The sequence below is a fragment of the Ancylobacter dichloromethanicus genome (assembly GCF_018390645.1).
In the GTDB taxonomy this organism is placed as follows: Bacteria; Pseudomonadota; Alphaproteobacteria; order Rhizobiales; family Xanthobacteraceae; genus Ancylobacter; species Ancylobacter dichloromethanicus.
Window position 1 is genome coordinate 1 of sequence record NZ_JAHBGC010000029.1, and the last position, 113,140, is coordinate 113,140.

Here is a 113,140-nt window from a genome sequence, read left to right on the forward strand (position 1 = left end):
CGCGGGGCCGCCGCCGCGGCGGGTGCCGGGGCAGGTGTCTGGCGCGGCGCCTGCTGGGCCTGCGGCTGGGCGCGCGGCGTGGTCGCGCGCGGGGCCGCCGGGCGGGCCCGCACCGGCTTCTCCTCTTTCCCCTGCGGGTCGAAGCCGACATAGACCACATAGCGCTCGGACAGGTCCGGCGTCGGGCGCGGGAAGTTCACATCGTCGGCGACGAGGCCGAAATCGACCTGCATGACGCCGGCGCCGACTTCCACCGGCACCGCGTAGAACTTGGTCCACACCGATTTCGGCGCCGGGCCTTCCTCGACCACGGCGAGGCGAAGCGGCACGGTGAGCTTGCCCGGGCCGCCCTTGGGGCCGAGCAGCACCCGGCCCTGAATGCCGATGCGCATGTTCATGTCGGGGGCGCTGAAGCGGCATTCGCGGGAAAACTGGCCGAGCGTCGCCTGATAGCGCACGCCGCCATCCTGCGGTTCGGTCACCTGCCAGGCCGCCGCCCCGGCGCGCACCTGGATCGGCGGGCAGGTGAACGCGTCGGCGCCGGGGTCGCCGGGCGTGACCGCCGCCGTCCCCTCGCCGCTGGTGGCCGCCCCGCTGCCGCCCCCGCTGGCGGCGCCCGGCGCCACCGTCGTGGTCTGCATCGAGGAGCCGAACACGCCCTGCTCGTCGGCATTGCCGACGCCCATCGGGCCGTCATTGCCGTCGCCGCCGCCAATGCCGTTGCCGGCGCAGCCCGCCAGCAGCAAGGCGAGCGCGGGGACCCACATCCATGTCCGCGCCCGCCCGCGCCCCGCATGGCCGACCGTCCCGTTCCGCACGTCCCCGATACCCATACGCATACTCCCCGCCGTGCCGGCTGGATGGGCCGCGGCGCCTTCCCCCCGAGCGCCGGACGGCCGATGATCCCGGACCCGCTTTTTCCCGGACGCTCTTATAGCAGGGGATCGCGAACAGGGAACATGCCTGACGCACTCCCGTCACGCTTCCCCGCCGGCGCGCTCAGCCGCCATTGCCCGCCGGCAGCCCCGCCGGTTCGCCGACCAGGCTGAACAGCAGCGCCGGATGCTCGCCCAGCCGCGCCGCCGCGCGCTTGACGTCGTCGAGCGTCACCTTCGCCACCAGCTCGTTGCGGATGTCGATATAGTCGATGCCGAGATTGTCGATCTGGATCTGCAGCAGCTGCGAGGCGACCTTGGCCGAGCTGTCGAAGCGCAGCGCGAAGGAGCCGATGAGGTAGCTCTTGGCGTCCGCGAGTTCCTCCTCGCTCGGCCCCACGGTGAGCAGGCGCTCATATTCCGCCCGGATCAGCGCGGCGCTCTCGGCGGCGCGGTCGTTCTTGGTCGCGGTGCCGCCGAGGATCAGCGCGGCATGGTCGAGCGGGGCGAGATGGCTGTAGACCGAATAGGCCAGCCCGCGCTTCTCCCGCACTTCCTTGAACAGGCGCGAGGAGAACGCCGAGCCGCCGAAGATGTGGTTCAGCACGAAGGCGGGAATGAAATCCGGATCGTCGCGCTTGAGGCCGATGCCGCCGAACACGATGGAGGTCTGCGGCACGTTGAGCGTCTTCACCACGTCGGTGCCGAGCCCCTGGGGCTGCACATCCGGCACCGGGGTCAGCTCCGCCCTGGCGGGAAGGCCGCCGAACATGGCGTCGAGCGCCGGGCCCAGCTTCTCGGCCGTGATGTCGCCGACCACCGCGATCTTCAGATTGTCGCGCGCCATGGTGCGGCCGACAAAGGCCTTGAGGTCGTCGCGGCCGATGGTGGGCACGCTTTCCAGCGTGCCGGCAACCGGGCGGCCATAGGGATGGTTGGGGAAGGCGCGGGCCGACCAGCCCAGGCTCGCCAGCGAGGAGGGGTCGTTCAGCCGGCGGCGCAGCATGGCGAGCTGGCCCTGGCGGATGCGCTCCACCGCCTCGCCGTCGAAGCGCGGGTCGTTCACCGCCAGCGCCATCAGCGCGAAGGCGTCGTCGACATTCTCCGACAGCGTGCGCAGCGAGCCGCCGACACTGTCGCGCGAGGCGTCGAAGCGCAGCTCGATCGCCTTCTCCGCCAGCCGGTCCTGGAAGGCGCGGGAATCGAGGTCGCCGGCGCCCTCGTCGAGCAGCGAGGAGGTCAGCGTGGCGACGCCGGGCTTTTCCGCCGGGTCCTGTGCCGCGCCGCCGAGGAAGGCGATCTCCATCGCCACCAGCGGCAGCGTGGTGTCGTGCACCAGCCAGGCCTCGATGCCGCCCGGGCTGATCACCCGCTGGATGCGCGTGGTCTCGGACTGGGCGGGCGAGGTGGGAGCGAGGGCGAGGGTCATGAGCGTGGCCGCGGCGAGGGTGAGGAGAGGGCGGAAGAGGCCGGGAGCCCGGCCGGCGGCGGCGCCGCTCACGAACGGTCCTCCGGCGGGGTCGCCTTGTCGTCGCCCGGCGCGGGCAGGGCCGCCGCCGGGGCCGGCTTCACCTGCAGCAGCTGGCTGGTGACGGCGCGGGCGGGCACCAGCCAGCGCCGGGCGGCGTCGCGCACCTGCTCGGCGGTGACGCCCTTGACCAGTTCCGGCCAGATCTTCACGTCCTGCGCGGTGGAGCCGGTGGCCAGCGCCGCGCCGTAGATGCGCGCCAGCGTGGCCTGGTTGTCCTGCGCGTAGATCGCCTCGGCGACGAGCCGCGTCTTGGCCCGCTCCAGTTCGGCCGGGTCGGGCCCGTCGGTGGCCAGCGCGGCGATGGTCTCGTCGAGCGCGGTCTCCAGCGCCTCCATCGTCACTTCGGGGCGGGGGGTGACCGAGAGGCCGAAGCGGGTGTCGTCGAGCGCGGTCGACTGGTACCAGGCACCGGCATTGGCGGCGACGCCCTTGTCGGCGACCAGCGTGCGGTAGAGCCGCCCGGTCGAGCCGCCGCCGAGCACCTGCGCCAGCACGTCGAGCGCGACGCTCTCCTGCCGGTCGCCCTTATAGGAGGGCACGAGGTAGCTGCGCGAGAGGCTGGGCTGGCCCACCCGCCCGTCCGCCAGCACCAGGCGGCGCTCGGCGCGGGGGGCGGGCTCGCGCGGGCGGATGCGCTCGGCGGTCTCGGCGCGCCGGGCGACCTTGCCATAGGTGGCCTCGGCGAGCTTCCTCACCTCCTCCGGCTCGACGTCGCCGGCCACCACCAGGATGGCGTTGTTCGGGGTGTAGAAGCGGCGGTAGAAGGCGAGTGCGTCCTCGCGGTTGAGCTGCTTGATCTCGTCTTCCCAGCCGATGATCGGGTGGCCGTAGGGGTGGTTGACGAACATCGCCGCCTGCGCCGCCTCGGAAAGCTGCGAGGCCGGGTCGTTGTCGGTGCGCATGCGGCGCTCCTCCAGCACCACGTCGCGCTCGGGCAGCACCACTTCGTCGGTCAGCACCAGGCCGGTCATGCGGTCGGCCTCGAAGCCCATCACGGTGGCCAGGTTCTGCTTGGCGACGCGCTGGAAATAGGCGGTGTAGTCCTGCGAGGTGAAGGCGTTCTCCTGCCCGCCCAGCTTGGCCACCACCTGCGAGAACTCGCCGGCCGGGTGGTTCGCCGTGCCCTTGAACATCAGATGTTCGAGGAAGTGGGCGATGCCGGACTTGCCCGCCTGCTCGTCGGCCGAGCCGACCCGGTACCACACCATGTGGGTGACCACGGGGGCGCGATGGTCGGGCACCACCACCACCTGCATGCCGTTGCCGAGGGTGAATTCCGCCACCTCGGTGGCATCGGCCCGCGAAGGCGCGGTGGCGAGGCCGGCGGCGGCGCCGGCGAGCAGCATCAGAGCGGGCATGAATCTTCCAGTCACAGCGACATCCGTTTGCGCGTCCGCCCCGGATGCGCCGGTGGGCGCGCCGCCCGGTTTCGGGCCGCGCGGGGCAGGATCACGGCACAATGTAACGATGAAGCGCCAGCGGCGCGACGCGCGACGGGCGGTCTTCACCGCGAAGTGAGCAGCCGGGCGGGGCGGCCCCGCCACGCCGTGGTGTCGTCGCCGGCCGTCGCCGCGCAAATACCGCCGGCAGAAGCGCCCCGTGCACGAAAGCGCGGCAGGCGCGGGCGCGGCTCAGCCGGTCACTTGTTGCGCTGGGTCCGGTCGAACCAGCTCGGCATCTTCCAGTCCTTGTCCTCGGGACGGTCGGCCACCACGCCATATTTCGCACCCGGCGCCGGGGTCTGGTAGCCCGGCGGCGGCTCGATCAGCGATTCGCGGTCCGGCTCGCCCTCGAACTGGAGCGTGTCGTCCTTCTTGTTGCCCCAGCCGAAGAAGTCCATCTCGTTGAGCGAGAGGCGGTTGTCGTCGTTCTTGCGGGTGTTGGCGAAGCCGCTGCCGGTAGACTTGCCGGCCTTGTAGCCCCGGTCCAGCTCGGACGGCGTCAGCGTGCGCGAGGCGGTGTTGCCGTCGCGGGCGATCGATTCCCAGGCCTCGCCCCAGTCTGTGGCCTCCGCCTTCTGGCGGGCGACCTCGTCATGGTCCTTCGGCCAGGCCGGGTTCTGGGAAATGGCGGCGGCGTCCCGCGGGGGCGGGAGAATGTCGCCGGTCGGCGGCACCACCAGCGGGGCACGCTCGCGATAGTCGATGTCCGGCGGGGGCGGCGCCACCAGGCCAAGGCCGGTGAGAAGCTGGCCGGTGAGGTTCATCTCCGGCGGATCGTCGGCGGCGAATGCCGGGCCGATGCCCGGCGCGCCCATCGTGGCGCAGACCATGGCGCCGGCGAGAAGCGCGGCGCGGGTGGCTTGAACTCGTGTCGTCATCCGGTCGTCTCCTGCCGGTCGGTTCGGCGGCGGCCTCTGGCCGCGTCGCGCGTCCGTTCGAGCGTGCGGAAGGTCCGATCTCACGTCAGGGCGGCGATTTTGCGGCGCCGCCGGAGAAGGAAGCATACAAAAGCAGCGCGACCCCGGCAACAATCGCGACGTCGGACAGGTTGAACACGTACCAGTAGAAGCCGAAGGCGTGCAGCGAGATGAAATCGAACACCGCGCCATAGGCCGCGCGGTCGATGGCATTGCCCAGCGCGCCGCCGATCAGCAGCCCCAGCGCGGCCGCCTCCAGCCGGCTGTCGACCCGCGCCAGCCAGAGCCAGAACAGCGCCGCCGCGATCAGCTTAACCCCGCCGAGCAGCCACCAGCCTTCCGCCCCCAGCGAGAACAGGCCGTAGCTGATGCCGGTGTTCCACGCCCACACGATGTCGAGGAAGGGGCCCGCCCGGACGATGCCGTCGGGGCCGAAATCGACCCCGTTCAGCACCGCGAGCTTCGAGGCCTGGTCGATGACCAGCGCGGCGAGCGCGAAGGCGCCGCCGAAAAGGGTGAGCGGTCCGGAAAGACGCAGCGACACGCGCACGCTCACTCCGCCGCCCGGCGGGCATGCGCCAGCTCGCGCAGCGCCATGGCGTCGCGCGGGGTCACGTCCGGGTATTCCGCATCCGTCCCCACCAGCGGCGAGATCTTCCACGAGCGAGCGCATTTCTGCCCGGTGGCCCGGTTCGGCACCACCGCCACGCCCGGCACCTCGGCCAGCCGGAAGGCATCGGCCGGCCCCTCGTCGGGCCGCAGATGCGCGTCGGAGGTGATGCACACTTCCGCCAGGTCCACCGCGCTCACCGCCGCGAACAGGTTCGGGTCGGAGACATGGACCACCGGGGCCGCCTCCAGGCTGGAGCCGATGCGCTTGGCCGCGCGCTCCACTTCCAGCGCGCCGAGCACCACCCGGCGCACCAGCCGGATCTTGCGCCACTCCTCGGCCAGCGCCGCGTCGCGCCACTTGGCCGGGGTGTCGGGGAAGGTGAGCAGATGCACCGAGCCGGTCTCGGAAGGGAAGCGCGCCAGATACGTCTCCTCCGCCGTGAACGGCAGGATCGGCGCCAGCCACACCGCGAGACGGGTGAACAGCTCGTCCAGCACGGTCAGGCAGGCCCGGCGCGTCACCGAGGAGAGCGGGTCGCAATAGAGCGCGTCCTTGCGCACGTCGAAATAGAACGCCGACAATTCGCTGGTCATGAAGGCGGTCAGCGCCGCGTGCACGCGCTTGAAGTCGAAGCCGGCATAGGCCTCGCGCACGGTGGCGTCGAGTTCGGCCAGCCGGTGCAGCACCATCCGCTCCAGCGCCGGCATCTCCGTGAAGGCGACGCGCTCGGCCTCGCGGTAATGGTGCAGCGAGCCCAGCAGCCAGCGCAGCGTGTTGCGCAGCTTGCGGTAGGTCTCGACCGTGGTCTTGAGGATTTCCGGCCCGATGCGCAGATCGTCGGAATAGTCGGAGGCGCACACCCACAGGCGCAGTATGTCGGCGCCGGAGGCCTTGATCACCTCCTGCGGGGCGACCACGTTGCCGACCGATTTCGACATCTTGCGGCCCTGCTCGTCGAGCACGAAGCCATGGGTCAGCACCACGTCATAGGGCGGGCGCCCGCGCGTGCCGCAGCTCTCCAGCAGCGAGGAGTGGAACCAGCCGCGATGCTGGTCCGAGCCTTCGAGGTACATCACCCGGTCCGGCCCGCCGGCGAAGGCGCGGTTCGCCTTCAGGTCGGCGCGCACTTCCAGCGTGAAGGCATGGGTGGAGCCTGAATCGAACCACACGTCGAGAATGTCGTCGACCTTCACCCATTCCTCGGGCGAATAGTCATTGTCGAGGAAGCGGGCGGCGGCGCCTTCCGCGTACCAGGCGTCGGCGCCCTCGGCGGCGAAGGCGGCGGCGATGCGCTGGTTCACCGCCTCGTCGCGCAGGACCTCGACCGTGCCGTCGCCCTTGTCCTTGACGAAGACGGCGATCGGCACGCCCCAGGCGCGCTGGCGCGAGACCACCCAGTCCGGCCGGTTCTCGATCATGCCGGTGATGCGGTTCTGGCCGGAGGCCGGCACCCATTGCACCTGCTGGATGCCGCCGAGCGCGCGGGCCCGCAGCGTGTCGCCCGCCGCCGCCGAACCGTCCGCCGCCGCGATGTCCTTGTCCATCGCGATGAACCATTGCGGGGTGTTGCGGAAGATGATCGGCGCCTTGGAGCGCCAGCTATGCGGGTACTGGTGCTTCAGCCGGCCGCGCGCGATCAGCCTGTCGGCGGCCGACAGCGCCTTGATCACCGCGTCGTTGGCGTCGCCGTCCTTGCCCTTGTCGTCCATGACGCGGGCGCCGGCGAACAGCGGCACGTGGTCGTAGTAGCGCCCGTCCGGGCCGACCGTGTGCGGCACCTCGCCCAGATGCGCGGACATATAGAGGTTGAAGTCGTCGGCGCCGTGGCCGGGGGCGATGTGGACGAAGCCGGTGCCGGTGTCGTCGGTCACGAAGTCGCCCGGCACCACGGGGACGCAGAAATCGAAATAATCGCCCGCGCCAGCGACGCCCTTCAGCGGATGGGCGCAGACCAGATGGGTCGGGTCGACCTCGCGGTGGCGCTCATAGCCGGTGACGCGGGCGGCCCTGAACACCTCCTCCGCCAGCTTGTCGGCGAGGATGAAATGCTCGCCGACCTTGGCCCAGTTGTCGTGCGGCGCCTCGGTCACCTCGTAGACGGCATAGGTGACGTTGGGCGAGAAGGCGATGGCGCGGTTGCCGGGGATGGTCCACGGGGTCGTGGTCCAGATGACGACGCAGGCGCCCTCATAGGAGGGGAACAGGTGGATGTCGGCGGCGTCCGTGGCCGGCTCCAGCCCCTTGGGCAGGCCGCCGGCGGTGGCGGCGCTCTTGCGGTAGCCGGTGACGGGGAACTTGACGAAGATCGTGGTCGACTGGTGGTCGTGATACTCGACCTCGGCCTCGGCCAGCGCGGTGCGCTCCACCACCGACCACATCACCGGCTTGGAGCCGCGATAGAGCAGGCCGTTGGTGGCGAATTTCATGATCTCGCGGGCGATCTGCGCTTCCGCGTCGAAGCTCATCGTCACATAGGGATGCGACCAGTCGCCCTCGACGCCGAGCCGCTTGAACTCGGCGCGCTGCACGTCGACCCAGCCCTCGGCGAAGGTGCGGCATTCCTGGCGGAACTCGACGACCGGCACCTCGTCCTTGTTCTTGCCCCTGGCGCGGTACTGCTCCTCGATCTTCCATTCGATCGGCAGGCCGTGGCAGTCCCAGCCCGGCACGTAGTTGGAATCGTGGCCGAGCGCGCCCTGCGAGCGCACCACCACGTCCTTGAGGATCTTGTTCAGCGCGTGGCCGATATGGATGTTGCCATTGGCGTAGGGCGGGCCGTCATGCAGCACGAAGCGCGGGCGGCCCTCGCCGGCCTTGCGCTGCTGGCCGTAGAGGTCGATCCGCTCCCAGCGCGCCAGCAGTTCCGGCTCGCGCTGCGGCAGGCCGGCGCGCATGGGGAAATCGGTCTGCGGCAGGAACAGGGTCGAGGAATAATCATGCGCCGCGGCCTCGCCCGCCGCTTCGCCGGCAGGCTCGTTCCCGTTGCGACCAGTGCTGTTGCGGCTCGTCATGACGCGCTCCTTGCCATCGCGCCCGGTTTAAGCGCAGCGGCAGGCGCGTGCAAGGGAGGGCGTCACGCCGTCATCCCGGCGGGCCCACCCTTTGTTTCCCGGACAAGGTGCGCGCCGCGCGCCGCCGATCCGGGACCCAGGATTTCGACTGGCCGCCGGCCCGCCACCATCCGCGGGATTGGCCCGGATGACACGAGGTGGAGCCGGCGCAACGGCGTGGATGCCCGCCGGATGCCCAGGGCAGGACCGGGCAGGACCGGGCAGGACGGTCTCAGCCCGGGTCCCGCCCCTGATCCAGCGCCGCCCGGGCGCGGGCGCTGTCGACGTCCATCTGCGCGATCAGCGCCTCGATGCCGTCGAACTTCAGTTCCGGGCGCAGCCAGGCGTGGAAGGCCACGGTCAGCGCCCGGCCATAGAGGTCGCCGTCATAGTCGAAGATGAAGGTCTCAAGCCGCGGCGCGCCGTCATCGAAGGTCGGGCGGCGGCCGAAGCTCGCCACGCCCTTGTGGACGGCCCCGTCGATCTCCACCGTCACCGCGTAGATGCCATGGGCCAGCGTCACCGCCGGATCGAGCCGCATATTGGCGGTGGGGTAGCCCAGCTCGCGGCCGCGCTTGTCGCCGTGGATCACCTCGGCCTCGATCGCGAACGGCGCGCCCAGCATGTGCGCGGCCTGTTCGACCCGGCCCTGCGCCAGCGCAGCGCGGATCACGCTGGAAGAGACCTGCGCGCCCTCGTCGAGCAGCGGCGCGACGATCTCGACCCCGAAGCCGTGGCGCCGGCCGGCCTCGCGCAGGAACAGCGGCGAGCCGCCGCGCCCCTTGCCGAAATGGAAGTCGTAGCCCGCCACCACCATGGAGACGCCGAGGCGCCCGACCAGTATGTCGGCGACGAAGCCCTCGGCCTCGCGCCCCGCCATCGCCGCGTCGAACGCCAGCACCACCGCGCCGTCGAGCCCGGTCTCGCTCAGCCGCTTCAGTTTCATCGGCTCCGGGGTGAGGCGGAAGATCGGCTCGGAGGGGCGGAAGAAGGCGCGCGGATGCGGCTCGAAGGTCACCGCCAGCGCCGGCCTGCCCAGCGAGCGGGCCTGGTCGACGGCGGTGCCGATCACCGCCCGGTGGCCGCGATGCACGCCGTCGAAATTGCCGATGGCGACCACCGGCGCGGCAAGGCCCGGCGGCAGGGCGTCGCCGTCGCGCAGGACGGGGAAGGGGTGGCGGGTGGCGGCGGCGTGGGTCATGTCAGCGCTACGCAACGAGGGGGGCGCCCATGCAGCCGCCGGGCAGGGCGCCTGTCAAGTGAGCCCGTCCCCGCGTCAATGCCGGGAGGCCGGGCGCGCTACCAGGCGAGGCGGGTGGTGACGGCGGCCGGGCGGCCGGGGCCGTCGGCGAGCAGGCGGGCCAGCGCGCGGGCATCGACCTGCGCCCCGTGTTCGAGGCCGAGTTCGCCGGCATGGATGCCGGCCGCCACGAACAGGCAGTCGATGCCGAAGCCCAGCGCGCCGGCGAGATCGGTGCGCAGCGCGTCGCCGATGGCGATGGCGCGGGCGCGCTCCACCGGCGCCCCGCGCAGCTCGGCCGCGGCGGCGAAGGCGGTCTCGTAGATCGGCCGGTGCGGCTTGCCGCAGAACACCACCTCGCCGCCGCGCTCGGCATAGGCCTCGGCGATGGCGCCGGCGCACCAGATCAGGTCGCCGCCGCGCTCCACCACGATATCGGGGTTGGCGCAGATGAAGGGCAGCGCCCGCGCCCGCGCCGCCTCCAGCGTCGGCGCGTAGTCGTCGGGGGTCTCCACCGTGTCGTCGAACAGGCCGGTGCAGACGATCAGCTCCGCTTCCTCGAACGAGGCCAGCGTCAGGTCGAGGCCCTTGTAGATGCCGAGGTCGCGCTGCGGGCCCAGATGCCACATCCGCACCCCCGGCCGCCCGGCTAGCAGGGCGCTGGTCACCATGCCGGAGGTGACGATGGCGTCATAGGCGTCGCGCGGGATGCCGAAGCCGTCGAGGATGCGCGCCACCCCTTCCGGCTCGCGCGGGGCGTTGGAGACCAAGATGACGGTGGCGCCGGCGGCACGCGCCCGCATCAAAGCCTGCGCGGCGGCCGGCGCGCCGGCGACGCCATTGTGCAGCACGCCCCACACGTCGCACAGGACGAGGTCGTAGCGGGGCGCCAGCTCGGCGAAGGAAGGGACGATGGGCGGGGCGCTGTCGGGTTTCATGCGGCCGCGCATGCCATGCGGGCGCGCCTCAGGCAAGGCCCCCGCGCGCGGGGCCGCCATGCGCGGCGGGTTCACGGCTCCGCTTGATGCCTCCCTCATGGCCGGAAGGAGGGGCCATTGGTGACGAGCACGCCGTGCCCGGCCACCTCGTTGCCGCGGGGATAGACGCCGCCGAGCACGTCGTCGAAATGCCGGCGCACCGTCTGGTGGCAGCCGCAGCACAGGCCGCGCAGCTTTTCGGAATCGGTGATGCGGATGCGCCCGCGCCGCGGCTCCACCGCGCCGGCCGCCTTCATGTCGCCCAGCACCCGGCTGATATAGGACCGCCCGACCGCCAGCATGGAAGCGAGCTGCTCCTGGGTGAGGCGCAGCTCCTCGTCGCCGGTGCGGTCATGGGCGGCGAGCAGCCATTTCGCGGTGCGCTGGTCGATGGTGTGGGTCGCGTTGCAGGCCACCGACTGGAACACCTGCGCCAGCAGGCAGTCGGCATAGCGGGCGAACAGGTTGCGCAGCGGCGGCGAGGTTTCCTTGGCGCGCTCCAGCTCGCTGCTGTCGAGCCGCAGCAGCGGCCCCCCCATCTGCACCACGGCGCGGGCGAAGGCGGGCAGCCTTCCCTGGCTGACGATGCCGCCCACCGCGCCCTCGCGCCCGATGCTGGTGATCTCCACCTGCCGGCCGTCCTCCAGCAGCACCATGAACGACATCAGCGCCTGCCCGCAGGGAAAATAGACATGGCGCACATCGTCGCCCGGCTCGTACAGCACGGCGCCGGCGGGACGGTCGATCCGCCGCAGATGGGCGCGCAGAAGCGCGAAATCGGCCGGCCGCAGGGCGCCCAGCAGGTTGTTGCCACCGGACGACGCCACCGCGTTGCCGCCATGGCCGCCACTTTCCTCGCCGTCGTTGACGCGCATGATAAATCCCCCGTTGCGCGGATTAACGCGCATCCCCCGGGAATGTTCACAAGCGGACAGAAGCCTGATGACGAGTTCTGTACAAAGAGGCACACTCGCGCGCCGATGGACATGGCTGCGCTTCGGGGAGTCCGGTTCGATGCATGCGACTTCCACGGGTTCCCGCGCGGCGGCCCGGCCTTCTCGACAGGGTGCCGACAGGCGCTTGGCCGCCCGCGGCACGCATGGCGCGCGCGGGCCTGCCGCGCGGCGCCCCGCCATGGGGCCGGCTTCGCGCCCATGAATGAGAGTTCGGCGCAGCCGCGCGACTATCCGGACTCCACCGCGACGCCGGACCCTGGCAAGGGCGCCAGGGCCGTGCCGGGGATCGACGGGTCGCTGTTCTGGTCGCTGGTGCGCGCCGCGCAGCCGCTGCGCCGCCATCCCTGGCTGCCCCATGCGGTGGGGGTCGCGATGTTCGCGCTGGCGCTGGCGCTGCGCTTCGCGGTCGACAGCGAGCTGCCGCCGGGCTTCCCGTTCCTCACCTTCTTCCCGGCGGTGATTCTCACCACCTTCTTCTGCGGGCTGCGCCCGGGCATCACCTGCGCGGTGCTGTCCACCTTCGCCGCGTGGTTCTTCTTCATCGGCCCGGCCAATGCCATGCGCATGGACGGGCAGTCGCTGCTGGCGCTCGGCTTCTTCGTCGCCATCGCCTCGATCGACATCGCGCTGATCCACTTCACCTTCAGCGCCGCCGACCGGCTGCGCACGGAGAAGGAAACCACCGCGCGGCTGTATGAAAACCAGCGCACCATGTTCCAGGAGCTGCAGCACCGCGTCGCCAACAACATGCAGTTCGTGGCCGCGCTGCTCACCCTGCAGAAGCGCAAGGTCGGGCAGGACGCCAGCCAGGCGGTCACCGCGCTCGACGAGGCCCGCACCCGCCTCGACACCATCGCCCGCATCCACCGCCAGCTCTACGCGCCGGAACGGCTGGACCTGCCGACCGACCAGTATCTGCGCCAGCTCTGCGGCGACCTCATCACCGCCTCGGGCACCGGCGGCATCAGCTGCGTGGTGCGTTCGCCCAACCTGCCGCTGAGCATGACACAGCTCACCACCCTGTCCATGCTGGTGGCCGAGATCGTCACCAATTCGCTCAAGCACGCCTTTGCCGGCATCGAGACCGGCACGATCGGCGTCACCGTGCTGCCGAGCGGTTCCGACCAGTTCGAAATGACCATCACCGACGACGGCCGGGGCCTGCCGCCGGATGCCGACCTGTCGCGCAGCGACGGTCTGGGCTGGCGCATCATCCAGAGCCTCGCCACCCAGCTTGGCGGGCAGGTCGAGCTTGCCAGCCGGGTCGAGCCCAGCCGCGGCACGGCGGTGCGGGTGAAGTTCGCCATCGTCTGAGCGCCGACGCTGCTCGGGTCGCCCCCATTGCCGTGTCCCGGACCAGCCGCGCGGCGCCGGGCCGGGACACGAGGCGCCTCGCGCCGCCACCACCGGCGGCAGGGACGGTGGTATCCCCAACGCGATGTCCGGCACGGACGCCCCCTTTCGGCGTTCACCTCGCCGCCCGTTTGGCGTAAGAGCGGACGGGTCCGCTTGCGCACGCGGCGCGCGGGGGTCACCACTTCATCAGCCGGGGGCAGCATGGCGCAGACATTCGATCTTCTCCTCAAGGGCGGGACGGTGGTGAACCAGGACGGCATCGGCGCGCGCGATGTCGGCGTCCGCGCCGGCCGCATCGCCGGCATCGGCTCGTTCGACGCGGCGCAGGCGGGCGAGACGGTGGACTGCACCGGCCTGCACCTCCTGCCCGGAGTCATCGACACCCAGGTGCATTTCCGCGAGCCCGGCATGGAGCACAAGGAGGACCTCGAATCGGGGTCCCGCGCCGCCGTCATGGGCGGCGTCACCGGCGTGTTCGAAATGCCCAACACCAACCCACTCACCACCTCCGCGCAGGCGCTGGAGGACAAGCTGTCCCGCGCGCGCGGCCGCATGCATTGCGACTTCGCCTTCTTCGTCGGCGGCACGCATGACAATGTGAAGGACCTGCCGGAGCTGGAGATGCTGCCCGGCGTGCCCGGCGTGAAGGTGTTCATCGGCTCCTCCACCGGCTCGCTGCTGGTGGCCGACGATCCGGGCGTGCGCGCCATTCTCAAGGTCATCCGCCGCCGCGCCGCCTTCCATTGCGAGGACGAGCCGCGGCTCGACGAGCGCAAGGGCCTGCGCGTGGAAGGCGACGCCGCCTCGCACCCGGTGTGGCGCGACGCGGTCGCCGCGCTCACCGCCACCACCCGGCTGGTGAACCTCGCCCGGTCCGAGGGCAAGCGGGTGCATGTGCTGCACGTCACGTCGCAGGAAGAGATCGAGTATCTGCGCCAGCAGAAGGACGTCGCCACGGTGGAGGTGACGCCCCATCACCTCACCATGGACGCCTCCTGGTACGCCTCGCATGGCACGCTGGTGCAGATGAACCCGCCGGTGCGCGACGCCCATCACCGCACCGCCCTCTGGCGCGGGCTGTCGGAAGGCGTGGTCGACGTGCTCGGCTCCGACCACGCGCCGCACACGCGGGAGGAGAAGGCCAAGCCCTACCCGGCGAGCCCCTCGGGCATGACCGGGGTGCAGACGCTGGTGCCGATGATGCTCGACCACGTGAATGCCGGCCGCCTCTCGCTGGAGCGCTTCGTCGATCTCGCCAGCGCCGGCCCGGCGCGCATCTTCAACATCGCCACCAAGGGCCGCATCGCGGTCGGCTACGACGCCGATTTCACCATTGTCGACCTGAAGCGGCGCGCAACCATCGCCAATTCATGGATCGCCTCGAAGCCCGGCTGGACCCCCTATGACGGGGTCGAGGTATCAGGCTGGCCGGTCGGCACGCTCATTCGCGGCCGGCGCGTGATGTGGGAGGGCGAACTCGTCACCCCGGCGCAGGGCGAGGCGATCCGCTTCCTGGAGACGCTGGGGCGGGGGTGAGGGGCGGCGCCCTCGTCCGCGCCGTTCATGCCCGGCCCCGGGCCGGGGCCGGCCAAGACGCCGTTCCCGCCTCGCAACAGGTCGCGTCCGTCGGCAGCCCCCCAGGGGCGCCCCTCCTTCGAGGCTCGCTGCGCTCGCGCCTCAGGATGACGCCGCGCGTGCGGCGGGTGAACAAACCTCGTCATGCTGAGGTGCCGGCCGTCAGGCCGGCCTTGAAGCACGCAGGCCGTTGCCCAACGAGCCCTCGCCAGCTCCCCTCAATACGTCACTTCCGCCAGATAGAGCCCGGCGGAGGGCGCCATCGGGCCGCAGCGTGTGCGGTCCTTCGCTTCCAGCGCGGCGCTCACATCGTCCGGGGTCCACGCCCCCTCGCCCACCTTCACCAGCGTGCCGACCAGCGAGCGCACCTGGTGGTGCAGGAAGGAGCGCGCCTGCGCGTGCACCCTTATCTCCATCCCCGGCCCCTCGATCGCCACCTCCTCCACCGCCAGCCGGTCGAGCGTCTTCACCGGCGAGGCGGCCTGGCAGCCAATGGCGCGGAAGGTGGTGAAGTCGTGCCGGCCGATGAGCCGCGCCGCGCCCTGCGCCATCGCGTCGGCGTCGAGCGGGCGCTGCACCCGCCACGCCCGGTTGCGCTCCAGCACCAGGTCCGGCCGGCGGGCGATGATGCGGTAGAGATAGCGCCGCCCGGTGGCCGAGAACCGGGCGTGGAAATCCTCGCCCGCCGGCTCGGCGGAGAGCACCGCCACCGGATGCGGGCGCAGATGCGCGTTCATCGCGTCGCGCACCGTGTCCGGCTTCCAGTCGCGGGAGAGTTCCACATGCGCCACCTGCCCGGTGGCATGCACCCCGGCATCGGTCCGCCCGGCGCCGTGCACCGTCACCTCCTCGCCGGAAAAGCGCTTCACCGCCCGCGCCAGCACGCCCTGCACGCTCTCCCCCGTGGCCTGGATCTGCCAGCCGACGAAGGGCGTGCCGTCATATTCGATGGTGAGCTTGTAGCGGGGCATGGCGGTTTCCTGCGCGCTCTGTAGCGCCGGAAGGTCGGCGCGTCACCTGTACCCCCCAATGCCACCATCACACCCTCATGCCCGGGCTTGACCCGGGCACCCAGTCTTTCGCCGCGTCCGGTAACAGCTGGGTGCCCGGGTCAAGCCCGGGGATGAGGGAGCGGGTGTCGCCCCCGCCTCTCCCCGCCCCCTTGCCCCGGCGCACCGGCAGGGGCATCGTGCGGCCCGAAACGGAGCCCGCAATGCCCGCCCATGATCCCCACCACGAGAGCGTCGAGACCGGCGACCATGTCGTCCTGATCGACGGCTCGGCCTATATCTTCCGCGCCTATCACGCTTTGCCCCCGCTCACCCGCTCCTCCGACAAGCTGCCGGTCGGCGCGGTGGCGGGCTTCTGCAACATGCTGTGGAAGCTGGTGCGGGCCAAGGACGCGCAGACCGGGTTCGAGCCCAAGCCCACCCATCTCGCGGTGGTGTTCGACAAGTCCGAGCAGACCTTCCGCAAGGACATCTATCCGCTCTACAAGGCGCAGCGCCCGGACCTGCCGGAAGACCTGCGCCCGCAATTCCCCCTCATCCGCGAGGCCACCCGCGCCTTCGACCTCGCCTGCGTCGAGCAGGCCGGCTACGAGGCCGACGACCTCATCGCCACCTATGCCGAACTCGCCAAGGCCAAGGGCGCCCGCGTCACCGTCATCTCCTCCGACAAGGACCTGATGCAGCTGGTCGATGGCCTCGTGCGCATGTACGACCCGATGAAGGACAAGGCGATCGGCGCCGAGGAGGTGTTCGAGAAGTTCGGCGTCGCCCCCGACAAGGTGGTGGACGTGCAGTCGCTGGCCGGCGATTCGGTCGACAACGTGCCCGGCGTGCCCGGCATCGGGGTGAAGACCGCCGCCCAGCTTCTGGCCGAGTATGGCGACCTCGACACGCTGCTGGCCCGCGCCGGCGAGATCAAGCAGACCAAGCGGCGCGAGAACCTGATCGAGTTCGCCGATCAGGCCCGGCTGTCGCGCCAGCTCGTCACCCTCAAGCGCGACGTGGCGCTCGACGTGCCGCTCGATGACATCGCCGTGGTGGAGCCGGAGGGCCGCCGCCTCGTCGCCTTCCTCAAGGCGATGGAGTTCACCACCCTGACCCGCCGCGTCGGCGAGGCCTATGAGATCGACATCGCCGCCGTCGAGCCCGATCCCGGCCTGAAGGCCGGCGGGGGCGAGACCGCGCTGCTCGCCGCCGGGCTCGACCCGGACACGCGCGAGACGGCGGTGCCGCTGGAGGGCGCGCCAAGCGCGGCGGAGGGCCTCACCCCGCAGGCGCTCTCCGCCGCGCGGCAGGCGCAGGCCACCTCGACCCCGGTCGACCGTTCCCGCTACGAGACGGTGACGACGCTGGCCCGGCTTGAGGAATGGATCGCCCGCGCCACCGCGCTCGGCCTCGTCGCGGTCGACACCGAGACCACCGGCCTCGACCCGATGCAGGCGGAACTGGTCGGCTTTTCCCTCGCCACCGCGCCGAACGAGGCCTGCTATGTCCCGCTCGCCCATAAGGGCGGCGATGAGGGCCTGTTCAGCGAGGGACTGCTGCCGGGCCAGATCCCCCCGCGCGAGGCGCTCGCCGCCCTGAAGCCGCTGCTGGAGGACCCGTCCGTCCTCAAGATCGGCCAGAACCTGAAATATGACTGGCTGGTGTTCAAGCGCGTCGGCATCGAGGTCGGCCCTTACGACGACACGATGCTGCTGTCCTATGTGCTCGACGCCGGCGCCTCGCCGCACGGCATGGACCCGCTCTCCATACGCTGGCTCGGCCACACCCCGATCAAGTATGAGGAGGTGTGCGGCAAGGGCAAGGGGCAGATCCGCTTCGACCGCGCCCCGCTCGACAAGGCCAGCGAATACGCCGCCGAGGACGCGGATGTGACGCTGCGGCTGTGGCGGGTGCTCAAGCCCCGGCTCGCCAGCGAGGGCAAGGCCACCGTCTACGAGACGCTGGAGCGCCCGCTGGTCGCCGTGCTCGCCCGCATGGAGGCGCGCGGCATCATGATCGACCGCCAGATGCTTTCGCGGCTGTCGGGCGAGTTCGCGCAGGGCATGGGACGGCTGGAGGCGGAAATCTCCGACATGGCGGGGGAGAGTTTCAACCCCGGCTCGCCCAAGCAGCTCGGCGACATATTGTTCGGCAAGATGGCCATTCCCGGCGGCCGCAAGACCCCGACCGGGGCGTGGTCGACAGGGGCCGACGTGCTGGAGGAACTGGCCGAGCAGGGCCATGAGCTGCCGCGCCGCATCCTCGACTGGCGCCAGTTGCAGAAGCTGAAATCCACCTATGCCGACGCGCTGCCGACCTATGTGCACCCGGATACCGGGCGCGTGCACACTTCCTTCGCGCTGGCGGCGACGACGACGGGCCGGCTCTCCTCCTCCGAGCCGAACCTGCAGAACATCCCGGTGCGCTCGGAAGAGGGCCGCAAGATCCGCAAGGCTTTCGTCGCCGCCCCCGGCCACAAGCTCATTTCGGCCGACTATTCGCAGATCGAGCTGCGCCTTCTCGCCGAGATCGCCGACACCCCCTCGCTGCGCCAGGCGTTCCAGGACGGGCTCGACATCCACGCCATGACGGCGTCGGAAATGTTCGGCGTGCCGATCGAGGGCATGCCGGGCGAGGTGCGAAGGCGCGCCAAGGCGATCAATTTCGGCATCATCTACGGCATCTCCGCCTTCGGCCTCGCCAACCAGCTCTCGATCCCGCGCGAGGAGGCGGGGGCCTATATCAAGCGCTATTTCGAGCGCTTCCCCGGCATCCGCGCCTATATGGACGAGACCCGCGCCTTCGCCCGCGAGCACGGCTATGTCGAGACCCTGTTCGGCCGGCGCTGCCACTACCCCGACATATCAGCCAAGAACCCTTCCATCCGCGCCTTCAACGAGCGCGCGGCGATCAATGCCCGGCTGCAGGGCTCGGCCGCCGACATCATCCGCCGCGCCATGGCGCGGATGGACGGCGCGCTGGAGAAGGCGGGGCTCGAAGCCCGCATGCTGCTTCAGGTGCACGACGAGCTGATCTTCGAGGTGCCCGACGACGAGGTCGACGCCACCATCCCGGTGGTGCGCGAGGTGATGGAGATCGCCCCCTTCCCGGCGGTGGCGCTGAAGGTCCCGCTCAAGGTCGACGCCCGCGCGGCCTCGAATTGGGACGAGGCGCACTGAGGGGTTCAGGAAGCCGGCACCGTTCCCCGGACAAGCCGCGCCGCGCGCGACGCCGATCCGGGGCCCCGGGGGACGTGCCGGGGCCCAGGGGACGTACCGGGGGCGACGTCATCCTGAGGTGCCCGGCCCCCGGCCGGGCCTCGAAGGATGTTGCCGGCAGCGCCCGGAAATCCATCCTCAGGCGCGCTGCGCGCGCGCCTGAGGATGACGGGGCTTTTGTGTAAACGAGCGGACGCACCGTCGACCGACGACGCGCCCCGCCCCTCAGAACTCGACGTCGAGTTCCTCCATCTCGTCCGGCTCTTCCTGCGCCGCCGCCGTCCAGTCGCGCATCGCGGGGAGGGCGAGGACAGCCTTGCAATAGGCCCGGCTGTTGGGATCGAGCGGCACGTCATAGGTGGTGAAGCGCGAGCACACCGGGGCGTACATCGCGTCCGCCATGGTCGGGTGGGGGCCGAACAGGTACGGCCCGCCATAGGTCTTCAGGCACTCGCTCCAGATGGCGACGATGCGCATGATGTCGCCCTGCGCGCCGGCCCACACCTTGAAACCGGGATGGTGGGCCTTGATGTTCATCGGCAGCGCCGAGCGCAGATTGGCGAAGCCGGAATGCATCTCGCCGCAGATCGAGCGGCAATGCGCCCGCGCTGCGCGGTTCGTGGGCAGAAGCCCGGCTTCTGGCGCCAATTCGTGCAGGTATTCGGCAATGGCCAGCGTGTCCCAGATGCGCAGCCCCTCATGGTCGAGCCGCGGCACCAGGAAGGACGAGGACTGCAGCAGCAGCTCGGCCCGGATCGAGGGATCGTCGGCCGAGACTCGCGCCTCGGCCATGTCGAGCCCGGCCAGCCGGCACAGCAGATAGCCGCGCAGCGACCAGGACGAATAGTTCTTGCTGCTGATCGTCAGCACCGCCGCCGGGCTGGCCGCTGGCGCCGGCCTCCCCGCGCCGGCCGCCGCGAGGCCCGCCCCCTTCGCCGCCGCCGCCGTCTTGGCCGGAGCTTTGGCCGGGGCCTTGGCCGGAGCCCTGGCCGGGGCCTTCCGGGAGCCGGGGGCGGGCGGGGCTTTCGGCGCGGTCGGTGCGGGCATGGCGGGCTTCCTGTGTCGGCGGGCGTCGATTGGAGGTCGCGCAGCGGGCAATCACTATTCGTGCCATCCCTGACCCGCCGATGACACCGGGCGCGATTTGCCGGGCGCCGAGCCCGCCCGCGGGAGGCCCGCGCAAGCTCCCGCCGGCATCATACCCGGCAACCTCCTTGGCAGCGCCATTGCATCCGCTCTAGGATGCATCCGGCAGGCCTCCCGGCCATCGTCGATCTGTGCGCCCCGCACCGGTCGCCGGGCGAGGAGCCGTCTACCGGAGCGCGCATGACCTCTCGCCGACCGAGCTGCTGCCGGAAGACCCTTCGCTGGAACTCCCCTTGCCGCAAGGCCCGTTGCCGGAAGATCCCCCGCCGATGATCTATGCCGCCTATCAGGCCCAGTCCGACCTGTTCGACCCGATCCGGCTGGCCGCGCGGCTGTCGCGCCAGATGCTCGGCACCATGGGCGGCCTTGGCGACAACCCGCTGCTGCGCAACCTCACCGCCGCCTGCGAGATGATCGAGCGCGCCGGCCTCAGCCATCGGCGCCCGCCCTTCGACATCGGCACCGTGAGCGTGGGCAATCGCGAGGTCGCGGTGCGCGAGGAGGTGGCGCTGTCGCTGCCCTTCGGCTCGCTGCTGCATTTCGCCAAGGATGTCGACCAGCCGCAGCCGCGCCTGCTGGTGGTCGCCCCGCTGTCCGGCCATTTCGCCACCCTGCTCTTGGACACGGTGAAGACCCTGCTGCCGGAGAACGACGTCTACGTCACCGACTGGCACAATGCCCGCGACGTGCCGCTTTCCGCCGGCGGCTTCGGCTTCGACGATTATGTCGGCCATGTCATCCGCTTCCTGGAGGAGATCGGGCCGGGCGGCCATGTGCTCGCCGTCTGCCAGCCCTGCGTGCAGGTGCTCGCCGCCGGCGCGGTGATGGCGCAGGAGAACAACCCCGCCCAGCCGCTCTCGATGACGCTGATGGCCGGGCCGGTCGACACCCGCATCAACCCGACCAAGGTCAACGAGCTCGCCACCTCGAAGCCGATCGAGTGGTTCGAGCAGAACCTCATCGCCACCGTGCCGCCGGGTTTTCCCGGCGCGGGGCGGCGGGTCTATCCCGGCTTCATCCAGGTGAGCGCCTTCATGGCGATGAATCTCGAACGCCACGTCAAGGCGCATGTCCAGCTGTTCGAGAACCTCGCCATGGGCGAGCACGAGAAGGCGCAGAGCTCCAAGACCTTCTATGACGAGTATTTCGCCGTGCTCGACCTCGCCGCCGAGTTCTATCTGGAAACCATCGCCAAGGTGTTCCAGCAGCACGATCTGCCGCGCGGGGTGCTGACCTATCGCGGCGGCAGCGTCGATTTCCGCGCCATCCGCCGCACCGCGCTGCTCACCGTGGAGGGCGAGCGCGACGACATCTGCGCGGTCGGCCAGACGGTGGCGGCGCAGGACATCTGCTCCAGCCTGCGCCCGCATCTGCGCCGCCACCACATGCAGGCCGGGGTCGGCCATTACGGCGTGTTCTCGGGCCGCCGCTGGAAGGGCCAGGTCTACCCGCTGGTGCGCAACCACATCCTCGCCGCCGACGCGTGAGGGAGCGATGCTGTCATCCCGGACGGCCGTAGGCCGGTCCGGGATCGCGCGCTGTGCCACCCGCCCCGGTCCACTCCCCGATCCCGACTCTCGCCGAGGCTCGGCCGGGATGGCACTCCGCCCCGCTCCCCCACCCCCGTCACGCCCCCGTCACCATTGACGCGGCAGGCTGCCGGGCCCCATGGTGCGGCCGCATTTGAATCCCCTCGGCACCAAAGGAGTGTCCCCGAGAATGTCAGTCTGGCCGGTCTACGGAAAAATCGACGGTCCCATCGTGATGATCGGCTTCGGCTCGATCGGTCGCGGTACCCTGCCGCTGCTGGAGCGGCATTTCGATTTCGACAAGGAACGGCTGACCGTCATCGACCCGGTGGACGACAACCGCGCCCTGCTGGACGAGCGCGGCATCCGCTTCCTGCAGCAGGCGATCACCCGGGAGAACTACCGCGAGGTGCTGACCCCCCTGCTCACCGGCGGCGGGCGCGGCTTCGTCATCAACCTCTCGGTCGACACCGGCTCGGTCGACATCATGACGCTCGCCCGCGACTGCGGCGCGCTCTACATCGACACCGTCGTCGAGCCCTGGCTCGGCTTCTATTTCGACAAGGACGCCACCGCCGCCAGCCGCTCCAACTACGCGCTGCGCGAATCCATGCTCAAGGCCAAGCGCGCCAACCCCGGCGGGCCGACCGCGGTCTCCTGCTGCGGCGCCAATCCCGGCATGGTGTCGTGGTTCGTCAAGCAGGCGCTGGTCGATATCGCCACCGATACCGGCCTCGCCTTCGAGGAACCGACCAGCCGCGAGGGCTGGGCGGCGCTGATGAGCCAGGTGGGCGTGAAGGGCATCCACATCGCCGAGCGCGACACCCAGCGCGCCCGCGACCCGCGCCCGTTCGGCACCTTCGTCAACACCTGGTCGGTCGAGGGCTTCGTCTCCGAGGGGCTGCAGCCTTCCGAACTCGGCTGGGGCACCCATGAAAAATGGATGCCGTCCAACGCCCACACCCATAATTTCGGCTCCGGCGCGGCGATCTACCTGATGCAGGCCGGCGCCGCCACCAAGGTGCGCACCTGGTGCCCGAGCCTCGGCCCGCAGCACGGCTTCCTCGTCACCCATAACGAGTCGATCTCGATCGCCGACTATTTCACCGTGCGCAACGGCGCCCAGGTCGCCTACCGCCCGACCTGCCACTACGCCTATCACCCCTGTAACGACGCGCTGGTCTCCTGGCACGAGACCTTCGGCCATGAGGGCCAGTTCTCCGGCGACTGGGCCATTCTCGACGAGCACGAGGTGGTGGACGGGCGCGACGAGCTCGGCGTGCTGCTCTTCGGCCACGCCAGGAACGCCTATTGGTACGGCTCCCAGCTCACCATCGAGGAGACCCGCCAGCTCGCGCCCTACCAGAACGCGACCGGTCTTCAGGTCACCTCCGCCGTGCTCGCGGGCATGGTGTGGGCGCTGGAGAACCCGGAGGCCGGCATCGTCGAGACCGACGAGATGGACTATCGCCGCTGCCTGGAGATCCAGAAGCCCTATCTCGGCACGGTGAAGGGCTACTACACCGACTGGACCCCGCTGGACGGCCGCCCCGGCCTGTTCCCCGAGGACATCGACACCTCGGACCCCTGGCAGTTCCGCAACATCCTGGTGCGGTGAACGGTCAGACGTCGCGAAGGCGGAAGACGAAGAAGTAAAGCAGCACCGTGTTGGTGCAGACTCCTACGATGGCAGCAACGGCATAGCTGCCCGGGTGAAAGCCCGGGCTTTGCCGTTGCGACTTGAAGGTGAGCAGCGCCACCGCTGAAAGCGAATAGATTGCGGCCGACGCAATGCGCGTAGCGGCGTCATCGCCATTGGTGAACCGGCCGGCCAGCGAGTGGATGCCGGGAATCCAGCCCAGCGTCATCAACAGGTGGTCGGCGACCAGCGCCACCAGCGAGAACGTCCACAAAAAGACGAAGAAGGTTCCCCACTGGTCAACCCGGCTGGCGCCATAGGCCGTATCACGGCAGATCACCAGACCCACGGTCTGCACCAGCATGATGGCGCCGATAACGCCAACGACAAGTCCGATATTCAGCGCCGCCACCTCGAAGAGTTCACCACGCGTGCCCACAATGCTGCGCGCGATGAAGAACAATATGCTGGAGACGATAAGGGCCGCGACGTTGTTTTCCATGCTCGCCGCCGTCTCGGGAATCTTTTCCGGAGGGATCTGCGACGAGATCAACATCTTCTTGTAGGCGGCGAAGGTATCGCTGAGGTACTTGGTGGGGCTATCCATCGCTCCACCTCACTGCGCCTCGGGGAGCCAATCGATCGTCCAGCTGGGCTCGACATGAGGCCGGCGGCCCGAGGCCTCGCGCAGGTCGAGATCATTGAGCCAGAGCCGTGACCGTGCGCCCGGCTGGCCCGCAACAACGAAATGGATGCAGGACGGCGTGCCGCCCTCGTACTGCCGCATCTGGGTTTCGATGTGGGCATAGCGCGTGTACTTCTGCAGCGCCGCGTCCACCCTGTCGTCCGGATCGAACTTGCCGTCGGCAATCGCGCGGCGCACCAGTCGCATGTCCCGAAGCACGACCTTGGCATCGATGAAGCGGTCTTCGAACAGGAACTGCTGACGATTGCCGCTGCTCACATCGTCGGTGCGCCGACAGCTGCGGCCTGGCCCTGGATAGTTGCGATGGAATCCGATCAGCACCGGCGGCTGGTCGCGCGGCGCCATGTGGAAGCGGATATAATCGGCCACGTCGACCGTGGTGCCGAAACCCGAGAAATCGCTCGAAATCGGAAGCAGCGCACGTATGAAGGGCACGATGCCGCATTCGGCAAAGCCCGGCCGAATGATCCGCACCCGAGTGGCGCGGTAATCATCCTTGGTCCGCATATTCGCGAACTTGATCGCCATCGCACCGGAGTCGGCGCTCGGAAAGAGATAGGCGAACCGCTTGCGGCCGGAGGAAAGGCGCACCTTGCGGCTGGCACGCAGCTCGCTCCAGCTTCCGCCCTCCTCGACCAGCAGCGCCGGCCGGCCGGCCAGCCTCGCCGCCACGGCCTCGGGCACCGGGCAGGCGGAAGCGGCGATCGCCTCCCCCGCCAGAAGGCACACGAATGCACTCAGAAGCCACCGCATCCCGCCGGTCATGCAACCCTCCCGCCATTATCAAAACGAGTAACACTACATTATACCTCTTTAAGTTGTACGACAAATCCTGGTTTCGCGCGGGCCGGCCGAGCTGGTTTCCCTCACCCCTCCTCCCGTCCGATGGTGAGGCAGCGCCGGCGGGCCGCCTCCAGCCCCTGCGCGATGACATCGGACAGGCCGGCCGCGCGCAGCGCCCCCAGCCCGGCGGCGGTGGTGCCGGCATAGTCCACCATCTCCTCGACGAAATCCGCCGCCGGCCGCTCGCTCGTGGCCAGCATCGCGCCGGCGGCGTGGAACAGCTGGCCCACCGCCCGGCGCGCCACCTCCGGCGCCACGCCCTGCGCCTGCGCATAGTCCTGCACGCTCGCGGCGAAGGCGGCGACGAAGCCCGGCACCGGGCCGGTGATGGCGGTGAACACGTCGATCTGGCTCTCCGCCGGCACCTCGTCGGTGGTGCCGCAGGCGGCGAACAGCGCCCGCACCGTCGCCCGGTCGGCCGCGCGGACGCCCGCCGCCGCGAACCAGGGCGAACAGGCCATGCCGATCGCCGCGGCGGGGCTGGACATCGCCCGCACCACCCGCGCCCCGCCGCTGACAGCGCCCAGTTCCTCGACCGTCACCCCCGCCATGACCGAGATCACCAGCCGCCCCGCCCCGGCCAAGCGCAGTTTCCGCCCTGCCGCCGGCGGCAGGGCGAGCAGCAGCGTGTCGCACCGCTCCGCCAGCAATCCGACATCGGCGGTCCAGTTCAGCCCAGCATGGCCGGCGAGCGCCGGCACCGGCCCGGAGCGATTGGCGACCCACATCCGCGCCGGCGCCACCGCCTCCGCCCGCAGCAGCGCCCCGGCGAGGGCGGCGCCGAGCTGGCCGCAGCCGACAAGGCCGAACGTTCCCGAGATTTTGTCCATGCCGTGTCCTCCCGCCCTGAACCTACGCCGGCGCGGGCGCGTACAACAGCCTGCGAGGCGGCGCGGGCGCGACATCGGCCCGGTTGGAAACCGCCGCCCGTCCCCCTATAAGCACGGCAGACGCTGCCGGCGGCGATCAGTTCGAGGGAGTGCCGATGAACAAGCCTGTTGCCGTGGACGCGGCCCAAGTCGCCCTCACCCCCGCCCTTCGCCCCGGCCCCGATGGCGGGCTGCCCGCCGGCCACCCCCCCGTCGCTTATGGCAGGATCGGCGTGCTCATCGTCAATCTCGGCACGCCGGACGGCACCGACTACTGGTCGATGCGGCGCTACCTCAAGGAGTTCCTCTCCGACCGCCGGGTGATCGAGGTCAACCGGGTGCTGTGGTGGTTCATCCTCAATGTCATCATCCTGTCCCGCCGGCCGCAGGCCAAGGGCCGCGACTACGCGACGATCTGGAACAAGGAGCGCGACGAGGGGCCGCTGCGCACCATCACCCGGGCGCAGTCGGAAAAGCTCGCCGCCGCGCTCGGCGTGCGCAGCGACCGGCTCGTCTTCGACTGGGCGATGCGCTACGGCAACCCCTCCGTCGCCTCCCGCATCGAGGCGCTGCAGCGCCAAGGCTGCGAGCGCCTGCTGCTGGTGCCGCTCTACCCGCAATACGCCGCCGCCACCTCCGCCACCGTGTGCGACGCCGCCTTCGACGCGCTGAAGAAGATGCGCTGGCAGCCGGTGCTGCGGGTCGCCCCGCACTGGCCGGACGAGCCGGCCTATATCGAGGCGCTGGCCAATTCCATCACCTCGGAACTGGCCAAGCTGGACTGGGAGCCGGAGCTGGTGCTCGCCTCCTTCCACGGCATCCCGAAGGAGTATTTCGACAAGGGCGACCCCTATCACTGCTACTGCTACAAGACCACGCGGCTGGTGCGCGAGCGGCTCGGCTGGCCCGAGGACAGGCTGCGCCTCACCTTCCAGTCCCGCTTCGGCCGCGCCGAATGGCTGCAGCCCTACACCGACAAGACGGTGGAGGCGCTGGCGAAATCCGGCGTCAAGCGCCTCGCCGTGCTCACCCCCGGTTTTGTGGCCGATTGCCTGGAGACGCTGGAGGAAATCGCCGGCGAAAACGCCGAGATCTTCCACCACAATGGCGGCGAGAAGTTCCACTTCATCCCCTGCCTCAACGACTCGCCCGACGGCATCAAGGTGCTGGAGGCGGTGGTGACGCGCGAGCTGAAGGGCTGGGCCGAGCTGTAGGGGGCACGCAGCCCTCCTCCCCGGGCTTGACCCGGGGACCCAGCCTCGTCGCCGACGCCATGGCTGAAATCGGGGTGCCCGGGTCAGGCCCGGGCATGAGGGGGAGGGATGGCGGCGCCGGCCGCGCGCCCTGTCACCGCGCGAAACCGAACGTGTCTTGCCGGCCCGGTGACCATGGCCGATTGAGGGCCTCGCGATCTTCCACGGAGAGCCGGCCATGTCCCGACCGCCCCGGTCCGAACCGACCCTTCCCGCCGCCGGCGACCTCCGCACCGAACGGCAGAAAATGCTGGCGGGCGAGCTCTACCATGCCGGCGACCCGGACATTCAGGCCGCCGAGCGCGCCAATTTCGCCTGGCTGGCGCGGTTCAACGCCTCGCTCGCCCTCTCGCGCGCCGAGCGCCGCGCGCTGCTGGCGGAAGGGCTCGGCACGGTGGGCGAGCGCACCGGCATCCGCCCGCCCTTCCATTGCGACTATGGCGTCAACATCCATCTCGGCACCGGGGTGTTCCTCAATTTCGACTGCGTGATCCTCGACGTGGTGGCGGTGCATATCGGCGACGGCACCGAGATCGGCCCCGGCACCCACATCTACACCGCCGACCACCCGCGCGACCCGGAGGTGCGCCGCGCCGGGCTGGAATTCGGCCGTCCGGTCACCATCGGCCGCAATGTGTGGATCGGCGGCAAGGCCATCCTGCTGCCGGGCGTCACCATCGGCGACGACGCGGTGATCGGCGCCGGCGCCGTGGTCACAAAAGACGTGCCCGCCGGGGCGACCGCGGTGGGCAACCCGGCGCGGGTGCTTGGCCCCCGCCAAACCCGCGAACCCTCGCCCTAATCGTCCTTCGCCGTGCCGGCGAAACGGTCGGTGAAGGCGAGCACGGCATAGGCGGCGAGAAACAGCACGCTCGCCGCCATCAACCAGCGCACCTGGGTCTCGCTCACATCGGTCTCCAGCCGCATCAGCGCCTTCAGGAGGGTGATGGCGGAGATCGCCATCAGCGAGGCGAACAGCTTGAGCTTCAGCCCGGAAAAGCTGATCCGCATCATCCAGGCCGGCGACTCCGGGGCGTGGCGGCGGTCGATCTGCTCGACGAAATTCTCGTAGCCGGACTGGATGATGATCACCATCAGCCCGCCCACCAGCACCAGGTCGATCAGGGTGAGCAGTTCCATGATCACCGCCGTCTCGCTCAGGCCGGGGAGCAGAATCGCGAAATGCCACAGCCGCAGCGCGAAGGCGACGACCAGCAGCAGCAGCCCGAGCGACAGGCCGAGAAACAGCGGCACCATCGCCCAGCGGCTGAGCAGCACCACGCGCACGATCTGCCGGCCGAGCCAGCGCGTCGTCTCGGGCGTCGTTGCCGGCGGGTCCCCGCGCGTCGGGTCTGCAACCATGCTCGGCGCCTCCGCGCTGCCGTCCGGGGCGCGGAAAGCGCCGGGAGAAGGCCGAACCTAGCGGAGGAAAGTGACACCATCAAACGCCCGGCGGGGCTGGCGCCCGCCCGCCGCCTTCAGGACGCGACGCGGATTGGACCCCCCGCCCCCTCGCGCCAGTCGCGCGGCAGGTGGAAGGTCGCGATCAGCCCGGCCTCGCCGGCGCGGGTGAGGGTGAGGGCGCGGCTGCCGGGCACGCGCGTCAGCCAGCCCAGCACCAGCAGCCGCTCCAGCAGGCCGGCGCCGAGCCGGCCGGAGAGATGCGGACGCCGCTCGCTCCAGTCGAGGCAGGTGCGGCACAGCGGGCGGCGGGAGCCTTGGCCTGAACCTTGGCCCGGCCCATCGAGATCGAGGCCGAAGGCGGCCAGAAATTCCCGCCCCTGCGGCGTCGGCTCGGCCGCCTCGCCCTCATTGGAGAGGCGCACATGCCCCTGCGCCTCCAGCGCGCCCAGCAGCGCCACCGCCAGCCGGCCGGCGAGGTGGTCGTAGCAACTGCGGGCGAGGCGCAGCGCGCCGTCGCGCGGGCCGGGCGGGCGGTGGCGCGGCGGGCCCGCGGTGGCGGCCACCATCAGCGCGTGCAGCACCTCGGCGATCTCCGGCGAGGCCAGCCGGTAATAGCGGTGGCGCCCCTGCGCCCGTGCCGCCACCACGCCGGCCGCCGCCAGCTTCGCCAGATGCCCGCTGGTGGTGGGCGCGCTCACCCCGGCATGGCGCGCCAGCTCACCGGGGGTCAGCGCCTGCCCGCCCATCAGCGCCAGCAGCATGTTGGCGCGCGCGGGGTCGCCCAGCAGCGCGGCGATCTCGGCGATGCGGGCGCCGGAGGCGAAGGCCGGGGCGGCATCAAGGGGGAGGGGGGCGTTCATGCCGCTCATTCTAGCCCCCGGCCGGCCACGCGTCAGCCGATGAGGCTTCGGCCACGGCCGAAACATCCACGCCCCCGCCGGCGCTAGACAGGGGCCCCGCCCCCACGCCGGACATCCAATGGAAAAGCCCCGCCTCGCGGTCGAACTCGCCCTTCTGCTGCTGTTGTCGACCCTGTGGGGCGCCTCCTACAGCTTCATCAAGATCGGGGTAGAAACCATTCCCCCGCTCAGCTTCATCGCCGCCCGCACGGCGCTGGCCGGCGCGGTGCTCTACGCCGTGCTGCGCGGGCGCGGGCTGCGCCTGCCGGCGGGCCGGGCGATGTGGCGGGCCTTCCTCATCCAGGCCTGCCTCAACAGCGCGGTGCCGTTCACCCTCATCGCCTGGGCGGAGACGCGGCTCGGCGCCGGGCTGGCGGTCATCCTCAACGCCACCACGCCGATCTTCGCCTTCGCGATGGCGGCGCTCAGCGGGCGGCATCCCTCCGGCGGGGCGCTGCGGCTGGTGGGCGTCGCCTGCGGGCTGCTCGGCACCGGCCTCGTGGTGGGGACGGAGGCGCTCAATGCGGAGGCATTCGCGACGCCGGGGGCGCTGCTGGCGCCGCTCGCCATCCTCCTCGCCACCGCCTGCTATGCCGGCGCGGCGCTGTTCGGCACGCGCTTTGCCGGGCTCGATCCCGTGCTGCCGGCCTGCGGCTCGCTGCTGTGCGGCACGGTGCTGCTGGCGCCGCTGGCGCTGGTGGTCGACCGGCCATGGCAGCTCGCCCCCTCGCCCGCCTCGCTGGCGGCGCTGCTGGCGCTGGCGCTCGCCTCAACGGCGGCGGCCTTCGTGCTGTATTTCCGCCTGCTGCGCACGCTCGGCCCGGTGGGCGCCACGGCGCAGGCCTATCTCAGGGTGCCGATCGGCGTCGGCATCAGCGTCGCCTTCCTCGGCGAGGCGCTGGCGCCCACCGTCTGGCTCGGGTTGATCGCGGTGGTCATCGGCGTGGCGGCGATGACGCTGCCGAGGGTATGGCCTGTCCGGCGGCGGTGAGCGCGCAAAACAAAACGGCCGGCGTGTCGCCACGCCGGCCATCTTTCAGCTTTGTCGATCCGCGCTCAGGCGGGCCGGATCAGGCGGATCAATCCGTCTTCTCCAGAGAGGCGGCGCACGCCGCCTTCTCCAGAGAGGCCGATCAATCCGCCTTCTCGGCCTGCTTCTTCAGCGCGGCGCCGAGGATGTCGCCGAGCGAGGCACCGGAATCCTGCGAGCCGAACTGGGCCACGGCTTCCTTCTCCTCGGCGATTTCCAGCGCCTTGATCGAGACCTGCACCTTGCGCGCCTTGCGGTCGAACAGGGTGACGCGGGCGTCGAACTTCTCGCCGACGGCGAAGCGGTCCGGACGCTGGTCGCCGCGGTCGCGGGCCAGTTCCGAGCGCTTCACGAAGGCGGTCATGTCGGAGCCGATGATCTTCACATCGACGCCGCCATCCTTCACGTCGATCACCTCGCAGGTGACGATGGCGCCCTTGCGCAGTTCGCCGGCGTCCTGGAAGGGGTCGCCGCCGAGCTGCTTCACGCCGAGCGAGATGCGCTCCTTCTCGACATCCACGTCGAGAACGACCGCCTTGATCATGTCGCCCTTCTTGAACTCCTCGATCATCTGCTCGCCGGGACGGTTCCAGTCGAGATCCGACAGGTGGACCATGCCGTCGACGTCGCCGTCGAGGCCCAGGAACAGGCCGAACTCGGTCTTGTTCTTGACCTCGCCCTCGACCGCGGAACCGGCCGGGTACTTCTCGGCGAAGGCTTCCCAGGGGTTCTGCAGGGTCTGCTTGAGGCCGAGCGAGATGCGGCGCTTGACCGGGTCGACCTCGAGGATCGCCACTTCCACTTCCTGCGAGGTGGCGACGATCTTGCCGGGGTGGACGTTCTTCTTGGTCCAGCTCATCTCGGAGACGTGGATCAGCCCCTCGATGCCCGGCTCCAGCTCGACGAACGCGCCGTAGTCGGTGATGTTGGTGACGCGACCCTTGAAGCGGGCCTGCACCGGGTACTTGGCCTCGATGCCCTCCCACGGATCGCCGAGCAGCTGCTTCATGCCGAGCGAGATGCGGTGGGTCTCGTGGTTGATCTTGATGATCTTCACCTTGACCGTCTGGCCGATGGAGAGCACCTCGGTCGGGTGGTTCACGCGGCGCCAGGCGATGTCGGTGACGTGCAGCAGGCCGTCAATGCCGCCCAGATCCACGAACGCACCGTAATCGGTGATGTTCTTGACCACGCCGTCGATGACCTGGCCCTCTTCGAGGTTCTGCACCAGCTCGTGGCGCTGCTCGGCGCGGGTCTCTTCCAGCACGGTGCGGCGCGACACCACGATGTTGCCGCGGCGGCGATCCATCTTGAGGATCTGGAACGGCTGCGGGTTGTGCATCAGCGGGCCGACGTCGCGGATCGGGCGGATGTCGACCTGCGAGCGCGGCAGGAACGCCACGGCGCCGTCGAGGTCGACGGTGAAGCCGCCCTTGACCTGGTTGAAGATCACGCCGGTGACCTTCTCGGTGGCGTTGAACGCCTTCTCCAGCCGGACCCAGCTCTCTTCGCGGCGGGCCTTGTCGCGCGAGAGCACGGCTTCGCCCAGCGCGTTCTCGACGCGCTCGAGATAGACCTCGACCTCGTCGCCGACCTTGATTTCCTGATCGCGGCCGGGGCCGGCGAATTCCTTGAGCGCCACGCGGCCTTCGGTCTTCAGGCCGATGTCGATGATCGCGAGATCCTTCTCGATCGCGACGACGATGCCCTTGACGACGGAACCTTCGGCGAGTTCGGACTCGCCGAAGCTCTCTTCCAGCATGGCGGCGAAATCGTCACGCGCGGCGGCAAGCGTTTGAGTAGCGGACATATAAGCTCCTTGCCAGGATCTGCGCCGGATGGGGTTGAATGAGCCTCGTTCTCCACGGGCGCCGGGACTGGCGGGCCCGGCGCTGTCCGCCCGATGAGCGGACCCGGCGCGCTGGCCGTGGCAAACAAGGCTTTGAAAGCTTTTTACGCGAGGCGCCCCGGAAGTGCGGCCCGCCTCAAGGGGAGCCGTCACGCACGGAAACGCCGAACTGTCCGGGGCACGCCGCGAGGCAGGATCGGAGGACAGGCCTCCAAGCACGGAGAGCGCGCATCCCGCGCCCCCGGCCCTCCCGATGGACCGCCTCGATAAGATGGTGGCCCGGACAAGCGCGTGCAATAGCGCAAGGGGAGGGGAAGGGCAAGGGTGGGGAGGGCATTGGCTTGAGCAGTTCGGCGGGCGGCGGCGTGCCGCCCGCCGATTTACTCATACTGCCAACTTGGCACGATGCTTAATCAGCGCCTTCTCAAACTCTCCCACGGCAAACTCGTGGCTAGCCTGATTTTTAGCGAGCTTTTGGGGATCGAAACGAGCCATATCAAGGACCAGACGATACGCGCCAGCAATGTCTCTGAAATACTCGTCAAGAAAATCAAAGGGATCCGTGGCCCATATCACTCGCCCACCCTCTGCTTTCATTAGCCCCTTCAAGCCATACACAAGTGGCATTATCAATCCATCTGGGTAGCGATAACCTACCCGGATGCTCGTGAATGGGGTGACGGGCTGGGCCGCAACATAGGCATTCTTATCTTTTGCTGACTCACGCTTGAGAGGATCATATATCTTAACAATAGAGTTCGATCCGAAGCGATACCCATTTGAATTATATGCCTCAGGAAAATCAGCGTATATTTTATCATAGAGCCGCGGGAGATCGGCCAATATATCGAAACAGCTAGCGACAGTTTCATTAATCGATTCGTGCGTTGGGCCATCGTTTGGCAACGAAACTTCATCGTTTAACATCAATTTGTCAAATTGCTTAGAACATTCACCTTTATTTCTGTAAATATTTTGAGGAGTAACCGATATATCTATCGGTAAAAGCCCCTCTTCATTGGCCTTATTGAGAGGTATCCAGCAAAGCGCAAGTAGATCGCGAACTTTTATCGGTTTTGATTCGCTACTTTCCCACTCATTACTCTTCCACTCGACGCGCTTTGCGATCTCCGAAGGGAGGCGCACGCGAATTTCGTCATAAAATCCGAGCTTATTGGATTTTGTTTCCTGTGTAAGTTGTGCGTTATTGTTTCGCGCTGCACAAATGTCGAGAACAGACATTTCGAACTGCTGTACGGAACGATCGTCCTCAGCATCGGACGGGACCAGAAGCTCAAGGGGCACGAGAAAATCAAACCGCTCCCGTACTTTCTCGAGGTCAGAGCGGCGCGCCTCCCACAGGTCTTTCATATCATCCCACAGCGTAACACGCGACAGCTCACGTGTTTCTGCCACTGTAGAAAGCATAAAAATTCCGATGGCAAGCATGTTATGTCCACCGTCTAGAACACCCTCAGATTCTGGATCGCCAAAATTCAATTCAAATCGGTTTCTCTGAAGTGACTCATAATTGGATGTGCCCAGTAGAATGCCCTTGGACTTAAATGGAAACAGCTCTGGTGTTTGCTCCAATGACTCGATAATCGCTCGCGTTACTGGCCCAGTCTTCGCGGCTCGCGGATTAGCCTCGAGAGTCAAGTGATCGAAAAGGGGATAGAGGTCGCGACCACGAATAAAACCAGTGTATCGCTTGATACCAGCAATAGAATTTTCAGAAGCTATGTTACTCAGCCTCTCCTCGTCGCGCGAGTTCGGCTGCTCAGCGACCACCGCGAAGCGGATTATGATTTTTGGGGTACCCATTATTCCAGTCCTTCTTTTACGAAGAGACTGGCCTCGGCTGTTATATGCAACAACGTGCATAAGCCCTCTGGTCAGAGACTGACCTGATTCCACCGCTCTCCAGCGATATTACAACCGAAACCATCTCAGGTTTCATTTTCAGCCTCCATCCGGAAGCGTAGAAAGGGTGCCCAAGTAAGCAGATGAAGTCAACGCCAAAATTTGAAATCACATAACTTGCCGAGCCCGACCCACTTGGAATAAACGGCATGGGAGCGTGTTCGGGATCTTCATGAATTCATCTCAGGGATATTAGGCAAGCCCCCTCACCTTCTCCCCGCCCGGATCACCACCGCCACCCCCAGCAGGATGATCCCGGTGCAGACCCCGGCGGCGATGACGGCGGCGGGGGTCATGCGGGCGCCGGCGGAAAGGCGCAGCGGGCCGAGGCGGACCTCATAGGCCGCCTTCATCTCTTCCGGGTGGGTGGTCGGGGCGGCCAGCCAGTCGAAGGCGGAAGCCGCAGCGGGTCCCGTGGCGGCAGCCGGAACGCCGGCTGCGGCCATGTCCGCAGCTTGATCGGCAGCTTGAGGTGGCAGCAGCGCCGGCAGTGCCTTCCGCAGCGGTTCCTGCAGCCGGGCCGGCTCATCGGGAGTGGGGGCCATGGTGTCCTCCGCGCGCAGGTTCCGAGGGAGCCCGACGCGGGATTATGGCGCGGAAATCGCCTCAGGCGAAGCCCGCCGCGCCAGCCACACATCCATCACCCAGCCGCGCGCCGCCTTCACCTGCGCCCGCGCCGCCAGGGCCGCCGCCCCCACCTCGCAAAGCCTTCCCGCGACAAGGATTTCCGCCTCGGTGCCGAGATTGGCGCCCCACCAGAGCGTGCCCTCGAACCCGCGCGCCAGCAGCGCCTCCAGCCCCGAACCGTCGTCGAGCAGCACGGCGAAGGCGGGGGCGTCGGGCGTCGCCTGCGCCACATGGCGCCCGGTGGTGAGCCGCACCTCCTCGCCGATGCCGTTGAGCGGCACGGCATGCGCCGCGCACAGCGCCTGCAGCGCGGTAACCCCCGGAAAAACCTCGACAATGAAGTCCGCGCCGGCCCGTGCCGCCGCCAGCACCCGCAGCGTCGAATCGTAGAGCATCGGGTCGCCCCAGACCAGCATCGCCCCGGTCTCGTCCTCCCCCAGCTCGCGCGCGATCAGCCCGGCGAGCAGCGCCGCCCGGGCGCCGTGCCAGTCCACCACCGCGCCCTCATAAGCCTTTCGCGCGCCCGCCAGCGGGGCGGGGCGGCGCGGCGGGCTGGGCGCCCGCACCACCCGGTGGCCGGGCCGGCCGAAGCGGGCGATCAGCGCCTGCCGGGCGCTCACCAGCTCGCCGGCGGCCTCCGATTTGTCGAGCAGGAAGAACGTGTTGGCGCGGCCCAGCGCATCCGCCGCGCGGGCGGTCAGCCCCTCCGGCTCGCCCATGCCGATGCCGATGACGAGCAGCCGGCGCATGGCGGCTCAGCCCTCCGGCGGGGCGAGCCCGCGCTCGGCGAACACCTTCTTGGCGATCATCAGCGCGTCCAGCGCGGCGGGGAAGCCGGCATAGAGCGCCATCTGCATGATCACCTCCACCACCTCCTCGCGGGTGGCCCCCACATTCAGCGCCGAGCCGATATGCACGTGCAGCTCGCGCGCGGCATGGCCCAGGCACACCAGCCCGGCAACGGTGGCGAGCATGCGCGTGCGCAGCTCCAGCCCGGGGCGAGAATACACGTCGCCGTATCCGAACTCGAAAATATAGCGAGCGAAATCGGGCGCCACCTCGCCCAGCGCCGCCATCACCTCCGCCCCCGAGCGGCCGGTGATCTCGGCAAGCCGGGCCTGGCCGCGCCTCAGGCGCTCGTCCGGTTCGGCCTGATCGGTCCGACCGGTCTGATCGGCCGCCTGATCGGTCTCACGCTCCACGCTCATGAAGGCCCTCCGGGGCGGCGCCGGCGCTCGACCAGGGCGAGCGCTGCCTGCCAGCTCTGTTCGACGTCAAGGCCGGTATTGTCAAGGATTTCAGCGTCGGCGGCACGGGCCAGCGGCGCACTGGCGCGGCCGCTATCCCTTTCATCGCGCTTGAGAATATCGGCGAGAACGGCTTCCAGCGCCACCTCTTCGCCGCGCCCCAGCAGCTCATGATGGCGCCGCGCCGCGCGCGCTTCCGGCGTGGCGGTGACGAACAGCTTCACCTCGGCGTCGGGAGCGATGACGGTGCCGATATCGCGCCCGTCAAGCACCGCTCCACCCGGCTGACGGGCGAAATCCTGCTGCAATGTCAACAGCTTGGCGCGCACCTGCGGCACTGCCGCGACGCGCGAGGCGGCCTCGCCGATGGCGCCGGATTTCAGTGCCTCGGGGTCGAGCGCGGCGGGATCGAGCACGCCGGCCAGCGCCGCCAGCGCGGCGGGATCTTCGAAATTGACGTGATGCGCCAAGGCCTTGGCTCCTACCGCCCGGTACAGCAGCCCGGTGTCGAGATGCGGCAGGCGGTAATGCGCGGCGAGGCGGCGGGCGATGGTGCCCTTGCCCGAGGCGGCCGGCCCGTCAATGGCGATGATCATGCCGCCCCGGCCTCGCTCTCGATGACGGCGCCGAGCCCCCGCATCTGCGCCAGGAAGGTGGGGAAGGAGGTGGCGATGAAGGAAATGTCGTCCACCTTCAAGGGCTTGTCGGTGGCGAGCCCCATCACCAGGAAGCTCATGGCGATGCGGTGATCCATGTGGGTGGCGACCGTGCCGCCGCCCGGCGCCGCGCCGGTGCCCTCGACGATCAGGTCGTCGCCCTCGATGCGAAAGGCGACACCGGCCTGGGTGAGCCCGTCCGCCACCGCGGCGAGGCGGTCGGATTCCTTGACGCGAAGCTCCGCGAGCCCGTTCATCCGCGTCTCGCCGGTGGCGAAAGCCGCCGCCACCGCCAGTACCGGATACTCATCGATCATCGACGGCGCCCGCTCCGCCGGCACGTTCACGCCTTTCAGCGTGGAGGCGTGCACGCGGATGTCGGCGACGCTCTCGCCGCCCTCCACGCGCTCGTTCTCGAACGCGATGTCAGCGCCCATCTCCTTGAGCGTGATCAACAATCCGGTGCGCAGCGGATTGGTCATCATCCCCTCGATCACCACTTCCGAGCCCGCGACGATCAGCGCCGCCACCAGTGGAAAGGCGGCGGAGGAGGGGTCGGCGGGAACGCGGATCGGCGCCGGCTTCAGCTCCGGGCGGCCCTTCAGCGTCACCTTGCGGCCATGTTCGCCATAGGCCTCCACCGTCACCTCGGCGCCGAAATGGGTCAGCATGCGCTCGGTGTGGTCGCGGCTCGCCTCCTTCTCGATCACCGTCGTCTCGCCCGGCGCGCCAAGGCCCGCGAGCAGCACGGCGGACTTGATCTGGGCCGAGGCGACCGGGCTCTCATAGGTGATCGGCACCAGTTGCTGCGGGCCCCTGAGGGTGAGCGGCAGGCGCCCGCCTTCGGCCGCCTGCAGCACCTCGACGCCCATCTTCTCCAGCGGATCGAGGATGCGGCGCATCGGCCGGCGGCGCAGGCTGGCATCTCCGTCGAAGGTGGCGGTGATCGGGTTGCCGGCCACCATGCCCATCATCAGCCGCGAGCCGGTGCCGGCATTGCCGAAGTCGAGCACGCCTTCGGGGGCGCGCAGGCCGCCGACGCCGACGCCGTGCACGCGCCATTCGCCCTCGCCCACCCGCTCCACCTGCGCGCCGAGCGCGGCGCAGGCCTTGGCGGTGTTCAGCACGTCCTCGCCCTCCAGCAGGCCGGAGATGCGGGTCTCGCCGATGGTGAGCGCGCCGAAGATCAGCGCGCGGTGCGAGACCGACTTGTCGCCGGGCACGCGCACCCGGCCCTTCAGCGCCGGCGAGCGGCCGGCGAGGGCGGGAACGGGGGAAACGGCGTGGCCGGTGCTGCTCATAACTCAAGCCTCGTCTTGCGCTACATCGGGATCCGCCCGGCGGAGGCGGTAACGCGGGACGCCGTCTCCGGCGCCGCAATGGGCGCCCCTCCTAGCACGCGGGTTCACTTGCCGCCACGGCCCTTGCAGATGCGGCTTGACTCCGCCCCGCGAGCGGTTCAATGGGAGCACCCTTTCCATCACCACCCGAGGTCCGAAACCGTGGTGAAACCTGAATTAGGCACCAAGCGCGTCTGCCCGGTCACCGGGCGGAAGTTCTACGACCTGAACAAGGATCCGGTGATCTCGCCCTATACCGGCCAGATCGTGCCGATCACGCTGCCGGTGACGCGCGGTCGCGCGGAAGCGCCGCGCGCGGCCGTCGTGGAGCCCGACGCCGAAGTCGAAGAGACAGCCGAGGTCGAACTGGTCTCGCTGGAGGACGCCGACGAGGAAGCCGCCGGCACCACCAAGGCGGCGGTTGTCGACGACGAACTTGAGATCGACGAGGACGAGGTCGCCAGCGACGATGACGATACCTTCCTCGAAGAGGACGAGGACGGCGACGATGACGTTTCCGACCTGATCGGCGACGGCATCGAGGACGACGAGGAAAGCTGAATCGAGAAAGCACTGGGGACGGCCTGCCGGATTTGAAATCGAGGCTTGCAGTCCACTCCGCCATGTGCTTTACGACCGTTCCGCCCCGGATCGCTCCGGGTCGGAAAGTCCGGATGAGAACCCAAGGTGCGGCGCCACGGCGCTTCACGCATCCGGCACCCTCGGTGGGGCCATAGCTCAGTTGGGAGAGCGCTTGAATGGCATTCAAGAGGTCGGCGGTTCGATTCCGCCTGGCTCCACCAAATCTTCCCCATTTCAGTGAAATTGTCCGCTTGTTCGGTTGCCGACCTGTGCAGCCCCGACAATGCGTCGCTTGCAATCGGGTTTCCAACGCCTCCCGGTGGCCGTCAAGCGCGTAGCGCGGCGGCCGGAGATTGGCGGTAGGCGAGCGCGGCGGGCAGCAGGGCCGCCAGCCCGCTGGCGGCGAAAAGCACGAGGAAGGCGCTGCCATCCTCGGCGCTGAAGCCCACCGGCAGCACCACCCCGGTCTGGACCGAAATCAGACGCGCCAGCACCCGCGCGACGCCATAGCCCAGCCCGAACCCGGCCACCAGCCCCACCCCGACCACCAGCACGGCCTCCAGCCACACCGTGGCGAACACCACCGCCCGCGGCGCCCCGAAGGCGCGCAATGCCCCGATCTGGCGGCGGCGGGCCATCACATGAATCAGCACCACCAGCAGCACCGCCGCGGCCACCAGGGCCTGGGCGTTCAGCGCCACGAAGGCAAGGATCTGCCGCGCGTCGCCGAGGGTGCCATAGAGGCGGGTGAGCACCTCGCCGGGGAACACGGCGAGGGTATGATCGGTCCGGTAGGCCTGACGCAGCTTGTAGGCGTCGGCAATGGTCCGTGGCTTCACCACGATGGCGGGCACGCCAGGCGCGGCGGGGTCAGCGACGGCTTCGGGGCGGATCGGGGCGTCGAAGCCGGTCGCCTCCCTCTCCTGGCTGAGCCTGTAGGCGTCGGCGATGGTTCGCGGCTGCGCACCGGTCGGGGCACCGGCGGCGCCGGAGCCAGGCTCCCCGGCGCTGTCCGCCCGGGTAACCTGATCGGGGCCGGAGTGCTCATCGGCGTGGTCGTCAAGCGCATGGATGCGCCAGACCGCCTCGATGGGCACAAGAATGGCACGGTCCCACACCGTGCCGGTCGGCGCGAGGCGTCCGACGATGCGGTAGGTGATGGCGGTGTGAACCCCGCCATGCGCCTCCGCCGGCCCGTGCATGGGGTGAAAGGTATCCCCGAGCGCGCGCGGAACGGCAGCACCGATGACCGCCTCACCGAGCCGCGTGAAACGGTGGCCCTCGGAGACGCCGCCAAGCCCGTCCAGCAGTTGCTGGGTGGTGCCGACCACGGGCCGGCCATCGGAGAAATCGCCGAAGCCGACCGGCGCCGCATAAGCGACCCTCGGATCGGCCGAGAGTTCGGCCAGCACCCGGCCGGGCAGCAGGGTGAGCGGCGCCGGCTGCAGAAACACCGTGGAGAGCACCAGTTGCGTTTCGCTGCCCGGGGCGCCCACCACCAGATCGAAGGCGGCGGCGGCCCGGGCGCTGCCCAGACGCAGCGCGCGCTCCTCCAGCGTCACCACCACGCCGAGCGCGGTCGCGAGCGCGATGAGCAGGGCCACCGCCAGCGCTCCCCACCGGTACCGAACGAGATCCGCGGCAATGAGCCGGAACATCTGCGCCTCCTAGGCGGCGGGATCGGCGGCGGCGGGAACCGGCATGGAGGGAGCCGCCGAAGCGACAGGCATCAGCCGTCCGCTCTCGAGGCGCAAGAGCCGCTCCATTCCGGCGATCAGGCGGTCGTCATGGGTCGCCACCAGCAGCGTCGCCCCCACCTCGCGGGCGAGCGCGGCGAGCAGTTCCGCCACCGCCGCGCCCGCATCGGCGTCGAGGCTGGCCGTCGGTTCGTCCGCCACGATGATGCCGGGCCGGGCCACCAGGGCCCGCGCCACCGCCACGCGCTGCATCTGGCCGCGAGAGAGGGTCTCGACCTTCTGGCCGGGCCGCCCGATGCCGACCCGCGCCAAGAGCCGGTTCGCCTCGGCCCGCAATGAGGGCGGCAGCCGGAACGTGGCGAGGCGCTGCGGCAGCAGCACGTTTTCCAGCGCGGACAGGCCGGGGAACAGGTGAAATTCCTGCATCACCAACCCCACATCGGCGGCCCGCCAGCGGTCGCGGGCGCCCTCGCCCAGGCCGGCTATGTCCGTGCCGCCCCAGGCGACGCGGCCGGTGGGCGCGCGTTCGAGACCGGTCACGATGTTGATGAAGGTGGTCTTGCCGGAGCCGGACGGACCGGTGAGCGCCACATGGGCGCCCGAGGGGATAACGAGTTCGGGGATGTCGAGCGCCGGGCGCTCCAGCCCGGGGAAGCCGACGACCAGATCCCTGATGTCCAGGCCCGGCATGATCAGACCGTCCGGAACGAGGCGCCGACGAGGCGGAGCAGGCTGACGAAGCCGGTGACGGGATCGGTCCAGGAGCCGACTTCCAGCCGCCCCGTCACGTCGATCGGCGCATTGGCCTGCACGAAGGTCTGGGCGCGGTCGAGATAGATCACCACGATGTTGTCCGGCCAGTCGCTGTCCGAGGAGCAGAACGGGCAGATGGACATCGGAATCTCGGTCAGCACGAAGAAATTGGCCTCGGCCTTCAGCGGCGGCGCCATGAAGCCCCGCATGGTCACGTTCTGCCCGTCGAGGCTCTTCACCTTGTCCGAGAAGGTCATGCCGAGGACGGTGACCTTGGCGTAAAGCTCGTCGAAGTCGAGCCGCGTCGCCGCGGTGGCCGGGCGGGCGAAGAGCGACGCGCAGCCGGCACCGAAAAGAATCCGCGCGCCGCGGACGATGAAGGCGCGGCGGGCCGGGGCGGCGGGCCCGATGGGGCCCGCCGCAGGTTGCTTGCGCGATACGCGGCTCAGGATCACTTCTGCGCCGGGGCGAGGGCAAACGCCTCCACCAGGACGCGGTACACGTCGCTCTCTTCCATGTAGCCCTTGAATGCTTCCGAGCCCGGGCCGCTGGCCTGCAGGATGCCGTCGTCCACCGCATGAACGGCAGTGTCGGTGGAGCGCGGAATATTGCCGATGCGCAGCACCGCGCCGGGCGCGTCCTTATAGGCGGCGTTGGCCACGTATTCGCCCTTCTCGTTCTTGATCGCCGGGTCGAACGGGCCGTCCATCTTCGGGCGCCAGGTCTCGTAATAGTCCGGGAAGTTGCTGGCGAACACGGCGAGACGGCGGGAGACATCCACCTTGTCGGGATAGCCGTCGCCATCGGCGTCGGTGTAGTTGGGGAAGCCGGCGGCGGCATAGACGCCAACCTTCTCCCGCATGTCTTCGCCCGGCTTGTCGTCATCGATGGTACCGATGACGGAGACGCCGTGGGTGTGGTCCGGGGTCACCACAATCATGGTATCCGGGTGGGTCTTGGCGAATTCGGTGGCGACTCGGATGGCCTGGTCGAACTCGATGGTCTCGTAGAGCGCGCGGTCCCAATCCATCGGATGCGACATCTTGTCGATGGAAGCGCCTTCCACCATCAGGAAGAAGCCGTCCGGATTCTTCGAGAGCTGCTCCAGGGCCACTTTGGTCATGTCGACGAGGCCGGGCTGGTCGGGGAACTTGTCCACGGTGCCCTTCTTGAGGAACCTGCGGTCGAGCACCGTGTCCATGTTGCCGGTGTGGAACAGGCCAAGGATCTTGCCGGTATTGGTGCCGCGCGCCGCTTCCAGGGAATTGGCGTCGGTAGCGAGGGTATAGCCGGCCTCGGTGAAGGTCTTGATGAAGTCCTTGTCGTCCTTGCGCTTCGAGCCCGGCGTTGTCTTCGGCAGGAAATAGGCCGAGCCGCCGCCAAGCACGACCTCGGGCTTCAGTTCGAACATCATGTCGACGATTTCGGCCTTGCGGGCACGCAGGCGGGTATGGGCCACCACGGCGGCCGGGGTCGCGTCCTCCACTTCGGAGGTGGTCACGATGCCGACGGACTTCTTGCCGGTGCGGGCGAGCGCCTCGGTGATGTTTTCCACCCGCGGATCGTCGAACGGATCCTTGGTGCGGTCGGCATAGACACCGAGCGCGTTGACCGCCGTCTTGTGACCGGTCATGTGCGCCGACATGGTGTTGGCGCTGTCGGTGGCGATGGCGTTGGTGGACGACGTGCCGATGAGGGCGGTGTGGTCAAGGTCGTCCATGGCCAGGCGGCCATTGGCCTTGCCTTCGGTCATGCCCTTGGACATGAGGCGGGCGCCCGTGCGGTGCGCCACCGACAGGCCGTCGCCGAGAAAGAAGATGATGTTCTTGGCCTTGGGCGCCTCGGGGGTGCCGTACACATCCCACTGCACCGTCCTGGCGTCATCGCCGGCCTTGACCTCGACCGTGTACATGCCGGGCTTGGTCACCTTGGCCGCGCGCAGCAGCACCGCCGACGCGTCGACGCCCTCTTCCTTGGCGATGAACTCGTAATCCTTGCCGAGCACCGTGGCGGCAGGCTCGCCATTGATGGTGACGGTGACATCCTCGGGCTTCACCACGCCGGCGAACTCGACCTTGAAGTCGAAAGCGGAGCCGGCGAGGATCGTCGCCCGGTCGATCGGATAAACCGTCGCCGCGTCAGCCGTTGCGATCAGACAGGTGGTGGCGGCAAGGACCGCCGCTAGAATGCGCATGGAAGGATCCCTCGCTACACCGAAAGCTGCCTTCTGGTAGCGCCATTCCATGTCAGTTCGATAACCGGGCCGCCCGTCTCCGATGCCCCTGCGCGGGTCCTTGGAGTAGCGCGGCAGACGTCGGCATTCGCCGAAGTCGCACCGGCCCGAGCGACAGCGGCCCGCTACAGGACGTCTCCTGTGGCAGGCCGCTCCGGCCACATTATCGACCCGGCCCGAGATCCCGGCCAGCCCGCCGACACAGGCGGGCGATAGCCGCTGCCGGCGGGGCGGGCTACCTTCCCGGCGCGCGGGGCAGCACGAACCGGTCGATGGCGTGAGCGACGCCGTCTTCCTCATTCGTCAGCGTCACGAAATGCGCCTGTTCCTTCACCTCCGGCGCGCCATTGCCCATGGCGATGGCGAGGCCGCCGGCGGCGAACATCGGCAGGTCGTTCGACATGTCGCCGATCACCGCCACCTCGTCGAGCGCCACCCCATAATGCCGGGCGAAGGCGCGCACCGCATAGCCCTTGTCGGTGCCGGGCGGCGTCATGTCGAGGTACTTGGCCTGCGAACGGCGCGCCGTGGCGCCCTCGCCCACCAGCGCCTGAAGCTCAGGTTCGCTTGCCGCCAGCATGTCGAAATCGGTCGAGGAGAACACGATCTTGCCGGCGCGGGTGATGTGGTCGCCGAAATCCTTCACCACTGTCGGCGGGAAGGCCACGGTGCGGGTCTCGCCGGCCACATAGGTGCTGTCGGGGTCGGTGACGAACCACTCATTGTCGGCGAACACCCAGATCGAGGCGCCGCGCGGCTGCATCAGGGCGATGCCGGCGCGGGCCGCCTCGGCGGCCACGAAATGCTCCTCCACGACCGAGAAATCCCGGCGCAGGATCGAGCCGCCATTGAAGCCGCCGAACAGGTCGACATTGAGCGCCTCGACCATCAGCTTCATGCCGCGCGGCGGGCGCGCCGAGACGGCGGCGAAGGCGATGCCGGCGGCGTGGAGGCGGCGCACCGCCTCGACGGTGGCCGGCGTCACCTCCTTGGCCTTGTTCACCAGCGTGCCGTCGACATCCGACACCATCAGGCGGATGCGGGAAGCGGGGTCGCCGGCGGCACCGCCACGCTCGTCGGACGCCGCGTTGGCCAGGTTCGATACGTTCATCGCGGGCGGTCCCTTTCCAGCGGCAGCCATTGGAAGCCATCCTGTGCCAGCATCACGTCCGACATGGCCGGGCCGCTGGAGCCGGCGGAATAGAACTGCACCTCGTTCTCGCCGCCCCCGACCGCTTCGAGGATCGGTTCCACGGCTTCCCAACCGGCCTCGATCGTGTCGGCGCGCTGGAACAGCGTCGGGTCGCCGCACAGGCAGTCATAGATCAGCGTCTCATAGCCGGTGCTTGGCGCCGCCTTGAAGTAGTCGGCATATTTGAAGCTCATCTCCACGTCGGAAAGCCGGACCTTGCGGCCGGGCACCTTGGCGGCGAAGCGCAGCGACACGCCCTCGTCCGGCTGGACATGGATAACCATCAGGTTCGGTTTCAGCGCGGTCGGCAGATGGCGGAACAGCACGCCCGGCGCCCGCTTGAACTGGATGGCGATCTCGGTGCGACGCACCGCCAGCGCCTTGCCGGTGCGGACATAGAACGGCACGCCGTTCCAGCGCCATGAATCGACGAAGCACTTCAGCGCCACATAGGTCTCGGTGCGGCTGTCGGGATTGACGTCCTTCTCGTCCCGATAGTCCTTCACCGCCTGGCCGTTGACGAAGCCGGCGCGGTACTGGCCGCGCACCGCCGCGCCGATCGCCTCGCTGGGGCGCATGTGGCGGATGGCCTCGATCACCTTGGTCTTCTCGGAACGCACCGCGTCGGCATCGAACGAGTTGGGCGGTTCCATCGCGGTCATGGCGAGAAGCTGGAACATGTGGTTCGGCACCATGTCGCGCAGCGCGCCGGTGGCGTCGTAGAACCCGCCGCGCTGCTCCACCGTCACCGTCTCGGCGGCGGTGATCTGGACGTGGTCGATATATTCCTTGCTCCAGATCGGCTCGAAGATACCGTTGCCGAAGCGCAGCGCCATCATGTTCTGGACCGTTTCCTTGCCGAGGAAATGGTCGATCCGGTAGATCTGCCGCTCATCGGCGACGGCGAGCAGGCGCCGGTTGAGCGCCTTGGCCGACGGCATGTCGGCGCCGAAGGGCTTCTCCACCACGACGTGGCGGAACGCGTCCTCCGCCTCCTTCAGCAGGCCGGCGGCGCCGAGCTGCTCGGAGATGGTGGCGAAGAAGCGCGGAGCCACGGCGAGATAGAACACCGCATTGCCGGTCTGCGGCTTGCGCTGGTCCAGCCGCTCGCGGATCCGCCCATAGGTGTCGGGATCCTCGAAATCGCCGGAGACATAGTGGATGCGGCTTATCAGCCAGCGCCAGGTCTCGCCCTCGGTGTCGAGCGAGCCCGGCAGTTCCCTTACCGCGTCGGTCAGGAAGGCGCGGTAATCCTCCTCGCTCTGCGCGACATGGTCGACGCCGACAATAGCGAAGTCGTCGACGAGCACGCCCTCATGGGCGAGATTGTAGAGCGAGGGCAGCAGCAGGCGCTTGGTGAGATCGCCGGAGGCACCGAAGATGAAAAAGGTCGAGGCCGGTGCCGGCGCCGTATCGGGCGCCAACACCTTCTGGCCGAGAACGACGGACTCGCTTCCCATGGATCGCTGGCCCGCCGCTCACTTGGACTTGAATTCGGTGTGGCCGCCGAACTGGAAGCGCATCGCCGACAGCAGCTTCTCGCCGAACGTATGGTCCTGGCGCGAGCGGAAGCGGGTGTAGAGGGCGGCGGAGAGGACCTCGGCCGAGACCGCCTCCTCGATCGCCGCCATCACCGTCCAGCGGCCCTCGCCCGAATCCGCCACCTCGCCGGGGAAGTCGCTGAGATGCTCGTCCTTGGTGAGCGCGATGGCCGAAAGGTCGAGCAGCCAGGAGGACACCACGCTGCCGCGCCGCCACACTTCGGCGACATCCGCCATGTCGAGCGTGAAGCGCTCATTCTCGGGCAGGGCGTCGGAATTCTTCTTCTTCAGGATTTCGAAGCCCTCGGCATAGGCCTGCATCAGGCCGTACTCGATGCCGTTATGGACCATCTTGACGAAATGGCCGGAGCCGGCGGGCCCGCAGTGCATATAGCCGTGCTCGACGCGCGAATCGCGCTCCTCGCGGCCCGGCGTGCGGGGGATTTCGCCGAGGCCGGGGGCGAGAGCGGCGAAGATCGGGTCGAGACGGTCGACCGCCTCCTTGGTGCCGCCGATCATCATGCAGTAGCCGCGTTCCAGCCCCCACACGCCGCCCGAGGTGCCGACGTCGATATAGTGGATGCCCTTGGGCTCCAGCTCGGCCGCGCGGCGAATGTCGTCCTTGTAGAAGGTGTTACCGCCGTCGATGATGACGTCGCCCGGCGACAGCATGCCCGCCAGCGTGGCGATGGTCATCTCCGTCGGCCCGCCCGCCGGCAGCATCACCCAGATGGCGCGCGGCGCGTCGAGCTTGGCGACGAGATCGGTGAGATCGCCGGCCGGCCGGTTGCCCTCGCCCCCGAGTTCCTGCACGGCGGCCTCGTTGCGGTCCCACACCACGCAGTCGTGCCCCGCCTTCTTGAGACGACGCGCGATATTGCCACCCATCCGGCCGAGGCCAACGATTCCGAGCTGCATCTGCTTTTCTCCCCGATAGGACGTGGGCACCCTCGGACCAGGCGGGTCCGGGCCGGCGCCCGTTGCATTCAAGCCGAATGTCTAGGCCAAGCCTATGCCGGCCATGCGACAATTGGAACGGGGGCGGGCGGGAAACCGAAACGATCCTCCGCCCGCGCCCACCGGCGCGGCGGCCAATGGCGGCGCAACGCCTCCCGGCTCGTCACGAGGAGAACTCGGTTTCGTGCTTGAGCACGTCCTCGGCTTCCGGATTGAGCGGGCGGGCGGCGCGTTCGGGAACCGTGAGCGGCTCCGGCTCCAGCGGCAGGGGCCCGCGATCCTCGCCCTCGGCCAGTTGCCGGCGCAGCCGTTCCAGGTCGCGCTGGCGCACATCGACCACCGTCGCCTGCGCCGTGGCGGCGTCGAAGCCGTTGGCGCGCAGCGTGGCCTCGCCGAAGATGAGCGCGGATTCCAGTGTCTCGCGGATCTCGAAGTCGACGCCGCGCCCGCGTAGCGCCACCGCATGAGTACGGTCGAAGGCACGGGCATGCAGGCGAACATCGGGCATGTTCTGGCGGATGATCTCGACGATGCGGTCGGTCGTCTCCGGCCGGTCGACGCAGACGGCGACGACGCGGGCCCGCTCGGCGCCGGCAGCACGCAGCACGTCGAGCCTCGTGCCGTCGCCGTAATAGATGCGGAGGCCGAAGCGGCCGGCACTCTGGATCATCTCGACGTCGTTGTCGATGATGGTCACTTCCAGCCCCTGTGCCAGCAGGCACTGCGACACGATCTGGCCGAAGCGGCCGAACCCGACAACGATCACCGCGCCATGCGCGTCGCTGAAATCTTCATCCGGCGGGGCGGTGGCGCGCTGGTCCAGCCGCCGCGCCAGCCGCTCGCCGATCAGCGCCACCGGCGGGCCGAGCAGCATGGTCATGGCGGCGCAGGCGGCCAGCATGTCGGACTGGCGCGAGTCGATCAGGCCGAGCCCGAGCGCGAGCGGGAACAGCACGAAGGAAAATTCGCCCGCCGGCGTCAGCACCGAGGCGGAGCGCACAGCGTCGGCGCGCGTGCTGTCGGAGAACCGGAACACCGCCCAGACCGACACCGCCTTCACCAGCGTCACCAGCAGCGTGCCGGTGATGAGCAGCGGCGCGTTGGCCAGCACGACCGTGAGATTCATCGACATGCCGACGCCCATGAAGAACAGCGCGATGAGCAGGCCGCGGAAGGTCTCGATATTGGCTTCCAGCTCATGCCGGAAATTCGATTCGGAAAGCATGACGCCGGCGAGGAAGGCCCCCAGCGCCATCGACATGCCGGCCGACGCCATCAGCGCGCCGGCACCGAGCACGACCAGCAGCGCGGCCGCCGTCATCACTTCGCGCGCGCCGGAGCGGGCGAGGATGCGGAACAGCGGGGTCAGCAGATAGCGCCCGACGCCGACGATGAGCAGCATGGCGGCGAGGATGATGGCGACATGCTCGGCCGATTCGACGAAGCTACGCTCCTCGTGCACGCCCTGCGCCAGAAAGGGCATGAGGGCGAGCAGCGGCACGATCGCCATGTCCTGGAACAGCAGCACCCCGAAGGCCCGCTGGCCGTAGGGCTGGGAAAGCCCGCTCTTTTCCTCCAGCAGCTGGAGCGCGATGGAAGTGGCCGAGAGGGCCAGCGCCATACCGGCGACCAGCGCGCCGCGCCAGTCGAAACCATGCGCGGCGTAATGGGTCAGGACGGCGATGGCGGCGCCGCTGAACAGCAGCTGGGCGGTGCCGAGGCCGAAGATCGCCCGGCGCAGCGCCAGAAGTCGCGAGAATTGCAGTTCCAGCCCGATGATGAACAGCAGCAGCACCACGCCGATCTCGGCGACGGTGATGATCCGCTCGGGGTCGTCGAACGCCCCGATGCCGGAAGGCCCGATCGCGACGCCGGCCAGAATGTAGCCGACAATGGGCGAGAGACCGAGCCGTCGAGCCAGTGGCACCGCCACCACGGCGGTGGCGAGAAAGACCAGCGCCCCCAGCAGCAGTCCGTGTCCGTCTTCATGCATGGGCCCACCGACCTCCACCAGCTCCGCTCGGCCACACTAGCGGATCGGATGACGCGGGCCGATGGCGGAAGCGTGGTGGATTCCCGAAGATTCGGCCTTTATCCGGGCTTTTCCGGAAAAGCTGCCTGGCGTCCGCGGGCGCCGGCACATGCCCCAACGGAAGACGCGGCGAGCAGCAGTAGGGAGAGAAGTCTGGACGGCGATCTGGCCCGCGCGGACGGTTCCCTGCGTCGGTGCGCAGCTCAGTGCTGGTGAGCGGTCGGGCCCGGCGGGTCGAGCGTCGGGCGTGCCGGCGGGATGGTGTCGCGGGCGACCGGGGGCAGCGACTTCAGCGCCTCCAGCACGTCCGGGCTCAGCCCTTCCCCGCCGGCGGCGATGTGGTCCTCGATGCGCGCGCGCATGCGCGGGTCCCAGAAATCCTTGATGTGCTTGGCAACACCTTTCACGGTCTTTTCATGGCCCTGCGGCTGGAAAAACTTGCCGATCTGGTTCGCCATGTAGACCAGACGATCCATCGTGTTAGCCGACATGGGCGATACGCTCCTTCTCTGCCCCGTCCAGCACGATGCGATGGGGGTGGGTGAATACTTCAAATCCATCGTCACGGGCGATGGCGACCAAGGTGATGCCCGCCTTCTCCGCCGTGCGCACCGCCAGCGCGGTGGGCGCGGACACCGCCACCAGCACCGAGGCGCCCAGCATGGCGGTCTTCTGCACCATCTCGATCGACACCCGGCTGGTGAGCAGCACGATGCCCCGGGAGGCCTCACGCCTTTCGCGGACCAGATGGCCGACCAGCTTGTCGAGCGCGTTGTGACGGCCGACATCCTCACGCACCGCAACGAGGCCGGCCGCCGGCTCCCAGAAGGCGGCGGCATGCACGGCCCGGGTCTCGCGGTTCAGACGCTGCGCCGGCGGCAGCGAAGCCACCGCGCGGGAGATATCCGCCGCCGGGAAGCGGGCACCGTCCGGCACCGTCCGGGCCGGCTTCACCGCCAGTTCCAGGCTTTCCACCCCGCACAGGCCGCAGCCGGTGGGCCCGGCGATCTGCCGGCGCCGCGCCACCATCTGGCCGGCGCGTTCGGCGTCCAGCCAGAGGCGGATCTCGACCCCGAGCACGCCGGCCTCGTCCTCGAACTCCAGGGTCTCGATCGATTCGACGTCGGCGAGCGAGTCGATCACCCCTTCGGTCAGGCTGAAGCCGTAGCCGAAATCGTCAAGATCGGCCGGCGTCGCCATCATCACGGCGTAGGTCGAGCCGTTATGCACGATGGCGACCGGGGTTTCCTCGGGGATCGCCCGCTCGCCCGCCGTCACGCCCGAAGGCGAAACGGCGAGGCGCGCGACGCGGACGACCGGCGCGATCATGGCCGCGACGCCCCGTTCACTCCGCCGCGACCGCGATACGGCGGCTCTGGCGGGTGAACTCGTCATAATCCTCCTGCCACTCCGACGGGCCGTTGGAGCGGGCGATCTGCACCGCGGTCACCTTGAACTCGGGGCAGTTGGTGGCCCAGTCCGAGAAGTCCGTGGTCACGACATTCGCCTGCGTCGTCGGGTGGTGGAAGGTGGTGTAGACCACGCCCGGCGCCACGCGATCGGTGATCTGCGCGCGCAGGGTGGTGGAACCGGCACGGCTGTCGATACGCACCCAGTCGCCATCGCGCACGCCGCGCTGCTCGGCATCGTGCGGGTGGATCTCCAGCACGTCCTCGGGGTGCCAGGCCACGTTCTCGGTGCGGCGGGTCTGCGCGCCGACATTGTAGTGGCTGAGGATACGGCCGGTGGTCAGCAGCAGCGGGAAGCGCGGGCCGGAACGCTCGTCGGTGGGCACGTATTCGGTGACCACGAACTTGCCCTTGCCGCGCGCGAACCCGTTGATGTGCATGATCGGCATGCCCTCGGGGTTGGCGTCGTTGCACGGCCACTGCACCGAGCCCATCTCGTCCAGCTTCTGGAACGACACGCCGGCGAAGCTCGGGGTGAGCGCGGCGATCTCGTCCATGACCTGCGAGGGGTGGGTGTAGTTCCAGTCCAGCCCGATGGCGCGGGCCAGCATCTGGGTGACTTCCCAGTCACCATAGCCGTTCTTCGGCGCCATCACCTTACGCACGAGCTGGATGCGGCGCTCGGCATTGGTGAAGGTGCCGTCCTTCTCCAGGAAGGTGCAGCCCGGCAGGAACACATGGGCGTAGGCGGCGGTCTCGTTCAGGAACAGGTCCTGCACGATCACCAGTTCCATGGCCGCAAGGCCCGAGGCGACGTGGTGGGTGTCGGGGTCGGACTGGAGGATGTCCTCGCCCTGGATGTAGATCGCCTTGAAGGTGCCGTCGACGGCGGCGTCCAGCATGTTGGGAATGCGCAGGCCCGGCTCGGGATCGAGCGGGCGGCCCCACATGGCTTCGAACGTCGCGCGGGTGGCGTCATCGGAGATGTGGCGGTAGCCCGGCAGTTCGTGCGGGAACGAGCCCATGTCGCACGAGCCCTGCACGTTGTTCTGGCCGCGCAGCGGGTTCACCCCGACGCCGCGGCGGCCGATATTGCCGGTCGCCATGGCGAGGTTGGCGATCGCCATCACCGTGGTCGAACCCTGCGAGTGCTCGGTGACGCCGAGGCCGTAATAGATCGCCGCATTGCCGCCGGTGGCATAGAGCCGGGCGGCGCCGCGGATCTGCTCGGCCGGCACGCCGGAGAGCTTCTCGACTTCTTCGGGCGAGTGGCGCGGATCGGCCACGAACTCGGCCCAGTCCTGGAATTCCTCCCAGTCGCAGAACTGGCGGACATAGTCCTCGTTCACCAGCCCCTCGGTCACCACCACATGCGCCAGCGCGGTGACGATGGCCACATTGGTTCCCGGCTGCAGCGGCAGGTGGAAATCGGCCGTGATGTGGGGCGAGCGCACGAGGTCGATGCGACGCGGATCGACCACGATCAGCTTCGCGCCCTCGCGCAGCCGCTTCTTCATGCGCGAGCCGAACACCGGGTGGCCATCGGTCGGGTTGGCGCCGATGACCAGGATAACGTCGGAATCCTCGACCGAATCGAAGTCCTGCGTGCCCGCCGAGGTGCCGAAGGCCTGGTTCAGGCCGTAGCCGGTCGGCGAATGGCAGACGCGGGCGCAGGTGTCGACATTGTTGGTGCCGAAGCCGGCGCGGATGACCTTCTGGACCAGATAGGCTTCCTCATTGGTGCAGCGCGAGGAGGTGATGCCACCGACCGACTTGCGGCCATAGGTGTCCTGGATGCGCTTCAGCTCGGAAGCCGTGTAAGAGATCGCCTCCTCCCACGACACTTCGCGCCACGGGTCGGTGACCTTGGAGCGGATCATCGGCTTGAGGATGCGGTCCTGGTGCATGGCATAGCCCCAGGCGAAGCGGCCCTTGACGCAGCTATGGCCGCGATTGGCCTTGCCGTCCTTCCACGGCACCATGCGGACCACTTCCTGGCCGCGCATCTCCGCCTTGAAGGTGCAGCCGACACCGCAATAGGCGCAGGTCGTGACCACCGAATGCTCGGGCGTGCCGATGTCGATCAGGCGCTTCTCGGAAAGCGTCGCGGTCGGGCAGGCCTGCACGCAGGCGCCGCAGGACACGCATTCCGAGGTGAGGAATGCCTCCGACTGGCCAGCCGAGACGCGGCTGTCGAAGCCGCGGCCGGAAATCGTCAGCGCGAAGGTGCCCTGCACTTCCTCGCAGGCGCGCACGCAGCGATTGCAGACGATGCACTTGGCCGGGTCATAGGTGAAGTACGGGTTCGACTCGTCCTTCGGCATCAGCAGCTCGGACGAGGGGGCAAAATGGTTGGCGCCCTCCATGCCATAGCGCACTTCGCGCAGGCCGACCGCGCCGGCCATATCCTGCAGCTCGCAGTCGCCGTTGGCGGCGCAGGTCAGGCAGTCCAGCGGGTGATCGGAGATGTACAGCTCCATCACGCCCTTGCGCAGCTGAGCCAGGCGCGGGGTCTGGGTGTGCACCTTCAGCCCCGGCGCCACCGGCGTGGTGCAGGAGGCCGGGGTGCCGTTGCGGCCCTCGATCTCGATCAGGCACAGGCGGCAGGAGCCGAAGGCTTCCAGCGAGTCGGTGGCGCAGAGCTTGGGGATCTGGGTCCCCATCTCCATCGCCGCGCGCATGATGGAAGTGCCTTCGGGCACGGTCACTTCCATCCCGTCAATGGTGAGCGTCACCATCTTGTCGGTCTTGGGAGCCGGCGTTCCGTAGTCGATCTCATGGATGAGCGACATGGGCGTCCTCCTCATTCAGCGGCTTCGAGGCGATGCGGGGGCGCACCGAAATCCTCGGGAAAATGGTTCAGCGCGCTCAGCACCGGATACGGGGTGAACCCGCCAAGGGCGCAAAGCGATCCAAGCTTCATGGTCTGGCAAAGGTCGGTGAGCGTTTCGAGATTGGCCTCGACGCGCTCGCCGGCGATGATCCTGTCCATCAGTTCGACGCCGCGCGTCGAGCCGATGCGGCAGGGCGTGCACTTGCCGCAGCTTTCCACGGAGCAGAACTCCATGGCGAAGCGCGCCATCTTGGCGAGATCGGAACTCTCGTCGAACACCACGATGCCGCCATGGCCGATCAGCGCGTCCTTGGCCGCGAAAGCCTCGTAGTCGAAGGGCAGGTCGAACTGCCAGGTCGGCACATAGGCGCCGAGCGGACCGCCGACCTGCGCCGCCTTGACCGGCTTGCCGGAGGCAGTGCCGCCGCCGATGTCGTTGACCAGCTCGCCCAGCGTGATGCCGAAGGCGGTCTCGAACAGGCCGCCGAACTTCACGTTGCCGGCGATCTGGATCGGCATCGTGCCGCGCGAGCGGCCCATGCCGAAATTGGCGTAGAACTCGCCGCCATCGGCCAGGATATGCGGCACGGCGGTCAGCGAGAGCACGTTGTTGATGACGGTCGGCTTCTGGAACAGGCCCTTATGCGCCGGCAGCGGCGGCTTGGCGCGCACCGTGCCGCGCTTGCCTTCCAGGCTGTCGAGCAGGGCAGTTTCCTCGCCGCACACATAGGCGCCGGCGCCCATGCGCACTTCCATGTCGAAGCTGTAGGGCGAGCCGGCGATGTTGCTGCCGAGCATGCCGTTGGCGCGCGCCACCTCGATCGCCTTCTCCATCGCCCAGATGGCGTGCGGATATTCCGAGCGGGTGTAGACATAGCCCTTGGTGGCGCCCACCGCGACGCCGGCGATGGTCATGCCCTCGATCAGCTCGAACGGGTCGCCTTCCATGATCATGCGGTCGGCAAAGGTGCCGCTGTCGCCCTCGTCGGCGTTGCAGACGATGTATTTGCGGTCGCCCTTGGCGTCCGCCACCGTCTTCCACTTGATGGCGGTCGGGAAGCCGGCGCCGCCGCGTCCGCGCAGGCCCGACTTCTTGACCTCTTCGATGATGTCCGCCGGGCCGAGGGCAAGCGCCCGCTCCAGCCCGCGATAGCCGCCATGGGCGCGGTAGTCTTCATAGGAGGCCGGGTCGATGATGCCGCAGCGCGCGAAGGTCAGGCGTGTCTGCCTGGCAAGGAAGGGATGCTCCTCCGGCTTGCCGATGCGCAGCGCATGGGCGTCGCCCTTCAGAAAGCCGGCCGCGAACAGCCCTTCGACGTCGCCGGCCTCAACCGGGCCATAGGCGACGCGGCCTTCCTCGGTGACGACCTCGACCATCGGCTCCAGCCACAGCATGCCGCGCGAGCCGTTGCGGACGATCTCGACCGGCTCCTTGCGGGCCAGCGCGGCGGCGGTGATCGCCTCGGCGACCTCGTCGGCGCCGCAGGCGATGGCGCAGGCGTCCTTGGGTACATAGATGCGAACGGTCACGACTGCGCCTCCACGATCAGGGCGTCGAGCCGACGCTCGGTGAGCCGCGCCACGATCTTGCCGTCCAGCATGGCCGACGGCGCCGTGGCGCAGAGGCCGAGGCAGTAGATCGGCTCCACGGTGACGCGGCCATCCGCCGTGGTCTCGCCGAGCTTGCAGCCCAGCCGATGCTCGGCATGCTCGGCCAGCGCGTCGCCACCCGCCGCCTGGCAGGCCTCGGCACGGCAGAGCTTCAGCACGTGGCGGCCGGCCGGCTCGTGGCGGAAATCGTGATAGAAGGTGACCACGCCATGGACCTCGGCGCGCGACACGTTCAGCTTCTCCGCCAGCATCGGCACGATGGCGTCGGGCACATGCCCGAACGTCTCCTGCACCGCATGGAGCATGGGCATCAGCGGGCCTTCGAGATGAGCGAACTCATCGACCACCGCGCGAGCACGCTCTTCGCTCCAGGGTTCGTAATGCGGCATTTCTCCCGTAGCCTTCTTTTAGAATTTTCCAAAGGTGAAGATGGTACGCGACGAAACCGAAATCAATTCAGGTGTTCCGTGCCTTGATAGAATTTTTCTATCGTAGATCTGCGTGGCCCATATTGGACCCCGGTCGCGCCATTCGACCTTTTGTTCATGCAATGTTCTTGACGTGATCGCCTGACTCCGTATCCTGCCACCAGCCTGGCCGCATCGTGACGGCGCGCCGGAGCCTCGGCGGGGGGACGGCGATGGTCCAGCGCATAGCAACGGTGGCGTTCGAGGGTGTCGAGACACGCCCGGTTGATGTTCAAGTCCAGGTGAGCCCGGGACTTCCGGCCTTCAATCTGGTCGGATTGGCGGACAAGGCCGTCACCGAGGCGAAGGAGCGGGTGCGTGCCGCGCTCACCGCGTCCGGTCTCGCTCTGCCGGCCCGGCGCATTACCGTCAACCTCGCACCGGCCGACCTGCCGAAGGAGGGCAGCCATTACGACCTGCCGATCGCGCTGGGGCTGATGGCGGCGATCGGCGCCATCGCCTCCGACGCGCTGGACGGCTTCACCGTCGTCGGCGAACTCGCGCTCGACGGGCGCATCGCCGCCGTCGCCGGGGTGCTGCCGGCCGCCATCGGCGCCAATGCGCGCGGCCATGGCCTCATCTGCCCGGAGGCCTGCGGCCCGGAAGCGGCGTGGGCCAGCCCGGACATGGCGGTGCTGGCGCCGCACTCGCTGATCCAGCTCGTCAACCATTTCGCCGGCCGCCAGTTTCTCGCCCGACCCGAGCCCCGGCTGGAAGGGGGTGTGCCGAACCTGCCGGACCTTGCCGACGTGAAGGGCCAGGAAACCGCCCGGCGGGCGTTGGAAATCGCCGCCGCCGGACGCCACAACCTGCTGCTCAGCGGTCCTCCGGGCGCCGGCAAGTCCATGCTGGCGCAGCGCCTGCCCTCGATCCTGCCGCCGCTCACCCCTTCCGAGCTGCTCGAAGTGTCGATGATCGCCTCGGTCGCCGGCAATCTGCAGGGCGGCGCGCTCACCAGCCGGCGCCCCTTCCGCGCGCCCCATCACTCCGCCAGCATGGCGGCGATGGTGGGCGGCGGCATGCGGGCCCGGCCGGGCGAGGTCTCGCTGGCCCATAACGGCGTGTTGTTCCTCGACGAACTTCCCGAGTTCACGCCCGCCGTCCTCGATTCGCTGCGCCAGCCGCTGGAGACGGGGGAAGCGGTGATCGCCCGCGCCAATCACCGCATCTCCTACCCGGCCCGCTTCCAGCTCATCGCGGCGATGAACCCCTGCCGTTGCGGCCGGGCCGGCGAACCGGGCCAGACCTGCCGCCGCGGGCCGCGCTGCGCGGCGGAGTATCAGGCGCGGCTGTCCGGCCCGTTCCTCGACCGGGTGGACCTGCATCTCGACGTGCCGGCGGTGGCCGCGGTCGATCTGGTGCGCCCCGGCCCCTCCGAGCCCAGCGCGGCGGTCGCCGCCCGGGTCGCGCAGGCAAGGCGGGCGCAGCGCGAGCGCTTCCTTGCCCTCGGCCGGCCCGATCTGTTCACCAATGCGGAGGCGGGCGGGCCGGTGCTGGAGGACATCGCGACACCCGACGAGGCCGGCACGGCGCTGCTCGCGGACGCCGCCCGGCTCATGCGGCTCTCGGCCCGCGGCTATCACCGGGTATTGCGCGTGGCGCGCACGCTGGCCGATCTCGCGGGTGCCGAATCGGTCGGGCGCCCCCATCTCGCCGAGGCCCTCGCCTATCGCGCCGCCGCCGACCGCAATGCCGCCGCCGCATGACGGCCTGCCGGGGCCGGCCGCCATTTCGCCGAGGGCGGGCGGCACCGCTGTCACATGAGCGTCCGAGAAATGTGATTCCTGTCATATAACGCTATAGTGAAGATCAGCGTGGGGGCCGGTCATGACGCAACTGCTCGCCGACGGGACTGTCGAGACACCTCCCGCCTCACGGGTTGCGTCGCGGACCGCCTCACTCGCCACGCCCGGCCTCACGGCTCTGCGCAGCTTTTTCACGCCAAAGGCTCTCTCACTGGCGCCGCTGCCCCAGCCGCTGCCGGCCGCCGCTGCCGGCACAGCGCCGCTGCGGCTGGTGCCTGCCGCCTTCACCCCTTCCCGCCTGCTGCCGGCCTTGCGGTCCTATTCGGGCCTGCGCCATCGCGAGAGCCGGGGCGAGCCGGGCCCGGCGACGCTGGGGCGGATCGGCGCGCTGGAAGTGCGCCTGGCGGTGACGGCGGCGGACGTGCGCCGCGCCCAGCGCCTGCGCTACGAGGTGTTCTACGAGGAAATGTCGGCCATCCCCGCCGCCGCGATGCGGCTCGCACGGCGCGATGTCGACGCCTTCGACGGCATCTGCGACCACCTTCTGGTGCTCGACCATGATTCGTGCCGCCTGGTCCGCGGTCGGCGCGTGCCCCGCGTCGTCGGCACCTATCGGCTGCTGCGGCAGGACATCGCCGGCCGTCATGGCGGCTTCTACACCGCCGGCGAGTTCGACATCGCCCCGCTGCTGGCGCGTCATCCGCACCGGCGCTTCCTCGAGCTCGGCCGCTCCTGCGTGCTCGCTTCCTACCGCAACAAGCGCACGGTGGAACTGCTCTGGCACGGCATCTGGGCCTATGTGCGCCGGCATGGCATCGACGTGATGTTCGGCTGCGCCAGCCTGGAGGGCGTCGATCCGCAGGCGCTCGCCCGCCCGCTCGCCTTCCTGCATCATTTCGCCCCCACCGATCCGGAATGGGCGGCCGACGCCTTGCCGCACAGCGCCGCCCGCATGGACCTCGTCAGCGTCGAGACGCTCGACGCCAAGGCGGCGCTGGCCGCGCTGCCGCCGCTGATCAAGGGCTATCTGCGCCTCGGTGCCCAGATCGGCCGCGGCGCCGTGGTGGATCGCCAGTTCGGCACCACCGACGTCCTCATCGTGCTGCCGGTCGAGAAGATCAACCCGCGCTATCTCGACCATTTCGGCGTGAATGGCGAGCGCCACGCCGCCTGATTGGCTGCGGCTCGACCCCGGGCACGGCCGGCACGAGCCCCCCGCGCATCGCGGATAGGTCGCGCGCCACCTTTTCGCCCACCCCGTTATATCCGGCGGTCCCAGCGTGCCCACGCGCGCCCTCCGCAGGCGCGGCCATACCCTGCGGCCAGCGTGCAGAGCACGTGCGATCCCCACGCGACTTGCGCGGACCCCGACCCTCCCCCATATCGACCCCAACGGGATGCCCTGACGGGGTCCCATCACACAAAGTCGCTTCAAGACGAGGACTTTGGGAGCATGTCGCGTATTCCCTCGCTGTCGAGCCCCTTCCTGCTCGGCTTTGACGAGGTCGAGCGGGCGCTCGACCGTGTCATGAAAGGTTCTGACGGCTACCCGCCCTACAATGTGGAACGGGTCGTGTCGCTGGAACAGCCTGACAGGCTCCGCATCACCCTGGCCGTCGCGGGCTTCACCCGCGAACAGCTGGAGGTGACGGTGGAGGAAAAGGAGCTGGTCATCCGCGGCCGTCAGGCCGAGGAGCCGGAGCGGATCTACCTTCATCGTGGCATCGCCGCGCGCCAGTTCCAGCGCATCTTCGTGCTGGCCGAAGGCATGCGGGTCGTCGGTGCGGAACTGAAGAATGGACTGCTTTCGGTAGACCTGGTTCGGCCGGAACCGGAACGCGTCGTCCGGCGTATCACCATAGCGACGGACGAATGACGGGGCCCGAAGCCGGTCTCGGCTGTAAGCAGAGGAGTTGCGGATCATGACCAATGAATTCCATATCGACGCCGCCTCCGCCGGTTCGGCGCTGGCTGGCGCCCTGACGGCGGAGGATTTCGCCAATCTGGGCGGCGGGCACATCGCCTATCTCCGGACCATCCGTTCCGAGGAGGCGTCCGACATGTTCCCGCAGGCGCATCTCGCGCCGGGGCTGACGCTGTTCACCCTGCACGCGGCCGACGGCACGCCGATCATGCTGACCGACAGCCGCGAGGCGGCGCTGGCCAATGCGATGCAGAACGAACTGGTGACGCTCAGCGTCCACTGAACGGCGCGGCAGGCTCCCGCGCACAGGTAACGGCACTGTCTCGAAACCGAGGCGGTGCCGTTTTCGTTTCGGTGCCGGATCGGTGCCCTCCCCGCGACGAGGGCGCCTGAATCAGCCGCGCTTGGCCTCGATCACATCCCACACCGTCACGGCGATATCCGGCCCGCCGAGCCGGCGAATCGCCCGGATTCCGGTGGGCGCGGTGACGTTGATCTCGGTGAGGTTGCCGTCGATCACGTCGATGCCGGTCAGCAGCAGCCCGCGCGCGCGCAGCGCCGGCCCCAGCCGCCCGCAGATCTCGCGCTCGCGCGCCGTCAGGTCGGTTTCCGCCGCGGCCCCGCCGCGCACCATGTTGGAGCGCAGGTCGCCCTCGCTGGGCACCCGGTTGACCGCGCCGGCGAACACCCCGTCAACCAGGATGATGCGCTTGTCGCCATGCTTCACCTCGGGAATGAAGCGCTGCACCACCCAGGGCTCGCGGAAGGTGGTGGCGAACAGGTCGTAGAGCGAGCCGAAATTGAGATCGTCGCGGGTGAGCCGGAACACCGAGGCACCGCCATGGCCATAGAGCGGCTTCACCACGATGTCGCCGAACTCCTCGCGGAACGCCTTGATCTCGTCGAGGTCGCGGGTAATCAGCGTCGGCGGCATCAGGTCTGGAAATTCAGTGACGAAGATCTTTTCCGGCGCGTTGCGCACATGGGCGGGATCGTTGACCACCAGCGTGCGCGGATGGATGCGCTCGAGCAGATGCGTCGCGGTGATGTAGTTCATGTCGAAGGGCGGGTCCTGCCGCATCAGGATCACGTCGAACGAATCGAGCCGCACGCGGTGCGGGGCGCCGAGGGTGAAATGGTCGCCCTTCACGTCGCGCACCGCCAGTGGCTGCACGGTGGCGAACACCTCGCCGTCGCGCATCGCGAGGCGGTCGGTGGTGTAGTAGGACAGCGCGTGGCCGCGCGCCTGCGCTTCCAGCAGCAGGGCGAAGGCGGAATCACCCGCGATGTTGATGCGGTCGATCGGGTCCATCTGGACGGCAACGTTGAGGCTCATGGGAGTTCCGTCTGCGACAGGAGGGAGCCGGCGCGACAGGATGGCGCCTGGCGGCATTCGCCTTCCTGTTTAATCGCTCGCGCGGCACCGCGCCACGGGCGCCGGGTCATTCCGCCTCGAAGGCCCCGGGCAGATGCAACGGCGGCGTCCCCGGCGCCACCAGCACGACATCGAGCCGCATGTCCAGCCCGGCCAGCTCGGGGTGACGGGCGAGAAAGATTTCCGCCGCGCCCACGATCCGCCGGCGCTGGCGCGGAAGAATCGATTCGGCAGCGGAACGAAGCGAGAGGCGGGCCTTCACCTCGACGAACACCAGCAGCTCCGCGCGCCGCGCCACCAGGTCGATCTCGCCGCGCGGCGTGCGCACCCGCTTGTGCAGGATGACGAAGCCGTCGGCCTCGAACAGCGCCGCGGCGGTCGCCTCCGCCTCCAGCCCGCGGGTGAAGGCGGCGCGGCGGAGCTGAGGCGTCCGGTCAACCATCGCCGCTCTGCAGGGCGAGCGCGCGGGCATAGACGGCGCGTCGGGGAAGGCCGGTCGCGGTGGCCACCGCCGCCGCCGCATCTTTCACCGACAGGCTGGCGAGCGCCTGCTTCAGCGCGACGTCGAGATCGGCCTCGCTCGATTCCTCGGCCCCGGGCGCGCCGACCACGATGACGATCTCGCCCCGGGGCGGACCGGCCTCGGCATAGAACGCGGCGAGCGCGTCCAGCGTGTCGCGCCGCGCCTCCTCGAACGCCTTGGTGAGTTCCCGGCACACCGCCGCCGGGCGAGCGCCGAGGCCCTCGGCGAGGTCGGCGAGGCTGTCGGGCAGGCGCGGGCCGCTCTCATAGAGCAACAGCGTCGCCGGCAGCGTCTTCAGCTCGCTGATGCGGGTACGGCGGGCGCCGCTCTTGGCCGGCAGAAACCCCTCGAAGAAGAAACGGTCGGTCGGCAGCCCCGCCGCCACCAGCGCGGCGAGGCTGGCCGAGGCGCCCGGCAGCGGAACGACGCGATGCCCGGCCTCGATGGCCGCCGCCACCAGCTTGTAGCCGGGATCGGAAACCAGCGGCGTGCCGGCATCCGACACCTGCGCCACCACCGCTCCCTCGGCGAGCCGCGCCAGCAGGCGCGGGCGGGTCTGCTCGGCATTGTGGTCGTGATAGGCGACCAGCCGCGTTTCGATACCGTAACGATCCAGCAGCCGCCGGGTAATGCGGGTGTCCTCGCAAGCGATGACATCGGCCGCCGCCAGCGTTTCAAGCGCGCGCAGGGTAACGTCGCCAAGATTGCCGATCGGCGTGGCGACGATGTACAGGCCGGGTTGCGGCCGTGCGGCGGCAAAGCCGTGCGCGCCGATGCGGAAGCTGCGGGAAGAGGCGGTCTCGGGGGCAAGCGTCATGGCGGCGCATTGTAGAGAGCGGCGTCGGCCCCGTCATGCGTCGTGTGCAAAAGCGGAGGCGGCGGGGCTTCGCGCCTCCCGGATCATGCCCGGGCGGGTGAATATGTCGTCCTTTCCGGCCGGGGCAGCCGGCGGCAAGGTGACAGGGCGAGTCTGCCCGTCCTAAAAGGGAGACAGCGACGTCGGCCAAGGTGGCGGGCGCGGAGCCGAACCGAACAACGCACCGCATGAACGCAAAGCACACACCTGCGCCGAGCGCCGCGGAGATGGCCGCGCCGAACGCCAGCGGCCGCTGGCGGGCCAGCCGGCGCAGCTTCCTCGTGATGGCCGGCGCAGCGAGCCTTGCCGCCTGCTCCTCGGGGCCGGATGTCGGCACGCCGCAGGCCGCGCTTCCCGCGCCCGACCTGCCGCCGGACCCCAATGCCGGCCTCGGCACCGGAACGCCGATCGGCCTGATCCTGCCGCTCGGCGCCAGCGGCAATGCCGGCGCGGTGGCGCTGTCGCTGCGCAACGCGGCCGAGATGGCGCTTTCGGAATTCGCCGGCGCCCGCATCCGCCTGATCGTCAAGGACGATGGCGGCACCGGGCCGGGGGCGCAGGCCGCCGCCCAGCAGGTGCTGGACGAAGGCGCGCGCGCCATCATCGGCCCGCTGTTCGCCCATTCGGTCGGCGCCGCCGGGCAGGTGGCGCGCCAGCGCGGCGTGCCCCTGGTCGGCTTCTCCACCGACACCAACGTGGCGGCGCAGGGCGTCTATCTGCTCAGCTTCCTGCCGCAAACCGATGTCGACCGGGCGATCCGCTATGCCGCCTCGCTCGGCCGGCGCTCCTTTGTCGGGCTGGTGCCGGACAACGCCTACGGATCGGTGGTCGAGGCCGCCTTCCGCGAGACCGTGCCCAAGGTGGGCGGGCGCGTCATCGGGCTGGAGCGCTACGCGTCCGGCCAGTATGCGGAGGCCGCGCGCCGCCTCTCCGGCTCGGTGGCACAGGCGGACGCAGTATTCCTTCCCGACGCCGCCGACACGGTGCCGCAGATCCTGCAGGCGATGACCGCCGCCGGCGCCTCCCTTTCCGGCAAGCAGCTCATCGGCACCGGGCTGTGGGACGATGCCAGGCTGTTCGGCAATCCGGCGGTGAACGGCGGCATCTTCGCCGCGCCCGACCCGGCCGGCTTCCGCGCCTTCGCCGCGCGCTACCGGGCGCGGTTCGGCAGCGAGCCGGTGCGCACCACCACCCTCTCGCACGATGCGGTGTCGCTGATGGCGGCGCTGGTCAACAGCTATGGCGAGACCGGCATCACCGATGCGGCGATCCAGAACCCCTCGGGCTTCTCTGGCGTCGATGGCATCTTCCGCTTTCGCGCCGACGGCACCAACCAGCGCGGGCTGGCGGTGATGCAGATCTCCGGCGGCGCCACCCAGATCGTCAGCCCCGCCCCGCGCAGCTTCGCGCAGGGGTGACGCGGGCCCTCACGCCGCCAGATCGGCGACGATGGCGTCGAGCACCGGCAGGCCGAGCGCGGTGGCGCGCAGACGTTCGCCGGGAAGTTCGGCGATCATGCCCTCCTCCAGCAGCGCCGCGACCCGCACCGGATCGAACGCCCGGCCGGCAAGGCGGGCGAAGCGGGCGCGGTCGATACCCTCGGCGAGGCGCAGGCCCATCAGCAGATATTCGTCGGCCTGCTCGGCGCGGGTGAGCGGCTCGTCGACGATCCCGCCGTGACCTTCCGCCTCGACGCGGGCCAGCCATGGCTCCGGCCCACGCTCGGTCGAGGTGGCGACGCGGCCCTCCGGCGTGTCGAGCCGTCCATGCGCGCCGGGGCCGAGGCCGGCATATTCGCCATAGCGCCAGTAGAGCAGGTTGTGCCGGCTCTCGGCGCCGGGGCGGGCATGGTTGGAAATCTCGTAGGCGGGCAGCCCGGCGGCGCTCGTGGTCTCCTGCGTCACGTCCCACAGGGCGCGGGCGACCTCGTCCCCCGGCACGATGAGCCGGCCGGCGCGGTGCAGCGCGGCGAAGGGCGTACCATCCTCGATGGTGAGTTGATAAAGCGAGAGATGCTCGCAGCCCTCATCGATGGCCCGGCCCAGTTCCCGCGCCCAGTCCTCCGGCTTCTGGTCCGGGCGGGCATAGATGAGGTCGAAGGAGACGCGCTCGAACGCCGCGCGCGCCACCGCCACCGCGCCCAGCGCCTCCTCAGCCGTGTGCATGCGGCCGAGCGCCTTCAGCGCCGCATCGTCCAGCGCCTGCACGCCGAGCGAAACGCGGTTGACCCCCGCCGCGCGGTAGCCGCGGAAACGCCCGGCCTCGACGCTGGTCGGGTTGGCCTCCAGCGTCACCTCGGCCCGCGCGTCGAGCGGCCAGGCGGCATCGATGGCGTCGAGGATCGCCCCGACCGTGCCCGGCTCCATCAGCGAGGGCGTGCCGCCGCCGAAGAACACGCTCTCGGTGCGCCGCTGGCCGATGCGCGCCCGCGTATGGGCGATCTCGGCCCTGAAGGCGGCGACGAAGCGCGCCTGGTCGGGCGGGGCGTGGCGGACATGCGAGTTGAAGTCGCAATAGGGGCATTTGGCCTTGCAGAACGGCCAGTGCACATAGACGCCGAATCCGGGATCGGCCGGCGGCAACGCGGGCTTCCACTCAGTCAAATGTCGCCCCGAGGCAGGCCTGCGCCAGCGCCATGAAGGCGCGGGCGCGATGCGACAGGCCACGGCCGAGCGGCGGCAGGCCGTGCTTCTCGGCACCGGTCATCTCGCCGAACGTGCGTGGATTGTCCTCGGGCTGACCATCCGGCTGAAACATCGGGTCGTAGCCGAAGCCGGCCGGGCCGCGCGGCGGCCACACCAGCGTGCCGTTCACCACGCCTTCGAAGTCCTCGACATGGCCATCGGGCCAGGCAAGGCACAGCGCCGAGATGAAATGGGCGCGGCGAAGGTCGGGCAGTTCCGCGCCGGCATCGCGCAGTTCCTCCTCGACGCGGGTCATCGCCGCCATGAAGTCCTTTTCCGGCCCGGCCCAGCGGGCGGTGTAGAGCCCCGGTGCGCCGCCGAGCGCGTCGACGCACAGGCCGGAATCGTCGGCGAAGGCGGGCAGCCCGGTGGCGGTCGCGGCGGCGACCGCCTTGATGCGGGCATTCTCGGTGAAGGTGAGGCCGGTCTCCTCCGGCTCGGGCAGGTCGAGTTCGCCCGCCGACACCGCGTCGATGCCATAGGGCGCCAGCAGGCCGCGCATCTCCTCCAGCTTGCCCGGATTATGCGTGGCGATGACGACGCGGCCTTCGAGCCGGCGGTGCGGGGCCGTGCTCATGCGACGGCCAGCTTCTGCAGGTCGACCAGCTTGGCGACGCCCTTGCGGGCGAGACCGAGCATGGCGTTGAACTCATCCTCGGAGAAGGGCGTCTTCTCGGCGGTGCCCTGCACCTCGACGAAGCCGCCCGAGCCGGTCATGACGAAATTGACGTCAGTATGGGCCTCGGAATCCTCGGCATAGTCGAGGTCGAGGCGCGGCTCGCCGTCGACGATGCCGCAGGAGACGGCGGCGAGATGGTCGCGCAGCGGGATGGCGGGAAGCATGCCGCGCGCCTTCATCCAGCTCAGGCAATCGTAAAGCGCGATCCACGCCCCGGTGACGGAGGCGGTACGGGTGCCGCCATCGGCCTGGATGACGTCGCAATCCACCGTGATCTGGCGCTCGCCGAGCTTTTCGAGGTCGACCACCGCGCGCAGCGCGCGGCCGATCAGGCGCTGGATTTCCTGGGTACGGCCGGACGGCTTGCCGGAAGTGACCTCGCGGCGGGTGCGCTCATGGGTGGCGCGCGGCAGCATGCCGTATTCCGCCGTCACCCAGCCGCGCCCCTGCCCCTTGAGCCAGGGCGGCAGGCGTTCTTCCAGCGTGGCGGCCACCAGCACATGGGTCTCGCCGAATTTCACCAGGCAGGAGCCCTCGGCATGGCGCAGCACGCCCCGCTCGAAGCTCACGGCCCGCATCTCGTCGGGAAGGCGGCGGGAAGGGCGCATGCGGCAGGTCTCCTGAGCGGTGGGCGGGGACGCCCTATGGCCGGTCCTTGTAAGGGCGGCGCGGGCCGGGTGCAATCGCCGCAGGGCGGCGATGGGCGGGCCGGCAGGGCGGCGCAGCCTTGCACACGCCGCGCGATTGCCGAGATAATAGAGACCCGACGCACCGGGAAGCGACAAGGGACCGGCCCAGCGATGCCTCTCGATCCATTTCTGTCCGCAAGCGCGCCCCAGCTCGCCCGGCTCGACGAGCGCTCGCGCGAGATTTTCCGGCAGATCGTCGAGACTTATCTGGCCACGGGCGAGCCGGCGGGGTCGCGCAATATCTCCCGGCTCATTCCGATGACCCTGTCGCCGGCCTCGGTGCGCAATGTGATGGCGGACCTTGAAGCGGCCGGCCTCATCTTCGCGCCCCACACCAGCGCCGGGCGACTGCCGACCGAGCGCGGCCTGCGGTTCTTCGTCGACGCGCTGCTGGAGATCGGCGACGTCTCCGAGGACGAGCGCAATTCGATCGAGACCCAGGTGCGCGCCGCCGCCCGCGCCCAGACGGTCGACGGTGTGCTGGCGGAAGCCTCCAACCTGCTCTCCGGCCTGTCGCGCGGCGCCGGCGTTGTCACCGCCGGCAAGACCGATGTGCGGCTCAAGCACATCGAGTTCGTGCCGCTCGACCCCAGCCGGGCGCTGCTGATTCTGGTCTCCGAGGATGGCGAGGTCGAGAACCGGCTGGTGCCGCTGCCCAAGGGCCTGCCCGCCTCGGCGCTGGTGGAGGCGACCAACTTCCTCTCCTCGCTGACGCGCGGACGCACGCTGGCGGAGCTGCGCACCGAGGTGGAGCGCACGCTGGCCGCCCGCCGCGCCGAGCTCGACGAGGTCACCGCCCGCGTGGTCGAGAGCGGCATGGCCAGCTGGTCGGGCGGCGAGAAAGCCGACCGGCGGCTGATCGTGCGCGGGCAGACCCGGCTGCTGCACGATCTCAGGGCGATCGAGGATCTGGAGCGGGTGCGGCTGCTGTTCGACGACCTGGAGGCCAAGCAGGAAGTGGTCGACCTGCTCGGCCGGGCCGAGGACGCGCAGGGGCTGCGCATCTTCATCGGCTCGGAGAACAAGCTGTTCTCGCTGTCGGGCTCCTCCACCATCGTGGCACCCTATCGCGACGGGCAGGGCCGGGTGGTCGGCGTGCTCGGCGTCATCGGTCCCACCCGCCTGAACTATGCCCGCATCGTACCCATGGTCGACTTCACCGCCCGCGTGGTGAGCCGTGTGCTTTCCGGCCCGGGGATTGACGCGGCTTGATTTTTGCGCTGTCCGTCCCGATATGGCGGGCGTCCGCGCGGCCCGCCGCCGGGCCTGTTCATTCTTCGACGAGGTATTCATGAGCGACGAGAACCGCACTCCGGCTGACCAGCCCGAAATGGGCGATCAGGCTGTCGACGCCGAGCACGGCGCTGCGGACGCGCCGGACGACCTCGCCGCCCAGTTCGCGGCCGAGAAGGAGCGTCTGGAGGCCGAGATCGCCGCGCTCAAGGACAAGTTCCTGCGCGCCTTCGCCGAGGCCGACAATGTGCGCCGCCGCGCCGAGCGCGAGGTGGCCGACGCCAAGGTCTACGGCATCACCGGCTTCGCCCGCGACGTCCTCACCGTCGCCGACGATTTCGATCGGGCGATAGGCGCCATCGACGCCGATTCGCGCGCCAAGGCCGAGGGGACGCTGAAGACGCTGCTGGAGGGCATCGACCTCACCGGGCGCGCCCTCATGCAGGCCCTGTCCAAGCATGGCGTGGCGCGGATCGAGGCGGAAGGCGCGAAATTCGACCCGAACATGCATCAGGCGATGTTCGAGGTGCCTACTACCGAGGTGCCGTCCGGCACCGTGGTCCAGGTGATCCAGCCGGGCTACAAGCTTGGCGAACGCGTGCTGCGCCCGGCGCTGGTCGGCGTCTCCAAGGGTGGCCCCAAGGCGGCGCCGGCGGAAGCCCCGGCCAACGAGGGCTGAGTACACGGCGCAAGGCGGCCGGTAAAAAAGGGCCCCTGCAAGGGGCCCTTTTCGTTTGCGCTGCTCCACGCCGGCAGGTCAGCGCAGCGTGACTCCGTCGCGCAGGGCGCGCATGGCGCCGTAGTCGGCGTCGAAATTCTCCGTCGGCGCCACGCCGACCATGCGCAGATAGCCATTGCGGCCGAAGCTCAGCCACTGCGCCACCTTGACTGGCTGGTCGCTCTGCTGGTCCAGCGCGTTGCCGATCAGTTCGAAGCCGGGCTGACCGCCGACGCGAAGCGGACCGCCGCGCTCGATGCGCAGTTCCTTGATCCCCGGCACGCTCGATATCGCGCGCTTGGCGACGCCTTCGCGCTCGTCTTCGCGGATCTCGCCCGGCCCGACGGCAACGATGAAGAAGGACTGGCTCTTCGGCTCGGTTTCACCCGCCTCGTCCTTGGTCAGCAGCACGGCGCTGGTACCGACCACCTTCATGACCGTGTAGCCGGCCAGATCGCGGAGGGTGAAGGGCAGCTTGGCGAGCATCTCCTCGGTACTCGGCGGGGCACGGAAGACCACCGTCTCGAGCGCCTTCTCGACCGTCGCGTCGGGGTAGCGGGCCGAGGCGGCCTCCGGGAACTGAACCGTTACCATGCCGGTCTGATCCTTGCCGCCGGCGATCAGGATCCATTTCTTCAGCGCCCCGGCGCCCACGGTCTGGAAACCCTTCAGCAGCAAGGCCGGCACGCCGTCAGCCAGCGTGACATCGCGCCGCTGCTCGACCGTGACGCCCTGCTTCTGCAGTTCCTCGGACGCGAAGTTCGCGGTGATCTCGGTATAGGCGCGCTTGGGCATCTCCAGAACCAGAATCGAGGCACTGGCGGCGCGATCCTGGAAGCCGGGCACACCCGGCACGGTCACCATGCCCTCCGGCGGGACGATGCCGATCGTGCCGTCATTGGCGAAAATCGTCTTGGTCTGGGCGGAGGCGGGCAGGCCGAGCACAATCAGCGACAAAGCGACGGCGGCAACAGAGGCGGCAAGACGGGCAACAAGGCGCATTCGCAATCCTTCGAGCTTTCGGAAGCCGTAACTTGGCTCTTTCTGCGGGTTCATCAAGGCGGAAATTCGCTCAGGCCGGCCCGATGCACCCGACGTAACGTCAGATTGATGCGGCCCGGCTGCCTCAGAACGGTGGAGGTCTCGGGAAACACCCGGTCGATGCCGTGAAAGGCCAGCCGCGCCGGGCCCGCCAGCAGCAGCGCGTCGCCCGAGGCGAGCCGGAACGAGCGGGTAGGGTCCTTGCGCGCCGTGCCACCGATGCGGAACAGGGCGGTGTCGCCCAGTGACAGCGACAGGACGGGAGCGGAAAATTCCTCCTCGTCGCGGTCCTGGTGCAGGCTCATCCGCGCGCCGGGCGCGTACCAGTTGATCAGGCATGCCTCCGGCGCCAGCGCCGTCCCCGCCAGTTCCGCCCAGGCGCGAATGAGCGCCGGCGGCATGGGCGGCCAGGCCTCGCCGGTCTCGGGATGCGTCGGCTGGTAGCGATAGCCGGCCACGTCCGACACCCAGCCGAGCCGGCCGCAGCTTGAGATGCGCACCGAGAACGGCTTTCCGGTACGCGGCATGCGCGGGGTGAACAGCGGTGCCTTGGCCAGAATCGCGCGCAGATCGGCCGCCAGCGACTCCTGCCCCGCCCGGTCCAGCCAGCCGGGCCAGTAGAGGCAGCCCGGCACGATCTCGATCGGCGCTTCCATCGCCACTCTCTAGAGCTTCCTCAGCGAGACCAGTTCGACCTCGTGGTCGCCGCCCTTGCGCAGGATGAGGTCGGCGCGCTGGCGGGTGGGCAGGATATTCTCGCGCAGGTTCACGAGGTTGATCGAGCGCCAGATGGCGCGGGCGGTGGCGTCGGCCTCGGCGTCGGTCAGGCTGGAATAGCGGTGGAAATAAGCCTTCGGGTCGCGGAAGGCCGTGCCCCGCAGGCGCATGAAGCGCTCCACATACCAGCGCTCGAGGATGGTCTCGTCGGCGTCGATATAGACCTTGAAGTCGAAGAAGTCGGAGACGAAGGGAATGCCCTTGCCGTCCTTGGGCGGGCGGCTGGTCTGCAGCACGTTCAGCCCCTCGACGATGAGGATGTCCGGCTGGTCGACCTCGACCATCGCGTTCGGCGTCACGTCATAGGCGAAATGGCTGTAGACCGGCGCCCGCACCGGGCGCCGCCCCGCCTTGATGTCGGTGAGGAAATGCAGCAGCGCCGGCAGGTCGTAGCTTTCGGGAAAGCCCTTGCGGCCCATCAGCCCTTCCTGCTCCAGCACGGCGTTGGGCAGGAGAAAGCCGTCGGTGGTGACCAGCGCCACCTTCGGCGTGTTCGGCCAGCGCGCCAGCAGCGCCTGCAGCACGCGCGCGGTCGTCGACTTGCCCACCGCCACCGAACCGGCGACGCCAATGATGTAGGGCATCTTGCCGTTCTGCTCGGGACCGAGGAATTTCTGCATCTGCCGGAACAGCTTCTGCGTCGCCCCGACATAGATCGACAGCAGCCGCGACAGCGGCAGGTAGATCTCCTCGATTTCGGGAATCGACAGGCGGTCATTGAGGCCCTGAAGCCTCTGTATTTCATCCGCCATCAGCGGCTGGGGCGTGTCGGCACGCAAGGCCGCCCATTCGGCGCGGCTGAAATTGCGGAAGGGCGACAGCCCCGCACCGTCGAGCTTCAATTCCATGGCAGCGTTTCCCGGCTCGCCCGGACATTCAAAGCGCCAAGCGTTGGTCGACCGTATACCACTTTAGGACGAGACGTGATACCGCCCGTTCGGGCGCGCCCTGCCGTGCCGCGCACGCCGCTCGTGGCGCTCTCAGCCCCTGGGACGAGACGCCTTTTCCTCAAGGCCGGACTGGTTCGTCCGGCGACCCAGTTCCGCATAGACGTCTTCCAGGGACACACCGCGCGCCTGAAGCAGCACGACCAGATGGTAGAGAAGATCGGCACTTTCGGAAACGACGGCTTTGGTATCGGACCCGACGGCGGCGAGCGCCGTCTCCACTGCTTCCTCACCGAGCTTCTGGGCGCATTTGGCGACGCCCTTGGCGATGAGCGAGCGCGTATAGGACCCCTCGCCCGCGCCGCTGGCCCGGAAGGCGACGATCGCGGCGAGGTCTTCCAGCGTGACGCGGGCGGGCGTGTCGTTCATCGGCCGGCCTCCTCGATGTCGCCGCCGCCAAGACGAACCGGAAGCCCGGCCCCGGCGAGGGCGTCCTTGGCGGCACCGATGGTGAAGGTGCCGAAATGGAAGATGGAGGCCGCCAGCACCGCCGAAGCCCTGCCCTCGCGAATGCCGTCGACGAGGTGATCCAGCGTGCCGACGCCGCCGGAGGCGATGACCGGCACGCTCACCGCGTCGGAAATGGCGCGGGTGAGCTTCAGGTCGAAGCCCTCGCCGGTACCGTCGCGGTCCATCGAGGTGAGCAGGATCTCGCCGGCGCCGAGCGCCGCCACCTCCCTGGCGTAGCCCACCGCGTCGAGGCCGGTGCGGTTGCGCCCGCCATGGGTGAAAATCTCCCAGCGGTCGGGCTCGCCCTCGGCGGAGACCTTCTTGGCGTCGATGGCGACGACGATGCACTGCTCGCCGAATTTTTCCGCCGCCTCGCGCACGAACGCCCGCCGGTTCACCGCCGCCGTGTTGATCGACACCTTGTCGGCGCCGGCGTTGAGCAGTGCGCGGATGTCCTCCACCGTGCGCACGCCACCGCCGACGGTGAGCGGCATGAAGCATTGTTCGGCAGTGCGGCTGACCACGTCGATCAGCGTGCCGCGTGCCTCGACACTGGCCGTGATGTCGAGGAAGCACAATTCGTCGGCGCCGGCGGCGTCATAGGCCTTGGCCGCCTCCACCGGATCGCCGGCGTCGCGCAGATCGACGAATTTCACGCCCTTGACGACACGCCCGTCCTTGACGTCGAGGCAGGGGATGACGCGGACCTTGAGCATGGATGTCCCGCTCATGCCGGAAGCCCGGCGGCCAGCGCCAGCGCGGCGCGCGGATCGAGGCGCCCGTCGTAGAGCGCGCGGCCTGTAATGGCGCCCTCCAGCTTCGCCGCGCGCGGCTCCAGCAGCGCCTTCACGTCGTCGAGCGAGGCGAGGCCGCCAGAGGCGATGACGGGGATCGAGATGGCGTCAGCCAGCCCGATGGTGGCGTCGAGATTGAGGCCTTTCAACAGCCCGTCGCGGGCGATGTCGGTGTAGATGATGGCGGCGACGCCGGCATCCTCGAAACGCTGCGCCAGTTCCAGCGCGGTGAGGTCGCTCGTCTCGGCCCAGCCCTCCACCGCCACGCGCCCGTCCTTGGCGTCGAGACCCACCGCCACCCGCCCGGGAAAGCGGCGCGCCGCCTCCTTCACGAAGGCCGGGTCGCGCACCGCCGCGGTGCCGAGAATGACCCGGGTGATGCCCTTTTCCAGCCAGTCCTCGACCCGGGCGAGGTCACGTATGCCGCCGCCGAGCTGCACCGGCATGCCGACAGCTTCGAGAATCCGTTCCACCGCGGCCGCGTTCACCGGCTGGCCGGCAAAGGCGCCATCGAGGTCGACGATGTGCAGGTAGCGGAAGCCCTGCGCCTCGAACTGCGCCGCCTGCTGCGCGGGATCGTGGTTGAAGATGGTGGCGCGTGCCATGTCGCCCTGCTGCAGGCGCACGCACTTGCCGTCCTTGAGATCGATGGCGGGAAAGAGGATCACGGCGCCCACTTCAGGAAATTGGCGAGAAGGGCGAGGCCGAGGCGCTGGCTCTTCTCGGGATGGAACTGCGTTCCGGCGATATTGTCGCGCCCGACCATGGCGGTGATGGCGCCGCCATAGGAAGTGGTGGCGATCACGTCGCCCGGATGCGCGGCTTTGAGGTGATAGGAATGGACGAAATAGGCGTCGAGCCCGTTCTCGCCGGTGGGAATGCCGTCGAGCAGCGGGTGCGGGCGGGCCACATCCAGCGAATTCCAGCCCATATGCGGAATCTTCAGCGCGGGATCGCTCGGCTCGATCTTGACGACGTCGCCCTCGATCCAGCCGAGCCCGGCGGTCTCGCCATGCTCCAGCCCGCGCGTCGCCATCAGCTGAAGCCCGACGCAGATACCGAGAAACGGCCGGCCGCGTTCCATCACCGCCTCGGTCAGCGCCTCCACCATGCCGGGCACGGCGTCGAGCCCGCGCCGGCAGTCGGCATAGGCGCCGACGCCGGGCAGCAGGATGCGGTCGGCCCGGCGCACCACCTCGGGGTCGGCCGTCACCAGCACGGCCTTGCCGCTGCCGCCCTCGCGCGCGGCACGCTCCAGCGCCTTGCCGGCGGAATGCAGATTGCCGGAACCGTAGTCGATCAGGGCGACGGGGGCGGGGGGGGTCATCGGGCGGCCTCCGGGAACAGGCCGAGCACGGCGGTCTCGGCCGGCCGCGGCGCGGCAGTGATGCGGGACCCGCCCAGCGGCTGCGGCGGAAGCGGGGGCATCGTGACATTGCCGAGCCGGGCGCCGAAATAGCGCTGCTCGGCGGCGTCCAGCGTCGGCGCCACCACGCAGCCGGCCTCCTCATAGCCCCGCGCCGCCAGCTTCGCCCGGCGCAGGCCGGGAAGAAACACCGCCACGGTGACGTTGGCGACCAGCAGCAGCAAGACCGCGCGACCGTCGAGATCAAGCCAGACGATGGCGGCGATCACCGTCCCCTGCACCAGCATATAAACGAGGAAGGCCAGCCACAGAAAATGGCGCAGCAGCACCAGCGGCGCGAACAGCAGCGCACTCCATGACAGGCGCTCGGGCACGAAGACGAAGCCCTCCGCCCAGTTGAGGGTGGTGCGCCGCTCGTCGCCCTCCTCGGGCTCGAAGACCGTCCAGACCGCCATGAATTCCTCAGCCCTGCGTGTTCAGCCGCCAAGGCTGCCCTTGGTGGAAGGGATTTCCCCCACAGCGGCCGGATCAATGGCCACCGCCGCGCGCAGCGCGCGGGCCAGTCCCTTGAAGCAGCTCTCCGCTATATGGTGCGCGTTGGCGCCGTACAGAGTCTCGACATGCAGCGTCAGCCCGGCATTGATCGCGAAGGCCTGGAAGAACTCGCGCACCAGTTCGGTGTCGAATTCGCCGATCTTCGGCGCCGGGAACTCGGTGCGGAACACCAGGAACGGCCGGCCGGAAATGTCGAGCGCCACGCGGGTCAGCGTCTCGTCCATCGGCAAATGCAGGCTGGCATAGCGGGTGACGCCGCGCATGTCGCCGAGTGCGGTCTTCACCGCCTGGCCGAGCGCGATGCCGACATCCTCCACCGTGTGGTGGAAGTCGATATGCAGATCGCCCCTGGCCTCGATCTCCATGTCGATGCGCGAATGGCGCGCGAGCAGGTCCAGCATGTGGTCGAAAAAACCGACTCCGGTCGCGATCGTCGCCTTTCCCGTGCCGTCGAGATCGATGGCGAGGCGAATCTGCGTTTCCTTGGTGGCGCGGGTGATGCTGGCCGTGCGCATGGCGAGAGGCTCCCGAAAGAGCGCGCGTCTTAGCAGCTAAAGCGTTGCGATGCCATATGCGCCCCGCAAGGCTGAAGGCCGGCACCGGCACGAGTTGCGCTGCGGCCGCGAGGGCTTAAGTAAGGGGTCCCGACCGGAGCCCTCGCGACAGAGCCCTGCATGACCCATTCTCCTGACACGATCTACGGCACCACCATCGTCTCGGTCCGCACCGAGGGGCGCGTCGCCATCGGCGGCGACGGGCAGGTGACGCTTGGCAACACGGTGATGAAATCCAATGCCCGCAAGGTGCGCCGGCTCGGCAAGGGCGATGTGATCGGCGGCTTTGCCGGCGCCACGGCGGACGCCTTCACCCTGTTCGAGCGGCTGGAAGCCAAGCTGGAGCAGTATCCCGGCCAGTTGCAGCGGGCGGCGGTCGAACTCGCCAAGGACTGGCGCACCGACCGCTATCTGCGCCGGCTGGAAGCCATGATGATCGTGGCCGACGCCAGCGTCACCCTCGTGCTCACCGGCACCGGCGACGTGCTGGAGCCGGAGGGCGGCATTGCCGCCATCGGTTCGGGCGGGGGTTTCGCGCTGGCCGCCGCCCGCGCGCTTGCCGATAGCGGGCAGGACGCGGAAGCGGTCGTGCGCAAGAGCCTCGCCATCGCCGCCGACATCTGCATCTACACCAACCACAATGTGGTGGTGGAGACGATCGGGTGATGATCTCGGACCGCACCGTCCTCATCGCGACCGAGCGCGGCGTCATCACGCCGGATCAGGCCGAGCGCCTGCGCGCGCTGGAGGCGGAACTGGCGCCCGGCACTGAGGCCGCCCTCCCGCAGCCGGACGACGACGAGCGGCTGCGCTTCATCACCGGCTTCGGCGACATCTTCGTCACCATCGGGCTGGCGCTGTTCCTCGGCGCGCTGGGCTATTTCAGCGAGGCGCTCGGTGCTGCCGGCATGTGGGCGGCTGTGGGCGCGGCCAGCTGGCTGCTGGCTGAATTCTTCACCCGCGTGCAGCGCATGGCCCTGCCCAGCATCGTGCTGCTGGTGGTGTTCTGCGCATCGGTGTTCATGGCGTCGTCCAGCGGGCTCGGCAGCACCGTGCCTCTCATTCCGAGCCTCCTGTCGCTCAGCGAAGCTCCGCTGACGCTGGCGCTGGCCGGCCTGGCGACGCTGGCCGCCGCGATGGTACATTACTGGCGCTTCCGGGTGCCGATCACCATTGCCGCCGCGGCCGCCGCGCTGGTGGCGATCGTGGTCGGCCTGGTGGCTGCCGCAGTACCCGGCGGCATCGAGGCCGCGATCAATCCGGTGCTCCTGGTCTGCGGCCTCTGCGTCTTCGTCCTCGCCATGCGTTTCGACATGAGCGATCCGCAGCGGCTCACCCGGCGGACCGACATCGCCTTCTGGCTGCATCTACTGGCGGCGCCGCTGATCGTGCATCCGCTGATACGCGGGTTCGTATGGCCGGATGGCGCGCCCGGCGGGGGAAGCGCGCTGCCGATGCTCGCGGTGTTCGCCGGGCTCGGCGTGGTCGCGGTGCTGATCGACCGCCGCGCGCTGCTGGTCTCCGGTCTCGCTTATGCCGGCATCGCCTTTGCCTCACTCATGAAGGTCAGCGGCTTTGCCGGCAGCACGACGCCGCTGACCATATTCGTGCTCGGCGCCTTCATCCTGCTGCTCAGCGCCCTGTGGCATCCGCTGCGTCGGGCCGTGCTCGCCGTGCTCCCGGCCCGCTTCGCGCGGCGTCTGCCCCATCCGAACGTCCTTCCCACCACACATATTGCATCATCATGACCAGCTTCTCGCCCCGCGAAATCGTCTCCGAGCTCGACCGCTACATCGTCGGCCAGCACAAGGCCAAGCGCGCGGTGGCTATCGCCCTGCGCAACCGCTGGCGCCGCCAGCAGCTGGAAGGCCAGCTGCGCGAGGAGGTGCTGCCGAAGAACATCCTGATGATCGGCCCCACCGGCGTCGGCAAGACGGAGATCTCCCGCCGCCTGGCCAAGCTCGCCGGCGCGCCCTTCCTCAAGGTCGAGGCCACCAAGTTCACCGAGGTCGGCTATGTCGGGCGCGACGTCGAGCAGATCATCCGCGACCTGGTCGAGATCGGCATCGGTCTGGTGCGCGATGTGCGCCGCAAGGGCGTCGAGGCCAAGGCGCATCTCGCTGCCGAGGAGCGGGTGCTCGACGCGCTGGTCGGCACCACCGCCTCCTCCGGCACCCGTGAGAGCTTCCGCAAGAAGCTGCGCGACGGCCTGATGGACGACAAGGAAATCGAGGTCGAGATCACCTCCGGCGGCGGCCAGGGCATGCCGATGTTCGAGATTCCCGGCATGCCAGGCGCGCAGATGGGCGCCATCTCCATCGGTGACATGCTCGGCAAGGCGTTCGGCGGCCGTTCCAAGCCGCGCCGCGTCACCGTGAAGGACGCCCATCCGCTGCTGCTGTCCGAGGAGGCCGACAAGCTGATCGACCAGGACGCCATCGTGCAGGAGGCGATCCGCGCCGTGGAGGAGAACGGCATCGTCTTCCTCGACGAGATCGACAAGATCGCCGGCTCCGAGCGCCGCGGCGGCGGCGACGTCTCGCGCGAAGGCGTGCAGCGCGACCTGCTGCCGCTGATCGAAGGCACCACCGTCTCCACCAAGCACGGCGCGGTGAAGACCGACCACATATTGTTCATCGCCTCCGGCGCCTTCCACGTCTCCAAGCCTTCGGACCTGCTGCCCGAACTGCAGGGGCGGCTGCCGATCCGGGTCGAGCTGGAGGCGCTGACGCGGGAGGATTTCACCCGCATCCTCACCGAGACCGAGGCCAGCCTGGTCAAGCAGTCGGTGGCGCTGATGGGCACCGAGGGCGTCGAATTGGTCATCACCGAGGACGCGGTGGCGGCGATCGCCGACATGGCGGTGCAGGTGAACGCGAGCGTCGAGAATATCGGCGCGCGGCGGCTGCAGACGGTGATCGAGCGGGTGCTGGACGACCTGTCCTTCACCGCGCCCGATCGCGGCGGCGAGACAGTCGTGGTGGACGGCGCCTATGTGCGGGAACGCGTCGCCGACCTCGCCGGCAACACGGATCTCAGCCGCTACATCCTTTGATTCGGTACCGGAACGTCGATGCTGAGCCGGCTGAGGGTTTCACGTGAAACGGGGAGGCGCCGCGCCGTGTGCGTGCTTCGAGGCCGGCCAGATGAGGCACGCGAACGCGGGCCCGCCGGGGCAAATACCCGCCCCCGTCATGCTGAGGAGCGGGGCGAAGCCTCGCGTCTCGAAGCACGCAGGCCCCCAATCTCTACCCCGGCCGACCCAATATCTTCAGCCGGCCAAGCAGTTCGGCCACCGCCTCCGGCGGGAGTGTGGCGATCTCCCGTGCGAGAAGATTCGCCAGTTCGGTCGCCTCGGGCGAGAGGCCGGATGTGTCCACCACCACGCGCGGGTCGGACATGTCGGCGAGCGCGCGCAGCGCCTCCGCCTCGTCCCAGATCACGTTGAAATAGGCCATGATGCGCTGGAGCATGAGCCAGGTCGGCTGGCCGCGCTTGCCGTGCTCCAGCGCCGAGAGATAGGCCGCGGAGACCCCGATCGCCTGCGCCATCTGGCTCAGCGTCACGCCGCGGGCCGCGCGCATTTCGCGCAGGCGGCGGCCGAAGGGGGTCACGACCGGCCCCCCCGGTCCCGGCGCACCCGCACATAGAGCGCGCCTTCCCCGCCATGGCCGCGCCCGGCGGTCTCGAAGCCGAGCACGATCGAGCGCAGTTCCGGCGCGCCGAGCCATTGCGGCACCAGCCGGCGCAACACGCCGCGCCCACCTTCCCCCGCCAGCACGCTCATCGCCTCGCCCTTGCCGGTGATCACCAGCACCAGCGAATGGCCCGAGCCCTGCGCCCCGCGCAGGAAGGCGATCAGCCGGCCATGGGCGGCGGCCTGGGTCATGCCGTGCAGGTCGAGCCGCGCATCTACCTGCGCCCCGCGCGACAGGCGGCGGCGCATCTTCGGCTCCAGCGGCGCCAGCGGCGGCGGGCCGGGCGGGGGCTTCGGGGCCGGCGCGGCAGGAGCCGGCATCATCTTGGCGATACGCGCCGGGGTGTCGGCGGCAGGCTCGGGCGGCACCTCGGCGATGGCCTCGACCCTGGCGACCTCAGCCCGCTTCGACGGCCGGATCGGCTGGATGGAGCGCGTTACATATTCCCACAGCGCCTTTTCCTCGGGATCGAGGGGGCGACGCCGGCGCGGGCGAGGACGCAGATCGGGCGGCCCGGCCATCACGGCGTTTCCGACACGGTCGCGGGAAGGCGGGGGGCGGATTCGGGCCGGGGTCTGGGCAGCGGCACGCGGCGCCGCGCGGGGTCGAGCGCGCGGGGCAGCAGCAGGGTGAAGCGGCCGGGATGCTGGATGCGGCCGGCCAGCGCGCCGGCCTCCTTGCCGGCGCCGAAGAAGATGTCGGCCCGCGCCGGGCCGACGATGGCCGAGCCGGTGTCCTGCGCGATCATCAGCCGCTCGAACGGCTCGCTCGCCCCGTCCGTGCCGGTGGGCAACGCGGCATCGAGGAAGAACGGCGTGCCGTAGACGTGGATCGCCTTGTCCACCGCGATGGAGCGTCCCGCCGTCAGCGGCAGCCCCTGCGCACCGACGGCGCCGTCGCCCGCCTTCAACTCATCGGCGACGCGGAAGAACACATAGGATTTGTTCTGCCGCATCAGCTCGCGCCCCTCCTCGGGGTGGGCGGCAATATAGGCGCGGATGGCATCCATCGACATCTTCTCGCGCGGAACCAGACCGCGCTCGATCAGCAGCCGGCCGATGGGGGTATAGGGCTGGCCGTTATGGCCGTCATAGTTCAGCCGCAGCACCTCGCCATCGGGCAGGCGCACGCGCACCGAGCCCTGGATATGGGCGAAGAAGGCGTCGGTCGGGTCGCGAATCCAGGCGATTTCCAAGCCCTTGTCCTGCAACACGCCGTCCTCGATGGCAGCGCGGTCATGATAGGGCACCAGTCGGCCGTCGACCTCGCGGAACGCGCCGCTCTTGTTGGTCGGCGGCCCACCCCCGGGCGGGGCCTCGATGACGAGGTCCCCGGGGCGCGCATAGAGCGGGGTCGCGTACTCGTCCGAGCGTATGCGCGCGCCCTCGACCTCCGGCTCGTAATAGCCGGTGAGAAACCCCTCCGACCGGTCGAGCGCCGAAATCCGGTAGGGGTGGAATTCTTTCTCGAAGAACGCCCGCGCCGCCCTGTCGCCGACCTTCCCCGGCAGCCGCGCCGCCCGGGCGCAGACCTGCCGCAGGGCGGTGAACATCGGCCGGGGAGGGGTGACGAGGTCGGGTTTGCGGGCGATCGAGCCGCAGCTGCGGCGGAAAGTGGCAAGCGCCTGCGCGTGGTCGTCGCCGGCCCAGCCGGGAAGCTCGGCGAAGCCGACCGGCTCGAGCGCCGCCTGCGCAAACAAGGCCGGTGCCGGCGCGTGGCCCTGCCGCGATGATCCGGCAAGCGCCAACCCGGAGCCGAGGACGCCGGTCAGAAGTCCGGAAAGCACTGGGATGACGAGATGGGTGCGCACCCCGTCATCTTCTCACGAAGCCGCTTCGGTGGCGACAAGCTTCCAGTTCGGGTCGCGGGCGCCGAGTTCGCGCGCGAAGGTCCACACATCGGTGACGTCCGCCACCTGCTCGGGGTCGCCGTCGATCACCGCGCCGTTCTTGTCACGGGTGACGGAGATGAGCTGGGAGAGGAAGCGCACGGTGATCTGCGCCGAGCGGCCGCGCGCCTCCGCCTCGATGATCTCCGCCTTGTCGATGCCGACGAACTGCGTCTCCATCTTCTCGCCGCGCTGCTCGCGCTCGGCGATGGCGGCGGCGAAGCCCTCGAAAACGTCCCGCGCCAGCAGGTCCTTCAGGCCCGCACGGTCGCCATGGGCGAAGGCGACGACGATCATCTCATAGGCGGCACGGGCGCCGGTGAGGAAATGCTTGGCGTCGAACTCGCGTTCCTGGGCGGCAATGGCATCGAGCCCGTTGGCGACCGCCGAGCCGACCTCGGCCACACCGGCCCAGCGCGCCGGCGCCGGCGCGTCATCCTCCGCCGGCTCGACCGGCTCGGGCACGTCCGGCTTGTCGTTCGCCGTGCCGGGGAAGTTCACCACCTTGTCGGCGGGGCCCGCCGGCGCCTTGGCGGCATCGCGGCGCGAATAGGGGTCGTAAGGCGGCCGCTCGCGCCCGGTACGCTGACCCAGCACGCTTCGCAGCCGTATGAAGATGAACACGGCGAGGGCCAGGAAGATGATCGTATAAATGTCGAACACGTCGCAGTTCGCCGTTGTTATGCCGCCGCCGGATCCATACCCGGCACTGGCCTGTCTCTCCTGGGGTACCGGCGCAGCCCCCTCTTGAGGCGAAGAAGGCCGGGCACCCCGCATGACCTATTTACGACGTCTGGCCGATTTCGCCACCCCGTCCCTGCCCCTGGGTCATCACTTCGGGCGGATCGGTGCGACCGGACATCTCCCGCACAGTAGAGCAAGCCGGCGCCTTCCGCCAAGCGGCGCCCGCGCGCGGTGCCCATGCGCCGCAGGCGGATGGAAGCCGATCCCGGACCCGAGCGCGCTTGTGAGCGGCATTCAACCGTGTTAGCGACACCCGCCCATTTGAAAGACCGGCTGAGGCGGGCTGACCGACCCAGCGGCACCCTCGCCGGCGCCAGAACGGCCGATCCGGCGAACCCCACGGAGAAACCTATGGCCGAAACCGATAACCCCCAGATGCCGACTCTGCAGGTCCTGACCCAGTACACCAAGGACCTGTCCTTCGAGAATCCGGGCGCCCCGGAATCGCTGGTGGTGAAGGGCCAGCCGCAAATCGGCATCCAGATCAACGTCAACGCCAAGCCGCTGCGCGAAGGTTCCGAATACGAGGTCGAGCTGAAGGTCGAGGCCAAGGCCGAGCTGAACGGCAAGACGCTGTTCGCGCTGGAGCTGGTCTATGCCGGCATCTTCCGCGCCCAGAACGTGGCGCAGGAGACCATCCACCCCTTCGTGCTGATCGAATGCCCGCGCATGCTGTTCCCGTTCGCGCGGCAGATCGTCGCCGACACCGTGCGCAATGGCGGCTTCCCGCCGCTGATGATCGACCCGGTGGACTTCGTCACGCTCTATCGCCAGCGCATGGCGCAGCAGGCGCCGAGCAACGTGCTCGCCTCCTGACCACGGCGGCCGCCAGCCTTACCGAAAAGACACCACCCGAGACACGGCCGGCGCGTCAGCTTCCGGCCGTGTAGTCGTTCCAGATGGCGTTCTCGCCCAACGTGGCGATGAAGGCTTCGTGAGCCGCGGCTTCCGCCTCGCTGCCGCGCGGGGGAAGCGGGCGCGGACGCTGCAGCGGCGTCGCCACCTGCCCCTCCATCACGATGACCGTGGTTTCGGCGGCGGTGAGGCTCAGCGCCGTCTGCTTGCCGCCGCACAGCTCCGCATAGACCTCCGCCAGCAGTTCGGAATCGAGCAGCGCGCCGTGCTTGGTGCGGCGCGAGCTGTTGATGCCGTAGCGGTTCATCAGGTCGTCGAGACGATTCGACGCACCCGGATGGCGGCGGCGGGCGAGCGAGAGCGTGTCGATCACCCGATCGAAGGTCAGCGCCGGCCGGCCGGTCTTGGCCAGCTCCGCATTGATGAAGCCGATGTCGAAGGCGGCGTTGTGGATCACCAGCGGATCGCCGCCGATGAAGGCGAGGAAATCGTCCACAACCTGTACGAAAAGCGGCTTGTCGGCGAGGAACTCGCTCGACAGGCCATGGACGTTAAACGCCTCCAGCGGCATGTCGCGCTGGGGATTCAGATAGACGTGATAGACCTGACCCGTCGGGATGCGGTTGTAGATCTCGACGCAGCCGATCTCGACCAGCCGGTCGCCGGTCAGCGGGTTCAGGCCGGTGGTCTCGGTATCGAGCACGATCTCACGCATCGCCGTCTCCCTTGTCCCCGGCCACGCCGAGCTTCTGCTTTAATCCGCGCAGCAGCGCGGCGACAGCCGCGCGGGCCTGGTCGAGCCCCTGCCCGGTGTCGATCACATAATCGGCCCGTCGGCGCTTTTCCGAATCGGGCACCTGCCGGGCAAGGATCGCCGCAAACTTTGCTTCCGTCATGCCGAGCCGGGCCAGAACCCGGGCGCGCTGCACCGATTCCGGCGCAGTGACCACCACGACCGCGTCGACCCGGCCCTCGCTGCCATTCTCGAACAGCAGCGGGATGTCGAGCACGGCGAGCGGTTCGCCTGCAGCGGCGGCGTTTTCCAGAAATGCCTGTTCGCGCGCCTGTACCAGCGGATGGACGATCGCCTCCAGCCGCTTCATCGCCGGCTCGTTGCCAAGCACGCGGGCGCCGAGCAGCGTCCGGTCGATGCGCCCGCCGACAGCGACGCCGGGAAAGGCAGCCTCCACCGGGGCGACGCCCTCTTCGCCGTAAAGCGCGTGCACAGCCGCGTCGGCATCGTGAACCGGCACGCCGAACGCGCGAAAAATCTGCGCCGTGGTGGATTTTCCCATGCCGATCGAGCCGGTGAGGCCGAGGCGGAAGGGCCGGCGAGGGCTCACGCGAACTGCCCCCTGGCCTTCAGGTCGGCGATGACCAGCGCCCGCAGCGCGGCGGTGACGACGGGCCGCACGCCGAACCAGCGCTCGAAGCCCGGCACCGCCTGGTGCAGCAGCATGCCGAGGCCATCGACGGTAGCGAGGCCGCGCGCCCTGGCCGCCTTCAGCAGCGGCGTCTCCAGCGGCACATAGACGATATCCGTCACCAGCGCGTCCGGCGACAGGGCGGAGAGGTCGATATCGAGCGGCGGCTGGCCCTTCATGCCGAGCGAGGTGGTGTTGATCAGCAGCCGACAGCCATTGAGCCGCCCGCCAAGGTCGCGCCAATCGATGGGGAGGACGCGCGGGCCGAACTGGTCGCGCAGCGCCTCTGCGCGCGCCAGCGTGCGGTTGGCCACCACCACGCGGTCGACGCCGCGCTGCATGAGCCCGAAGACGACGGCGCGGGCGGCGCCCCCCGCGCCCAGCACGACCGCCTCGCCGAGCGCCCGTGCCCATTCCGGCTCGGCGGTGTCGAGATTGGCGAGGAAGCCGTGGACATCGGTATTGGCGCCGTGCAGGCGACCGCCCTCCAGCCACAGTGTGTTCACTGCCCCGAGCGCATCGGCGACCGGCTCGCGCACCACGCAGGCGCGGAAGGCGGCCTCCTTGTGCGGCACGGTGACATTGCCGCCCGCCAGCCCGCTCGCGGAAAAATCGGCCAGAAAGCCGTCGATGGCCTCCGGCGCGACGTCGCGCGCAACGTAGTCGCCGTCGATGCCAAGCTGGCGCAGCCAGTAGCCGTGGATCAGCGGCGAGCGGGAATGGGCCACCGGATGGCCGATGATCGCGACGCGACGTGTCACAGAAGCAGTCCCCGAGACCGGAGGAAGCCGAGCAGCGGCAGCAGCGGCAATCCCAGTATCACCGAATGGTCGCCCTCGACACGCTCGAACAGGTGGATGCCGAGCCCTTCCAACTGGTAGCCGCCGACGCTGGCGCGCACCGCCTCGCCGGCAGCCGCGAGATAGGCGTCGAGCGCGGCGTCATCCAGCGGGCGCATGGTCAGATGGGCGGTTTCGACCGTCTCGAACAGCACCTCGCCGTCGCGCGCCACCGCGACAGCGGCATGCAGCGCATGGGTCCGCCCCGCCAGCCGGGCGATCTGGTGCCGCGCCGCCGCCAAGTCCGCCGGCTTGTGGAAGGGCTCGTCGCCCAGCGCCAGCGTCTGGTCGGCGCCGATCACCAGCCGGCCGGCCCTCTCTGCGCTGGCGGCCAGCGCCTTGGCGCGGGCGAGGATGAGAGCCACCATCGGGGGCCCGGCGCCCTCGGCCGCCGCCCGCAATTCGATGGCGCGCTCATCGACGTCGACGCTCGCCACCTCGAAGGGCAGGCGGGCCGCACCCATCAGCGCCCGCCGGGCCGCGCTCTTGGAGGCCAGCACCAAGGGCGCAGGGCCCTGCCACAGAGCGTTCTCGATCGCGCTATCAGCCATTCGGGTTCTCGGTCATCTTGCGGCGGCGTTCCTGCAGCAGGGCGATGATTGCCGCCGCGGTCTCCTCGATGGAACGGCGGGTGACATCGATCATCGGCCAGCCGTGGCGGGCGCACAGCCGGCGGGAAAAGGCAATCTCCTCGGCCACCGCCTGGCGGTCGGTATAGGTATCGACCGCCTGCGCCGCGTTGAGGCCGAGGAGGCGGTTGCGGCGGATCTCCACCACCCGGTCGGCGCTGGCGAGCAGGCCGACAATCAGCGGACGCCTGAGTTCGCCAAGCCCCGGCGGCACCGGCAGGCTCGGCACCAGCGGGATGTTCGCGGTCTTGATGCCACGATTGGCGAGATAGATGCTGGTCGGCGTCTTCGACGAGCGCGAAATCCCCAGCAGCACCACATCCGCGGCTTCCAGCCCGTCCACATGCTGGCCGTCATCATGCATGACGGTGAAGTTCATCGCGTCGATGCGGCGGAAATAATCGCCGTCGAGCTGGTGCTGGCCGCCGATGCGCGGCTCGGGCACGCCGCCGAGATAGGCCTGGAACAGCTGGACCACCGGCGCCAGCACCGACAGCACCGGCAGGCCATTGTCGCGGCAATAGGTCTTCAGCCGGTTGCGCAGTTCGGGGTCGGTGAGGGTGTAGAGCACGATGCCGGGAAACTCGTCGATCGCCTGCACCACCTTGTCGAGCTGCTTATGCGAGCGCACCAGCGGGTAGATGTGCTCAACCGGCTTCACGTCATATTGCGCGGCCGCCGCGCGGCCGACGCTGATCAGCGTCTCGCCGGTGGAATCCGAGACGAGATGGAGGTGGTAATAGCTCTCCGACGGGCGGGCAGCCTCAGTCACGCCGGTCATCCACAGGGCTGTGCATAGGCTGGGAACAAGCCACGCCCTCGGCGCGTTCGCAAGGGCGGCCTGGGGACAGATCGCCTATTCCTCCACAATGCTGCCGCCTGTGGCCGGAATTCGTTCCACCCTGATGAACTGCGTGGATAAGCTGCCGCTCCGGCCCAAACCCTTATCACCGCCCGATTTTGCAATCGCTGACGGCTCCTCTGGCGGCCCTCGGGCTGGGGACCGGTTGTGAGCGGCGAGGAACCCGTCTAATCCCCTGCTCTAAACACAGACAACTTTCGATTCAAAGTGCTTAAAGAAGTATGAAGAGGGCGGGGAAAACACGATGGATGCGAGCCTGAGCGCGGGCGGAGCCAGAGACCTGCCGGTCATGCTGCAGGCGCTTGACGGGCATGTTCCCAGACGCACGCCGGTCTGGATGATGCGCCAGGCCGGTCGCTATCTCCCTGAATACCGAGCGGTACGCGAGAAGGCCGGCGATTTCCTTACCCTGTGCTACACGCCGGACCATGCCGTCGAAGTCACGCTGCAGCCGATCCGGCGCTTCGGCTTCGATGCGGCGATCCTGTTCTCCGACATCCTCGTCGTGCCGCATGCGCTTGGATGTCCGCTCACCTTCGAGGCCGGGGAGGGGCCGCGCTTGGTGCCGGTGCGCAACGGCGCCGAACTCGCGGCGCTGCGCGACGAACTCGACCCGGGCAAGATCGGTCGGGTGCTGGAGACGGTGGCGCGTGTCCGCGCCGCGCTTCCCGTGGAAACCGCGCTGCTCGGCTTCTGCGGCGCGCCGTGGACGGTGGCGACCTACATTGTCGCCGGCCGCGGCACGCCGGACCAGGCCCCCGCACGGCTTGCGGCACTGACCGACCCGGTGTTCTTCACCGCGCTAATCGACCGGCTGGTGGAGACCTCGGCACGCTATCTGGTCGGCCAGCTCAAGGCCGGCGCGGACGCGGTGCAGATCTTCGACAGCTGGGCCGGTGTGCTCGACCCGGAGAGTTTCCGCCGCTGGTCGATTGCGCCGGTTCGCCGCATCGTCGAGATGGTGCGGGCCGAGGTGCCGGGCGCGCGGATCATCGCCTTTCCCAAGGGTGCGACCCTGTCGGGCCTCACCGAACTGGTGCAGGCAACCGGCGTCGAGGGCGTGGGGCTGGACTGGACGGCGGATCGCCGGGCGACGCGTCTCGCGCTCGGGGCCAGATGCGCGCTGCAGGGCAATCTCGACCCGCTGGCGCTGATCGCCGGCGGAGCCGCGCTGGATGCGTCGATCGACGCGCTGCTGGCGGATTTCCGCGGCGCGGCGCATGTGTTCAATCTGGGCCACGGCATTCGTCCTGAAACGCCGATCGCCCATGTCGAGCAGATGATCGCTCGGATCAGGGGCGGTGGCTGACGCGCGTGCGCGCGGCGGCCGGCCCTGACGCGATTGCAAGCCGACCGGGATGGATTCTCGATGCTCTACGAATGGATCAAGGCTCTGCACGTCATGGCCATCATCTCGTGGATGGCGGCCCTGCTCTACATGCCCCGGCTGATGGTCTATCACTGCGAGGCGCCGGTGGGTTCGGCGCAGTCGGAAACCTTCAAGGTGATGGAACGGCGCCTGCTCAAGGCGATCGCGCATCCCGCCATGGGGGTGAGCTGGCTGGCCGGGCTCTATCTCGCCTGGGAGGGCGGCTGGTTCGCTTCCGGCTGGTTTCACGTGAAACTGGCGCTGGTCGTCGGTCTTAGCGTGGCGCAGGAATTTCAGGCACGCTGGGTCAAGGACTTCGCTGCCGATCGCAATGTGAGACCGGCGCGTTTCTACCGGATGATGAACGAGGTACCGACGGTTTTGATGATCGGCATCGTCATCATGGTCATCGTAAAGCCGTTTTGAGAGGTTCAAAGGGTTCTGCGGCAGGCTTGCGCCGGTTCGGCGGTTTGCTTATGGTGCCCCGACTCCACGAAGCTGGCTGTCGCTCCGTTCTGGCCGGCATCACCCCCGATGCCGCCCGGTGTGCCGGACAAGAAACCGATCCTCTCGGTTCCGTCCGCAGACCAGCGCTTCCCACCTTTTGTCGTTCCGGCGGGTCTTTGGCTTGGCTGGGCACGTTCACATCCGATATCGAGGCCCTTTCCCATGGGGGAAATGAAGCTCCAGGACCTCAAGTCCAAAAACCCCGCCGAACTTCTCGTGTTCGCGGAGGAACTTGAGGTCGAGAACGCCAGCACCCTGCGCAAGCAGGAACTGATGTTCGCCATCCTCAAACAGCTCGCCGCCCGCGACACCGACATCATCGGCGAGGGTGTGGTCGAGATACTCTCCGACGGGTTCGGCTTCCTGCGTTCGCCGGACGCCAATTATCTGCCCGGTCCCGATGACATCTATGTCTCACCGAGCCAGATTCGTCGCTTCGGCCTGCGCACTGGCGACACGGTCGAGGGCCAGATCCGCTCGCCCAAGGACGGCGAGCGCTATTTCGCCCTCCTCAAGGTCAACACGATCAATTTCGAGGACCCGGACAAGATCCGGCACAAGATCAATTTCGACAATCTCACGCCGCTGTATCCGGACGAGCGGCTGAAGCTCGAGATCGAAGACCCGACGCGCAAGGATTTCTCCGCCCGCGTCATCGACGTGGTGGCGCCGATCGGCAAGGGCCAGCGCGGCCTCATCGTCGCCCCGCCGCGCACCGGCAAGACGGTGCTGCTGCAGAACATCGCCCAGTCCATCACCACCAATCATCCCGAGTGCTACCTCATCGTGCTGCTCATCGACGAGCGGCCGGAGGAAGTCACCGATATGCAGCGCTCGGTGAAGGGCGAGGTGGTGTCCTCCACCTTCGACGAACCGGCGCAGCGCCATGTGCAGGTCGCCGAGATGGTGATCGAGAAGGCCAAGCGCCTCGTCGAGCACAAGCGCGATGTCGTCATCCTGCTCGATTCGATCACCCGGCTGGGGCGCGCCTACAACACCGTCGTGCCCTCCTCCGGCAAGGTGCTGACCGGCGGTGTCGACGCCAACGCGTTGCAGCGCCCCAAGCGCTTCTTCGGCGCGGCGCGCAACATCGAGGAAGGCGGCTCGCTCACCATCATCGCCACCGCGCTGGTCGACACCGGCTCGCGCATGGACGAAGTGATCTTCGAGGAGTTCAAGGGCACCGGCAATTCCGAGGTCATTCTCGACCGCAAGGTCTCGGACAAGCGGGTCTTCCCGGCGATCGACATCACCCGTTCGGGCACCCGCAAGGAAGAGCTGCTTGTGCCGGCCGACGTTTTGAAGAAGATGTATGTCCTGCGCCGCATCCTGAACCCGATGGGGACGGTCGACGCGATCGAGTTCCTGGTCGACAAGCTGCGCCAGACCAAGACCAATGGCGACTTCTTCGACTCGATGAATACCTGAACGAACATCTGAATGGGCGCCGCAGGGAGGCGGGCATGAGCGCAGGACGGGTTCTCCAGTTTTCGCTGATGTCGCTTCCCGCGGCGTTGTTGCTCGCGGTGCCGGTCTATGCCGGCGTCGCCGAGCGCGAGCCGCCTCCGGCCGAGCTGTGGATCTTCGTGATCGGCATCGCCGCGCTCAGCTGGGTGATGGCGTGTCGGCGCTGGTGGCTTCCGCTGGCGGTGTGGCTGCCCACCGCACTCTTCGTCGCCAGCCTGATCGCCGATTTCGCCGATCCGATCATCGGGCCGGCGGTGCGCGAGGAACTCGGCGTCGCCTATGTGCTGCAAGCGGACCTCGCCGGCGCGCTGATGCTGGTGGTGCCGCTGATGCTGGCCAATATCCGGTTCAGCCGGAAAGATTGAGCCCGCTGGCGTGAGACGCTCCCGAACGGGTGGCGCTCGTTCGATTGCCAAAATGCAAACGAAATTAAATTCAGTCAATTAAATGTTGCATTTATAATAGTTTCGCCTTCGAAACGATAGCCTCTACAAATGACTCAGGGCGGCAAATCTATGCTCCGTTCGACCCATCCATCGTAAAAGGCCTCGTGCCTCCCAGCGCCCATTTCTGTTGAAATACGGGGCTGCGCGAGTATTGTCCCAAACTTATCCACAGGCCTGTCCCCAGCCTGCCGTGCGGGTGCCAAAGCACGTCCGGGCCGCGTGTCTTGACGCGACCCGGGGTTCACCCCCTCGCGCTCAGCCGCCGCGCACGGCTTCCGCCAATCGATTCGATTCCGTAACGGGAAGCGAACACACGCCGCCGGCACAGACAAAGGCGGCGGCTCCGACGCTCGCGCCGGCGGTACCAAGGCTATCCGCCTTCGCCCGCGCGGGATGGTCGGCGGGAAGGGTGGCGGGTTCCTTGACCCGCAGCAGCGTGATGTCGAGCCGGGGCAGGCGGTACGCCGCTTCGGCCAGCGCATCGGCCGCCTCGCCCGAACCGAGGACGACGATCTCCGGCGCCCGCAGGCGGGTGTCGAGCGCGTTCAGCAGCCCGGCATGGCTGTAGAGATTTGGCGCGGCGCGCGGCAGCAGTCCGTCGAACAGGCGATCGGCCCGCTGGCGGTAGCGCTCGTCGCCGGTCAGCACGGCGATGCGCACCAGATTGCGGGCGATCAGCGCCTGCGGGTTGGTGACCGCGTCGTCGGCGGTGGCGTCGGGACGCAGGATCAGCCCTTCCGCATCGTCGGCGGTGAGGTAGTAGCCGCCATCCGCGGTGGCGTGGTCGGCCTCCAGCTTTGCCTGCCAGGCGAGTGCCTGATCGAGATAGACGCCCTCACCCGTGGCCTGATGCAAGGAGAGAGCGGCGCCGATCATGGCGGCATAGTCGGAGGCGAGGCCGGGAAAAACCAGGCGGCCTTCGCGCCAGCTATGGCCGAGCCGCCCGTCGCGCATCATCGATTCGGAAATGAAACGGAAGGCGTCCGCCGCCAGCGTCACCCATTCCAGTCGGCCGAAGCGGGGGGCGGCACCCACCAGCGCGGCGATCATCAGTCCGTTCCAGTCGGCCAGCACCTTGTCGTCGCGGCCCGGCGGCACCCGCTTTTCGCGGACGGCGAGCAGCTTGTCGCGCAGCAGGGCGAGGCGCGCCTCATCGTCGCCCGAGCGCGCCGCCTCCTTCAGCCGGTTCGGAATCGAGACGCCTTCCCAATTGCCGAAGGGGACGATGTCGTAATGGCGGGCGAAGAATTCCGCGTCCTCGGCTCCCAGCGCCTCCAGCACCTGCTTCAGCGTCCACACGTAGTAGCGGCCCTCATGGCCCTCGGAATCGGCGTCGAGGCTGGCGGCGAAGGCGCCGCCCTCAAGCATCATCTCGCGCTGCAGCCAGCCCACCGTCTGTTCGGCCCGAGCGCGGAACAGCTCGGCATGGGTCTCGCTATAGGCGAGGCCGAGCAGGTCCAGAATCTGCGCATTGTCGTAGAGCATCTTCTCGAAATGCGGCACCAGCCAGCGCTCGTCGACGCTGTAGCGCGAATAGCCGCCGCCGATATGATCGTAGATGCCGCCCTCGCTCATGCCGTCCAGCGCGTGCAGCGCGGCGTCGCGCAGCCGCTCGCGCCCGGTGCGTTCCCAGCCGCGCCAGAGCAGTTCCAGAAACGGCGTGTTGGGGAATTTAGGCGAACCCTGCAGCCCGCCATGCTCGGTGTCCATGATGCCGAGAATGCGCCCCGCGACATCGTCGAGTTCGTTGGTGCCGATCACCACCTGGCTGGCCGGGCGGGCCTTCTGCCGTAGCCGTTCCAGCAGCGCGGCGCGGTTCTGGGTGATGCGCGGATCGCCCGAGGCGTAGGCGCCGGCCATGGTCTTCAGCACGTCGGTGAAGGCGGGCTGGCCGTAGCGGGCCTCCTTCGGGAAATAGGTGCCGCCCCAGAACGGGGCGCCCTCGGGATCGAGGAACATCGTCATCGGCCAGCCGCCCTGCACGCCGAGTTGCTGCAGCGCCGCCATGTAGATCTGGTCGACTTCGGGTCGCTCCTCGCGATCGACCTTGATGTTGACGAACAGCTCGTTCATCACCGCTGCCGTCGCCTGATCCTCGAAACTTTCATGCGCCATGACATGGCACCAGTGGCAGGCGGCGTAACCGATGGAGAGCAGAATCGGCCGCTTGCTGCGGCGGGCCTCCGCGAAGGCCTCCGGGGTCCACTCCCACCAGTCGACAGGGTTGTCCTTGTGCTGGAGCAGATAGGGGCTGGCGGCGTCGGCGAGGTGGTTGGGCAAGAGGTTCCTCCGGCGTATGACATCGGGTTGGCGGGCACGGTGGCAGACGGCCGATTCAACAGATAGGGCGTAGCGGGTGAGCGTGCAGGAAAAAAGCGCGGCCGGGAAAGGCGCCATCGCGGGAGCGGCGGGTGGCGACACGATCGCGGCGGTTTCCTCCGGCAGAGGTGGGGCGGTGGCCGTCATCCGCCTTTCGGGCCCGGCCGCCGGGGACGTCGTCCTCGCGCTCGCCGGCCGCGTGCCGGAGCCGCGCCGGGCGGTGCTGGCGCGGCTGCGCCATCCCGATTCCGGCGAACCGCTGGACCAGGGACTGGTGCTCTGGTTCCCGGCGCCGCGCAGCGCCACCGGCGAGGACATGGCCGAACTGCAGATCCATGGCGGCCGCGCCGTCGTTGCCGCCGTGCTCGGGGCCGTGCTGGCCGTGCCCGGCACGCGGCCGGCGCAAGCCGGCGAGTTCACCCGGCGTGCCTTCCTCAACGGGCGAATGGACCTTACCGAGGCGGAGGGCCTTGCCGACCTGATCGGCGCCGAGACGCAGGCGCAGCGCCGGCTCGCCTTCTCCCATGCCTTCGGTCATCTCGGCCAGCGGGTGGAGGACTGGCGGCACCGCCTCGTTCGCGCCATGGCGCTGGTGGAGGCCGGTATCGACTTCGCCGACGAGGACGATGTGCCGGCTGAGGCGCGGGCGCTGGCCCGGCCGGAGGTGGAGGCGCTGCAACGCGAGTTGGCCCAGGCGCTGGGCGACCGGCGTGGCGCCATGGTGCGGGAGGGCGCGCTCATCGCCATCGCCGGCCTGCCAAATGCCGGCAAATCGTCGCTGATCAACGCGCTGGCGGCCCGGGATGTCGCCATCGTCTCCGACGAGCCCGGCACCACGCGCGACCTGCTGGAAGTCTCGCTCGATCTCGACGGTCACAAGGTCATGCTGGTGGATACGGCGGGATTGCGCGAGGCCGAGGGCAAGGTGGAGGCGGAAGGCATTCGTCGTGCCCGTGCCCGTATCGCCGAGGCCGATCTCGTGCTGTGGGTGCATGACGTGGCGGCGGGGCCGGCGCCCGACGAGGCGCCGGAGATGGAGGCCCCGGCAGAACTCTGGCTGGTCGGCAACAAGCTGGACCGAGGGGCGGGCGGAGAGTCCGTGGCGGGGCGCTGGGCCGGGCGCAGCTTTGCCGTCTCGGCCCGTAGCGGGGAGGGGCTGGACGTGTTGACCCGGGCGCTCGGCGGCTTCGTCACGGATCGGACCGCCGGCGGCGAGCACCCGGCGCTGATCCGCGAGCGGCACCGTGCCAGTGCCGCCGAGGCGTCGGCGCATCTCGGGGCGGCGCTTGCCGGCTGGGAAGAACTCGATGACGCGCTGCTGGCGGAGGAACTGCGGCTGGCCGCCCGCGCGCTCGGCCGGATGACCGGGGCGATCGGCGTCGACGATCTTCTCGATGTCGTGTTCCGCGAATTCTGTATCGGCAAGTGACGCCAGCGGGGGGGTCTGGATTCACGTGAAACACCGGTCGGCCAAGGGCCGATTCGTAAACGAAATGTTTCACGTGAATCAGGCATGGGCCGTTTCCACCGGCGGAGGTCGACCCGGGCCGGCTTGACGGCGGGCCAAATCGCTGGCTGATCCACGTCAGCCGATCCCGTCTGCCGCGCGCTTGGCCCGGTGCGCCCGAACCTTCTCGAGACCGATGAACCACCATCCAACTTCCTTCGACGTCGTCGTCATCGGCGGCGGTCATGCCGGCACCGAGGCCGCCGCCGCCGCCGCGCGGCTTGGCGCGCGCACCGCGCTGGTGACTCACAGCCACGCCACCATCGGCACCATGTCGTGCAATCCGGCGATAGGTGGCCTCGGCAAGGGACACCTCGTTCGGGAGATCGACGCGCTGGACGGGCTGATGGGCCGCGTCGCCGACCAGGGTGGCATCCAGTTTCGCGTGCTCAACCGGCGCAAGGGTCCGGCGGTGCGCGGACCGCGGGCGCAGGCCGACCGCAAGCTTTACGCCCGAGCGGTGCGGCAGGCGATCGATTCGCAGCCGAACCTATTCGTGGTCGAAGGCGAGGCGGACCATCTCGTCATCACCGATGGCCGCGTGGCCGGGCTCGTGCTCGCCGATGGGCGGACGCTGCGGGCCGGCGCCGTCGTCGTCACCACCGGCACTTTTCTGAACGGTCTGATCCATATTGGCGACCAGCAGATTCCGGCGGGACGCATGGGCGAGGCACCGGCGCGCGGCCTGTCGGGTTCTCTGGCGGCGCTGGGTCTGGCCCTGGGCCGGCTCAAGACCGGCACGCCGCCGCGCCTCGACGGCCGCACCATCGACTGGGCGGGACTGGAGATGCAGGACGGCGATTCGCCCCCGGAGCCATTTTCGACCCTGACCGGGGTCATCACCAACCCGCAGGTCAAGTGCGGCATCACCCGCACCACGCCGGAAACCCACGCCGTGATCCGCGCCAACATCGCGCGCTCGGCCATGTATTCCGGCAATATCCATAGCGTCGGTCCGCGCTATTGCCCGTCCATCGAGGACAAGATTGTCCGCTTCGGCGAGCGGGAGGGGCACCAGATATTCCTGGAGCCGGAGGGGCTCGACGACCCGACGGTCTATCCCAATGGCATCTCCACTTCGCTGCCGGAGGACGTCCAGCGCGCCTTGCTGGCCACCATCCCCGGGCTTGAGCGGGTGGCCCTGCTGCGACCGGGCTACGCGATCGAATATGACCATGTCGATCCGCGCGAGCTGGAGCCGACGCTTGAGGTGCGCAAGGCGCGGGGCCTTTTCCTCGCCGGTCAGATCAATGGCACGACCGGCTATGAGGAGGCGGCCGCGCAAGGGCTGGTCGCCGGCCTCAATGCCGCGCGCCGCGCCGGCGGACAGGACGGCGCGACCTTCGACCGCGCGCGGGCCTATATCGGGGTGATGATCGACGACCTGGTCACCCGAGGGGTGAGCGAGCCCTACCGGATGTTCACCTCGCGGGCGGAGTATCGGCTGTCGCTGCGGGCGGACAACGCCGACCAGCGCCTCACCGAGGCCGGCGACGCGCTCGGGCTGGTCGGCGCGGAGCGGCGCGGCCGGTTCGGACACAAGCGTGTGGCGCTGGAGCGGGTGGCGGCCTGGAGCCGGTCGGTCTCGCTCACCCCGGGTGAGGGGGACCGCCATGGCCTGACGTTGAACCGGGACGGACAGCGGCGCACGGCATTCGACCTGCTGTCCTACCCTCATGTCGGCTGGGCGGATGTCTGCCGCATCTGGCCCGAGGCCTCGGCCGAGGACACGGGCATTGGCGAGCAGGTGGAGATCGACGCCAAATACGCCGTCTACCTGCATCGCCAGGAAGCGGATATCGCCTCGTTCCGGCGCGACGAGGCGGCCGAACTTGCCGAGATGGACTATCGCGCGCTGGCGGGCCTCTCCAACGAGATCAAGGCCAAGCTGGAATCGATTCGGCCCCGTACCATTGGCCAAGCCGGCCGCATCGACGGCATGACGCCGGCAGCGCTGGCCCTGCTGGCGGCGCATGGCCGGCGTGCGAACTGACGCGCGGGTCCCGGCGCTGCGGCGCCCGTGCCGCGCTATAATGGCTCATGTCCCACGCTGATTCGCCTGACCGCGTCCGCGCCCTGAGCCTCACCCCTGTTTCACGTGAAACAGAGGGGCGGCTCGATATCATCGTCGCATTGCTGGAAAAGTGGCAGCGCACCATCAACCTTGTGGCGCCGGCCACGCTGCCGCAGGTGTGGACCCGGCACGTCGCCGATTCGCTTCAGCTCCTGCCGCTGGCCGGCGCGGCGCGGCGCTGGGTCGATCTCGGCTCGGGCGGGGGCTTTCCCGGCCTGGTCGTGGCCGCCGCATTGGCGGAGCGAGGGGACGCCGACGTGACCCTGGTGGAGAGCGACAGCCGCAAGGCGGCGTTCCTGCGCGAGGCGGCACGACTGGCGGATCTGCCGGTCACGGTGCTGCCGGCGCGAATCGAGCAGGTTTCCGGCGCGATCGCCGCCGGCGTCGAGGTGGTTTCGGCCCGGGCGCTTGCACCATTGCCCAGGCTGCTTGAGCTGGCCGTTCCCTTCCTTGCAGCGGGGGCGACGGGGCTGTTCCTGAAGGGACAAGATGTTGATAACGAATTGACCCAGGCATCTAAATCTTGGAGAATCGATGCTGAGATCAAGGCCAGCCTGACGGATGGCGGCGGCCATGTCCTGATCGTTCGGGCGGCCGAGAGGCTGGGGGCCGCATCCTCGGGCGGCAGGGAATTTTCGCAGGGTGGACATCATGACGGATGAGGCTTCGCTCGCTCCGGCCGCGCCACGGCCGACACCGCGCGTCCTGGCACTCGCCAACCAGAAGGGCGGCGTCGGCAAGACGACGACGGCGATCAATCTCGGTACCGCGCTGGCCGCTATCGGCGAGACGGTGCTGATCATCGACCTCGACCCGCAGGGCAATGCCTCGACCGGGCTGGGCATCGACCGGCGCAGCCGCCGGGTGTCGACCTATGACGTGCTCACCGGCGAGACCGAGCTTCGTTCGGCGATACTGGAGACCGCCGTGCCGCGGCTGCATATCGCGCCGTCGACCATGGATCTGTCCGGGCTGGAGCTCGAGCTTGCCAGCCAGCGCGACCGCGCCTACCGCCTGCGCGATGCCATACGCCGGCTCAACGCGCCGGCCGAGCATTTCGAACGTAGCCGAAACGAAATCGACTACACCTATGTGCTGGTGGACTGCCCCCCCTCGCTGAACCTCATCACCGTCAACGCCATGGCGGCGTCCAACGCCATATTGGTGCCGCTCCAGTGCGAGTTCTTCGCCCTTGAAGGCCTGTCGCAATTGCTGAAGACGGTGGAGCAGGTGCGCACCACGCTCAACCCGCAGCTTACCATTCACGGCATCGTCCTCACCATGTTCGATGCCCGCAACAATCTCTCCGGCCAGGTGGTGGACGATGTACGTCGCTTCATGGGCGAGAAGGTCTATGAGACCATCATACCGCGCAATGTGCGGGTGTCCGAGGCGCCGTCCTATGGCAAGCCGGTGCTGCTCTACGATCTCAAATGCGTCGGATCGCAGGCCTATCTTCGTCTCGCATCCGAAATAATCCAGCGTGAGCGGTCCCTGCGGGTCGCTGCGGCATAGGGGAGGGGGCGATGGCGATGGCGGAAGACGGCGGGCGCTCGCGGCTCGGGCGCGGGCTTGCGGCGCTGATCGGCGATATGGGCGACGACAGCGGTGCCGCCAATGACCGTGGCCGCATCGGCGGCGGCGCGCGCAAGGTGCCGCTGGCCTTCCTGCGGCCCAATCCGCGCAACCCGCGGCGGTCCTTCGCCGAAGGCGATCTGGAGGATCTGGCCGCTTCCATCCATGAGCGCGGCATCATCCAGCCGATCGTGGTGCGCCAGCAGGGCGGCGAGCGCGATTCCTACGAGATCGTCGCCGGCGAGCGCCGCTGGCGTGCCGCCCAGCGGGCCGGCATTCACGAGGTGCCGGTGGTCGTCGTCGAGGTCGACGACCGCGAGGCGCTGGAAATCGCCATCATCGAGAACGTCCAGCGGGCCGATCTGAATCCGCTGGAGGAGGCGGCCGGCTATCAGTCGTTGGCGGAGCAGTTCGGCTATTCGCAGAACGACCTGGCCCGGGTCATCGGCAAGAGCCGCAGCCATGTCGCCAATACGATGCGGCTGCTGCGCCTGCCGGAGACGGTGAAGCAGTTCCTCGCCGACGGCCGGCTCTCCGCCGGCCATGCGCGCGCGCTGCTGACACAGGACGATCCCGAGGCGCTGGCCCAGGCCATCGTCGCCCAAGGCATGAATGTGCGCGCCATCGAGGCGCTGGCGCAGGAGCTCAACGTCGCCAAGGCTGAGGCTGCCGGCAAGCCGCCGAAGAAGGCCAAGACGCACCCCGCGCTCGACGCCGACACGGCGGCGCTGCAGCGCCGGCTGTCGGACGAGCTGGGGTTGAACGTGACGCTGAAGCATGACGGTGAGGCGGGCGAGATCCGCATCCGCTATTCCTCGCTCGACCAGCTCGACGAGGTCTGCCGGCGTCTCGCCGGCTCCTGAGGCGGGCTCCTCGGTAAGGTCAGCCGCCGCGTCGGGCCTGTCCGGCGACCTGCAGCAGGGCGCGCTCGGCAATGGCGGGGCCCAGCGTCGCGTTGCGCCTTGCGGCCAGCAGCGCATCGTCGAGGGCGAACAGGGCAGTTTCCAGCCGCGCCACTGACCAGTTGCGAAGAGCCTTCTCGATCAGCGGCTTGCGCCGGAAATGGATAGCCGGCCGCGCGCCCTCCACTGCTCGCTCGACACTGCCCCCGGCTTCCACGCCGAGCCGCATCTGGTGCAGCGTCTGGGCGGTGCGGCACACGGCGCTCAGCACGATGTCCGCCCGCATGCCCTCGCCCGTCGCCTTGGCGAAGGCGACCGCCATCTCCGCCGGCTGGCCGGCGAAGGTGGCGTCGGCGATCTCGTCGAGCGCCAGCCCGGAGGCGTCGCCGACAATGGCGCGCACATGCGCGCCGGTGATGCGCGGTTCGCCGGCAGCATAGAGCAGCAGCTTGGCGATCTCGCCGCGCGAGGCCATGCGGTCGCCGCCAAGCAGGTCGGCCAGTTCGGCGCGGGCGTCGCGGTCGATGGCGATGCCCGCCTCCGCGGTCATGGTGTCGATGAGGCGGGCGATGTCGCGCTCGGTGTCGGCGTAGCAGGCGATGGCCAGGGCGTGCGGCGAAGATTCGCACAGCGCGCGCAGGCCGACGCCACGCTTGAGGTCGCCGGCCTCGATGACGATGATGGCCTGCGCGGGGGGCGCGGCCAGCAGCGCCTCGACCGCCGGCATCACATTGCGCGCGCCCACCCGCAGCGAGACGACGCGGCGGCCGCCGAACAGCGCGACCGTGCCGGCTTCGTCGATGAGCCGGCCCGGATCGCCGGAAATCTCGTCGCCGTCGAGCCGGACGAGGCCGAACGGATCGTCCGATCCCTCCGCCGCGCGGGCGAGATAGGCGCGGGCGCGCTCGCGGACCAGCCCGCTATCCGGGCCGAACAGCAGCAGCACGGGGCGCAGGGGATCGAGGCGGCTCAGCGTCGCCTCGACGTCGCCGGGCCGGACCGCAACCATGGGCCCGCCTCAGCTCTTGGGGGCGTGGGTCAGGAAATAGGAGGCGAGCTGGCTCTTGATCGTCTCGGCGGTGACGGAGGCCGCCCGGTTCTCGGCATCGCGGATCGCCCGGGCGCGGGCAAAGCGCTGATAGCCGCTGTCCAGCGAGGCGCGGCCCGTCGCCCGGCCGGTCTTCTGCGGGGTCTTGGCCCCGGCCTCGAAGAGCTGCCATTCGACATCGACGGAGACGATCTCGACCTCCGGCAGGCCGGTCAGCGGGCTGACCACCGAGGCCTCCGAGGTCGTGCTCTTCACCTTGAGCAGCAGGGTATAGGGCGCGCCCGCGGGATTGCCGGCGCCGCCGGTGAGGGCGAAGATCAGATCGTTGCGCACCTCGTTGCCGACCCGACCGTCGGAGAAGACCACCTCGACCTGGCTCAAACTGTCCTGCAGCGAGGGCCCTTCGCCGGGCCTGGTCTCGGCATACATGGGCTGGAAACAGCCGGCGGCGGACAGCGCGAGCAGTCCCGCCCCGGCAAGACCGAGGAAGCGGCGGCGTGGGGGCATCGGGTTCCTCCGGTCAGGCGACGACATTCACAATTCTCTGCGGCACCACAATGATACGCTTCGGGGCGCGCCCGTCGAGGGCCTGGGCGATGAGGTCGAGCGCGAGCACGGCCTTCTCGACCTCGGCGGGGCTGGCATCCCTGGCCACCACGATCTCGCCGCGACGCTTGCCATTGATCTGGATCGGCAGGGTCACGCTGTCCTCGGCCAGCAGGTCGGGGTCGACTGCCGGCCAAGCGGCTTCGGCGATCAATCCGGCGCGGCCCAGCACCTGCCAGCATTCTTCCGCCAGATGCGGCACCATAGGCGCCACGACGCCGACCAGGAAGGTCGCCGCCTCGCGCAACGCGAAGGCCAGATCGGGTGTCACGTCCCCCTTGCGGGCGGCGGCGAGCGCGTCGTTGAACACATTGGCGAAGGCATGCACGCGGGCGACGGCGACATTGAAGCGCAGCCGCTCGACATCCTCCGCGACCTGCGCCGCCAGCTTGTGCGCAGACCGCCGCAGGGCCAACGATTCGGCTCCGAAATCAACCGGGCGGTCGATTTCGTCCGGCGCCAGCACCACGGCGTCGCCGACCAGGCGCCAGATGCGCTGGACGAAGCGCCAGGCGCCTTCGATGCCGGCGCTGGTCCACTCGCTGTCGCGCTCGGGCGGAGTGTCGGCGAGCATGAACCAGCGCGCGCAGTCGACGCCATAGGTGTCGGCGACGATCTCCGGCGGCACCACGTTCTTCTTCGACTTCGACATCTTCTCCGGCAGGCCGATGGTGACGGGCTCGCCCGTTCCTACCTTCACCGGCCGGCCCTCGCCGTCGCGCTCGACTTCCTCGGGGAACAGCCAGCGGCCTTCCGTGTCCTTGTAGGTCTCGTGGACGATCATCCCCTGCGTGAACAGCCCGGCAAAGGGCTCCTTCAGCGACACGCGGCCGAGCTTGTTCAGCGTGCGGATGAAGAAGCGGGAATAGAGCAGGTGCAGGATCGCGTGCTCGACGCCGCCGATATACTGGTCGACCGGCAGCCACTGGTCGGCGGCCTGCTTCTGCAACGGGTCGCTGCCTGGCTCGGAGGCGAAGCGGGCGAAGTACCAGGACGAATCCACGAAGGTGTCCATGGTGTCGGTCTCGCGCCGGGCGCCCGCCCCGCATTGCGGGCAGTTCACATGCTTCCAGCTCGGGTGGCGGTCCAGCGGGTTGCCCGGCTGGTCGAAGCTCACATCGTCCGGCAGCCGCACGGGGAGCTGGTCCTCGGGAACCGGGACCGGGCCGCAGGTGTCGCAATGGATGATCGGGATCGGGCAGCCCCAGTAGCGCTGGCGCGAGATGCCCCAGTCGCGCAGCCGGTAGTTCACCGCCCGCTCGCCGACCGGCGCGTTGCCGAGAATCTGGTTCTCCAGCGCCAGCGCCACCTTCTCCTTCGCCGCCGGGACGGTGAGGCCGTCGAGCAGGCGGGAGTTGAACAGCGTGCCCTCGCCCTCATAGGGGCCGTCGGCCACCGAGAAGCTGGCGGGGTCGACATCGGGAGGCAGCACCACGGGGGTGATGGGCAGGTCGTATTTGGTGGCGAAGTCGAAATCGCGTTGGTCATGCGCCGGGCAGCCGAAAATGGCGCCGGTGCCGTATTCCATCAGCACGAAATTGGCCACATAGACCGGCAGGTCCGGCCCGTCCAGCGGGTGGCGGACCTTGAGGCCGGTGTCGTAGCCCATCTTTTCCTGGGTCTCGATCTCGGCGGTGGAAGTGCCGCCGCGCCGGCATTCCTCGACAAAGGTCGCCAGCGCCGGATTCGTCGCCGCGAGCTGCTCGGTCAGCGGATGGCTGGGCGAGAGGGCGAGGAAGGAGGCGCCGAACAGCGTGTCTGGCCGGGTGGTGTAGACCTTGATCTCGGCCGGCAGCGCTTCGGGCAGGCCCTCGGCCGGGGTATGGTCGAGCACGAAGCGCACATGCAGCCCTTCGGAACGGCCGATCCAGTTGCGCTGCATCAGCCGCACTTTGTCGGGCCAGCGCTCCAGCGTGTCGAGGCCGGCCAGCAGTTCCTCGGAGGCGTCGGAGATGCGGAAGAACCACTGCGCCAGCTTGCGCCGTTCCACCAGTGCGCCGGAGCGCCAGCCGCGCCCGTCGATCACCTGCTCATTGGCGAGCACGGTGTTGTCGACCGGGTCCCAATTGACCTCGCTCTCGCGCCGATAGGCGAAGCCGCCCTTGAGGAATTCGAGGAAGATGCGCTGCTGCTCGCCATAATAGGAGGGATCGCAGGTGGCGATCTCGCGCGACCAGTCGAGCGACAGGCCGAGCAGCTTGAGCTGCTCGCGCATGGTGGCGATGTTCTCGTAGGTCCACTTGCCGGGATGGGTCCTGCGCTCGATGGCGGCGTTTTCCGCCGGCAGGCCGAACGCGTCCCAGCCCATCGGGTGCAGGACGTTGAAGCCCTTCATGCGCTTGAAGCGCGCCACCACGTCGCCCATCACGTAATTGCGGCCATGGCCGATATGGATGCGCCCGGACGGGTAGGGGAACATCTCGAGCACATAGTATTTGGGACGCGGATCGTCGTTGCGGGTGCGGTATATGCCGCGTTCGTCCCAGATTTTCTGCCAGCGGGGCTCGGCCTCGCGGGCGTTGTAGCGCTCGGTGCTCATGGACAGCTTCTTGGATCGGCGGACGTTCGAAAGGGAGGCCGCAAAGGTTCACGTAATGGCGCCGGACTAGGCACCAAGTCGCGTTCCCGGTCAACCTTTCGCTGCGCTGCGGCGGGTGGCGGCGTTTTTCAGGCGCGGCATCGTTTCCGCGCGGCCGCGATTGGCGTATCTGGTCGGCGGGATCAGGAGGAGCGGGGACGATGGAGCGGGATCGGGCCGAAAATGTGACTACGCGCCTGGCGCAGGTGCGCGAGCGGATCGCCCAGGCGTGCCGCGATGCCGATCGCGACCCGGCCTCGGTCCGGTTGATCGCGGTCTCCAAGACGTTCGGGCCGGAGGAGATCGCCCCCGCCATCGCCGCCGGGCAGCGCCTGTTCGGCGAGAACCGGGTGCAGGAATCGAAAGCCAAATGGCCGTCGCTGCGCGCGACCCATCCCGCTCTTGAACTCCATCTGATCGGCCCGCTGCAGTCCAACAAGGTGCGCGAGGCGCTGACCCTGTTCGACGTGATCCACACGCTGGACCGCCCCTCGCTGGCGCTGGCGCTGGCCAGGGAGCTGCGACGGGCGGATTCCGGTCCACCGCCGCGCCTGCTGGTGCAGGTCAATACCGGCGAGGAACCGCAGAAGGCCGGTGTCGCCCCGCACGAGGTCGACGGGTTTCTCGCCGAATGCCGCGACACCCACGGGCTGGCGATCGAGGGGCTGATGTGCATCCCCCCGGCCGACGAGCCGGCCGCGCCGCATTTTGCCCTGCTCGCCAAGATCGCCCGGCGCAATGGGCTGGAGACGCTCTCCATGGGAATGAGCGGCGACTATGAGGCCGCCATCGCGCTCGGGGCGACGTATGTGCGCGTCGGCAGCGCCATTTTCGGCGGCCGGTAGGGCGCTGGGTTCAGGACGCCCCCGCGAGGTCGAGAAAGGCCTGTGCCGCCTTGGTGGAATAGCGTTCGCGGTGACGCAGCGACAGGAACTGGCGCGAGGGCAGGGGATAGTCGATCAGCGACATGGTGCCGGCGCGCAGCGCGCCTTCCACCACCCGCCGGGAAATCACCGTGACGCCGCTGCCCGCTTCCACCGCTGCCCGCACCGCCTCGTTGGAGGGATATTCCAGCACGGTGCGCAGCGCGGCGGGCGCGACGCCCGCCCCCTGGAGATAGGATTCGAAGATGGCGCGGGTGCCAGATCCGGGCTCGCGCAGCACCCACGGGCCTTCCGCCAGCTCGGCGGGCCCGGCAGGGGGGCGCCAGTGCCAGCGATGCGTCACCGGCGCCACCAGCACCATCTCGTCGGCGGCGATCGGCGTCGCCGCCAGCACCGGCGCGTCGATGTCGCCCTCGATGAAGCCGAGATCGGCGGAACCCTCCTGCACCCGCGAGGCGACGAAATCGGTGTTGCCGATGGCGAGACTCACCGAAACGCCGGGATAGCGGCCGCGATAGCGCTCGATCAGCGGCGGCAGCCAGTAATTGGCCACCGTCTGGCTTCCCGCCAGCGCCAGTGAGCCATGGACCAGCCCGGCGAGGTCGGCCAGCACCTTCTCGGCGGCGCAGGCGCGGGCGAGCACGGCGCGCGCCTCGGGCAGGAACAGCCGTCCGGCCTCGGTGAGCACGATGCCGCGGCCGACCCGGTCGAACAGGCGGGTGGCGTGGCGCGCCTCCAGCGCGGCGATGGCGGCGCTGGTGGCCGAGGGCGTCAGGTGAATGTCCCGGGCGGCCTGCGTGACGTGCTCGCGCTCGGCCACGGCAACGAAGATACGCAGCTGTTCCAGGGTCATCCGCCGTCCTCGGCCTCGCTCAGGTGGTCATCATTACCAGAGCGAGGCTGAACAGGGCGATGAAAGCGAAGGCGGCGAAGCCCAGGAGGAACGGCCGCACCCCCTTGGCGCGCAGCTTGGCGATGTCGGTTTCCAGCCCCATCGCCGCCAGCGCCATGGAGAGCATGAAGGTGGTGAGCAGCACCAGCGCCGCCTTCATTTCCGCCGGCAGGGTGACGAGGCTGTTCAGCCCCACCATGGCGAGGAAGCCGAGCACGAACCACGGCATGGGCGGCCGGGCGTGGCCGGCGCCATGGCCATGCCCGGCGGCACGGCGGGCGGCGACGAGGCCGAGCGCGATCACCATCGGCGCCAGCAGCATGACGCGGGAGAGCTTGGCGATGGTGCCGAACTCGCCCGCCGCCGGCCCATCCTGATAGGCGGCCGCGACCACCTGGGCGATCTCGTGGATCGAGGCGCCGGCCCACAGCCCGTAGGCGTGCGGCGAAAGGTCCAGCGCCGCCGGCAGCAGCGGGTAGAGGAACATCGCCACCGAGCCGAACACCGTGACGCAGGCCACGGCATAGGCGACGTCCTCGTCATGCGCGCGGGTCACCGTATTGGCGGCGATCACCGCCGAGGCGCCGCAGATCGAGGTGCCGGCGGCGATGAGCTGGGCGAGGCCGCGCTCGACCCCGATCAGCCGGCCGAGCCAGGTGGTGAACAGGAAGGTGGAGACCAGGGTGAGGGCGATCACCGCCAGCCCGGTCGCGCCGACTTCGGCCACCTGCGCCGCGGTGAGCTGCAGCCCCAGCAGCACGATGGCCGCGCGCAGGATGCGCCGCATGGCGAAGGTGACGCCCGGCTTGGCCCGCGCCGGCGTGCCGATGAGGTTGTGGAAGCCGATCCCGATGATGATGGCGAGGATCATCGGGCTCAGCACGCCGACCATGGGCAACTGGCGCAGGCCGAAGCCGAGGCCGGCGATGCCTGCCGTCAGCAGCAGCCCCGGCAGGAGGGCGGTGCTGCGGGCCTTCGCCGGCCGACCGTCGGCAATGTCGTATTGTGCAACCATGAGCGTCGACCCTTCTGCGGCAATGAATTCTGATCGCAGGCGGAGATCGTTCAATCAAACGCATTATATCGTACAAATAATTCGATAAAATCGAATATACGCGCGCCACTCGTGCCGTCTGACGACCCGTGCCCGGTTTCATCGCTGGTTTGCCGGCGAACTGAATCTGGATGCCCACTGAGACGCAGCCCGCGCCGACGGCGGTCCTGGGTCAGCTGCCGGCGTCTTGGCCCGTGCGGCGGTCACGTTTCATGGCCTTTCCCCTGTGTGGGTCCGGGCGGCCTTGCCGGGCGCCGGCGGAACACGGCTGCGGAGGAGGCGCCCGTTCTCCACCGCGGGTTGAACCGGGCGCCCCGGCATGGTCTGCTTTCGTCAGGGGGAGGACATCGACCTATGGCCCGCCGGCAATCCGAACGATCCGGCGGGTGCCAGCCTATCTGGCCACCGCGATGGCGGTGGCGAGGCCTGTGGCCGGGAAGCGGCTCCGAGCCAAAGGCGAGGCGCCGAGCCGGGGACGGCGCCCTCGCGGTCGCTCGCTCGCCCTTCACAGGGCTGCGTGATGAGCGGGCCGTGCCCGCCGCCGCCGGGGCCGCGGATCAGCCGCCGGTGGCGAGTTCCAGCCGCCGGTCGAAGCGCAGCGCCACCAGCGTGCAGATCGCGCCGGAGAGCAGATAGGCGCCCGAGGCGAGCAGGCCGAAATGGCTGGAGAGCAGCAGCGCCGCGAGCGGCGCGAAGCCGGCCCCGAACAGCCAGGCCAGATCATTGGTGAGCGCCGAGGCGGTGTAGCGGTATTTCGGCGCGAAATGCGAGGCCACGACGCCGGAGGACTGGCCGAAGGAGATGCCGAGCAAAGTGAAGGCGAGCACCATGAACAGCGCCTCGCCGACCACGCCGCCGGCGAGCAGTTGCGGTGCGAAGCCGCTGAACGCGGCGATCGCCACCGCCGAACCGCCGAGCAGCGCCCGCCGCCCCACCCGGTCGGCGATGGTGCCGGAGACCAGCACGGCGGCGAGGCCGCAAAAGGCGGCCAGTGCCTCGATCAGCAGGAAGCGGGTCGGCCGCTCCGAGGTGAACAGGAACACCCAGGAGAGCGGGAACACCGTGACCATGTGGAACAGCGCGAAGGTCGCCAGCGGCGCGAAGGCGCCGATCAGGATGCCCCGACCCTCCACCCGCAGCGTCTCGGACACCTTCTGCGGTTCGAGATCGCCGCTCTCGAACAGCCTGGCATATTGCGGCGTCACCGCCATGCGCAGCCGGGCGAACAGCGCCACCACATTGATGGCGAAGGCGACGAAGAACGGGTAGCGCCAGCCCCAGTCGTAGAAATCGGCGGCCGAGAGGTTGCCGAGGAAGAAGGCGAACAGCGCGCTGGCGATGATGAGGCCGATCGGCGCGCCGAGTTGTGGTAACATGGCGTACCAGCCCCGCCGGCCCGCCGGCGCGTTGATGGCGAGCAGCGGCGCCAGCCCGTCCCAGGTGCCGCCCCAGGCGACGCCCTGGCCGATGCGGAACACCGCGAGCAGCCAGATCACCGCCGCGCCGATGGTGTCGTAGGACGGCAGGAAGGCGATGGCGACGGTCGAGGTTCCCAGCAGGAACAGCGCCGCCGCCAGCTTGGCGCCGCGCCCGTGATGGCGGTCGATCGCCATGAAAAGCGTGGTGCCGAAGGGCCGCGCAATGAACGCCAGCGCGAAGATCGCGAAGGAATAGAGCGTACCCGTCAGCGGATCGACGAAGGGGAACACCAGCTTCGGAAACACCACCACCGAGGCGATGGCGTAGACGAAGAAGTCGAAAAACTCCGAGGCGCGCCCGATGACGACACCGACAGCTATCTCGCCCGGGTCGACATCACCGCGATGGGCGTGGATTTCCCGGGCGTCCTGCTCGATCTGGGTGACAGGTGTGGCCATAGTCCTTACCGAAGCTGGAAAAGATGTAGACTTTAATCTTGCGGGTTATCTGGGCTTTCGAATTCGCACGGCACGTCTATCATCGTTCTCTACTCGCCGGCATGCGACACTTCGACCGCGCAGATTGCACTTGATATTATAATTGCTGCGATGCAGCTATTGGCTCCTGGATCGTGACATCGCGAGTGTACATGCCGTTACGTCGCATTAAACTCATCGCATGGCTGCCGCTGGCCCTGGCTCTTGGCGGTTGCAACTTCGTCGTGCTCGACCCGACGGGGGACATTGCTGCGCAGCAGCGAGATCTCCTTCTGGTGTCGACCCTCCTGATGCTGCTCATCATCCTGCCGGTGATGGGGCTGACCATCTTCTTCGCCTGGAAGTATCGCGCGTCCAACACGGCGGCCCCCTACGATCCGGAGTGGAGCCATTCGACCCAGATGGAGCTCATCATCTGGTCGGCGCCGCTCCTCATCATCATCTGCCTCGGCGCGCTCACCTGGATGGGCACGCATCTGCTCGACCCCTACCGCCCCCTCGATCGCCTCTCGGCCGAGGAGCCGGTACCTGACGGCGTCACGCCGCTCGATGTCGAGGTCGTGGCGCTCGACTGGAAATGGCTGTTCATCTACCCCGAGCAGGGCATCGCCACGGTCAACGACCTGGCCGCGCCGGTCGGGCGGCCGCTCCGCTTCCGCATCACTGCCTCCTCGGTGATGAACGCCTTCTACGTGCCGACGCTGGCAGGCATGATCTACGCCATGCCGAGCATGCGGACCGAACTCCATGCCGTCGCCAACTCGCCGGTCGATTCGCGCGGCTTCTCGTCCAACTACAGCGGTGCCGGCTTCTCGCAGATGTACTTCCGCTTCCGGGCCCTGCCGGAGGCCGACTTCCAGAACTGGGTGGCCGAGGCCAAGGCGAGCGACGCGCCGCTGACCCGTGCCGCCTATCTCGACCTCGAACGGCCCAGCGAGAACGTCCCGGTGCGCCGCTACTCCACGGTCGACGCCACGCTGTTCGACGCCATCCTCAACCTGTGCGTCGAGCCTGGCAAGATGTGCATGAGCGACATGATGGCGATCGACGCCAAGGGGGGGCTCGGGCTGGAAAGCGTCGGCAACGTACTGCCGCTGACCTATGACAAGCACGCCCGCCGCGGCACGGTGTTCGGCGGTGCGCCGAGCTATGTGGTCGGCATCTGCACGCCGGAGGAACTGTCCACCGCGCTGACGCTGTCCGCCGGCGCGCCGGCGGGCGCGCGGTCGGCCGAACCGGTGCGCGGCGCCGGCCTGCCTTTCCGGACGTTGACGCTGCCGACCTCCGCCTCGCCCCTTGTCCCGATCAGCCTGCCGGCGAGCGGGGCCCTTGCGGGCCCGCGCCGGCCTTCCAACTCCTGACGGCCACCATGAACGAGTCACCGATCATCGAGCCCAGCTTCCTTCTGGGTCGGTTCACCCTAGAGGCCATCCCCTATCACGAGCCGATCCTGGTCGTGACCTTCATCGTCGTCGCGCTTGGCGGCCTCGCGGTGCTGGGCGCGCTCACCTATTTCCGGCTGTGGGGCTATCTCTGGCGCGAATGGTTCACCAGCGTCGACCACAAGAAGATCGGCATCATGTACATGGTGCTGGGCATCATCATGCTGCTGCGCGGCTTCGCCGATGCCATCATGATGCGCGCCCAGCAGGCCCTCGCCTTCGGCGGCTCGGAAGGCTACCTGCCGTCCCACCATTACGACCAGATCTTCACCGCCCATGGCGTGATCATGATCTTTTTCGTGGCCATGCCGATGGTCACCGGGCTGATGAACTTCGTGGTGCCGCTGCAGATCGGCGCGCGCGACGTGTCCTTTCCGTTCCTCAACAATTTCTCGTTCTGGATGACGGTGTCGGGCGCGGTGCTGGTGATGAGCTCGCTGTTCGTCGGCGAGTTCGCCAAGACCGGCTGGCTCGCCTATCCCCCGCTCTCGGGCATCGGCTACAGCCCCTATGTCGGCGTCGACTACTATATATGGGCGCTGCAGATCGCCGGCGTCGGCACCTTGCTGTCGGGGGTCAACCTCATCTGCACCATCGTGAAGATGCGCGCGCCCGGCATGACGATGATGAAGATGCCGATCTTCACCTGGACCGCGCTGTGCACCAACGTGCTGATCGTCGCCGCCTTCCCGGTGCTGACCGCGGTGCTGGCCCTGCTCGCCGCCGACCGCTATCTCGGCTTCAACTTCTTCACGAACGACTTCGGGGGCAACCCGATGATGTACGTGAACCTGATCTGGATCTGGGGCCACCCGGAGGTCTACATCCTCATCCTGCCGGCCTTCGGCATCTTTTCCGAGGTCACCTCGACCTTCGCCGGCAAAAGGCTGTTCGGCTACACCTCGATGGTCTACGCCACCGTCGTCATCACCATCCTGTCCTACCTGGTGTGGCTGCACCACTTCTTCACCATGGGCTCGGGCGCCAGCGTCAACTCGTTCTTCGGCATCACCACCATGATCATCTCGATCCCGACGGGCGCGAAGATGTTCAACTGGCTGTTCACCATGTATCGCGGCCGCATCCGCTTCGAGCTGCCGATGATGTACACCATCGCCTTCATGCTGACCTTCGTGATCGGCGGCATGACCGGCGTGCTGCTCGCCGTGCCGCCGGCCGACTTCGTGCTGCACAACTCGCTGTTCCTGGTGGCGCATTTCCACAATGTTATCATCGGCGGCGTGCTGTTCGGTCTGTTCGCCGGCATCGCCTTCTGGTGGCCGAAGGCGTTCGGATTCACGCTCGACCCGTTCTGGGGCAAGCTGTCGTTCTGGTTCTGGGTGACGGGCTTCTACTTCGCCTTCATGCCGCTCTATGTGCTGGGGCTAATGGGCGTGACCCGGCGGCTGCGCGTGTTCGACGACCCCTCGCTGCACATCTGGTTCATCATCGCCGCCTTCGGCGCCTTCCTTATCGCCTGCGGCATTGCCTGCTTCCTGATCCAGATCGCCGTTTCCATCGCGCGGCGGGAGCGGCTGCGCGACACCACGGGCGACCCGTGGAACGCACGCACGCTGGAATGGGCGACCTCCTCACCGCCGCCGGCCTATAATTTCGCCTTCACCCCGGTGGTGCACGATCTCGATGCATGGTGGGACATGAAGCAGCGCGGCTATTCGCGCCCGCTGGCCGGCTTCAAGCCGATCCACATGCCGAGGAATTCCGGCACCGGGCCGATCCTGGCGGGGCTCAGCTTCGTGCTCGGCTTCGCGCTCATCTGGTACATCTGGTGGCTGGCCGCGCTGGCCTTCGTGGCGCTGATCGTCACCGTCATCGCCCATACTTTCAACTACAACAGGGATTTCGACATTCCGGCTGCGGAGGTCACCCGCGCCGAGGAGGCGCGAACCGCCCTGCTGGCGCAAACCGCACGGGTGACGGCATGAGCACGGCTGTGACCACTGCCGCGACCGCTGCCGGCGAGGCGCCGGTCTTCTACGCGGTCGATGAGCACCCGCACCCGGAAGGCCACAGCACGCCGCTGGGCTTCTGGATCTATCTGATGAGCGACTGCCTCATCTTCGCGGTGCTGTTCGCGATCTACGGCGTGCTCGGCACCAACTATGCCGCCGGCCCCGGCCCGCGCGAGCTGTTCGACCTGAACCTCGTCGCGCTCAACACCTCGATGCTGCTGTTCTCCTCCATCACCTACGGCTTCGCCATGCTGGCGATGGCGAAGGACCAGAAGGGGGCGACGCTGGCCTGGCTCGCCATCACCGGCCTGTTCGGCCTCGCCTTCCTCGGCATCGAGCTGTACGAGTTCCACCACCTGATCAGCGAGGGCGCCACGCCCCAGCGCAGCGCCTTTCTCTCTTCCTTCTTCGCCCTGGTCGGCACGCATGGGCTGCACGTCACCTTCGGCACCATCTGGCTGGTGACGCTAATGGTGCAGGTGGTCCAGCGCGGGCTGGTGGTTGCCAACAAGCGCCGGCTGATGTGCCTGTCCATGTTCTGGCACTTTCTCGACGTGGTCTGGATCGGCGTGTTCACCTTCGTCTACCTGATGGGAGTGCTGCGATGAGCGCGCACGAGACCACCGCCGCTCACGGGCCGGACGGCCATGGCGCGCATGAATCGGGCGAGGCGCATGGCTCGCTCGGGGGCTATCTCACCGGCTTCGTGCTCTCGGTCATCCTCACCGCCATTCCGTTCTGGCTGGTGATGAGCGGCGCACTGGGCAGTGCCACGGTCACCGCCTTCGCCATCATGGGCTTCGCCATGGTGCAGATCGTGGTGCACATGATCTATTTCCTGCACATGAGTTTCCGCTCCGAGGGCGGCTGGTCGCTGCTCGCGCTCGGCTTCACCCTGATTCTGGTGGTGATCACGCTGTCGGGGTCGCTGTGGGTGATGTACCACCTCAACACCAACATGATGCCCAGCATGCACGAGATGAGGCGCATGCCGTGAGCCGCCTCGGGTAAGGCGTCGTGGCCGGGGCTCGGAAGCGGGGCGCGCGGTTCGCCCTGCTCGCATTGTGCGCCTTCTTCGCCCTGCTGTTCGCCGGCCTCGGCGTCTGGCAGGTGAAGCGGCTGGCCTGGAAGCTCGACCTCATCGCCCGGGTCGAGGCCCGGCTCCACGCGCCGCCGGTCGACGCCCCGGCCCCTGCGGCTTTCAGCCCTGCCGACGAATACCGGCGGGTCGCGCTCGAAGGCCATTACCTCAACGACCGCGAGACGCTGGTGCAGGCCGTCACCGAGCTGGGCGGTGGCTTCTGGGTTCTCACCCCCTTCGAGACGACGCGCGGCGTCACCATCCTGGTCAATCGCGGCTTCGTGCCTCCGGAGAAGCGTGCGCCGGAAGACCGCGCGGCGGGACGGATCGAGGGCGAAACCCGCCTTGTCGGCCTTTTGCGTCTCACCGAACCCGGCGGCGGCTTCCTGCGCAGCAACGATGCCGCGAACGAGCGCTGGTTCTCGCGCGATGTGGCGGCCATCGCGCAGGCGCGCGGGCTGGAGCCGGTGGCCGCCGTCGCGCCCTATTTCGTCGACGCGGCGGCCGCGCCGGTGCCGGGTGGCCTGCCCGTCGGCGGGTTGACGGTGGTGCATTTCTCCAACAATCACCTCGTCTACGCGCTGACCTGGTTCGCGTTGGCCGCTATGTGCGTGGGCGCCGCCGTCCTCACCTGGCGCGGGCGCGCGGGCCGCGACGAAGCCGCCTAACCCTCATCCGAGCGACGGAACGGCAGGCACGGAAGCCTGCCGTTCCGTCGCTCGGGATGCGGAGCGCCGCTATCCGCCGAGCGATTTCTCCGCCCTGGAACTCAGCCAGGAGGATCTCGACGCCCTGACCCAGTTCACTCGAGGCGCGTGGTCCGGCCTCATGCCCCCCGTCCGGGGGCGATCATCGTGAGAAGCGCCCGCTCCGTTGTGTATTGTCGAAGCCGCGCGACTTTATTGCAGCGCGATCAACAGAGGCCGCCATGGATATCCGTCAGTTCCGCTACTTCATCACAGTGGCCGAGCTTCTGCATTTCAGTCGCGCGGCGGAGGTCCTCGGGATCACGCCGCCATCCATGACGAAGCAGATCCAGGAGATCGAGCGTGATCTGGGCGTCCGGCTTTTTCAGCGCACGAAGCGAATGGTGCGGTTGACGGCGGCCGGCGCCATTTTTCTTGACGAGGCCCGCCGTGTCGTTGCCCAGGCGGAGCGCGCGGAAGAGGCGGCGCGGCGCGCGGGACGCGGCGAACTCGGTCATATCGAGATTGGCTACGTCGCTTCCACCGCCTTTGCCGACGTGCTCCAGACACAGATCAGAACGTACCGCGCCGCCTGCCCCGATGTGCAGGTCAACTGCCGGGAAATCGTGATGGAGCGTCTGCCGGCCATGCTGGACGAGGGGCAGATCGACATCGCTTTTCTGCGCCCGCCGATCGGCTATCCCCCCGGAATCCGGTCGGTGACGCTCCTGCGCGACCCTTTCGTTGTCGCCCTCCACGCGGGACATGCGCTGGCGTCGCATGAACGGATCCAGCCCCGCGATCTCTCCGGCGAGACCTTCATTCTGCCGGAACAGGAGGCGGGGACGATGGAGATGGCGCGAAGAGGGGGGTTCGAGCCGAAGCTGGGGCCGCGGCCGGGCAGTCTCGTCGCGGTGGTCACACTGGTCTCGCTCGGCGGCGGCACCGCCATCATCCCGGCGTCGCTCTTCCGGGCGGTCAATCTGCCGAATGTCGTTGTTCGCGACCTCACCGGGCCGCCCATCCTTTCGGAGATCGCCGCCGCTTTCCGCCTGAGCGAGGCGGCGCCGGCGACGCTGACCCTGATAGCCCAGCTACGGGCGGCCGGCCGCGAATTGAAGGGTGCCAATAATTAGCCAGATGGATAATTATATCGTTCTATAATTGCAATTCACGGCAGGGCAGGCAGGTGAAATAGTCCCGCCATGTTCGATCGTTCCGCCGGCACCGGCACATGGGAAGGCCCGCCCGGATAGCCGCGTTGTCACCATGCCCTCACGCCCACCCCTGAACTTCGGTTGGAGTCTCCGGATGTCGCCAGCGCGCATTACCCGTGTCACCGCCCGTCCCGTGATCGCGCCGCTCATGCGGCCGTTGCGCACGGCGAGCGGGGTGATGGAGAGCGCGCCGCTGGTTCTCGTCGACCTCGAAACCGAGACCGGGGTGGTCGGACGCGCCTACGCCTTCGCCTACACGCCGGTGCTTCTCGGCGCGCTCGCCCGTCTGACCGCCGACGCCGGGGGGCTGCTTGAGGGCAGGCCGGTGCAACCCTATGTGCTCACGCGGTTTCTGCGTGCGCGTTTCGTGCTCGCGGGCACGCCGGGCCTGCTCGACATGGCGCTCGCCGCTCTCGACGTTGCGGCCTGGGACGCCCATGCCAGGATCGCCGGCCTGCCACTGGTGCGGCTGCTCGGCGGCGAGCCGGTGGACCTGCCCGCCTATGCCAGCTTCGGCATGGAGGGGGCGGAGGTACTTCCACGCCTCTGCGCCGAGGCGGTTCAACAGGGCTTCGGCGCGGTGAAGATCAAGATCGGACATGCGACCTTGGCCGAGGACCTCAATGTGGTGCGGCAGGTGAAGCGCGGCATCGGCGACGATGCCGTGCTGCTGGTCGACTACAATCAGAGCCTGAGCGTGCCGGAGGCGGTGACCCGCTGCCGCGCGCTGGACCAG

Annotated in this window: 104 protein-coding genes and 1 tRNA gene (1 of these 105 cut by a window edge); 38 read left to right on the plus strand and 67 right to left on the minus strand. The window is 68.8% G+C overall.

The annotated features are described in order from the left end of the window. The 9 genes from KHC23_RS14415 to KHC23_RS14455 all read right to left on the minus strand — a co-directional run. Positions 1–833, minus strand: an 833-nt coding sequence (locus KHC23_RS14415; protein ID WP_213373363.1) for a hypothetical protein, incomplete at its 3' end; no start/stop codon positions are given. 166 nt (positions 834–999) lie between these two features. Continuing rightward, a complete protein-coding gene (locus KHC23_RS14420; RefSeq protein WP_213373364.1) occupies positions 1,000–2,376 on the minus strand; it encodes a M16 family metallopeptidase in 1,377 nt (458 codons plus the stop codon). Beyond that, positions 2,373–3,764: a M16 family metallopeptidase gene (locus KHC23_RS14425; protein ID WP_213373365.1), complete on the minus strand. Its 1,392-nt coding sequence runs from the start codon at positions 3,762–3,764 to the stop codon at positions 2,373–2,375. Before KHC23_RS14425 ends, KHC23_RS14420 begins: the two co-directional genes overlap by 4 nt. 281 nt (positions 3,765–4,045) lie before the next feature. Further along, the gene (locus KHC23_RS14430; protein WP_246544623.1) at positions 4,046–4,726 is read right to left on the minus strand and encodes a hypothetical protein; all 681 of its coding nucleotides are present in this window, start codon (positions 4,724–4,726) and stop codon (positions 4,046–4,048) included. Positions 4,727–4,811: 85 nt separating this feature from the next. Further along, complete coding sequence (lspA, locus tag KHC23_RS14435) at positions 4,812–5,309, minus strand: signal peptidase II (RefSeq protein WP_213373366.1); 498 nt, start codon at positions 5,307–5,309, stop codon at positions 4,812–4,814. An 8-nt stretch (positions 5,310–5,317) separates the two neighbouring features. After that, a complete protein-coding gene (gene ileS, locus KHC23_RS14440; protein ID WP_213373367.1) occupies positions 5,318–8,389 on the minus strand; it encodes an isoleucine--tRNA ligase in 3,072 nt (1,023 codons plus the stop codon). Between the two features lie 271 nt (positions 8,390–8,660). Then, a complete protein-coding gene (locus tag KHC23_RS14445; RefSeq protein ID WP_213373368.1) occupies positions 8,661–9,629 on the minus strand; it encodes a bifunctional riboflavin kinase/FAD synthetase in 969 nt (322 codons plus the stop codon). Between the two features lie 98 nt (positions 9,630–9,727). Continuing rightward, complete coding sequence (locus KHC23_RS14450) at positions 9,728–10,606, minus strand: TIGR01459 family HAD-type hydrolase (RefSeq protein ID WP_246544624.1); 879 nt, start codon at positions 10,604–10,606, stop codon at positions 9,728–9,730. Positions 10,607–10,701: 95 nt separating this feature from the next. After that, positions 10,702–11,520, minus strand: a complete 819-nt coding sequence (locus tag KHC23_RS14455; RefSeq protein WP_213373369.1) for a Crp/Fnr family transcriptional regulator — start codon at positions 11,518–11,520, stop codon at positions 10,702–10,704. A 279-nt stretch (positions 11,521–11,799) separates the two neighbouring features. On the opposite strand from KHC23_RS14455, the gene KHC23_RS14460 reads away from it, so the two are divergent. Continuing rightward, positions 11,800–12,915 carry a sensor histidine kinase gene (locus KHC23_RS14460; protein ID WP_213373370.1) on the plus strand — a complete coding sequence of 372 codons (1,116 nt, stop codon included), beginning with the start codon at positions 11,800–11,802 and terminating at the stop codon, positions 12,913–12,915. A 243-nt stretch (positions 12,916–13,158) separates the two neighbouring features. Beyond that, positions 13,159–14,493, plus strand: coding sequence for a dihydroorotase (locus KHC23_RS14465; protein WP_213373371.1), 1,335 nt, complete (start codon positions 13,159–13,161; stop codon positions 14,491–14,493). A gap of 257 nt (positions 14,494–14,750) precedes the next feature. Here KHC23_RS14465 and truA read toward each other — a convergent pair whose 3' ends face one another. Further along, entirely contained in the window at positions 14,751–15,503 is a 753-nt protein-coding gene (gene truA, locus KHC23_RS14470; RefSeq protein ID WP_213373372.1) for a tRNA pseudouridine(38-40) synthase TruA, read from the minus strand. Positions 15,504–15,745: 242 nt separating this feature from the next. On the opposite strand from truA, the gene polA reads away from it, so the two are divergent. Continuing rightward, on the plus strand, positions 15,746–18,706 hold the full coding sequence (polA, locus tag KHC23_RS14475; protein WP_213373373.1) for a DNA polymerase I: 2,961 nt from the start codon (positions 15,746–15,748) through the stop codon (positions 18,704–18,706). A gap of 264 nt (positions 18,707–18,970) precedes the next feature. Here the strand turns inward: polA and KHC23_RS14480 are convergent, their stop codons facing one another. Further along, positions 18,971–19,792, minus strand: a complete 822-nt coding sequence (locus KHC23_RS14480; protein WP_213373374.1) for a glutathione S-transferase — start codon at positions 19,790–19,792, stop codon at positions 18,971–18,973. Between the two features lie 368 nt (positions 19,793–20,160). On the opposite strand from KHC23_RS14480, the gene KHC23_RS14485 reads away from it, so the two are divergent. Together KHC23_RS14485 and KHC23_RS14490 are read left to right on the plus strand one after the other, a co-directional pair. Beyond that, positions 20,161–21,378, plus strand: a complete 1,218-nt coding sequence (locus KHC23_RS14485) for a polyhydroxyalkanoate depolymerase (RefSeq protein ID WP_213373518.1) — start codon at positions 20,161–20,163, stop codon at positions 21,376–21,378. A 232-nt stretch (positions 21,379–21,610) separates the two neighbouring features. Continuing rightward, positions 21,611–23,038 (plus strand): homospermidine synthase, encoded by a 1,428-nt coding sequence (locus KHC23_RS14490; protein WP_213373375.1) that lies wholly within the window; start codon positions 21,611–21,613, stop codon positions 23,036–23,038. A 4-nt stretch (positions 23,039–23,042) separates the two neighbouring features. Here the strand turns inward: KHC23_RS14490 and KHC23_RS14495 are convergent, their stop codons facing one another. The 3 genes from KHC23_RS14495 to KHC23_RS14505 all read right to left on the minus strand — a co-directional run bounded on the left by KHC23_RS14495 (position 23,043) and on the right by KHC23_RS14505 (position 25,438). Further along, the gene (locus KHC23_RS14495) at positions 23,043–23,666 is read right to left on the minus strand and encodes a hypothetical protein (protein ID WP_213373376.1); all 624 of its coding nucleotides are present in this window, start codon (positions 23,664–23,666) and stop codon (positions 23,043–23,045) included. Positions 23,667–23,675: 9 nt separating this feature from the next. Then, entirely contained in the window at positions 23,676–24,530 is an 855-nt protein-coding gene (locus KHC23_RS14500) for a hypothetical protein (RefSeq protein ID WP_213373377.1), read from the minus strand. A gap of 101 nt (positions 24,531–24,631) precedes the next feature. Next, positions 24,632–25,438 carry a pyrroline-5-carboxylate reductase family protein gene (locus tag KHC23_RS14505; RefSeq protein WP_213373378.1) on the minus strand — a complete coding sequence of 269 codons (807 nt, stop codon included), beginning with the start codon at positions 25,436–25,438 and terminating at the stop codon, positions 24,632–24,634. A 155-nt stretch (positions 25,439–25,593) separates the two neighbouring features. Here KHC23_RS14505 and hemH point away from each other — a divergent pair, with 155 nt between their 5' ends. Together hemH and KHC23_RS14515 are read left to right on the plus strand one after the other, a co-directional pair. After that, positions 25,594–26,691: a ferrochelatase gene (gene hemH / locus KHC23_RS14510; RefSeq protein ID WP_213373379.1), complete on the plus strand. Its 1,098-nt coding sequence runs from the start codon at positions 25,594–25,596 to the stop codon at positions 26,689–26,691. A gap of 217 nt (positions 26,692–26,908) precedes the next feature. After that, complete coding sequence (locus KHC23_RS14515; protein WP_213373380.1) at positions 26,909–27,532, plus strand: sugar O-acetyltransferase; 624 nt, start codon at positions 26,909–26,911, stop codon at positions 27,530–27,532. Here the strand turns inward: KHC23_RS14515 and KHC23_RS14520 are convergent. Further along, a complete protein-coding gene (locus KHC23_RS14520) occupies positions 27,529–28,092 on the minus strand; it encodes a YqhA family protein (protein ID WP_213373381.1) in 564 nt (187 codons plus the stop codon). The genes KHC23_RS14515 and KHC23_RS14520 overlap by 4 nt on opposite strands. 116 nt (positions 28,093–28,208) lie before the next feature. After that, on the minus strand, positions 28,209–28,994 hold the full coding sequence (locus tag KHC23_RS14525; protein WP_213373382.1) for an ArsR/SmtB family transcription factor: 786 nt from the start codon (positions 28,992–28,994) through the stop codon (positions 28,209–28,211). A 118-nt stretch (positions 28,995–29,112) separates the two neighbouring features. Here KHC23_RS14525 and KHC23_RS14530 point away from each other — a divergent pair, with 118 nt between their 5' ends. Continuing rightward, entirely contained in the window at positions 29,113–30,024 is a 912-nt protein-coding gene (locus KHC23_RS14530) for a DMT family transporter (protein WP_213373383.1), read from the plus strand. Positions 30,025–30,166: 142 nt separating this feature from the next. On the opposite strand, the gene rpsA is transcribed toward KHC23_RS14530, so the two are convergent. The 7 genes from rpsA to aroA form a co-directional block, all read right to left on the minus strand. Then, entirely contained in the window at positions 30,167–31,873 is a 1,707-nt protein-coding gene (gene rpsA / locus KHC23_RS14535; protein ID WP_213373384.1) for a 30S ribosomal protein S1, read from the minus strand. A gap of 423 nt (positions 31,874–32,296) precedes the next feature. Beyond that, a complete protein-coding gene (locus KHC23_RS14540; RefSeq protein ID WP_246544625.1) occupies positions 32,297–33,736 on the minus strand; it encodes a hypothetical protein in 1,440 nt (479 codons plus the stop codon). Positions 33,737–34,041: 305 nt separating this feature from the next. Further along, a complete protein-coding gene (locus KHC23_RS24415; RefSeq protein ID WP_246544626.1) occupies positions 34,042–34,380 on the minus strand; it encodes a hypothetical protein in 339 nt (112 codons plus the stop codon). A 42-nt stretch (positions 34,381–34,422) separates the two neighbouring features. Further along, positions 34,423–35,211 (minus strand): precorrin-6A synthase (deacetylating), encoded by a 789-nt coding sequence (cobF, locus tag KHC23_RS14550; protein ID WP_213373385.1) that lies wholly within the window; start codon positions 35,209–35,211, stop codon positions 34,423–34,425. Between the two features lie 6 nt (positions 35,212–35,217). Next, on the minus strand, positions 35,218–35,670 hold the full coding sequence (locus KHC23_RS14555) for a carboxymuconolactone decarboxylase family protein (RefSeq protein ID WP_246544627.1): 453 nt from the start codon (positions 35,668–35,670) through the stop codon (positions 35,218–35,220). Next, positions 35,667–36,305 (minus strand): (d)CMP kinase, encoded by a 639-nt coding sequence (cmk, locus tag KHC23_RS14560; protein ID WP_213373386.1) that lies wholly within the window; start codon positions 36,303–36,305, stop codon positions 35,667–35,669. The genes KHC23_RS14555 and cmk overlap by 4 nt, the downstream gene beginning before the upstream one ends. Further along, a complete protein-coding gene (gene aroA, locus KHC23_RS14565; protein ID WP_213373387.1) occupies positions 36,302–37,666 on the minus strand; it encodes a 3-phosphoshikimate 1-carboxyvinyltransferase in 1,365 nt (454 codons plus the stop codon). Before aroA ends, cmk begins: the two co-directional genes overlap by 4 nt. A 201-nt stretch (positions 37,667–37,867) precedes the next feature. Here aroA and KHC23_RS14570 point away from each other — a divergent pair, with 201 nt between their 5' ends. Both KHC23_RS14570 and KHC23_RS14575 read left to right on the plus strand, forming a co-directional pair. Continuing rightward, a complete protein-coding gene (locus KHC23_RS14570) occupies positions 37,868–38,266 on the plus strand; it encodes a TIGR02300 family protein (RefSeq protein ID WP_213373388.1) in 399 nt (132 codons plus the stop codon). A gap of 166 nt (positions 38,267–38,432) precedes the next feature. Continuing rightward, a tRNA-Ala gene (locus tag KHC23_RS14575) sits at positions 38,433–38,508 on the plus strand. Between the two features lie 105 nt (positions 38,509–38,613). Here KHC23_RS14575 and KHC23_RS14580 read toward each other — a convergent pair. The 13 genes from KHC23_RS14580 to KHC23_RS14640 all read right to left on the minus strand — a co-directional run bounded on the left by KHC23_RS14580 (position 38,614) and on the right by KHC23_RS14640 (position 54,934). After that, complete coding sequence (locus KHC23_RS14580) at positions 38,614–39,945, minus strand: FtsX-like permease family protein (RefSeq protein WP_213373389.1); 1,332 nt, start codon at positions 39,943–39,945, stop codon at positions 38,614–38,616. A gap of 9 nt (positions 39,946–39,954) precedes the next feature. After that, positions 39,955–40,674, minus strand: a complete 720-nt coding sequence (locus KHC23_RS14585; protein ID WP_213373390.1) for an ABC transporter ATP-binding protein — start codon at positions 40,672–40,674, stop codon at positions 39,955–39,957. 2 nt (positions 40,675–40,676) lie between these two features. Then, entirely contained in the window at positions 40,677–41,114 is a 438-nt protein-coding gene (locus KHC23_RS14590; protein ID WP_373878526.1) for a hypothetical protein, read from the minus strand. A 74-nt stretch (positions 41,115–41,188) separates the two neighbouring features. Next, positions 41,189–42,931 (minus strand): alkaline phosphatase, encoded by a 1,743-nt coding sequence (locus KHC23_RS14595; protein WP_213373391.1) that lies wholly within the window; start codon positions 42,929–42,931, stop codon positions 41,189–41,191. Between the two features lie 274 nt (positions 42,932–43,205). Beyond that, entirely contained in the window at positions 43,206–44,081 is an 876-nt protein-coding gene (locus KHC23_RS14600) for a Cof-type HAD-IIB family hydrolase (protein WP_213373392.1), read from the minus strand. Continuing rightward, positions 44,078–45,622, minus strand: a complete 1,545-nt coding sequence (gene zwf, locus KHC23_RS14605) for a glucose-6-phosphate dehydrogenase (protein ID WP_213373393.1) — start codon at positions 45,620–45,622, stop codon at positions 44,078–44,080. Before zwf ends, KHC23_RS14600 begins: the two co-directional genes overlap by 4 nt. A gap of 18 nt (positions 45,623–45,640) precedes the next feature. Further along, a complete protein-coding gene (gene gnd, locus KHC23_RS14610; protein ID WP_213373394.1) occupies positions 45,641–46,621 on the minus strand; it encodes a phosphogluconate dehydrogenase (NAD(+)-dependent, decarboxylating) in 981 nt (326 codons plus the stop codon). A 202-nt stretch (positions 46,622–46,823) separates the two neighbouring features. Continuing rightward, a complete protein-coding gene (locus KHC23_RS14615) occupies positions 46,824–48,653 on the minus strand; it encodes a monovalent cation:proton antiporter-2 (CPA2) family protein (protein ID WP_213373395.1) in 1,830 nt (609 codons plus the stop codon). Between the two features lie 242 nt (positions 48,654–48,895). Beyond that, positions 48,896–49,183 (minus strand): formate dehydrogenase subunit delta, encoded by a 288-nt coding sequence (locus tag KHC23_RS14620; RefSeq protein WP_213373396.1) that lies wholly within the window; start codon positions 49,181–49,183, stop codon positions 48,896–48,898. Further along, positions 49,173–50,021, minus strand: a complete 849-nt coding sequence (fdhD, locus tag KHC23_RS14625) for a formate dehydrogenase accessory sulfurtransferase FdhD (RefSeq protein WP_213373397.1) — start codon at positions 50,019–50,021, stop codon at positions 49,173–49,175. The genes KHC23_RS14620 and fdhD overlap by 11 nt, the downstream gene beginning before the upstream one ends. A 16-nt stretch (positions 50,022–50,037) precedes the next feature. Then, entirely contained in the window at positions 50,038–52,893 is a 2,856-nt protein-coding gene (gene fdhF, locus KHC23_RS14630; RefSeq protein WP_213373398.1) for a formate dehydrogenase subunit alpha, read from the minus strand. A gap of 11 nt (positions 52,894–52,904) precedes the next feature. Beyond that, the gene (locus KHC23_RS14635; protein WP_213373399.1) at positions 52,905–54,464 is read right to left on the minus strand and encodes a formate dehydrogenase beta subunit; all 1,560 of its coding nucleotides are present in this window, start codon (positions 54,462–54,464) and stop codon (positions 52,905–52,907) included. Continuing rightward, a complete protein-coding gene (locus KHC23_RS14640) occupies positions 54,461–54,934 on the minus strand; it encodes a formate dehydrogenase subunit gamma (RefSeq protein ID WP_213373400.1) in 474 nt (157 codons plus the stop codon). The genes KHC23_RS14635 and KHC23_RS14640 overlap by 4 nt, the downstream gene beginning before the upstream one ends. A 251-nt stretch (positions 54,935–55,185) precedes the next feature. On the opposite strand from KHC23_RS14640, the gene KHC23_RS14645 reads away from it, so the two are divergent. From KHC23_RS14645 to KHC23_RS14660, 4 genes are all read left to right on the plus strand, one after another. Continuing rightward, positions 55,186–56,718, plus strand: a complete 1,533-nt coding sequence (locus tag KHC23_RS14645) for a YifB family Mg chelatase-like AAA ATPase (protein ID WP_213373401.1) — start codon at positions 55,186–55,188, stop codon at positions 56,716–56,718. Positions 56,719–56,839: 121 nt separating this feature from the next. Further along, a complete protein-coding gene (olsB, locus tag KHC23_RS14650) occupies positions 56,840–57,931 on the plus strand; it encodes a l-ornithine N(alpha)-acyltransferase (protein WP_213373402.1) in 1,092 nt (363 codons plus the stop codon). Positions 57,932–58,210: 279 nt separating this feature from the next. Then, a complete protein-coding gene (locus KHC23_RS14655; RefSeq protein WP_213373403.1) occupies positions 58,211–58,633 on the plus strand; it encodes an Hsp20 family protein in 423 nt (140 codons plus the stop codon). Positions 58,634–58,679: 46 nt separating this feature from the next. Next, positions 58,680–58,964 carry a BQ00720 family protein gene (locus KHC23_RS14660; protein WP_213373404.1) on the plus strand — a complete coding sequence of 95 codons (285 nt, stop codon included), beginning with the start codon at positions 58,680–58,682 and terminating at the stop codon, positions 58,962–58,964. Between the two features lie 111 nt (positions 58,965–59,075). On the opposite strand, the gene gshB is transcribed toward KHC23_RS14660, so the two are convergent. The 3 genes from gshB to rsmI all read right to left on the minus strand — a co-directional run bounded on the left by gshB (position 59,076) and on the right by rsmI (position 61,396). Continuing rightward, complete coding sequence (gene gshB, locus KHC23_RS14665; protein ID WP_213373405.1) at positions 59,076–60,017, minus strand: glutathione synthase; 942 nt, start codon at positions 60,015–60,017, stop codon at positions 59,076–59,078. A gap of 106 nt (positions 60,018–60,123) precedes the next feature. Then, positions 60,124–60,498, minus strand: a complete 375-nt coding sequence (locus tag KHC23_RS14670; RefSeq protein ID WP_246544628.1) for a YraN family protein — start codon at positions 60,496–60,498, stop codon at positions 60,124–60,126. After that, positions 60,491–61,396 (minus strand): 16S rRNA (cytidine(1402)-2'-O)-methyltransferase, encoded by a 906-nt coding sequence (gene rsmI / locus KHC23_RS14675; protein ID WP_213373407.1) that lies wholly within the window; start codon positions 61,394–61,396, stop codon positions 60,491–60,493. The genes KHC23_RS14670 and rsmI overlap by 8 nt, the downstream gene beginning before the upstream one ends. A 227-nt stretch (positions 61,397–61,623) precedes the next feature. Between rsmI and KHC23_RS14680 the strand changes: the two genes are divergently transcribed. Next, positions 61,624–62,853 carry a penicillin-binding protein activator gene (locus KHC23_RS14680; protein WP_373878524.1) on the plus strand — a complete coding sequence of 410 codons (1,230 nt, stop codon included), beginning with the start codon at positions 61,624–61,626 and terminating at the stop codon, positions 62,851–62,853. A gap of 9 nt (positions 62,854–62,862) precedes the next feature. On the opposite strand, the gene hemW is transcribed toward KHC23_RS14680, so the two are convergent. The 3 genes from hemW to rph are packed head-to-tail and all read right to left on the minus strand — an operon-like array spanning position 62,863 to position 65,406. Next, the gene (hemW, locus tag KHC23_RS14685) at positions 62,863–64,038 is read right to left on the minus strand and encodes a radical SAM family heme chaperone HemW (protein WP_213373408.1); all 1,176 of its coding nucleotides are present in this window, start codon (positions 64,036–64,038) and stop codon (positions 62,863–62,865) included. Next, positions 64,031–64,696 carry an RdgB/HAM1 family non-canonical purine NTP pyrophosphatase gene (gene rdgB, locus KHC23_RS14690; protein ID WP_213373409.1) on the minus strand — a complete coding sequence of 222 codons (666 nt, stop codon included), beginning with the start codon at positions 64,694–64,696 and terminating at the stop codon, positions 64,031–64,033. The genes hemW and rdgB overlap by 8 nt, the downstream gene beginning before the upstream one ends. Beyond that, positions 64,693–65,406: a ribonuclease PH gene (rph, locus tag KHC23_RS14695; RefSeq protein ID WP_213373410.1), complete on the minus strand. Its 714-nt coding sequence runs from the start codon at positions 65,404–65,406 to the stop codon at positions 64,693–64,695. Before rph ends, rdgB begins: the two co-directional genes overlap by 4 nt. A gap of 192 nt (positions 65,407–65,598) precedes the next feature. Here rph and hrcA point away from each other — a divergent pair, with 192 nt between their 5' ends. Then, entirely contained in the window at positions 65,599–66,699 is a 1,101-nt protein-coding gene (gene hrcA / locus KHC23_RS14700; protein ID WP_213373411.1) for a heat-inducible transcriptional repressor HrcA, read from the plus strand. 79 nt (positions 66,700–66,778) lie between these two features. Beyond that, the gene (gene grpE, locus KHC23_RS14705; RefSeq protein ID WP_213373412.1) at positions 66,779–67,399 is read left to right on the plus strand and encodes a nucleotide exchange factor GrpE; all 621 of its coding nucleotides are present in this window, start codon (positions 66,779–66,781) and stop codon (positions 67,397–67,399) included. Positions 67,400–67,477: 78 nt separating this feature from the next. Here the strand turns inward: grpE and KHC23_RS14710 are convergent, their stop codons facing one another. The 9 genes from KHC23_RS14710 to hisB all read right to left on the minus strand — a co-directional run bounded on the left by KHC23_RS14710 (position 67,478) and on the right by hisB (position 73,883). After that, complete coding sequence (locus KHC23_RS14710; protein WP_213373413.1) at positions 67,478–68,440, minus strand: hypothetical protein; 963 nt, start codon at positions 68,438–68,440, stop codon at positions 67,478–67,480. Positions 68,441–68,493: 53 nt separating this feature from the next. Then, complete coding sequence (locus tag KHC23_RS14715) at positions 68,494–69,135, minus strand: alpha-ketoglutarate-dependent dioxygenase AlkB family protein (protein ID WP_213373414.1); 642 nt, start codon at positions 69,133–69,135, stop codon at positions 68,494–68,496. Positions 69,136–69,144: 9 nt separating this feature from the next. Then, a complete protein-coding gene (coaA, locus tag KHC23_RS14720; RefSeq protein ID WP_213373415.1) occupies positions 69,145–70,104 on the minus strand; it encodes a type I pantothenate kinase in 960 nt (319 codons plus the stop codon). Positions 70,105–70,236: 132 nt separating this feature from the next. After that, positions 70,237–70,572 (minus strand): phosphoribosyl-ATP diphosphatase, encoded by a 336-nt coding sequence (locus KHC23_RS14725; protein ID WP_213373416.1) that lies wholly within the window; start codon positions 70,570–70,572, stop codon positions 70,237–70,239. Further along, entirely contained in the window at positions 70,569–71,369 is an 801-nt protein-coding gene (gene hisF, locus KHC23_RS14730; RefSeq protein ID WP_213373523.1) for an imidazole glycerol phosphate synthase subunit HisF, read from the minus strand. The genes KHC23_RS14725 and hisF overlap by 4 nt, the downstream gene beginning before the upstream one ends. Positions 71,370–71,380: 11 nt before the next feature. Beyond that, positions 71,381–72,115, minus strand: a complete 735-nt coding sequence (hisA, locus tag KHC23_RS14735; protein ID WP_213373417.1) for a 1-(5-phosphoribosyl)-5-[(5-phosphoribosylamino)methylideneamino]imidazole-4-carboxamide isomerase — start codon at positions 72,113–72,115, stop codon at positions 71,381–71,383. Next, positions 72,112–72,774 (minus strand): imidazole glycerol phosphate synthase subunit HisH, encoded by a 663-nt coding sequence (hisH, locus tag KHC23_RS14740; protein ID WP_213373418.1) that lies wholly within the window; start codon positions 72,772–72,774, stop codon positions 72,112–72,114. Before hisH ends, hisA begins: the two co-directional genes overlap by 4 nt. Beyond that, on the minus strand, positions 72,771–73,268 hold the full coding sequence (locus KHC23_RS14745) for a DUF2628 domain-containing protein (protein ID WP_213373419.1): 498 nt from the start codon (positions 73,266–73,268) through the stop codon (positions 72,771–72,773). Before KHC23_RS14745 ends, hisH begins: the two co-directional genes overlap by 4 nt. A 21-nt stretch (positions 73,269–73,289) precedes the next feature. Then, the gene (hisB, locus tag KHC23_RS14750; RefSeq protein WP_213373420.1) at positions 73,290–73,883 is read right to left on the minus strand and encodes an imidazoleglycerol-phosphate dehydratase HisB; all 594 of its coding nucleotides are present in this window, start codon (positions 73,881–73,883) and stop codon (positions 73,290–73,292) included. 159 nt (positions 73,884–74,042) lie between these two features. On the opposite strand from hisB, the gene hslV reads away from it, so the two are divergent. From hslV to hslU, 3 genes are read left to right on the plus strand one after another with little or no spacing between them, the layout of a single operon-like run. Next, positions 74,043–74,588, plus strand: a complete 546-nt coding sequence (gene hslV / locus KHC23_RS14755; protein WP_213373421.1) for an ATP-dependent protease subunit HslV — start codon at positions 74,043–74,045, stop codon at positions 74,586–74,588. After that, positions 74,588–75,670: a hypothetical protein gene (locus tag KHC23_RS14760; protein WP_246544641.1), complete on the plus strand. Its 1,083-nt coding sequence runs from the start codon at positions 74,588–74,590 to the stop codon at positions 75,668–75,670. The genes hslV and KHC23_RS14760 overlap by 1 nt, the downstream gene beginning before the upstream one ends. Then, on the plus strand, positions 75,667–76,977 hold the full coding sequence (gene hslU, locus KHC23_RS14765; RefSeq protein WP_213373423.1) for an ATP-dependent protease ATPase subunit HslU: 1,311 nt from the start codon (positions 75,667–75,669) through the stop codon (positions 76,975–76,977). The genes KHC23_RS14760 and hslU overlap by 4 nt, the downstream gene beginning before the upstream one ends. Positions 76,978–77,170: 193 nt before the next feature. Here hslU and KHC23_RS14770 read toward each other — a convergent pair whose 3' ends face one another. The 4 genes from KHC23_RS14770 to KHC23_RS14785 are packed head-to-tail and all read right to left on the minus strand — an operon-like array spanning position 77,171 to position 80,171. Then, positions 77,171–77,536, minus strand: a complete 366-nt coding sequence (locus tag KHC23_RS14770) for a helix-turn-helix domain-containing protein (protein ID WP_213373424.1) — start codon at positions 77,534–77,536, stop codon at positions 77,171–77,173. Next, complete coding sequence (locus tag KHC23_RS14775) at positions 77,533–78,141, minus strand: Smr/MutS family protein (protein ID WP_213373425.1); 609 nt, start codon at positions 78,139–78,141, stop codon at positions 77,533–77,535. The genes KHC23_RS14770 and KHC23_RS14775 overlap by 4 nt, the downstream gene beginning before the upstream one ends. After that, the gene (mltA, locus tag KHC23_RS14780; protein ID WP_213373426.1) at positions 78,141–79,430 is read right to left on the minus strand and encodes a murein transglycosylase A; all 1,290 of its coding nucleotides are present in this window, start codon (positions 79,428–79,430) and stop codon (positions 78,141–78,143) included. The genes KHC23_RS14775 and mltA overlap by 1 nt, the downstream gene beginning before the upstream one ends. A gap of 12 nt (positions 79,431–79,442) precedes the next feature. Beyond that, positions 79,443–80,171: a Tim44/TimA family putative adaptor protein gene (locus KHC23_RS14785; RefSeq protein ID WP_213373427.1), complete on the minus strand. Its 729-nt coding sequence runs from the start codon at positions 80,169–80,171 to the stop codon at positions 79,443–79,445. Between the two features lie 432 nt (positions 80,172–80,603). Here KHC23_RS14785 and secB point away from each other — a divergent pair, with 432 nt between their 5' ends. Then, positions 80,604–81,068: a protein-export chaperone SecB gene (gene secB / locus KHC23_RS14790; protein ID WP_213373428.1), complete on the plus strand. Its 465-nt coding sequence runs from the start codon at positions 80,604–80,606 to the stop codon at positions 81,066–81,068. Positions 81,069–81,123: 55 nt separating this feature from the next. On the opposite strand, the gene dnaQ is transcribed toward secB, so the two are convergent. The 5 genes from dnaQ to KHC23_RS14815 are packed head-to-tail and all read right to left on the minus strand — an operon-like array spanning position 81,124 to position 84,780. Beyond that, complete coding sequence (dnaQ, locus tag KHC23_RS14795; protein WP_213373429.1) at positions 81,124–81,822, minus strand: DNA polymerase III subunit epsilon; 699 nt, start codon at positions 81,820–81,822, stop codon at positions 81,124–81,126. Further along, positions 81,815–82,450 (minus strand): dephospho-CoA kinase, encoded by a 636-nt coding sequence (gene coaE, locus KHC23_RS14800; protein ID WP_213373430.1) that lies wholly within the window; start codon positions 82,448–82,450, stop codon positions 81,815–81,817. Before coaE ends, dnaQ begins: the two co-directional genes overlap by 8 nt. Further along, positions 82,447–83,292 carry a shikimate dehydrogenase gene (locus KHC23_RS14805; RefSeq protein ID WP_213373431.1) on the minus strand — a complete coding sequence of 282 codons (846 nt, stop codon included), beginning with the start codon at positions 83,290–83,292 and terminating at the stop codon, positions 82,447–82,449. The genes coaE and KHC23_RS14805 overlap by 4 nt, the downstream gene beginning before the upstream one ends. Beyond that, positions 83,289–83,921 carry a Maf family protein gene (locus KHC23_RS14810; protein ID WP_213373432.1) on the minus strand — a complete coding sequence of 211 codons (633 nt, stop codon included), beginning with the start codon at positions 83,919–83,921 and terminating at the stop codon, positions 83,289–83,291. The genes KHC23_RS14805 and KHC23_RS14810 overlap by 4 nt, the downstream gene beginning before the upstream one ends. Continuing rightward, the gene (locus tag KHC23_RS14815) at positions 83,914–84,780 is read right to left on the minus strand and encodes a pyruvate, water dikinase regulatory protein (RefSeq protein WP_213373433.1); all 867 of its coding nucleotides are present in this window, start codon (positions 84,778–84,780) and stop codon (positions 83,914–83,916) included. Before KHC23_RS14815 ends, KHC23_RS14810 begins: the two co-directional genes overlap by 8 nt. A gap of 325 nt (positions 84,781–85,105) precedes the next feature. Between KHC23_RS14815 and hemE the strand changes: the two genes are divergently transcribed. From hemE to KHC23_RS14835, 4 genes are all read left to right on the plus strand, one after another. Further along, a complete protein-coding gene (gene hemE / locus KHC23_RS14820; RefSeq protein WP_213373434.1) occupies positions 85,106–86,170 on the plus strand; it encodes a uroporphyrinogen decarboxylase in 1,065 nt (354 codons plus the stop codon). 60 nt (positions 86,171–86,230) lie between these two features. Next, positions 86,231–86,656: a protoporphyrinogen oxidase HemJ gene (gene hemJ, locus KHC23_RS14825; protein WP_213373435.1), complete on the plus strand. Its 426-nt coding sequence runs from the start codon at positions 86,231–86,233 to the stop codon at positions 86,654–86,656. Positions 86,657–86,899: 243 nt separating this feature from the next. Further along, the gene (rho, locus tag KHC23_RS14830) at positions 86,900–88,165 is read left to right on the plus strand and encodes a transcription termination factor Rho (RefSeq protein WP_213373436.1); all 1,266 of its coding nucleotides are present in this window, start codon (positions 86,900–86,902) and stop codon (positions 88,163–88,165) included. Between the two features lie 35 nt (positions 88,166–88,200). Next, positions 88,201–88,569 (plus strand): hypothetical protein, encoded by a 369-nt coding sequence (locus KHC23_RS14835; protein WP_246544629.1) that lies wholly within the window; start codon positions 88,201–88,203, stop codon positions 88,567–88,569. 336 nt (positions 88,570–88,905) lie between these two features. Here the strand turns inward: KHC23_RS14835 and KHC23_RS14840 are convergent, their stop codons facing one another. Next, complete coding sequence (locus KHC23_RS14840) at positions 88,906–90,930, minus strand: thioredoxin domain-containing protein (RefSeq protein WP_213373437.1); 2,025 nt, start codon at positions 90,928–90,930, stop codon at positions 88,906–88,908. Positions 90,931–91,045: 115 nt separating this feature from the next. On the opposite strand from KHC23_RS14840, the gene mnmE reads away from it, so the two are divergent. From mnmE to KHC23_RS14865, 5 genes are all read left to right on the plus strand, one after another. Continuing rightward, positions 91,046–92,398: a tRNA uridine-5-carboxymethylaminomethyl(34) synthesis GTPase MnmE gene (gene mnmE / locus KHC23_RS14845; RefSeq protein WP_213373525.1), complete on the plus strand. Its 1,353-nt coding sequence runs from the start codon at positions 91,046–91,048 to the stop codon at positions 92,396–92,398. Between the two features lie 214 nt (positions 92,399–92,612). Further along, positions 92,613–94,469: a tRNA uridine-5-carboxymethylaminomethyl(34) synthesis enzyme MnmG gene (gene mnmG, locus KHC23_RS14850; RefSeq protein WP_213373438.1), complete on the plus strand. Its 1,857-nt coding sequence runs from the start codon at positions 92,613–92,615 to the stop codon at positions 94,467–94,469. 47 nt (positions 94,470–94,516) lie between these two features. Beyond that, positions 94,517–95,212, plus strand: coding sequence for a 16S rRNA (guanine(527)-N(7))-methyltransferase RsmG (gene rsmG, locus KHC23_RS14855; protein WP_213373439.1), 696 nt, complete (start codon positions 94,517–94,519; stop codon positions 95,210–95,212). After that, positions 95,202–96,065, plus strand: coding sequence for a ParA family protein (locus tag KHC23_RS14860; RefSeq protein WP_213373440.1), 864 nt, complete (start codon positions 95,202–95,204; stop codon positions 96,063–96,065). The genes rsmG and KHC23_RS14860 overlap by 11 nt, the downstream gene beginning before the upstream one ends. An 11-nt stretch (positions 96,066–96,076) precedes the next feature. Continuing rightward, a complete protein-coding gene (locus KHC23_RS14865; RefSeq protein WP_213373441.1) occupies positions 96,077–96,988 on the plus strand; it encodes a ParB/RepB/Spo0J family partition protein in 912 nt (303 codons plus the stop codon). Positions 96,989–97,007: 19 nt separating this feature from the next. Here KHC23_RS14865 and holA read toward each other — a convergent pair whose 3' ends face one another. From holA to leuS, 3 genes are read right to left on the minus strand one after another with little or no spacing between them, the layout of a single operon-like run. After that, positions 97,008–98,036, minus strand: coding sequence for a DNA polymerase III subunit delta (gene holA, locus KHC23_RS14870; RefSeq protein WP_213373442.1), 1,029 nt, complete (start codon positions 98,034–98,036; stop codon positions 97,008–97,010). A 9-nt stretch (positions 98,037–98,045) separates the two neighbouring features. Further along, the gene (locus KHC23_RS14875) at positions 98,046–98,582 is read right to left on the minus strand and encodes an LPS assembly lipoprotein LptE (RefSeq protein WP_213373443.1); all 537 of its coding nucleotides are present in this window, start codon (positions 98,580–98,582) and stop codon (positions 98,046–98,048) included. 13 nt (positions 98,583–98,595) lie between these two features. Beyond that, a complete protein-coding gene (gene leuS / locus KHC23_RS14880; protein ID WP_213373444.1) occupies positions 98,596–101,220 on the minus strand; it encodes a leucine--tRNA ligase in 2,625 nt (874 codons plus the stop codon). Positions 101,221–101,420: 200 nt separating this feature from the next. On the opposite strand from leuS, the gene KHC23_RS14885 reads away from it, so the two are divergent. After that, positions 101,421–102,104: a YggS family pyridoxal phosphate-dependent enzyme gene (locus tag KHC23_RS14885; RefSeq protein ID WP_213373445.1), complete on the plus strand. Its 684-nt coding sequence runs from the start codon at positions 101,421–101,423 to the stop codon at positions 102,102–102,104. A 10-nt stretch (positions 102,105–102,114) separates the two neighbouring features. Here KHC23_RS14885 and KHC23_RS14890 read toward each other — a convergent pair whose 3' ends face one another. The 3 genes from KHC23_RS14890 to KHC23_RS14900 all read right to left on the minus strand — a co-directional run bounded on the left by KHC23_RS14890 (position 102,115) and on the right by KHC23_RS14900 (position 105,966). Continuing rightward, positions 102,115–102,996, minus strand: a complete 882-nt coding sequence (locus KHC23_RS14890) for a LysR family transcriptional regulator (protein ID WP_213373446.1) — start codon at positions 102,994–102,996, stop codon at positions 102,115–102,117. A 19-nt stretch (positions 102,997–103,015) separates the two neighbouring features. Next, positions 103,016–104,050, minus strand: coding sequence for a YeiH family protein (locus KHC23_RS14895; protein WP_213373447.1), 1,035 nt, complete (start codon positions 104,048–104,050; stop codon positions 103,016–103,018). A 596-nt stretch (positions 104,051–104,646) separates the two neighbouring features. Continuing rightward, a complete protein-coding gene (locus KHC23_RS14900) occupies positions 104,647–105,966 on the minus strand; it encodes an MFS transporter (RefSeq protein WP_213373448.1) in 1,320 nt (439 codons plus the stop codon). Between the two features lie 191 nt (positions 105,967–106,157). On the opposite strand from KHC23_RS14900, the gene cyoA reads away from it, so the two are divergent. The 7 genes from cyoA to KHC23_RS14935 all read left to right on the plus strand — a co-directional run. Further along, positions 106,158–107,366, plus strand: a complete 1,209-nt coding sequence (cyoA, locus tag KHC23_RS14905; protein WP_213373449.1) for a ubiquinol oxidase subunit II — start codon at positions 106,158–106,160, stop codon at positions 107,364–107,366. An 8-nt stretch (positions 107,367–107,374) separates the two neighbouring features. After that, positions 107,375–109,393 (plus strand): cytochrome o ubiquinol oxidase subunit I, encoded by a 2,019-nt coding sequence (cyoB, locus tag KHC23_RS14910; RefSeq protein ID WP_213373450.1) that lies wholly within the window; start codon positions 107,375–107,377, stop codon positions 109,391–109,393. Continuing rightward, a complete protein-coding gene (cyoC, locus tag KHC23_RS14915) occupies positions 109,390–110,028 on the plus strand; it encodes a cytochrome o ubiquinol oxidase subunit III (protein ID WP_213373451.1) in 639 nt (212 codons plus the stop codon). The genes cyoB and cyoC overlap by 4 nt, the downstream gene beginning before the upstream one ends. Further along, positions 110,025–110,417 carry a cytochrome o ubiquinol oxidase subunit IV gene (gene cyoD, locus KHC23_RS14920; protein ID WP_213373452.1) on the plus strand — a complete coding sequence of 131 codons (393 nt, stop codon included), beginning with the start codon at positions 110,025–110,027 and terminating at the stop codon, positions 110,415–110,417. Before cyoC ends, cyoD begins: the two co-directional genes overlap by 4 nt. A gap of 20 nt (positions 110,418–110,437) precedes the next feature. Continuing rightward, a complete protein-coding gene (locus tag KHC23_RS14925) occupies positions 110,438–111,169 on the plus strand; it encodes an SURF1 family protein (RefSeq protein ID WP_213373453.1) in 732 nt (243 codons plus the stop codon). 260 nt (positions 111,170–111,429) lie between these two features. After that, positions 111,430–112,323 (plus strand): LysR family transcriptional regulator, encoded by an 894-nt coding sequence (locus KHC23_RS14930; RefSeq protein ID WP_213373454.1) that lies wholly within the window; start codon positions 111,430–111,432, stop codon positions 112,321–112,323. A 175-nt stretch (positions 112,324–112,498) separates the two neighbouring features. Then, positions 112,499–113,140, plus strand: partial view of an enolase C-terminal domain-like protein gene (locus tag KHC23_RS14935; protein ID WP_246544630.1) — the 5' portion only. Its footprint extends 438 nt past the window's final position; only the first 642 of its 1,080 coding nucleotides appear in the window; the start codon lies at positions 112,499–112,501; the stop codon falls past the right edge of the window.

Coding starts and splice junctions, on each gene's coding strand:
- KHC23_RS14425 (WP_213373365.1), bottom strand. CDS start 3,764: ATGCCCGCTCTGATGCTGCTCGCCGGCGCCGCCGCCGGCCTCGCCACC.
- KHC23_RS14430 (WP_246544623.1), bottom strand. CDS start 4,726: ATGACGACACGAGTTCAAGCCACCCGCGCCGCGCTTCTCGCCGGCGCC.
- ileS (WP_213373367.1), bottom strand. CDS start 8,389: ATGACGAGCCGCAACAGCACTGGTCGCAACGGGAACGAGCCTGCCGGC.
- KHC23_RS14445 (WP_213373368.1), bottom strand. CDS start 9,629: ATGACCCACGCCGCCGCCACCCGCCACCCCTTCCCCGTCCTGCGCGAC.
- KHC23_RS14450 (WP_246544624.1), bottom strand. CDS start 10,606: ATGAAACCCGACAGCGCCCCGCCCATCGTCCCTTCCTTCGCCGAGCTG.
- KHC23_RS14455 (WP_213373369.1), bottom strand. CDS start 11,520: ATGCGCGTCAACGACGGCGAGGAAAGTGGCGGCCATGGCGGCAACGCG.
- KHC23_RS14460 (WP_213373370.1), top strand. CDS start 11,800: ATGAATGAGAGTTCGGCGCAGCCGCGCGACTATCCGGACTCCACCGCG.
- KHC23_RS14465 (WP_213373371.1), top strand. CDS start 13,159: ATGGCGCAGACATTCGATCTTCTCCTCAAGGGCGGGACGGTGGTGAAC.
- truA (WP_213373372.1), bottom strand. CDS start 15,503: ATGCCCCGCTACAAGCTCACCATCGAATATGACGGCACGCCCTTCGTC.
- polA (WP_213373373.1), top strand. CDS start 15,746: ATGCCCGCCCATGATCCCCACCACGAGAGCGTCGAGACCGGCGACCAT.
- KHC23_RS14480 (WP_213373374.1), bottom strand. CDS start 19,792: ATGCCCGCACCGACCGCGCCGAAAGCCCCGCCCGCCCCCGGCTCCCGG.
- KHC23_RS14485 (WP_213373518.1), top strand. CDS start 20,161: ATGATCTATGCCGCCTATCAGGCCCAGTCCGACCTGTTCGACCCGATC.
- KHC23_RS14490 (WP_213373375.1), top strand. CDS start 21,611: ATGTCAGTCTGGCCGGTCTACGGAAAAATCGACGGTCCCATCGTGATG.
- KHC23_RS14495 (WP_213373376.1), bottom strand. CDS start 23,666: ATGGATAGCCCCACCAAGTACCTCAGCGATACCTTCGCCGCCTACAAG.
- KHC23_RS14500 (WP_213373377.1), bottom strand. CDS start 24,530: ATGACCGGCGGGATGCGGTGGCTTCTGAGTGCATTCGTGTGCCTTCTG.
- KHC23_RS14505 (WP_213373378.1), bottom strand. CDS start 25,438: ATGGACAAAATCTCGGGAACGTTCGGCCTTGTCGGCTGCGGCCAGCTC.
- hemH (WP_213373379.1), top strand. CDS start 25,594: ATGAACAAGCCTGTTGCCGTGGACGCGGCCCAAGTCGCCCTCACCCCC.
- KHC23_RS14515 (WP_213373380.1), top strand. CDS start 26,909: ATGTCCCGACCGCCCCGGTCCGAACCGACCCTTCCCGCCGCCGGCGAC.
- KHC23_RS14520 (WP_213373381.1), bottom strand. CDS start 28,092: ATGGTTGCAGACCCGACGCGCGGGGACCCGCCGGCAACGACGCCCGAG.
- KHC23_RS14525 (WP_213373382.1), bottom strand. CDS start 28,994: ATGAACGCCCCCCTCCCCCTTGATGCCGCCCCGGCCTTCGCCTCCGGC.
- KHC23_RS14530 (WP_213373383.1), top strand. CDS start 29,113: ATGGAAAAGCCCCGCCTCGCGGTCGAACTCGCCCTTCTGCTGCTGTTG.
- rpsA (WP_213373384.1), bottom strand. CDS start 31,873: ATGTCCGCTACTCAAACGCTTGCCGCCGCGCGTGACGATTTCGCCGCC.
- KHC23_RS14540 (WP_246544625.1), bottom strand. CDS start 33,736: ATGGGTACCCCAAAAATCATAATCCGCTTCGCGGTGGTCGCTGAGCAG.
- KHC23_RS24415 (WP_246544626.1), bottom strand. CDS start 34,380: ATGGCCCCCACTCCCGATGAGCCGGCCCGGCTGCAGGAACCGCTGCGG.
- cobF (WP_213373385.1), bottom strand. CDS start 35,211: ATGCGCCGGCTGCTCGTCATCGGCATCGGCATGGGCGAGCCGGAGGGG.
- KHC23_RS14555 (WP_246544627.1), bottom strand. CDS start 35,670: ATGAGCGTGGAGCGTGAGACCGATCAGGCGGCCGATCAGACCGGTCGG.
- cmk (WP_213373386.1), bottom strand. CDS start 36,305: ATGATCATCGCCATTGACGGGCCGGCCGCCTCGGGCAAGGGCACCATC.
- aroA (WP_213373387.1), bottom strand. CDS start 37,666: ATGAGCAGCACCGGCCACGCCGTTTCCCCCGTTCCCGCCCTCGCCGGC.
- KHC23_RS14580 (WP_213373389.1), bottom strand. CDS start 39,945: ATGTTCCGGCTCATTGCCGCGGATCTCGTTCGGTACCGGTGGGGAGCG.
- KHC23_RS14585 (WP_213373390.1), bottom strand. CDS start 40,674: ATGCCGGGCCTGGACATCAGGGATCTGGTCGTCGGCTTCCCCGGGCTG.
- KHC23_RS14595 (WP_213373391.1), bottom strand. CDS start 42,931: ATGCGCATTCTAGCGGCGGTCCTTGCCGCCACCACCTGTCTGATCGCA.
- KHC23_RS14600 (WP_213373392.1), bottom strand. CDS start 44,081: ATGAACGTATCGAACCTGGCCAACGCGGCGTCCGACGAGCGTGGCGGT.
- zwf (WP_213373393.1), bottom strand. CDS start 45,622: ATGGGAAGCGAGTCCGTCGTTCTCGGCCAGAAGGTGTTGGCGCCCGAT.
- gnd (WP_213373394.1), bottom strand. CDS start 46,621: ATGCAGCTCGGAATCGTTGGCCTCGGCCGGATGGGTGGCAATATCGCG.
- KHC23_RS14615 (WP_213373395.1), bottom strand. CDS start 48,653: ATGCATGAAGACGGACACGGACTGCTGCTGGGGGCGCTGGTCTTTCTC.
- KHC23_RS14620 (WP_213373396.1), bottom strand. CDS start 49,183: ATGTCGGCTAACACGATGGATCGTCTGGTCTACATGGCGAACCAGATC.
- fdhD (WP_213373397.1), bottom strand. CDS start 50,021: ATGATCGCGCCGGTCGTCCGCGTCGCGCGCCTCGCCGTTTCGCCTTCG.
- fdhF (WP_213373398.1), bottom strand. CDS start 52,893: ATGTCGCTCATCCATGAGATCGACTACGGAACGCCGGCTCCCAAGACC.
- KHC23_RS14640 (WP_213373400.1), bottom strand. CDS start 54,934: ATGCCGCATTACGAACCCTGGAGCGAAGAGCGTGCTCGCGCGGTGGTC.
- KHC23_RS14645 (WP_213373401.1), top strand. CDS start 55,186: ATGGTCCAGCGCATAGCAACGGTGGCGTTCGAGGGTGTCGAGACACGC.
- olsB (WP_213373402.1), top strand. CDS start 56,840: ATGACGCAACTGCTCGCCGACGGGACTGTCGAGACACCTCCCGCCTCA.
- KHC23_RS14655 (WP_213373403.1), top strand. CDS start 58,211: ATGTCGCGTATTCCCTCGCTGTCGAGCCCCTTCCTGCTCGGCTTTGAC.
- KHC23_RS14660 (WP_213373404.1), top strand. CDS start 58,680: ATGACCAATGAATTCCATATCGACGCCGCCTCCGCCGGTTCGGCGCTG.
- gshB (WP_213373405.1), bottom strand. CDS start 60,017: ATGAGCCTCAACGTTGCCGTCCAGATGGACCCGATCGACCGCATCAAC.
- KHC23_RS14670 (WP_246544628.1), bottom strand. CDS start 60,498: ATGGTTGACCGGACGCCTCAGCTCCGCCGCGCCGCCTTCACCCGCGGG.
- rsmI (WP_213373407.1), bottom strand. CDS start 61,396: ATGACGCTTGCCCCCGAGACCGCCTCTTCCCGCAGCTTCCGCATCGGC.
- KHC23_RS14680 (WP_373878524.1), top strand. CDS start 61,624: ATGAACGCAAAGCACACACCTGCGCCGAGCGCCGCGGAGATGGCCGCG.
- rdgB (WP_213373409.1), bottom strand. CDS start 64,696: ATGAGCACGGCCCCGCACCGCCGGCTCGAAGGCCGCGTCGTCATCGCC.
- rph (WP_213373410.1), bottom strand. CDS start 65,406: ATGCGCCCTTCCCGCCGCCTTCCCGACGAGATGCGGGCCGTGAGCTTC.
- hrcA (WP_213373411.1), top strand. CDS start 65,599: ATGCCTCTCGATCCATTTCTGTCCGCAAGCGCGCCCCAGCTCGCCCGG.
- grpE (WP_213373412.1), top strand. CDS start 66,779: ATGAGCGACGAGAACCGCACTCCGGCTGACCAGCCCGAAATGGGCGAT.
- KHC23_RS14710 (WP_213373413.1), bottom strand. CDS start 68,440: ATGCGCCTTGTTGCCCGTCTTGCCGCCTCTGTTGCCGCCGTCGCTTTG.
- KHC23_RS14715 (WP_213373414.1), bottom strand. CDS start 69,135: ATGGAAGCGCCGATCGAGATCGTGCCGGGCTGCCTCTACTGGCCCGGC.
- coaA (WP_213373415.1), bottom strand. CDS start 70,104: ATGGAATTGAAGCTCGACGGTGCGGGGCTGTCGCCCTTCCGCAATTTC.
- KHC23_RS14725 (WP_213373416.1), bottom strand. CDS start 70,572: ATGAACGACACGCCCGCCCGCGTCACGCTGGAAGACCTCGCCGCGATC.
- hisF (WP_213373523.1), bottom strand. CDS start 71,369: ATGCTCAAGGTCCGCGTCATCCCCTGCCTCGACGTCAAGGACGGGCGT.
- hisH (WP_213373418.1), bottom strand. CDS start 72,774: ATGACCCCCCCCGCCCCCGTCGCCCTGATCGACTACGGTTCCGGCAAT.
- KHC23_RS14745 (WP_213373419.1), bottom strand. CDS start 73,268: ATGGCGGTCTGGACGGTCTTCGAGCCCGAGGAGGGCGACGAGCGGCGC.
- hisB (WP_213373420.1), bottom strand. CDS start 73,883: ATGCGCACGGCCAGCATCACCCGCGCCACCAAGGAAACGCAGATTCGC.
- hslV (WP_213373421.1), top strand. CDS start 74,043: ATGACCCATTCTCCTGACACGATCTACGGCACCACCATCGTCTCGGTC.
- KHC23_RS14760 (WP_246544641.1), top strand. CDS start 74,588: ATGATCTCGGACCGCACCGTCCTCATCGCGACCGAGCGCGGCGTCATC.
- hslU (WP_213373423.1), top strand. CDS start 75,667: ATGACCAGCTTCTCGCCCCGCGAAATCGTCTCCGAGCTCGACCGCTAC.
- KHC23_RS14775 (WP_213373425.1), bottom strand. CDS start 78,141: ATGGCCGGGCCGCCCGATCTGCGTCCTCGCCCGCGCCGGCGTCGCCCC.
- secB (WP_213373428.1), top strand. CDS start 80,604: ATGGCCGAAACCGATAACCCCCAGATGCCGACTCTGCAGGTCCTGACC.
- dnaQ (WP_213373429.1), bottom strand. CDS start 81,822: ATGCGTGAGATCGTGCTCGATACCGAGACCACCGGCCTGAACCCGCTG.
- KHC23_RS14810 (WP_213373432.1), bottom strand. CDS start 83,921: ATGGCTGATAGCGCGATCGAGAACGCTCTGTGGCAGGGCCCTGCGCCC.
- KHC23_RS14815 (WP_213373433.1), bottom strand. CDS start 84,780: ATGACCGGCGTGACTGAGGCTGCCCGCCCGTCGGAGAGCTATTACCAC.
- hemE (WP_213373434.1), top strand. CDS start 85,106: ATGGATGCGAGCCTGAGCGCGGGCGGAGCCAGAGACCTGCCGGTCATG.
- hemJ (WP_213373435.1), top strand. CDS start 86,231: ATGCTCTACGAATGGATCAAGGCTCTGCACGTCATGGCCATCATCTCG.
- rho (WP_213373436.1), top strand. CDS start 86,900: ATGGGGGAAATGAAGCTCCAGGACCTCAAGTCCAAAAACCCCGCCGAA.
- KHC23_RS14835 (WP_246544629.1), top strand. CDS start 88,201: ATGAGCGCAGGACGGGTTCTCCAGTTTTCGCTGATGTCGCTTCCCGCG.
- mnmG (WP_213373438.1), top strand. CDS start 92,613: ATGAACCACCATCCAACTTCCTTCGACGTCGTCGTCATCGGCGGCGGT.
- rsmG (WP_213373439.1), top strand. CDS start 94,517: ATGTCCCACGCTGATTCGCCTGACCGCGTCCGCGCCCTGAGCCTCACC.
- KHC23_RS14860 (WP_213373440.1), top strand. CDS start 95,202: ATGACGGATGAGGCTTCGCTCGCTCCGGCCGCGCCACGGCCGACACCG.
- KHC23_RS14865 (WP_213373441.1), top strand. CDS start 96,077: ATGGCGATGGCGGAAGACGGCGGGCGCTCGCGGCTCGGGCGCGGGCTT.
- holA (WP_213373442.1), bottom strand. CDS start 98,036: ATGGTTGCGGTCCGGCCCGGCGACGTCGAGGCGACGCTGAGCCGCCTC.
- KHC23_RS14875 (WP_213373443.1), bottom strand. CDS start 98,582: ATGCCCCCACGCCGCCGCTTCCTCGGTCTTGCCGGGGCGGGACTGCTC.
- leuS (WP_213373444.1), bottom strand. CDS start 101,220: ATGAGCACCGAGCGCTACAACGCCCGCGAGGCCGAGCCCCGCTGGCAG.
- KHC23_RS14885 (WP_213373445.1), top strand. CDS start 101,421: ATGGAGCGGGATCGGGCCGAAAATGTGACTACGCGCCTGGCGCAGGTG.
- KHC23_RS14890 (WP_213373446.1), bottom strand. CDS start 102,996: ATGACCCTGGAACAGCTGCGTATCTTCGTTGCCGTGGCCGAGCGCGAG.
- KHC23_RS14895 (WP_213373447.1), bottom strand. CDS start 104,050: ATGGTTGCACAATACGACATTGCCGACGGTCGGCCGGCGAAGGCCCGC.
- KHC23_RS14900 (WP_213373448.1), bottom strand. CDS start 105,966: ATGGCCACACCTGTCACCCAGATCGAGCAGGACGCCCGGGAAATCCAC.
- cyoA (WP_213373449.1), top strand. CDS start 106,158: ATGCCGTTACGTCGCATTAAACTCATCGCATGGCTGCCGCTGGCCCTG.
- cyoB (WP_213373450.1), top strand. CDS start 107,375: ATGAACGAGTCACCGATCATCGAGCCCAGCTTCCTTCTGGGTCGGTTC.
- cyoC (WP_213373451.1), top strand. CDS start 109,390: ATGAGCACGGCTGTGACCACTGCCGCGACCGCTGCCGGCGAGGCGCCG.
- cyoD (WP_213373452.1), top strand. CDS start 110,025: ATGAGCGCGCACGAGACCACCGCCGCTCACGGGCCGGACGGCCATGGC.
- KHC23_RS14930 (WP_213373454.1), top strand. CDS start 111,430: ATGGATATCCGTCAGTTCCGCTACTTCATCACAGTGGCCGAGCTTCTG.